The 114,734-nt window shown below is 50.9% G+C and carries 114 protein-coding genes, 1 other RNA gene, 1 pseudogene and 1 other annotated feature (1 of these 117 running past the window's edge); of the genes and pseudogenes, 59 read left to right on the top strand and 57 right to left on the bottom strand.

The features are described 5' to 3' along the window. Window positions 1-407: 407 nt before the first annotated feature. The 4 genes from OGX95_RS15670 to OGX95_RS15685 all read right to left on the bottom strand — a co-directional run bounded on the left by OGX95_RS15670 (window position 408) and on the right by OGX95_RS15685 (window position 4,918). Complete coding sequence (locus OGX95_RS15670) at window positions 408-2,486, bottom strand: TonB-dependent copper receptor (protein ID WP_286630090.1); 2,079 nt, start codon at window positions 2,484-2,486, stop codon at window positions 408-410. A gap of 82 nt (window positions 2,487-2,568) precedes the next feature. Further along, window positions 2,569-3,009: a DUF2946 domain-containing protein gene (locus OGX95_RS15675; protein ID WP_040233551.1), complete on the bottom strand. Its 441-nt coding sequence runs from the start codon at window positions 3,007-3,009 to the stop codon at window positions 2,569-2,571. 319 nt (window positions 3,010-3,328) lie between these two features. Further along, entirely contained in the window at window positions 3,329-3,688 is a 360-nt protein-coding gene (locus OGX95_RS15680; protein WP_286630091.1) for a DUF550 domain-containing protein, read from the bottom strand. A 354-nt stretch (window positions 3,689-4,042) separates the two neighbouring features. Then, window positions 4,043-4,918 carry a LysR family transcriptional regulator gene (locus OGX95_RS15685; RefSeq protein ID WP_286630092.1) on the bottom strand — a complete coding sequence of 292 codons (876 nt, stop codon included), beginning with the start codon at window positions 4,916-4,918 and terminating at the stop codon, window positions 4,043-4,045. Between the two features lie 122 nt (window positions 4,919-5,040). Here OGX95_RS15685 and OGX95_RS15690 point away from each other — a divergent pair, with 122 nt between their 5' ends. Next, the gene (locus OGX95_RS15690; protein WP_286630093.1) at window positions 5,041-5,892 is read left to right on the top strand and encodes a Vmh family MBL fold metallo-hydrolase; all 852 of its coding nucleotides are present in this window, start codon (window positions 5,041-5,043) and stop codon (window positions 5,890-5,892) included. Window positions 5,893-5,960: 68 nt separating this feature from the next. Here the strand turns inward: OGX95_RS15690 and OGX95_RS15695 are convergent, their stop codons facing one another. The 3 genes from OGX95_RS15695 to ydiJ all read right to left on the bottom strand — a co-directional run bounded on the left by OGX95_RS15695 (window position 5,961) and on the right by ydiJ (window position 9,690). Next, window positions 5,961-6,149 (bottom strand): YdiH family protein, encoded by a 189-nt coding sequence (locus OGX95_RS15695; protein ID WP_005120249.1) that lies wholly within the window; start codon window positions 6,147-6,149, stop codon window positions 5,961-5,963. A gap of 77 nt (window positions 6,150-6,226) precedes the next feature. Next, window positions 6,227-6,637, bottom strand: coding sequence for a 1,4-dihydroxy-2-naphthoyl-CoA hydrolase (gene menI, locus OGX95_RS15700; RefSeq protein WP_286630094.1), 411 nt, complete (start codon window positions 6,635-6,637; stop codon window positions 6,227-6,229). Next, entirely contained in the window at window positions 6,634-9,690 is a 3,057-nt protein-coding gene (gene ydiJ / locus OGX95_RS15705) for a D-2-hydroxyglutarate dehydrogenase YdiJ (protein ID WP_286630095.1), read from the bottom strand. The genes menI and ydiJ overlap by 4 nt, the downstream gene beginning before the upstream one ends. A 213-nt stretch (window positions 9,691-9,903) precedes the next feature. On the opposite strand from ydiJ, the gene ydiK reads away from it, so the two are divergent. From ydiK to OGX95_RS15750, 9 genes are all read left to right on the top strand, one after another. Then, on the top strand, window positions 9,904-11,013 hold the full coding sequence (gene ydiK / locus OGX95_RS15710; protein WP_286630096.1) for an AI-2E family transporter YdiK: 1,110 nt from the start codon (window positions 9,904-9,906) through the stop codon (window positions 11,011-11,013). Between the two features lie 188 nt (window positions 11,014-11,201). After that, an RNA gene (rprA, locus tag OGX95_RS15715) (antisense sRNA RprA) lies at window positions 11,202-11,309 on the top strand. Window positions 11,310-11,499: 190 nt separating this feature from the next. After that, window positions 11,500-11,856, top strand: a complete 357-nt coding sequence (locus OGX95_RS15720) for a YdiL family protein (RefSeq protein WP_286630097.1) — start codon at window positions 11,500-11,502, stop codon at window positions 11,854-11,856. A gap of 148 nt (window positions 11,857-12,004) precedes the next feature. Continuing rightward, a complete protein-coding gene (locus tag OGX95_RS15725) occupies window positions 12,005-13,225 on the top strand; it encodes an MFS transporter (RefSeq protein WP_286630098.1) in 1,221 nt (406 codons plus the stop codon). A 241-nt stretch (window positions 13,226-13,466) separates the two neighbouring features. Further along, window positions 13,467-14,702 carry an MFS transporter gene (locus OGX95_RS15730; protein ID WP_286630099.1) on the top strand — a complete coding sequence of 412 codons (1,236 nt, stop codon included), beginning with the start codon at window positions 13,467-13,469 and terminating at the stop codon, window positions 14,700-14,702. A 21-nt stretch (window positions 14,703-14,723) separates the two neighbouring features. Next, window positions 14,724-15,590 carry a quinate/shikimate dehydrogenase gene (gene ydiB, locus OGX95_RS15735; RefSeq protein WP_286630100.1) on the top strand — a complete coding sequence of 289 codons (867 nt, stop codon included), beginning with the start codon at window positions 14,724-14,726 and terminating at the stop codon, window positions 15,588-15,590. Between the two features lie 34 nt (window positions 15,591-15,624). Further along, on the top strand, window positions 15,625-16,383 hold the full coding sequence (gene aroD, locus OGX95_RS15740) for a type I 3-dehydroquinate dehydratase (RefSeq protein ID WP_286630101.1): 759 nt from the start codon (window positions 15,625-15,627) through the stop codon (window positions 16,381-16,383). A 156-nt stretch (window positions 16,384-16,539) separates the two neighbouring features. Further along, a complete protein-coding gene (locus OGX95_RS15745) occupies window positions 16,540-18,135 on the top strand; it encodes an acyl CoA:acetate/3-ketoacid CoA transferase (protein WP_286630102.1) in 1,596 nt (531 codons plus the stop codon). A 13-nt stretch (window positions 18,136-18,148) separates the two neighbouring features. After that, entirely contained in the window at window positions 18,149-19,300 is a 1,152-nt protein-coding gene (locus OGX95_RS15750) for an acyl-CoA dehydrogenase (protein WP_040233722.1), read from the top strand. 54 nt (window positions 19,301-19,354) lie between these two features. On the opposite strand, the gene OGX95_RS15755 is transcribed toward OGX95_RS15750, so the two are convergent. Further along, window positions 19,355-20,245: an AraC family transcriptional regulator gene (locus tag OGX95_RS15755; protein WP_286630103.1), complete on the bottom strand. Its 891-nt coding sequence runs from the start codon at window positions 20,243-20,245 to the stop codon at window positions 19,355-19,357. 509 nt (window positions 20,246-20,754) lie between these two features. On the opposite strand from OGX95_RS15755, the gene OGX95_RS15760 reads away from it, so the two are divergent. The 5 genes from OGX95_RS15760 (at window position 20,755) to fadK (ending at window position 25,841) form a co-directional block, all read left to right on the top strand. Then, on the top strand, window positions 20,755-21,519 hold the full coding sequence (locus tag OGX95_RS15760; protein WP_286630104.1) for an electron transfer flavoprotein: 765 nt from the start codon (window positions 20,755-20,757) through the stop codon (window positions 21,517-21,519). 21 nt (window positions 21,520-21,540) lie between these two features. Beyond that, window positions 21,541-22,476, top strand: coding sequence for an electron transfer flavoprotein subunit alpha (locus OGX95_RS15765; RefSeq protein WP_286630105.1), 936 nt, complete (start codon window positions 21,541-21,543; stop codon window positions 22,474-22,476). A 57-nt stretch (window positions 22,477-22,533) separates the two neighbouring features. Beyond that, window positions 22,534-23,823 (top strand): FAD-dependent oxidoreductase, encoded by a 1,290-nt coding sequence (locus OGX95_RS15770; protein ID WP_286630106.1) that lies wholly within the window; start codon window positions 22,534-22,536, stop codon window positions 23,821-23,823. After that, window positions 23,820-24,113 carry a ferredoxin family protein gene (locus OGX95_RS15775; RefSeq protein ID WP_286630107.1) on the top strand — a complete coding sequence of 98 codons (294 nt, stop codon included), beginning with the start codon at window positions 23,820-23,822 and terminating at the stop codon, window positions 24,111-24,113. The genes OGX95_RS15770 and OGX95_RS15775 overlap by 4 nt, the downstream gene beginning before the upstream one ends. A gap of 81 nt (window positions 24,114-24,194) precedes the next feature. Then, complete coding sequence (fadK, locus tag OGX95_RS15780) at window positions 24,195-25,841, top strand: medium-chain fatty-acid--CoA ligase (RefSeq protein WP_286630108.1); 1,647 nt, start codon at window positions 24,195-24,197, stop codon at window positions 25,839-25,841. A gap of 94 nt (window positions 25,842-25,935) precedes the next feature. On the opposite strand, the gene ppsA is transcribed toward fadK, so the two are convergent. Then, window positions 25,936-28,314: a phosphoenolpyruvate synthase gene (gene ppsA / locus OGX95_RS15785; protein WP_286630109.1), complete on the bottom strand. Its 2,379-nt coding sequence runs from the start codon at window positions 28,312-28,314 to the stop codon at window positions 25,936-25,938. Between the two features lie 329 nt (window positions 28,315-28,643). Between ppsA and ppsR the strand changes: the two genes are divergently transcribed. The 8 genes from ppsR to OGX95_RS15825 all read left to right on the top strand — a co-directional run bounded on the left by ppsR (window position 28,644) and on the right by OGX95_RS15825 (window position 36,766). Further along, window positions 28,644-29,477: a posphoenolpyruvate synthetase regulatory kinase/phosphorylase PpsR gene (gene ppsR, locus OGX95_RS15790; RefSeq protein WP_137383349.1), complete on the top strand. Its 834-nt coding sequence runs from the start codon at window positions 28,644-28,646 to the stop codon at window positions 29,475-29,477. A 126-nt stretch (window positions 29,478-29,603) separates the two neighbouring features. Next, window positions 29,604-30,650: a 3-deoxy-7-phosphoheptulonate synthase AroH gene (gene aroH / locus OGX95_RS15795; RefSeq protein ID WP_286630110.1), complete on the top strand. Its 1,047-nt coding sequence runs from the start codon at window positions 29,604-29,606 to the stop codon at window positions 30,648-30,650. Between the two features lie 208 nt (window positions 30,651-30,858). Further along, window positions 30,859-31,047 carry a hemin uptake protein HemP gene (hemP, locus tag OGX95_RS15800; protein ID WP_271440813.1) on the top strand — a complete coding sequence of 63 codons (189 nt, stop codon included), beginning with the start codon at window positions 30,859-30,861 and terminating at the stop codon, window positions 31,045-31,047. A 72-nt stretch (window positions 31,048-31,119) separates the two neighbouring features. Next, window positions 31,120-33,105: a TonB-dependent hemoglobin/transferrin/lactoferrin family receptor gene (locus tag OGX95_RS15805; RefSeq protein ID WP_286630111.1), complete on the top strand. Its 1,986-nt coding sequence runs from the start codon at window positions 31,120-31,122 to the stop codon at window positions 33,103-33,105. 47 nt (window positions 33,106-33,152) lie between these two features. After that, window positions 33,153-34,184: a hematinate-forming heme oxygenase ChuS gene (gene chuS, locus OGX95_RS15810; RefSeq protein WP_286630112.1), complete on the top strand. Its 1,032-nt coding sequence runs from the start codon at window positions 33,153-33,155 to the stop codon at window positions 34,182-34,184. Then, window positions 34,181-35,002 (top strand): heme/hemin ABC transporter substrate-binding protein, encoded by an 822-nt coding sequence (locus tag OGX95_RS15815; RefSeq protein WP_286630113.1) that lies wholly within the window; start codon window positions 34,181-34,183, stop codon window positions 35,000-35,002. The genes chuS and OGX95_RS15815 overlap by 4 nt, the downstream gene beginning before the upstream one ends. After that, window positions 35,002-35,994 carry a FecCD family ABC transporter permease gene (locus OGX95_RS15820; protein WP_286630114.1) on the top strand — a complete coding sequence of 331 codons (993 nt, stop codon included), beginning with the start codon at window positions 35,002-35,004 and terminating at the stop codon, window positions 35,992-35,994. The genes OGX95_RS15815 and OGX95_RS15820 overlap by 1 nt, the downstream gene beginning before the upstream one ends. Beyond that, window positions 35,987-36,766 (top strand): heme ABC transporter ATP-binding protein, encoded by a 780-nt coding sequence (locus OGX95_RS15825; protein WP_286630115.1) that lies wholly within the window; start codon window positions 35,987-35,989, stop codon window positions 36,764-36,766. The genes OGX95_RS15820 and OGX95_RS15825 overlap by 8 nt, the downstream gene beginning before the upstream one ends. Here the strand turns inward: OGX95_RS15825 and selO are convergent. From selO to thrS, 14 genes are all read right to left on the bottom strand, one after another. Then, the gene (selO, locus tag OGX95_RS15830; protein WP_286630116.1) at window positions 36,763-38,205 is read right to left on the bottom strand and encodes a protein adenylyltransferase SelO; all 1,443 of its coding nucleotides are present in this window, start codon (window positions 38,203-38,205) and stop codon (window positions 36,763-36,765) included. The genes OGX95_RS15825 and selO overlap by 4 nt on opposite strands. Before the next feature lie 64 nt (window positions 38,206-38,269). Then, on the bottom strand, window positions 38,270-38,980 hold the full coding sequence (locus OGX95_RS15835; RefSeq protein ID WP_286630117.1) for an EAL domain-containing protein: 711 nt from the start codon (window positions 38,978-38,980) through the stop codon (window positions 38,270-38,272). Window positions 38,981-39,296: 316 nt separating this feature from the next. Beyond that, complete coding sequence (locus OGX95_RS15840) at window positions 39,297-39,761, bottom strand: NlpC/P60 family protein (protein WP_005120307.1); 465 nt, start codon at window positions 39,759-39,761, stop codon at window positions 39,297-39,299. Window positions 39,762-39,838: 77 nt separating this feature from the next. Then, window positions 39,839-40,588 carry a vitamin B12 ABC transporter ATP-binding protein BtuD gene (gene btuD / locus OGX95_RS15845; protein ID WP_286630118.1) on the bottom strand — a complete coding sequence of 250 codons (750 nt, stop codon included), beginning with the start codon at window positions 40,586-40,588 and terminating at the stop codon, window positions 39,839-39,841. After that, window positions 40,588-41,139, bottom strand: a complete 552-nt coding sequence (locus OGX95_RS15850; RefSeq protein ID WP_286630119.1) for a glutathione peroxidase — start codon at window positions 41,137-41,139, stop codon at window positions 40,588-40,590. The genes btuD and OGX95_RS15850 overlap by 1 nt, the downstream gene beginning before the upstream one ends. A 74-nt stretch (window positions 41,140-41,213) precedes the next feature. Next, window positions 41,214-42,194: a vitamin B12 ABC transporter permease BtuC gene (gene btuC / locus OGX95_RS15855; RefSeq protein WP_286630120.1), complete on the bottom strand. Its 981-nt coding sequence runs from the start codon at window positions 42,192-42,194 to the stop codon at window positions 41,214-41,216. A 121-nt stretch (window positions 42,195-42,315) separates the two neighbouring features. Continuing rightward, entirely contained in the window at window positions 42,316-42,615 is a 300-nt protein-coding gene (gene ihfA / locus OGX95_RS15860) for an integration host factor subunit alpha (RefSeq protein WP_003030571.1), read from the bottom strand. Window positions 42,616-42,619: 4 nt separating this feature from the next. After that, window positions 42,620-45,007 (bottom strand): phenylalanine--tRNA ligase subunit beta, encoded by a 2,388-nt coding sequence (gene pheT, locus OGX95_RS15865; protein ID WP_286630121.1) that lies wholly within the window; start codon window positions 45,005-45,007, stop codon window positions 42,620-42,622. A 15-nt stretch (window positions 45,008-45,022) separates the two neighbouring features. Further along, window positions 45,023-46,006 (bottom strand): phenylalanine--tRNA ligase subunit alpha, encoded by a 984-nt coding sequence (pheS, locus tag OGX95_RS15870; protein WP_137383362.1) that lies wholly within the window; start codon window positions 46,004-46,006, stop codon window positions 45,023-45,025. A 124-nt stretch (window positions 46,007-46,130) separates the two neighbouring features. After that, window positions 46,131-46,255, bottom strand: a sequence feature (Phe leader region). After that, complete coding sequence (pheM, locus tag OGX95_RS15875) at window positions 46,206-46,250, bottom strand: pheST operon leader peptide PheM (protein ID WP_001386830.1); 45 nt, start codon at window positions 46,248-46,250, stop codon at window positions 46,206-46,208. Its footprint overlaps the feature before it by 45 nt. A gap of 120 nt (window positions 46,256-46,375) precedes the next feature. Next, on the bottom strand, window positions 46,376-46,732 hold the full coding sequence (gene rplT, locus OGX95_RS15880; protein WP_003030578.1) for a 50S ribosomal protein L20: 357 nt from the start codon (window positions 46,730-46,732) through the stop codon (window positions 46,376-46,378). A gap of 55 nt (window positions 46,733-46,787) precedes the next feature. Continuing rightward, entirely contained in the window at window positions 46,788-46,985 is a 198-nt protein-coding gene (rpmI, locus tag OGX95_RS15885; protein WP_003030583.1) for a 50S ribosomal protein L35, read from the bottom strand. Between the two features lie 96 nt (window positions 46,986-47,081). Beyond that, the gene (gene infC, locus OGX95_RS15890) at window positions 47,082-47,624 is read right to left on the bottom strand and encodes a translation initiation factor IF-3 (RefSeq protein ID WP_048997935.1); all 543 of its coding nucleotides are present in this window, start codon (window positions 47,622-47,624) and stop codon (window positions 47,082-47,084) included. Window positions 47,625-47,627: 3 nt separating this feature from the next. Further along, a complete protein-coding gene (gene thrS / locus OGX95_RS15895; protein ID WP_040233697.1) occupies window positions 47,628-49,556 on the bottom strand; it encodes a threonine--tRNA ligase in 1,929 nt (642 codons plus the stop codon). A 303-nt stretch (window positions 49,557-49,859) separates the two neighbouring features. On the opposite strand from thrS, the gene yniD reads away from it, so the two are divergent. Next, window positions 49,860-49,967, top strand: a complete 108-nt coding sequence (gene yniD / locus OGX95_RS15900; protein ID WP_286630122.1) for a small membrane protein YniD — start codon at window positions 49,860-49,862, stop codon at window positions 49,965-49,967. A 236-nt stretch (window positions 49,968-50,203) separates the two neighbouring features. On the opposite strand, the gene OGX95_RS15905 is transcribed toward yniD, so the two are convergent. After that, the gene (locus tag OGX95_RS15905; protein ID WP_286630123.1) at window positions 50,204-50,962 is read right to left on the bottom strand and encodes a DUF481 domain-containing protein; all 759 of its coding nucleotides are present in this window, start codon (window positions 50,960-50,962) and stop codon (window positions 50,204-50,206) included. Between the two features lie 287 nt (window positions 50,963-51,249). Here OGX95_RS15905 and pfkB point away from each other — a divergent pair, with 287 nt between their 5' ends. Both pfkB and OGX95_RS15915 read left to right on the top strand, forming a co-directional pair. Continuing rightward, window positions 51,250-52,179 (top strand): 6-phosphofructokinase II, encoded by a 930-nt coding sequence (gene pfkB, locus OGX95_RS15910; protein ID WP_286630124.1) that lies wholly within the window; start codon window positions 51,250-51,252, stop codon window positions 52,177-52,179. A 271-nt stretch (window positions 52,180-52,450) separates the two neighbouring features. After that, window positions 52,451-53,311: a fructosamine kinase family protein gene (locus OGX95_RS15915; RefSeq protein WP_286630125.1), complete on the top strand. Its 861-nt coding sequence runs from the start codon at window positions 52,451-52,453 to the stop codon at window positions 53,309-53,311. A 75-nt stretch (window positions 53,312-53,386) separates the two neighbouring features. Here OGX95_RS15915 and OGX95_RS15920 read toward each other — a convergent pair whose 3' ends face one another. Further along, window positions 53,387-53,923: a YniB family protein gene (locus OGX95_RS15920; protein WP_048211877.1), complete on the bottom strand. Its 537-nt coding sequence runs from the start codon at window positions 53,921-53,923 to the stop codon at window positions 53,387-53,389. A gap of 167 nt (window positions 53,924-54,090) precedes the next feature. Between OGX95_RS15920 and hxpB the strand changes: the two genes are divergently transcribed. From hxpB to tcyP, 4 genes are all read left to right on the top strand, one after another. Further along, entirely contained in the window at window positions 54,091-54,759 is a 669-nt protein-coding gene (gene hxpB, locus OGX95_RS15925) for a hexitol phosphatase HxpB (protein WP_286630126.1), read from the top strand. 147 nt (window positions 54,760-54,906) lie between these two features. Further along, on the top strand, window positions 54,907-55,668 hold the full coding sequence (kduD, locus tag OGX95_RS15930) for a 2-dehydro-3-deoxy-D-gluconate 5-dehydrogenase KduD (RefSeq protein ID WP_286630127.1): 762 nt from the start codon (window positions 54,907-54,909) through the stop codon (window positions 55,666-55,668). Window positions 55,669-55,763: 95 nt separating this feature from the next. Continuing rightward, window positions 55,764-56,351: a metal-dependent hydrolase gene (locus OGX95_RS15935; RefSeq protein WP_286630128.1), complete on the top strand. Its 588-nt coding sequence runs from the start codon at window positions 55,764-55,766 to the stop codon at window positions 56,349-56,351. A gap of 135 nt (window positions 56,352-56,486) precedes the next feature. Beyond that, window positions 56,487-57,878 carry a cystine/sulfocysteine:cation symporter gene (gene tcyP, locus OGX95_RS15940; protein ID WP_286630129.1) on the top strand — a complete coding sequence of 464 codons (1,392 nt, stop codon included), beginning with the start codon at window positions 56,487-56,489 and terminating at the stop codon, window positions 57,876-57,878. A 65-nt stretch (window positions 57,879-57,943) separates the two neighbouring features. Here tcyP and cedA read toward each other — a convergent pair whose 3' ends face one another. The 8 genes from cedA to osmE form a co-directional block, all read right to left on the bottom strand. Next, window positions 57,944-58,207: a cell division activator CedA gene (gene cedA / locus OGX95_RS15945; protein WP_071887334.1), complete on the bottom strand. Its 264-nt coding sequence runs from the start codon at window positions 58,205-58,207 to the stop codon at window positions 57,944-57,946. 168 nt (window positions 58,208-58,375) lie between these two features. Beyond that, entirely contained in the window at window positions 58,376-59,134 is a 759-nt protein-coding gene (chbG, locus tag OGX95_RS15950) for a chitin disaccharide deacetylase (protein WP_286630130.1), read from the bottom strand. 12 nt (window positions 59,135-59,146) lie between these two features. After that, window positions 59,147-60,502, bottom strand: coding sequence for a 6-phospho-beta-glucosidase (locus OGX95_RS15955; RefSeq protein ID WP_286630131.1), 1,356 nt, complete (start codon window positions 60,500-60,502; stop codon window positions 59,147-59,149). 123 nt (window positions 60,503-60,625) lie between these two features. Continuing rightward, entirely contained in the window at window positions 60,626-61,468 is an 843-nt protein-coding gene (gene chbR, locus OGX95_RS15960; RefSeq protein ID WP_286630185.1) for a transcriptional regulator ChbR, read from the bottom strand. A gap of 10 nt (window positions 61,469-61,478) precedes the next feature. Beyond that, window positions 61,479-61,826, bottom strand: coding sequence for a PTS N,N'-diacetylchitobiose transporter subunit IIA (chbA, locus tag OGX95_RS15965; protein WP_137383373.1), 348 nt, complete (start codon window positions 61,824-61,826; stop codon window positions 61,479-61,481). A gap of 54 nt (window positions 61,827-61,880) precedes the next feature. Then, complete coding sequence (gene chbC, locus OGX95_RS15970; RefSeq protein WP_202038821.1) at window positions 61,881-63,239, bottom strand: PTS N,N'-diacetylchitobiose transporter subunit IIC; 1,359 nt, start codon at window positions 63,237-63,239, stop codon at window positions 61,881-61,883. An 87-nt stretch (window positions 63,240-63,326) separates the two neighbouring features. Then, window positions 63,327-63,647, bottom strand: coding sequence for a PTS N,N'-diacetylchitobiose transporter subunit IIB (gene chbB / locus OGX95_RS15975; RefSeq protein ID WP_003832547.1), 321 nt, complete (start codon window positions 63,645-63,647; stop codon window positions 63,327-63,329). 301 nt (window positions 63,648-63,948) lie between these two features. Beyond that, window positions 63,949-64,287 carry an osmotically-inducible lipoprotein OsmE gene (gene osmE, locus OGX95_RS15980; RefSeq protein ID WP_202038822.1) on the bottom strand — a complete coding sequence of 113 codons (339 nt, stop codon included), beginning with the start codon at window positions 64,285-64,287 and terminating at the stop codon, window positions 63,949-63,951. Window positions 64,288-64,497: 210 nt separating this feature from the next. On the opposite strand from osmE, the gene nadE reads away from it, so the two are divergent. Continuing rightward, window positions 64,498-65,328: an NAD(+) synthase gene (gene nadE, locus OGX95_RS15985; RefSeq protein ID WP_286630132.1), complete on the top strand. Its 831-nt coding sequence runs from the start codon at window positions 64,498-64,500 to the stop codon at window positions 65,326-65,328. Window positions 65,329-65,384: 56 nt separating this feature from the next. Here nadE and ves read toward each other — a convergent pair whose 3' ends face one another. From ves to astC, 7 genes are all read right to left on the bottom strand, one after another. After that, window positions 65,385-65,960 carry an environmental stress-induced protein Ves gene (gene ves / locus OGX95_RS15990; protein WP_286630186.1) on the bottom strand — a complete coding sequence of 192 codons (576 nt, stop codon included), beginning with the start codon at window positions 65,958-65,960 and terminating at the stop codon, window positions 65,385-65,387. A gap of 350 nt (window positions 65,961-66,310) precedes the next feature. After that, a complete protein-coding gene (gene spy / locus OGX95_RS15995; protein ID WP_286630133.1) occupies window positions 66,311-66,796 on the bottom strand; it encodes an ATP-independent periplasmic protein-refolding chaperone Spy in 486 nt (161 codons plus the stop codon). 348 nt (window positions 66,797-67,144) lie between these two features. Continuing rightward, the gene (gene astE / locus OGX95_RS16000; RefSeq protein WP_286630134.1) at window positions 67,145-68,110 is read right to left on the bottom strand and encodes a succinylglutamate desuccinylase; all 966 of its coding nucleotides are present in this window, start codon (window positions 68,108-68,110) and stop codon (window positions 67,145-67,147) included. Beyond that, on the bottom strand, window positions 68,103-69,446 hold the full coding sequence (gene astB, locus OGX95_RS16005; RefSeq protein WP_286630135.1) for an N-succinylarginine dihydrolase: 1,344 nt from the start codon (window positions 69,444-69,446) through the stop codon (window positions 68,103-68,105). The genes astE and astB overlap by 8 nt, the downstream gene beginning before the upstream one ends. After that, a complete protein-coding gene (gene astD / locus OGX95_RS16010; protein ID WP_286630136.1) occupies window positions 69,443-70,921 on the bottom strand; it encodes a succinylglutamate-semialdehyde dehydrogenase in 1,479 nt (492 codons plus the stop codon). Before astD ends, astB begins: the two co-directional genes overlap by 4 nt. Continuing rightward, window positions 70,918-71,952 (bottom strand): arginine N-succinyltransferase, encoded by a 1,035-nt coding sequence (gene astA / locus OGX95_RS16015; RefSeq protein ID WP_286630137.1) that lies wholly within the window; start codon window positions 71,950-71,952, stop codon window positions 70,918-70,920. The genes astD and astA overlap by 4 nt, the downstream gene beginning before the upstream one ends. Continuing rightward, the gene (gene astC / locus OGX95_RS16020; protein ID WP_286630138.1) at window positions 71,949-73,169 is read right to left on the bottom strand and encodes a succinylornithine/acetylornithine transaminase; all 1,221 of its coding nucleotides are present in this window, start codon (window positions 73,167-73,169) and stop codon (window positions 71,949-71,951) included. The genes astA and astC overlap by 4 nt, the downstream gene beginning before the upstream one ends. Window positions 73,170-73,613: 444 nt before the next feature. Here astC and xthA point away from each other — a divergent pair, with 444 nt between their 5' ends. The 7 genes from xthA (at window position 73,614) to OGX95_RS16055 (ending at window position 80,737) form a co-directional block, all read left to right on the top strand. Further along, the gene (gene xthA, locus OGX95_RS16025; RefSeq protein WP_286630139.1) at window positions 73,614-74,420 is read left to right on the top strand and encodes an exodeoxyribonuclease III; all 807 of its coding nucleotides are present in this window, start codon (window positions 73,614-73,616) and stop codon (window positions 74,418-74,420) included. 219 nt (window positions 74,421-74,639) lie between these two features. After that, the gene (locus OGX95_RS16030) at window positions 74,640-75,299 is read left to right on the top strand and encodes a TVP38/TMEM64 family protein (protein WP_286630140.1); all 660 of its coding nucleotides are present in this window, start codon (window positions 74,640-74,642) and stop codon (window positions 75,297-75,299) included. A 14-nt stretch (window positions 75,300-75,313) separates the two neighbouring features. Next, the gene (locus OGX95_RS16035) at window positions 75,314-76,006 is read left to right on the top strand and encodes a TVP38/TMEM64 family protein (protein WP_286630141.1); all 693 of its coding nucleotides are present in this window, start codon (window positions 75,314-75,316) and stop codon (window positions 76,004-76,006) included. Between the two features lie 26 nt (window positions 76,007-76,032). Beyond that, the gene (locus tag OGX95_RS16040; RefSeq protein WP_286630142.1) at window positions 76,033-77,202 is read left to right on the top strand and encodes an ABC transporter substrate-binding protein; all 1,170 of its coding nucleotides are present in this window, start codon (window positions 76,033-76,035) and stop codon (window positions 77,200-77,202) included. Beyond that, a complete protein-coding gene (locus tag OGX95_RS16045; RefSeq protein WP_286630143.1) occupies window positions 77,175-78,710 on the top strand; it encodes an ABC transporter permease family protein in 1,536 nt (511 codons plus the stop codon). Before OGX95_RS16040 ends, OGX95_RS16045 begins: the two co-directional genes overlap by 28 nt. Further along, window positions 78,710-79,342 carry an ATP-binding cassette domain-containing protein gene (locus OGX95_RS16050; RefSeq protein WP_286630144.1) on the top strand — a complete coding sequence of 211 codons (633 nt, stop codon included), beginning with the start codon at window positions 78,710-78,712 and terminating at the stop codon, window positions 79,340-79,342. The genes OGX95_RS16045 and OGX95_RS16050 overlap by 1 nt, the downstream gene beginning before the upstream one ends. A gap of 87 nt (window positions 79,343-79,429) precedes the next feature. Beyond that, on the top strand, window positions 79,430-80,737 hold the full coding sequence (locus tag OGX95_RS16055) for a sulfurtransferase (protein ID WP_286630145.1): 1,308 nt from the start codon (window positions 79,430-79,432) through the stop codon (window positions 80,735-80,737). Window positions 80,738-80,836: 99 nt separating this feature from the next. Here the strand turns inward: OGX95_RS16055 and OGX95_RS16060 are convergent, their stop codons facing one another. Both OGX95_RS16060 and OGX95_RS16065 read right to left on the bottom strand, forming a co-directional pair. Next, complete coding sequence (locus tag OGX95_RS16060; protein ID WP_286630146.1) at window positions 80,837-81,460, bottom strand: CDP-alcohol phosphatidyltransferase family protein; 624 nt, start codon at window positions 81,458-81,460, stop codon at window positions 80,837-80,839. Next, complete coding sequence (locus OGX95_RS16065; protein WP_286630147.1) at window positions 81,453-82,022, bottom strand: carboxymuconolactone decarboxylase family protein; 570 nt, start codon at window positions 82,020-82,022, stop codon at window positions 81,453-81,455. Before OGX95_RS16065 ends, OGX95_RS16060 begins: the two co-directional genes overlap by 8 nt. An 81-nt stretch (window positions 82,023-82,103) precedes the next feature. On the opposite strand from OGX95_RS16065, the gene OGX95_RS16070 reads away from it, so the two are divergent. Then, on the top strand, window positions 82,104-82,517 hold the full coding sequence (locus OGX95_RS16070; RefSeq protein WP_286630187.1) for a pyrimidine (deoxy)nucleoside triphosphate diphosphatase: 414 nt from the start codon (window positions 82,104-82,106) through the stop codon (window positions 82,515-82,517). On the opposite strand, the gene OGX95_RS16075 is transcribed toward OGX95_RS16070, so the two are convergent. After that, complete coding sequence (locus OGX95_RS16075; protein WP_137383420.1) at window positions 82,477-82,752, bottom strand: YnjH family protein; 276 nt, start codon at window positions 82,750-82,752, stop codon at window positions 82,477-82,479. The genes OGX95_RS16070 and OGX95_RS16075 overlap by 41 nt on opposite strands. Window positions 82,753-82,988: 236 nt before the next feature. Between OGX95_RS16075 and gdhA the strand changes: the two genes are divergently transcribed. Beyond that, complete coding sequence (gdhA, locus tag OGX95_RS16080; protein ID WP_003832501.1) at window positions 82,989-84,332, top strand: NADP-specific glutamate dehydrogenase; 1,344 nt, start codon at window positions 82,989-82,991, stop codon at window positions 84,330-84,332. A gap of 49 nt (window positions 84,333-84,381) precedes the next feature. Here the strand turns inward: gdhA and OGX95_RS16085 are convergent, their stop codons facing one another. From OGX95_RS16085 to OGX95_RS16095, 3 genes are all read right to left on the bottom strand, one after another. Then, window positions 84,382-86,322, bottom strand: a complete 1,941-nt coding sequence (locus tag OGX95_RS16085) for a DNA topoisomerase III (RefSeq protein WP_286630188.1) — start codon at window positions 86,320-86,322, stop codon at window positions 84,382-84,384. Window positions 86,323-86,326: 4 nt separating this feature from the next. Further along, the gene (gene selD, locus OGX95_RS16090) at window positions 86,327-87,370 is read right to left on the bottom strand and encodes a selenide, water dikinase SelD (RefSeq protein WP_286630148.1); all 1,044 of its coding nucleotides are present in this window, start codon (window positions 87,368-87,370) and stop codon (window positions 86,327-86,329) included. 116 nt (window positions 87,371-87,486) lie between these two features. After that, window positions 87,487-88,038 (bottom strand): NAD(P)H nitroreductase, encoded by a 552-nt coding sequence (locus tag OGX95_RS16095; protein ID WP_286630149.1) that lies wholly within the window; start codon window positions 88,036-88,038, stop codon window positions 87,487-87,489. Between the two features lie 173 nt (window positions 88,039-88,211). Here OGX95_RS16095 and sppA point away from each other — a divergent pair, with 173 nt between their 5' ends. The 6 genes from sppA to yajD all read left to right on the top strand — a co-directional run bounded on the left by sppA (window position 88,212) and on the right by yajD (window position 93,756). Then, window positions 88,212-90,068: a signal peptide peptidase SppA gene (gene sppA / locus OGX95_RS16100; protein WP_286630150.1), complete on the top strand. Its 1,857-nt coding sequence runs from the start codon at window positions 88,212-88,214 to the stop codon at window positions 90,066-90,068. 55 nt (window positions 90,069-90,123) lie between these two features. After that, complete coding sequence (gene ansA / locus OGX95_RS16105) at window positions 90,124-91,140, top strand: asparaginase (protein ID WP_286630151.1); 1,017 nt, start codon at window positions 90,124-90,126, stop codon at window positions 91,138-91,140. A gap of 14 nt (window positions 91,141-91,154) precedes the next feature. Next, window positions 91,155-91,793 (top strand): bifunctional nicotinamidase/pyrazinamidase, encoded by a 639-nt coding sequence (pncA, locus tag OGX95_RS16110; protein WP_286630189.1) that lies wholly within the window; start codon window positions 91,155-91,157, stop codon window positions 91,791-91,793. A gap of 47 nt (window positions 91,794-91,840) precedes the next feature. Next, window positions 91,841-91,981 (top strand): hypothetical protein, encoded by a 141-nt coding sequence (locus OGX95_RS16115; RefSeq protein WP_286630152.1) that lies wholly within the window; start codon window positions 91,841-91,843, stop codon window positions 91,979-91,981. Between the two features lie 82 nt (window positions 91,982-92,063). Further along, complete coding sequence (gene chiD / locus OGX95_RS16120) at window positions 92,064-93,317, top strand: chitinase ChiD (RefSeq protein WP_286630153.1); 1,254 nt, start codon at window positions 92,064-92,066, stop codon at window positions 93,315-93,317. Window positions 93,318-93,411: 94 nt separating this feature from the next. Further along, on the top strand, window positions 93,412-93,756 hold the full coding sequence (gene yajD, locus OGX95_RS16125; protein WP_003832478.1) for an HNH nuclease YajD: 345 nt from the start codon (window positions 93,412-93,414) through the stop codon (window positions 93,754-93,756). Between the two features lie 44 nt (window positions 93,757-93,800). Here yajD and OGX95_RS16130 read toward each other — a convergent pair whose 3' ends face one another. Together OGX95_RS16130 and msrB are read right to left on the bottom strand one after the other, a co-directional pair. Further along, window positions 93,801-94,076: a YeaC family protein gene (locus OGX95_RS16130; RefSeq protein ID WP_005121124.1), complete on the bottom strand. Its 276-nt coding sequence runs from the start codon at window positions 94,074-94,076 to the stop codon at window positions 93,801-93,803. A gap of 42 nt (window positions 94,077-94,118) precedes the next feature. Next, window positions 94,119-94,532: a peptide-methionine (R)-S-oxide reductase MsrB gene (msrB, locus tag OGX95_RS16135; RefSeq protein ID WP_286630154.1), complete on the bottom strand. Its 414-nt coding sequence runs from the start codon at window positions 94,530-94,532 to the stop codon at window positions 94,119-94,121. Between the two features lie 341 nt (window positions 94,533-94,873). Between msrB and gapA the strand changes: the two genes are divergently transcribed. Further along, a complete protein-coding gene (gene gapA / locus OGX95_RS16140; protein WP_286630155.1) occupies window positions 94,874-95,869 on the top strand; it encodes a glyceraldehyde-3-phosphate dehydrogenase in 996 nt (331 codons plus the stop codon). A gap of 73 nt (window positions 95,870-95,942) precedes the next feature. Continuing rightward, on the top strand, window positions 95,943-96,827 hold the full coding sequence (locus OGX95_RS16145) for a D-hexose-6-phosphate mutarotase (protein ID WP_286630156.1): 885 nt from the start codon (window positions 95,943-95,945) through the stop codon (window positions 96,825-96,827). An 81-nt stretch (window positions 96,828-96,908) separates the two neighbouring features. On the opposite strand, the gene OGX95_RS16150 is transcribed toward OGX95_RS16145, so the two are convergent. The 3 genes from OGX95_RS16150 to OGX95_RS16160 all read right to left on the bottom strand — a co-directional run bounded on the left by OGX95_RS16150 (window position 96,909) and on the right by OGX95_RS16160 (window position 99,341). After that, complete coding sequence (locus tag OGX95_RS16150; protein ID WP_286630157.1) at window positions 96,909-97,763, bottom strand: aldo/keto reductase; 855 nt, start codon at window positions 97,761-97,763, stop codon at window positions 96,909-96,911. A gap of 215 nt (window positions 97,764-97,978) precedes the next feature. Next, the gene (locus OGX95_RS16155) at window positions 97,979-98,329 is read right to left on the bottom strand and encodes a hypothetical protein (RefSeq protein ID WP_286630158.1); all 351 of its coding nucleotides are present in this window, start codon (window positions 98,327-98,329) and stop codon (window positions 97,979-97,981) included. 265 nt (window positions 98,330-98,594) lie between these two features. Beyond that, the gene (locus OGX95_RS16160; RefSeq protein WP_286630159.1) at window positions 98,595-99,341 is read right to left on the bottom strand and encodes a MipA/OmpV family protein; all 747 of its coding nucleotides are present in this window, start codon (window positions 99,339-99,341) and stop codon (window positions 98,595-98,597) included. Window positions 99,342-99,774: 433 nt separating this feature from the next. Here OGX95_RS16160 and yeaG point away from each other — a divergent pair, with 433 nt between their 5' ends. Then, complete coding sequence (gene yeaG, locus OGX95_RS16165) at window positions 99,775-101,709, top strand: protein kinase YeaG (RefSeq protein WP_005120355.1); 1,935 nt, start codon at window positions 99,775-99,777, stop codon at window positions 101,707-101,709. A gap of 109 nt (window positions 101,710-101,818) precedes the next feature. Further along, complete coding sequence (locus tag OGX95_RS16170; protein WP_286630160.1) at window positions 101,819-103,099, top strand: YeaH/YhbH family protein; 1,281 nt, start codon at window positions 101,819-101,821, stop codon at window positions 103,097-103,099. A 92-nt stretch (window positions 103,100-103,191) separates the two neighbouring features. Here OGX95_RS16170 and OGX95_RS16175 read toward each other — a convergent pair whose 3' ends face one another. Both OGX95_RS16175 and OGX95_RS16180 read right to left on the bottom strand, forming a co-directional pair. Further along, the gene (locus OGX95_RS16175; protein WP_286630161.1) at window positions 103,192-103,602 is read right to left on the bottom strand and encodes a hemerythrin domain-containing protein; all 411 of its coding nucleotides are present in this window, start codon (window positions 103,600-103,602) and stop codon (window positions 103,192-103,194) included. Window positions 103,603-103,615: 13 nt separating this feature from the next. Beyond that, window positions 103,616-104,386, bottom strand: coding sequence for a class I SAM-dependent methyltransferase (locus OGX95_RS16180; protein WP_286630162.1), 771 nt, complete (start codon window positions 104,384-104,386; stop codon window positions 103,616-103,618). A gap of 179 nt (window positions 104,387-104,565) precedes the next feature. Between OGX95_RS16180 and dgcJ the strand changes: the two genes are divergently transcribed. The 3 genes from dgcJ to OGX95_RS16195 all read left to right on the top strand — a co-directional run bounded on the left by dgcJ (window position 104,566) and on the right by OGX95_RS16195 (window position 107,190). After that, window positions 104,566-106,056 carry a diguanylate cyclase DgcJ gene (gene dgcJ / locus OGX95_RS16185; RefSeq protein ID WP_286630163.1) on the top strand — a complete coding sequence of 497 codons (1,491 nt, stop codon included), beginning with the start codon at window positions 104,566-104,568 and terminating at the stop codon, window positions 106,054-106,056. A 44-nt stretch (window positions 106,057-106,100) separates the two neighbouring features. Then, a complete protein-coding gene (locus OGX95_RS16190; protein WP_286630164.1) occupies window positions 106,101-106,604 on the top strand; it encodes a YbaK/prolyl-tRNA synthetase associated domain-containing protein in 504 nt (167 codons plus the stop codon). A 139-nt stretch (window positions 106,605-106,743) separates the two neighbouring features. Next, window positions 106,744-107,190 carry a DUF441 domain-containing protein gene (locus tag OGX95_RS16195; protein WP_199146690.1) on the top strand — a complete coding sequence of 149 codons (447 nt, stop codon included), beginning with the start codon at window positions 106,744-106,746 and terminating at the stop codon, window positions 107,188-107,190. On the opposite strand, the pseudogene OGX95_RS16200 reads toward OGX95_RS16195, so the two are convergent. Beyond that, window positions 107,173-107,965, bottom strand: a pseudogene (locus OGX95_RS16200) (AraC family transcriptional regulator); the annotation flags it as partial. The gene OGX95_RS16195 and the pseudogene OGX95_RS16200 sit on opposite strands and share 18 nt — an antisense overlap. Before the next feature lie 99 nt (window positions 107,966-108,064). Here OGX95_RS16200 and OGX95_RS16205 point away from each other — a divergent pair. Then, the gene (locus OGX95_RS16205; protein WP_286630166.1) at window positions 108,065-109,252 is read left to right on the top strand and encodes a CynX/NimT family MFS transporter; all 1,188 of its coding nucleotides are present in this window, start codon (window positions 108,065-108,067) and stop codon (window positions 109,250-109,252) included. Between the two features lie 36 nt (window positions 109,253-109,288). Here the strand turns inward: OGX95_RS16205 and OGX95_RS16210 are convergent, their stop codons facing one another. Beyond that, complete coding sequence (locus OGX95_RS16210) at window positions 109,289-109,996, bottom strand: CTP synthase C-terminal region-related (seleno)protein (protein ID WP_286630167.1); 708 nt, start codon at window positions 109,994-109,996, stop codon at window positions 109,289-109,291. A 185-nt stretch (window positions 109,997-110,181) separates the two neighbouring features. Between OGX95_RS16210 and OGX95_RS16215 the strand changes: the two genes are divergently transcribed. Further along, the gene (locus tag OGX95_RS16215) at window positions 110,182-110,529 is read left to right on the top strand and encodes a DUF488 domain-containing protein (RefSeq protein WP_286630168.1); all 348 of its coding nucleotides are present in this window, start codon (window positions 110,182-110,184) and stop codon (window positions 110,527-110,529) included. A gap of 7 nt (window positions 110,530-110,536) precedes the next feature. Here OGX95_RS16215 and OGX95_RS16220 read toward each other — a convergent pair whose 3' ends face one another. After that, entirely contained in the window at window positions 110,537-110,785 is a 249-nt protein-coding gene (locus tag OGX95_RS16220; protein ID WP_286630169.1) for a putative hemolysin, read from the bottom strand. 186 nt (window positions 110,786-110,971) lie between these two features. On the opposite strand from OGX95_RS16220, the gene OGX95_RS16225 reads away from it, so the two are divergent. The 3 genes from OGX95_RS16225 to yoaJ are packed head-to-tail and all read left to right on the top strand — an operon-like array spanning window position 110,972 to window position 112,220. Continuing rightward, the gene (locus OGX95_RS16225) at window positions 110,972-111,997 is read left to right on the top strand and encodes a sensor domain-containing diguanylate cyclase (protein WP_286630170.1); all 1,026 of its coding nucleotides are present in this window, start codon (window positions 110,972-110,974) and stop codon (window positions 111,995-111,997) included. 47 nt (window positions 111,998-112,044) lie between these two features. Next, window positions 112,045-112,143 carry a YoaK family small membrane protein gene (locus OGX95_RS16230; RefSeq protein WP_086523648.1) on the top strand — a complete coding sequence of 33 codons (99 nt, stop codon included), beginning with the start codon at window positions 112,045-112,047 and terminating at the stop codon, window positions 112,141-112,143. 2 nt (window positions 112,144-112,145) lie between these two features. Continuing rightward, on the top strand, window positions 112,146-112,220 hold the full coding sequence (yoaJ, locus tag OGX95_RS16235) for a protein YoaJ (RefSeq protein WP_286630190.1): 75 nt from the start codon (window positions 112,146-112,148) through the stop codon (window positions 112,218-112,220). A 49-nt stretch (window positions 112,221-112,269) separates the two neighbouring features. On the opposite strand, the gene OGX95_RS16240 is transcribed toward yoaJ, so the two are convergent. Continuing rightward, the gene (locus OGX95_RS16240) at window positions 112,270-112,518 is read right to left on the bottom strand and encodes a GlsB/YeaQ/YmgE family stress response membrane protein (RefSeq protein WP_137382921.1); all 249 of its coding nucleotides are present in this window, start codon (window positions 112,516-112,518) and stop codon (window positions 112,270-112,272) included. 361 nt (window positions 112,519-112,879) lie between these two features. On the opposite strand from OGX95_RS16240, the gene fdhF reads away from it, so the two are divergent. Next, window positions 112,880-114,734: the 5' portion of a formate dehydrogenase subunit alpha gene (fdhF, locus tag OGX95_RS16245; protein ID WP_286630171.1), read on the top strand. The gene runs 293 nt beyond the window's last position; only the first 1,855 of its 2,148 coding nucleotides appear in the window; it begins with the start codon at window positions 112,880-112,882; the stop codon falls past the right edge of the window.

Here is a 114,734-nt window from a genome sequence, read left to right on the forward strand (position 1 = left end):
TGAGCATGGCTTGTTTGCTGCCGTTGCTGTCAGTGAGAAAAGTGACACCAATAAAACAACAAGAACTTTCTTCATATCCCTATCCCATCAGTAAAAGACAGGGAATCGTAGCAGGAATTGATGAAGCGAAAAAGAAAACCTGCCGTAGCGGGTTGAATTAGAAATTTTTTATTAAGCCGCTATTTGTTTCTGCTGACAAAGCTCCGGCAAATTAGCACGCACCAGAGCTTCAGCGAAGAGCGGCGAAACCACTTTACCGCAACAGGCTACCGACTAGCCTTTCGCATACTTCACACTACGGAAGTCCTGGTCAATAATATAATACTGCTCCGATAAACGCTGGAGCAGTACATATAGTTATCAAGGCAAAACATAAGTAGCACTTTTACTGCCATGCAAAAATGTCATTAAAAAGTGAGATTAATTTTACCCCAAAAGGTTCTGCCCGATTCATTAACTGATGTGTTTGATGAATAACCGAAGCTGCTGTTTCCAGCAAGATTCAGGTGTTCGCTGTACGTTTTGTCAAACAAGTTATCAACGCCGGCGCTAATTTTAACGTACTTATTAACTTTGTATGCAGCATTCGCCGAAAACACAGCAAAACCAGGACTACTATTAAAATCTTTACCAACGACGTTGCCTTCGTTAATAGCAACACGGTTCTGACTGCTAACAAGACGCAAAAGGCCAGTACTGCTCCAGTCGCCCCGTTCCCAGGTCAGCCCCAGACGGACTTCAAGCGGTGGCGTCTGTGGTAAAGGCTGATGGTTGGATGTATTTTCCCCCCAGGAATAAGCAAGGCTGGCATCCGTTTTCCATGAGTCTGACCATTTATATGCAATACCTGCCTCCCCCCCCATAATGGTTGCATTGACGTTATCAACCTGGCTGATAGATGCATTATCAGGATCATAGCGGAACAGAATAAAATCATTTACACGACCAATATAAGCGGAGACCCAAGTGTTTATACGTTCACCGTTGTACTGAGCGCCTATATCAATCTGAGTTGTTTTTTCCGTTTTGAGTTTATCGAAGGCATCACCAGAACCTCCAGGCCCATAAGTCGGCGAAAAAAGCTCCCAGTAATCGGGGAAACGCTCCGTGTAGCCTATCCCTGCATAAAACATAACCGGTATGTCAGCCATATTATGTTCGAAGCGAACAAAACCGGCCGGTAATGTATCAGTCCGTTTTGCTGAACCCACATCAGTGTAATTATCAACCAGAACGCGATCGAGACGTGCGCCCCCCTTCACCTTGTTCTGCTCTGTTACACTCCAGGTCAGTTCGCTGAAAAGACCGTAATCGTGGAAACGGGCGTCTTTATTCCAGCGATCATCAATTTTATTACGGTGTGTACTAAGTTGTGTATCTGCGCCACTGCGAAGCTCAAAATCTGAGAAAAGGAAGGTTCCCATCATTCTTCCACCAACAGTGCGACGGTCAACCTCCATCGCCATTGGCATACTCATATTCATCGAAGAGTCTGAGTCCATTGCTGAGTCCATTGAGGAACCCATAGCATCTCCCATCTCATCACCTGACATCCCCCCTGACATACTACTGCCCGGAGAGCGCAGGGAATAGTTATCCATAGTATGATCTGCATAGTTGTAATATACATTTGCCTCAAACTTATCGAATACCTCGCCAATACCGGATTTTTCAAAGCGCATTCCTAAGCTTTCCCTCTTAAACTGCGAACCATCCATACCGCGACCAGCATAGCTTGCTTCACCATCGCCTTTACCTGCAGTAAGCTCGAGAAGTGTGTCTTTGTCTGGTGTCCAGCCTATAGCCATATCGCCATTCCACTTATCCCATCTGGAGGGCACGCGGTCTCCATTTCCATCCTTGTAGTCATCCGAACGTGACTTATTGCCAATGAGGCGAAGATATCCCTCCTCTCCGCCCAGACTGACATCTGCATTTTCATCCCAGCGATTGTTTGACGCAGCAAGAAGACTGGCAGTACCCTGCCCCCCCGCCTTTTCAAAGCGTGGCTGTTCACGATCAAAACGGATAGTTCCCGCCGAGTTTCCAGACCCCCAGAGCACAGTTTGTGGGCCTTTAATCAGAGTTAATACATCAAAGCTTTCAGGAGAAATATAGGAGCTTGGTGCATCCATGCGTGCCGGACAAGCACCAAGCATTTCACCATTATCAGTCAGAATTCTAAGACGAGAGCCAAACATGCCACGAAACACAGGATCACCGTTGGTTCCACCGTTACGTATCTGTGAGAACCCAGGAATAGTTTTCAGATAATCCGAGCCGTCGCTTGCCGGAACTGGCTGACGGGGTATTTTGGGCGAGGTCACAATTTCGAGCGGAGTGGAAACTGGCGCAGTTACAATCATCACAGAATCATTCTCTATCTGAGAATGGTCGTGCTTTTCTTCTGCAAAAGTAGCGTCTGACATCAACGCCAGCAGGACAAGAGAAGCAAGTGGCGTACGTACAAAATAGTGGGGGTTCATAAAGTACCTTACTGTTTTTCAGGTGTAACAAAATCTGCCCTTAAAAAATGAGCATGACGTTACTGACTTACTATTTTGTTGTTTAAAACGAAGACTGAAATACAGCAGGTGGGGCACGAGCACGCTGTGGTGCCCAGGGTTGAAAGAGCGTGACGCAGTTAAGCGGAATTAATGAGAAGCGAAGGACAAAAAGCAGGAGTAACCACAACAAAACTACAAGCGCAAACTGAATAAACGGTAGTTGTACAAGTAGCTGACAATAACCGCAGGCAATCTCTTCCATCGGAGACATAGCCTTACCAGACATCATCTGCTGATCCATCAGCGAAGACGGTTCACAGACCGCAGACATCGCCATGTCATGGTGTATCCCTGACATGGTCCCTGGCATAGCATGCGTGATGTGCTGGCAACCTGTCCGGTGGGCTATCGTTCTGGAGATGGCCGGTGCAACGAACAGCATGGCGACAGCAATCAGCGCCAGCCATGCGGCTATGTGATTAGTTCGTATGCGCCCTTGCAAAATGTTTCCAGCTATTAATTTATCTGCCGAAAGTGTATCTGATTTAATCTTTGAGTGTCACAAAAAGTTGAATGGTAACAATAAGTATTCTTATTATCTGGAGAGTGTAGGATTATGTGCTATTAAAGTAGAAGAACAAGAATCACTTTCGAAATATTTGCAATTACATAGCGAATATTGCTGCCATCACGTTGTATTGAAGCTTAATAGCTAAAACATATGCTGACTTCCGCTGGACCGACGGTTTCAGGAACATCAGCCAGTGGGAGGTTTTCCAGCTCGATAACTCTGTTGGTGGCCTATTGCAGTAGCTGACCCATCACTTGTGCTCCTGCTGTTGATCCGCTTTGATGTGCAGCCGTGGTTCTCCGTCTTTCGGCTCCGGCCAATGGCGCGCCATATTCACCGCCAACTTTTCTTCCATCGCCAGGGTAATCTGCTCGTCACTGATACCGGCACGACGTTGCGCATCCCATAACAAGAAGTGCATGTCAGCCCATTCGCTAAGGTCGCCTGGTTCAGCAGCAGCCTCGAGCGCTTCTTTGGAAAGGTGCTTCAGCAGACCAACTGGACCGACATCGCCGAAAGTAGCCTGTGACCATGCTGCATGTTCACGGCGTACTTGTTCACGGACTATCGACTCCAGAACTCCATCAATCACCTTTACGGCATCAGCCATTGCGTATCCGAAGTTACCAACAGCAATGCCCCCATCGCGCCCCAAAGCTAATGGTCGATTAAAAAAGTTGTTTAGATTCAGCATAATACATTCAACTTACATAATTAATGTCTATTTAAGAGATAGGTGGGGATGACTACGGGGACTATGCGGTTCAAAAGCATGTGGGCCATAAAAAACCCTTAAGTCTGCTTGCTGGCAGACTTAAGGGTTCCGGCCCCATCCGGCGCTTATCTCCGGCACTCACAATGGCTTAGCTCTTGAAGGGGCGATAAGAACAATCTCATACACTAATAAATTTTTTTTAACACAAATTGCGCTTTGACTATTTTACAAACAAATTCAATCACATAGTTAGCGCTGAGTCTCATTCAGTGCGTCCAGCAACAGTCGCAGCCCCGCAGGCTGGTGATCACGGGAAAGATATAAACCATAAATTGGCAGGCGTTTAGGCTGTAGTTGCGGTAGAAGTCGTATTAATCTCCCTTGCACCAGCCCTTCTCTCGCCTCCTGCTCAGGTACCAACGCAATCCCCATCCCCGCCAGGGCGGATTCACATAGCAGTGACGAGATACCGGCGCTTAAATTACCTTTAATAGCCACAGTGACGGCTTGCCCTTGCGCATCCAGAAAATGCCATGACTTTCCGGCGAATCCGCTGTAATAAAGGCAATTATGCTGCGCAAGATCGTCGACGGTTTTTGGGATGCCATGTTGGTTAAGGTAATCCACAGAAGCACATAACACCGACTCACAATCCCCTAAGCGCCGGGCAATCGTTCCGGGTTCGGGATTTTCCGTGATGCGGATCGCCACATCGATACGCTCCCCAACCAGGCTTACCGGTTGATTGTTGATCTCAACTTCAATGCGGAGTTCAGGATAGCGCGCGAGAAACGCGGGTAGCACCGGCGCCAGAATATGTATGGCAGTAAAATGTGCACACGCCACCCGTAGCGTGCCCGAGGGGGTTTGCGCGAGTCCGGCGGCACCGATATCTCGCGAAAGCTGTGCCAGGGTGCGGGTTTTCACCAACGCTTCTTCGCCGGCAGGTGTGATTGTCAACCGTCGTGACGAACGATGGATAAGCCGCGCCCCGGCCCACTTTTCCATTTCGTCCAGATAGCGACTGACCATCGGTCGGGAAAGCCCCAGCGCACGCGCGGCGGCACTCAAACTGCCTAAATCACAGATATGGTTAAAAACTGTTGCCGCCATAACTCTGTCCATTGCATCCCATCCGATCGTTTTATGAAACTCAGCATGTCCTGATAAGGGAATTCTAACAGATCCGAATTTCCTTAAAATACGGGAACGATCAAAATACAATTTCCTGCACAAGGTTACCCATTATGAAAATCAATACGCTGGCTATGCTGCTCCCCCTGTTTGCCTCTTCGGCATTTGCCGCTCCACTACAGCTGGATGTCTATAATCCGCAGGAAAAGGCTATTTTCCCGGTCTCTTCTACGCTGGTGTCCGGCCCGAAAGAAGCTATTTTGTTTGATGCCCAATTCAGCACCAAAGACGGTGAAAAGCTGGTGCAAATGATTCGCTCCAGCGGTAAGACGCTGAAAGCCATTGTGATCACGTCTGGCGATCCGGATTTCTATTTTGGCCTTGAGCCACTCGTCAAAGCCTTCCCCGGTGTCAACGTGCTGGCTACGCCGCACGTGGTGGATCATATTCGTGCCACCAAAGAAGCCAAATTACAGTTCTGGGGCCCACAGATGAAAGACGGTGCACCCACTTCGCTCACTGTACCGCAGGCCACCACACAAACTCGCTTTACGGTTGATGGCGAAACGCTGGAATTACGTCAGCCTAATGACTATGCGGCATATGTCTGGATCCCTGCGAACCGCGCCATCATTGGCGGAACCGGTATCGCTTCAGGTATTCATGTCTGGACTGCGGACACGCAGTCATCGGCAGAGCGTATGGCATGGCGTAACGTGCTGAGCGAAATGCAGCAATTACATCCTGCCCAGGTGGTTCCAGGTCATTATATTGGTGAACGCCCGGCGGGTGATAAGGCAATTCGCTTCACCCAGGATTACCTTCAGTCGTTTGAACAGGCGTTGGGCGCGAAAAAAGGTTCAGCCTACGTGATAAAAACAATGACCGCAGCATGGCCTGGCCTTGCAGACGAAAGCTCTCTGGAACTGAGTGCAAAAGTGAATACCGGTGAGATGAAGTGGTAAACAAGATGTAAGGCAAAAAATAACCCCGAACATGTGTCGGGGTTTTTATTACGACAGGCATACCGGAATCAATGAACGCCCAGGCGCCAGGCAAAATAGATCTCTTCTTTCAGTTCAGTCGAAGAGAGCGTTAATAAATCGGCAAACTCCAGCTCTAATTGTTTCAGTCTTTTCAGGTACTGAGCCGGTGAAAGATCGGTTTTATCACGACGTAAAAATTCTATTGCCAGTTGGGCCGGGTCTAATTGGGTAGACATATCATCCTCGCTTGTGTTCAGAACCTGCACAGTATAACACCATTACCTGCGCAGATAATGACCAAACTCAACATGCATCACAAAATAGCAGTCGTCAGTCGCGAGGTGCAGCATAACCGGCCCTGCTCATCGAAGATTTCGATTTGCCACACCTGATGACGTGAACCGGTATGCACAGGGCTGCACACCCCTCTGACAAGCCCTTCACGTGCAGAACGAACGTGGTTGGCGTTAATCTCAAGGCCCACCACTTTCTGATCGCCCTGCGTACACAGATACCCAGCCACCGAGCCAATGCTTTCAGCCAGTACGACAGACGCCCCGCCGTGAAGTAAACCAAAGGGCTGTTTGGTGCGATGGTCCACGGGCATTGTGGCTTCCAGAGTCGTGTCGCCGATATGCACAAAACGAATATCGAGCAGCCCTACCATATTTCCTTCACCCATGGCGTTGAGCGCCTCAAGTGTGACTTCACGTTTCCAGATCATCCTATAATCTCCAGTAATGCCTGTAATGGGTGGCGAACGCCCGTGCCTTCTACGCGTTTAACCTGGCTGCGACATGAATACCCGGCAGCCAGACAACGATTACGCGGCAATCGTTGCATTGCCTGGTGCCATGATAACTCATAGATCCCTAAAGAGTTCTGGTGATTCTTCACTTCATGGCCATACGTACCCGCCATCCCGCAGCACCCCACGCTGACATTTTCCAGTTTGGCCCCAAACCGGGCAAAAATCGTGGCCCACTGCGCAGGCGCTCCCGGCAGAGCGGTCACTTCGGTACAGTGTCCGAAGAAGTACCACGGTTCACCACCAATAGCGACCGGCGGTTGTGATGCCAGTACAGCCGATAGCCATTCATTGACCAGTAAGACATGGAAATCACCGCGCTGCTCGCCGAGCGCCAGCTTGTATTCATCGCGATAACATAGCACCAGCGCCGGATCGACACCGACCATCGGGATATTCAGCTTTGCCACCCGGTTGAGGAATTCAGCGGTCTTTTTCGCCGTTTTCGCAAACCGGTTTAAAAAGCCCTTTATATGCTGCGCTTTGCCGTTAGGCGAGAATGGCAACAGCACCGGCTGTAAACCCAATTTTTCTACCAGGCGGATGAAATCAGCCACTACCTGTGCATCGTAATAGCTGGTGAAAGGGTCCTGCACCACCAGCACCGTACGTGCTTTTTGCTCCTGGCTGAGAACTTCAAGCTGTTCCAGCGTCATATTGGCCGAACGATGCCCGACCAGTTGTCGTTGTAATGATGGCGCAGACAACAGCGGCAAATCCACCATGCCGATGTGTTTTTTAGCCAGATTACGTACCAACGGTTGATTGATGAAAAAGTTGAACGTTTTAGGTGCGCGCGCCATTAGCGGTGCATAACTCTCAACGGTTGCTACCATGTGATCGCGGAGCGGGCGCAGATAGCGCGTGTGATACAACTGCAGGAAGCGCGAGCGGAACTCCGGGACGTCAATTTTTATCGGGCACTGCGTAGAACACGCTTTACATGCCAAACACCCAGACATCGCCTCTTTCACTTCATGCGAGAAATCATATTCGCCCTTACGTGCATGCCAGCTGTTCCGGGTTCGGGCGATGAGTGTACGTAAACTGGCACGTTTTTCTGGCAACTCTTTTTCCAGTTTTACGGGGTCGATCCCACGATCGGCCAACAGACGCAACCATTCCCGTACCAGCGTTGCCCGCCCTTTTGGTGAGTGAATGCGATTGAGGCTAATTTTCATCGACGGACACATCGGGCTTTTCGCATCGAAGTTAAAGCATAACCCGTTGCCGTTACACTCCATTGCCCCACGCCACTCCTGTCGAACGGCCAGCGGGATCTGACGATCGTAAGTCCCACGTTTAACCGCATCCACTTTCATCATTGGCGCATCGATGGCTTCCGGAGGGCAAATTTTCCCCGGATTGAGCCGGTTTTGCGGATCAAACGCCGACTTCACTTTGCGCAGTTCGCGATACAGTTCCTCGCCAAAGAACGCCGGGCTGTATTCAGCACGGAAACCTTTCCCGTGTTCGCCCCACAGCAGACCACCGTATTTTGCCGTCAGCGCCACCACATCATCAGAGATGCGTTTCATCAGCACTTCTTGTTGCGGATCGCACATATCCAGCGCGGGTCTAACGTGCAGTACCCCGGCATCCACGTGACCAAACATGCCATAGCTCAAGCCATGACTATCGAGTAGCGCACGGAACTCGGCAATATAGTCGGCCAGGTGTTCCGGCGGTACGCAGGTATCTTCGGCAAACGGAATCGGCTTCGCAGAGCCTTTGGCATTACCCAGCAGGCCAACGGCCTTTTTCCGCATGGCGTAGATGCGCTCGACACCGGCCAGTTCGGTACACAGTTGCCAGCCAATCACACCGGCTTCCTGTCGGGCAATTAGCCCGTCCAGGCGTTCACACAGCGCACTGACCTGCGAATCAATTAATGCTTCATCGTCACCAGCAAACTCGACGATATTCAGCCCGAGCATCGTTTTATCCGGGACATCGGTGATCAATTCGCTGACGGAGTGCCAGACAATATCTTCACGTGCCAGATTAAGCACTTTGGAATCGACGGTTTCGACCGACAGCGCACGCGCTTCCACCATCACCGGCGCATTACGCAATGCAGAGTCAAACGAATCGTATTTGACGTTGACCAGTCGCCGAACTTTAGGCAGCGGCGTGATATCAAGGCGGGCTTCAGTGATAAATGCCAGCGTACCTTCAGACCCCGTAAGGATGCGGGTTAAATCAAACTCGGTCATCTCATCATTGAAGACATGCCGCAGGTCGTAGCCGGTTAAAAAACGATTGAGCTTTGGAAACTTGTCAATGATCAACTGCCGATTCTCACGGCACCGTTCATAAACCGTTTTATAGATACGCCCAATCGCCGTATTATTTTTACCGAGCATTTCTGCAAACTCCACCGGCATCGGCTGAGTATCGAGAATATCCCCGCCCATCAATACCGCGCGAATACCCAGCACGTGATCGGACGTTTTACCATAGACCAGCGAACCTTGCCCGGAAGCGTCGGTGTTAATCATTCCCCCCAACGTCGCCCGATTACTGGTGGACAATTCAGGCGCAAAGAAATAGCCGTAGGGTTTCAGATATTGGTTAAGCTGATCTTTTATCACCCCCGCCTCTACCCGCACCCAACCTTCCTGAGGATTGATTTCGATGATGCGGCTCATGTAACGGGACATATCAACAATAATGCCCTGATTAAGCGCCTGACCGTTGGTGCCAGTGCCGCCGCCGCGAGGGGTAAAAATCAACGACGAAAAGAGCGGTTCTGACGCCAGACGGGCGATAAGCGCCACATCAGCCGTCGAACGAGGGAAAACCACGGCATCAGGCAGAAGTTGATAGATGCTGTTATCCGTCGACATTGTCAGACGATCGGCATAGCTCGTTGCCGTATCGCCTGTGAACCCTTGCTGCTCCAGCGCCTGCAAAAAATTGAGCACCAGTTGAACGACACCTGGCGCCTGAGAAATTTGTGGAATCATTATAGTGACCCTTTCCTGCGGTCTGTGTTGTGAATTTAATCGTTTGCGTGTTGCTTTGTTTGTTGTATCACATTTTTTTCTAATACGCTCAGCAGATTTACAGGCAGAATCCGCCTGTTCAAAACCGCTGAAATTGCTCATCATTATAGAGTGTGATTAACGTGTTCACGTCGCGTCAACGTTCTGACGCAAAGACAAAGGTGAAAAGTATTTATGGTAAATTTCCGTCAGCCCAGGGATATTGCACAAGTGCTACTATCGGTGCTGTTTTTAGCCATCATGATTGTGGCCTGTCTCTGGATTGTGCAACCCTTTATCCTCGGTTTTGCCTGGGCAGGTACGGTGGTCATTGCGACCTGGCCCATCCTGATACGTATACAAAAATTGCTGTGGGGACGCCGTTCGCTGGCCGTGCTGGTGATGACCCTGTTGTTAGTTATGTTATTCATTATTCCTATCGCTCTGTTGGTCAACAGCATCGTTGATGGCAGTGGTCCTCTGATTCATGCCGTTACCGCCGGCGATATGACGCTGCCGGACCTGGCGTGGCTAAACAGTATTCCTCTGGTGGGTGCCAAACTCTATGGCGCATGGCACAGCCTGTTGGATATGGGCGGTTCGGCTATCATGGCTAAGGTTCGTCCCTATATCGGTACCACAACCACCTGGTTTGTTGGTCAGGCCGCGCATATTGGCCGCTTTATGATGCACTGTGGCTTGATGTTGCTATTCAGCGCCCTGCTGTACTGGCGCGGTGAGCAGGTGGCGCTGGGTATTCGCCACTTCGCCTGCCGCCTTGCATCGAAACGCGGTGACGCTGCAATCCTGCTGGCAGCACAGGCCATTCGTGCGGTTGCATTAGGCGTGGTCGTCACTGCGCTGGTGCAGGCCGTCCTCGGTGGCATTGGTCTGGCGGTAACGGGGGTACCTTACGCTACGCTACTGGCGGTGTTGATGATCCTCTCCTGTCTGGTGCAACTGGGGCCTTTACCGGTACTGGTTCCTGCCATTATCTGGCTTTACTGGACAGGTGACTCTACCTGGGGCACGGTGCTACTTGTGTGGAGCGGCGTGGTCGGAACACTGGATAACGTTATTCGTCCCATGTTGATTCGTATGGGTGCTGATTTGCCATTGATCCTCATTCTTTCCGGGGTTATCGGTGGGTTGATTGCATTCGGTATGATTGGTCTGTTTATCGGCCCAGTGGTGCTGGCTGTTTCATGGCGCCTGTTCTCCGCATGGGTCAACGAAGCCCCTGCGCCGGGCACCGACCCGGATCAAATCCTCGAAGAAATCGCTGAAATCGAAAGCAACAAGTAATACAGCATCAGGCGGCAACATTGCCGCCTGATTGTTTAATGTTGCTTATCATCACCTCACAGTTCCCCGAACCAAACCCCACGCCAGCCCTGTGTGAATACTCATTTATGTCGCAAATTCTTTACAGTTTTTAAACTATTGAGATGAATCTGATCGACGTGAAAAACCGGCATGCCTACTATTACCCCAAGGCTTTAGATCAACACATTGATTTATAAGCATGGAAATCCCCTGAGTGAAATAACGAATTGCTGTGTGTAGTCTTTGCCCATCTCCCACGATGGGCTTTTTTTTATCCTGCACGCCCCCCTAACGACCTCCATCACATTGGCTAGCCAATTGCTTTATTTCACTCTCACACCAAATGCACCGACTTCACAGATTAATAACAAATAATATTGCACAAGATACTGTGACTCTCTTCAAGCCGAAATATCCACAGTAATGTTATTACTACTCCACCGTCTTTTATGAAGTGATCAAATAATGAACGCATTAGAATTGCAGGCTATCCGCCATATTTTTGCTATGACGGTGGAAGAAAGCGCCGCGTATATCGCGTGTGATGGCGACATTGTCGCCTGGCAACAATGGGAAAGCGGGGAAAAAGAAATCCCGGAAAACATCGCGCGCATTTGTACGGAAATGAAAGCAAAGAGAAAGTTAAGAATTAACGCGATCATCGAAAAAATTAATAATCGTATCGGTAATAACACGATGCGTTTTTTCCCCGATCTGGTTTCTTTTCAGGCAGTTTATAGTCACGACAATTTTCTCGACTGGAAAATCTATCAATCGGCTGCTGTGGAACTCTATGCACACAACCTTGAGCGTTTGTGTTAAGCGGTTATAAAACATCACCACTACGTTGCAACACTGGCACCCGGCATGATGCCCTCGCTCACGCGCAGTCTGCATACTATTTGGGCTAATACGCCCTACGCGACACAGAACACAACATCCATTTAGCCTCTTCGCTGAGTAACACATTATGAAAAACACCTATTTCTCCACTGCGATAGGGCTGTACCTTAATTACCTGGTTCACGGTATGGGGGTCATTCTAATGTCCCTCAATATGTCCTCACTTGAACAGCAGTGGCAAACCAATGCAGCGGGGGTCTCGATTGTCATCTCCTCCCTTGGTATCGGTCGGTTAAGCGTCTTATTCGTTGCAGGCATGCTCTCCGATCGCTATGGCCGCAGACCGTTTATCATTTTGGGCATGATCTGCTACCTCATCTTCTTTTTTGGCATCATCAATACTCACAGCATTGTGGTTGCCTATGCCTTTGGTTTTTTAGCGGGAATGGCAAACAGTTTTCTTGATGCCGGAACCTACCCAAGCCTGATGGAAGCCTTCCCCCGCTCGCCCGGCACCGCCAATATCCTGATTAAAGCCTTTGTGTCCAGCGGCCAGTTTCTGTTGCCGATGGTTATCAGCCTGCTGGTGTGGGCTGAACTCTGGTTTGGCTGGTCCTTCTTGCTGGCGGCAGGAATTATGGCGGTCAACGGCATATTTTTGTTTCGCTGCCGTTTCCCTTCGCCCCCAGGTCCGAAGCATTCCATCACGCCATCATCCGTTTTACAGGAACCTGTTCAACCAGAGCGCCGTTGTTCCCTTCTCGATCTGGGAAGTTACACTTTGTATGGCTATATCTCGATGGCCACATTTTATCTGGTTAGCCAGTGGTTGGCACAGTATGGTCAGTTTGTCGCCGGCATGCCGTATACGTTATCTATCAAGCTGTTAAGTATTTACACCTGTGGTTCGCTGCTGTGCGTATTCATTACTGCTCCCCTGGCGAGAAAAGCGGGTCGTGCAACATCTCTGTTGATGCTGTACACCTTTACCTCCTTTGTCGCGCTGCTGGCGGTTTGCCTGCATCCAACGACCTGGGTCGTGATTACATTCGCCTTTGTCATCGGGTTCTCTTCAGCCGGGGGCGTCGTGCAAATCGGTCTAACGCTAATGGCCGCTCGCTTTCCGCATGCGAAAGGTAAAGCTACCGGTATTTACTACAGCGCGGGCAGTATCGCGACCTTCACGATCCCACTGATTACCGCCAGGCTCTCCGAAACCAGCATTGCTCACATCATGTGGTTTGATGCGGGCATTGCTGCGCTCGGCTTCCTGCTGGCACTGTTTATTGGCTATCGTAGTCGGCTTGCAGCAAAGCATCAGTTAAACACGGCACCACTCGCGCAATAGCGCAGATGCAATATTGTTCCCCTCTTCTGCAAAATAATTGGACGTATTTTTAAAATAACGGCAAAACGTCGGTCTGGCGAATTAGGTTTCACAGTTTGATATGCAATATACCTGGTAACTTAAACGCCATGCTATGTAGGTACAATAACTACTGCCCGGTATATTAATCACAAGGTCGCCGAATTTAAACTACACCGACGAGCACAGAATAATTTTAAAATCCGCAAGGAGTTGTGAAAAAATGTCTCAAAAAAAGACCTATAACACGCCATTTCTTCTGGCGATAACCTGTATTTATTTAAGTTATTTCTTACACGGCATTAGCGTCATCACACTGGCACAAAATATGACATCCCTTGCTGAAAAGTTTTCAACCGATAATGCAGGGATTGCCTATCTAATTTCCGGCATTGGTCTTGGTCGACTGGTCAGCATTTTATTCTTTGGCGTTCTCTCAGATAAGTTCGGTCGTCGGGCTATCATTCTGTTAGGCGTTATTCTCTATATGCTATTCTTCTTCGGTATTCCCGCCAGCCCCAATCTGATGATTGCCTTTATTCTGGCTGTATGCGTTGGCGTAGCAAATTCAGCGCTGGATACCGGCGGTTATCCGGCGTTAATGGAATGTTTCCCCAAAGCATCCGGCTCGGCGGTTATTCTGGTTAAAGCCATGGTGTCGTTTGGCCAGATGATTTACCCCATCATCGTCAGTACCATGCTGCTCAACCATGTGTGGTACGGCTATGCGGTCATCATCCCGGGTATACTGTTCGTGGTCATCACTCTGATGCTGTTAAAAAGTCGCTTTCCCAGCCAGATGGTGGACGCGGGTCTCGCCAAAGATCTGCCACAGATGAACAGTAAACCCCTGGTCTGGTTGGAAGGTGTCGCCTCCGTGCTGTTTGGGGTTGCCGCATTCTCAACCTTTTATGTCATCGTGGTCTGGATGCCGAAATATGCCATGGCATTTGCTGGCATGGCAGAAACTGACGCCTTAAAAACCATCTCTTACTACAGTATGGGATCGCTGGTCTGCGTATTCATCTTTGCAGCCCTCCTGAAGAAAATGGTTCGCCCCATTTGGGCTAACGTTTTTAACGCGGGTCTGGCAAGCATTACCGCTGCGGTCATTTATTTGTATCCCTCTCCGCTGGTTTGTAACGCAGGATCGTTTCTGATTGGTTTCTCTGCTGCTGGCGGTATTTTACAGCTCGGTGTCTCGGTGATGTCAGAGTTTTTCCCGAAGAGCAAAGCCAAAGTCACCAGTGTTTATATGATGATGGGGGGTGTAGCCAACTTTATTATCCCACTGATCACCGGATACCTTTCTAACATCGGCCTGCAATACATAATTTTGCTGGACCTTGCATTTGCTCTGCTGGCATTCATCACCGCCATCATCGTCTTTATTCGCTATTACCGCGTATTTGATATCCCCAAAAATGATGTGCGGTTGGGCGAACGTTATTTTCAATAAATTGTTTAGAAGGAGTATCAAATGGACGTAACTGCAAAATATGAACTGATTGGTCTGATGGCCTACCCTATCAGACACAGTCTGTCCCCTGAAATGCAAAATAAAGCATTAGAAAAAGCGGGTCTGCCTTTTACATACATGGCATTTGAAGTCGATAACTCAACATTTGCTAATGCAATTGCCGGTTTAAAAGCGTTAAAAATGCGCGGCACCGGGGTTTCCATGCCCAATAAACAGTTGGCCTGTGAATATGTTGATGAATTAACGCCTGCTGCCAAACTGGTTGGAGCCATCAACACTATCGTTAATGATGATGGCTACCTGCGTGGTTATAACACCGACGGCACCGGCCATATTCGCGCGATTAAAGAAAGTGGCTTCGATATTAAAGGTAAAACCATGGTACTGTTGGGCGCGGGCGGTGCGTCTACAGCCATTGGCGCGCAAGCAGCCATTGAAGGCATCAAAGAAATTAAGATCTTTAACCGTAAAGATGAGTTCTTTGAAAAGGCGCAGGCATTCGCCAAACGTGTTAATGAAAACACCAACTGCGTTGTCACCGTTATCGACCTTGCCGATAGCCAGGCTTTTGCCGAGGCACTGGCCAGCGCGGATATTTTGACCAACGGCACGAAAGTCGGCATGAAACCGCTGGATAACGAATCTATTGTGACCGACGTTTCCCTGCTTCGCCCGGAACTGCTGGTGACAGAATGTGTGTATAACCCGCATATGACCAAGTTATTGCAACAGGCACAACATGCCGGTTGCAAAACGATTGATGGTTACGGCATGTTGTTGTGGCAAGGGGCTGAGCAGTTCAAGCTCTGGACCGGGAAAGATTTCCCGCTGGAGTATGTCAAACAGGTTATGGGGTTTGCGGCCTGATGGGCAGTATTTGTGAATAGTTAAAGGGTAATCAATGAAAACCGTAACCGTAAGAAACCTCGTGATTGGCGAGGGTGCGCCGAAGATCATTGTCTCACTGATGGGTAAAGACATCTCAACGGTAAAAAGCGAAGCAATGGCCTATCGCGAAGCGGATTTCGACATCCTGGAATGGCGTGTTGACCATTTCGCAGATGTCGCTTCCATTGACGCAGTACTGGAAGCCGCACGCGCGATCCGTGATGTGATGGCTGATAAACCGTTGCTGTTCACCTTCCGTAGTGCACAGGAAGGGGGTGAACAAGCACTGTCCATCGAAAACTATATTGCATTAAACCGCGCAGCAGTGGACAGCGGCCTGGTGGATATGATCGACCTGGAGCTTTTCACCGGTGATGACCTGGTTAAAACAACCGTCGAGCATGCACACGCGAAAAATGTCTTCGTTATTATGTCGAACCATGATTTCCACAAGACACCTGCGGCCGATGATATCGTCCAGCGGCTGCGTAAAATGCAGGAACTTGGTGCTGATATTCCTAAAATCGCGTTGATGCCGCAAAGCAAAACGGATGTGCTGACATTGCTTAGCGCAACGCTGGAGATGCAGGAACGTTATGCCGACCGCCCAATTATTACCATGTCAATGGCGAAAACCGGTGTGATCTCTCGACTGTCCGGCGAAGTCTTCGGCTCAGCGGCGACGTTTGGTGCGGTGAAAAAAGCCTCGGCCCCAGGACAAATCTCCGTAACCGATCTACGCACCGTTCTGACAATATTACACCAGGCTTAATAGCCAAATATTATTAATTTGCAATAAATAACGCCCTGCCCCAGATATTCGTTTTACCACGAATATCTGGCAGACGATTAAATATTTTCAAACAACGCAAAACACTATTATCGAATATAGCGATAGGTATTCGCACGAATATAACCTGGAGTTTATATGAAACTTTCAAGACCGACACGTTTAGATGGTCGGGTACCGGTACTCTCTGCAGCTGACGCAATTGATTATATTCCTGATGAAGCCACACTCTGCGTATTAGGCGCTGGCGGTGGGATACTTGAAGCTACAACATTAATTAATGCACTGGCCGAGAAATATAAAAATAGCCAATCCCCACGTAATTTGTCGCTAATTAGCCCAACAGGACTGGGCGACCGCGCAGACCGGGGTATTAGTCCACTGGCACAGGAAGGTTTAGTTAAATGGGCGTTGTGCGGCCACTGGGGACAATCTCCACGGATATCCGACCTCGCGGAACAAAATAAAATTGCGGCCTACAACTATCCACAAGGCGTATTAACTCAAACTCTGCGTGCCTCTGCGGCCCATCAGCCAGGTATTTTGAGTGACATCGGCATTGGCACGTTTGTCGATCCTCGTCAACAGGGTGGCAAACTCAATGAAGTGACCACCGAAGATCTGATCAAACTGGTAGAAATTGATAACAAAGAGTATCTCTACTACAAAGCCATTGCGCCGAATATCGCCTTTATACGCGCCACCACCTGTGACAGCGAAGGCTACGCCACCTTTGAAGACGAAGTGATGTATCTCGATGCGCTGGTCATTGCGCAGGCCGTGCATAACAACGGCGGCATCGTCATGATGCAGGTACAAAAAATGGTCAAGAAAGCCACATTGCACCCTAAAGCAGTGCGGATCCCTGGCTATCTGGTGGATATCGTCGTTATCGATCCTGAACAGACTCAGCTGTATGGCGGAGCGCCGGTTAACCGCTTTATTTCAGGCGATTTCGTCCTTGATGACAGCCTGCAAACTGCCCTGCCGCTTAACCAACGTAAACTGGTAGCCAGACGTGCGCTGTTCGAAATGCGGAAAGGTGCAGTGGGTAACGTTGGCGTAGGAATTGCCGATGGTATTGGTCTCGTCGCGCGTGAAGAAGGCTGCGCCGATGACTTCATACTGACGGTTGAAACCGGGCCAATCGGTGGTATTACCTCGCAGGGCATTGCTTTTGGGGCCAACGTCAACACCCGCGCCATTCTGGATATGACCTCCCAGTTTGACTTCTATCACGGTGGCGGGCTTGACGTGTGCTATTTAAGTTTCGCCGAAGTCGATCAGCACGGCAACGTCGGTGTGCATAAATTCAATGGCAAAATAATGGGCACTGGCGGTTTTATTGATATAAGCGCCACCTCGAAGAAAATTATTTTCTGCGGCACCCTGACAGCCGGAAGTCTGAAAACAGATGTTACCGACGGCAAATTGAATATCGTGCAGGAAGGTCGGGTGAAGAAATTCGTTAGCGAATTACCTGAAATCACCTTCAGTGGGAAAATTGCCCTCGAACGTGGACTGGATGTGCGTTACATCACCGAGCGCGCCGTATTTACGTTAAAAGAAGATGGTCTCCATTTAGTGGAAATTGCCCCGGGAGTTTCTTTACAAGAAGACATTTTGGACAAAATGGATTTCACTCCCGTTATTTCTCCAGACCTGAAACTGATGGACGAAAGATTATTTATCGATGCCACGATGGGTTTTGTTTTGCCCGACGCAGCCAATTAAAAGGAGTATCCTGATGGACTTTTCATTAACTGAAGAACAAGAGCTGCTGCTTGCCAGCATTCGGGAACTGATCACCAGTAATTTCCCGGAAGAATATTTCCGCACCTGTGATCAAACCTCCACCTACCCTAAAGAATTTATGCGCGCGCTTGCGGATAACGGCATTTCGATGCTGGGCGTTCCGGAAGAATTCGGTGGCATTCCGGCAGATTACGTCACGCAAATGCTGGCGCTGATGGAAGTCTCAAAATGTGGTGCACCTGCCTTTCTGATCACTAACGGTCAGTGTATCCACAGTATGCGCCGTTTTGGCTCCGCAGAGCAGCTACGTAAAACAGCTGAAAGCACCATGGAAACGGGCGATCCGGCCTATGCGCTGGCGTTAACCGAACCGGGAGCTGGCTCAGATAACAACAGCGCCACCACCAGCTACACCCGCAAAAACGGCAAGGTGTACCTTAACGGGCAAAAAACCTTTATTACCGGTGCCAAAGAATACCCGTATATGCTGGTCCTGGCTCGCGATCCCGAGCCGAAAGATCCGAAGAAAGCCTTTACCTTGTGGTGGGTGGATTCGAAGAAACCCGGCATCAAAGTTAATCCGCTGCATAAAATCGGCTGGCACATGTTAAGTACCTGCGAAGTCTATCTTGATGACGTTGAAGTTGACGAAAGTGATATGGTCGGCGAAGAGGGTATGGGCTTCCTCAACGTGATGTACAACTTCGAGATGGAGCGCCTGATAAACGCAGCACGCAGCACCGGCTTTGCCGAATGTGCTTTCGAGGATGCCGCTCGTTACGCCAATCAGCGTATCGCCTTTGGTAAACCGATTGGCCATAACCAGATGATCCAGGAAAAACTGGCGCTGATGGCGGTTAAAATCGAAAACATGCGTAATATGGTATTGAAAGTCGCCTGGCAGGCCGATCAGGAACAATCACTGCGTACCAGTGCGGCGCTGGCAAAACTGTACTGCGCGCGCACAGCGATGGAAGTTATCGACGACGCGATTCAGATAATGGGTGGTCTGGGTTATACCGATGAGGCCCGTGTATCCCGGTTCTGGCGTGATGTACGCTGTGAACGCATTGGCGGTGGCACCGATGAAATCATGATCTACGTCGCCGGACGTCAGATCCTGAAAGATTATCAAAACAAGTAAGCCGTTCTGTCATCCGGATAGTGGATAAACGCTATCCGGACTTTCGACAGAAAATCAGACTTCCGGCTGCAGGCATTCCTGCTCAGTGAGATTATTTTTAAACTGCTTACGATAATCGCTGGGAGTACACCCTACGTGTCGCTGAAAGAGTTTGGCAAAGTGATCAACATTTTCATACCCTACCCGCCACGAGATTTCCGCTAACGACGCTTCCGTATTCGTCAGCGAAAATTTTGCTTCCGTCATCCGCCGTTGAATAACATAATTAATCGGCGAAATACGATATTCTTTAGTGAATTCATGACAGATATAACTCACACTGGCGCGAAATTTTTTAGACAACTGATCAAGTGTGATTTTTTCGCGAAAGTTGTTATTCAAATACACCAGAACATCTTTAATTAACACGTCTTTTTTAATATACCCCTGTTCCGAGCGATAAGCATTTTTAAAGTTTTCGTAATACAAGACGGTTAATGCGTAGGCAAAGGCATCATAAGCAGAGGATGACAGATTATTTTTACACTGCGGTATCATAATACTCAGTTCATTAAAAATACTCTTAATAACCTCCTTTCCCTGGCCGACGCTAATGACCGGACACGAATGTAACTGCAACAACTGGTTATCCTGCCAGCCATTGAAACGAAAACCGTACAGTGCACAGGTATAGGTAGTGGCAGGCGCGCTGCTATCCGAGGCGACGGCATGTAACCGCCCTTGTTCTATCACTACAATATCCCCGGCGTGAGCGACGTACAGTGAAGAATCAATGATTAATCGCGCGACACCTTTTTTGACAAAGATAAGCTCTGTTTCATTGTCATGCACATGGTGACCAGACTCCCAGTTAGGATCATCACTGATGACGAATCGCGAAAATCTGGGGGTCTTCCCCTGCTCAAAAAGGGTTTCCATGGCATTATCAAAACATCGTTGATACATGACAGCCTCCACCTTTAGATGGTAAATACGCGGAAAGTTAATAGTGTTAAATGAAAACGATTAACTACGTTATACAACGATATTCTATCCAGGCGAAACAAAATTATTTGCACCGCCTGCAAGATGACACTTCTTGCTCAAGAACGCTGTTAGCCTGCGTTATTTACGTTTTATCCTCATTGAAAATAATAAATGTTATTAACGCAACATTAACGATTTACATATCAGAAACAAATACCCTCAGATATCGATTAAAAATATGATGCTTTTCTCAATTCCCCTCTCGACTCTTGTTTTCGTGGTGTAATCTTCTGCACACAATATTTACCCCTCGTTTAAAAACTGAGCATTCCCATTGCACATTTTTCTGCAAGATTGTTGGGAATGAAAACAGATTGCCCCGTCGAAAACAGGCCCCTCTCTGCCGCACACTATTTTCAGTCAAATTTTCCCTACTGCCGATAATGACGCGCACCGTCATCATCCGAACGTGACTCACTGGAGATGCCATGAAAATAATAACCTGCTTTAAGTTGGTGCCTGAAGAACAGGACATTGTTGTTACCCCAGAGCGCTCGCTTAACTTTGATCGGGCCGATGCCAAAATCAGTCAATTTGATCTGAATGCGATCGAAGCCGCCACACAACTTACCGCTGAAGGCGATGAGATTGTCGCCTTAACGGTGGGCGGCTCCTTGTTGCAAAATTCTAAAGTACGTAAAGACGTGCTATCCCGCGGTCCGGATAGCCTGTTTATGGTGCAGGACCCACAACTGGAACATGCGCTGCCGCGCGATACTGCCCAGGCACTGGCTTGTGCGGCTAAAAACATTGAATTCGATCTGATGCTGTTCGGTGAAGGGTCCGGCGATATCTACGCACAACAGGTCGGTTTACTGGTAGGCGAGCTCCTACAGCTTCCTGTGATTAACGCGGTAAGCAACATCCAACGTAGCGGCGACCGCATTCTGGTTGAGCGCACCCTTGAAGATGAAGTCGAAGTCATTGACCTGTCGCTCCCGGCAGTAATTTGCGTGACCTCAGATATCAATACACCGCGGATTCCATCAATGAAAGCCATTCTTGGTGCCGGCAAAAAACCCGTCACACCATGGCAGGCCAGCGATATTGGCTGGACGCCAGCGTCACCACTAGCGGAATTAGTCAGCCTTAGCGTTCCACCGCAGACAGAACGCAAGCACATCATTTTGGAAAATGACTCAGCAGAAGCCATTGCCGAACTGGCCGAACATCTGAAAAAAGCCCTGAACTAAGCCCAACGGAGAACAATCATCATGAGTAAATTAGCCAACGTATGGGTGTTTAGCGATAACGTAGAACGCTATGCGGAATTAATGACCGGTGCCCGCCAGTGGGGCGAGCAGGTACACCTTATTGTGCAGGGCAACGAACAGGTCGAGCAGGTTAAAACGCTGGGTGCCGATGACATCATCGTGCTCGAACACGCCAGTGGACTGCAGCGTGTTGAAAACTACGCCGAAACTGTCTCAGCCTTACTGCAAACGCACACCGGCCTATTGCTGATGCCTGCGTCTAAACGCGCAAAATCACTGGGCGCGCGGTTAAGCATTCAACTCAATGCGGCGATGGTAAACGACGCCACAACGGTCACTCTCGATGCCGGTGCGCTGTTTGCAGAACACCGTATGTATGGCGGTCTGGCATTCGGTAAAGAAAAACTGAATAGCGCGCTGGCGATTATCACGCTTGCCCCTGGCATGTTTGAACCAGTAGAAGCAAATCCTGCGCACACTTGTCCTGTCGTCTCAGCACCTTATATCACGCCACTTCATGAAATTGTTTGTCAGGAACGTCGGGCCAAATCCCTCAGCAGCGTGGATCTCAGCAAAGCCAAACGCGTGGTTGGCGTCGGTCGTGGCCTGGTGGCCGAGAGCGATCTGCAGATGGTACGCAATCTTGCCGCCGTTCTGGGTGCCGAAGTGGGTTGTTCACGCCCTATTGCTGAAGGTGAAAACTGGATGGAGCGCGAGCGCTATATTGGCGTTTCCGGTGTGCTGTTGAAATCAGATTTGTACCTGACACTGGGCATCTCAGGACAAATTCAACATATGGTCGGCGGGAACGGCGCGAAGATTATAGTCGCCATCAATAAAGATAAAAAAGCCCCTATCTTCAACTACGCCGATTACGGTCTGGTTGGTGACATTTACAAAGTCGTCCCGGCCCTTATCGAACAGCTCAGTCGCTAACTGCCACATTTAACGCACATATCCCGCTGCACTCGCGGCGGGAAAGGAGCAAATAACATGTCAGATGAGAAATTTGATGCCATTGTGGTCGGTGCTGGCGTGGCGGGTGCAGTAGCGGGTTACGTGATGGCCCAGGCAGGGCTGGACGTGCTGGTTATTGAGCGCGGAAACAGTGCTGGCAGCAAAAATATGACCGGTGGACGGCTCTACACACATAGCCTTGAGCACATTATGCCCGGCTTCGCAGTGGAAGCCCCTGTCGAACGGATAGTTACCCGCGAAAAAATCTCTTTCCTTACCGAAGAAAGTGCCGTCACCCTCGATTTCCATCGTGAAAAAGACAATAGCCCGGCGCAGGACTCATATACCGTATTGCGCAACAGGCTTGATCCCTGGTTGATGGAAAAGGCCGAACAGGCCGGGGCTCAATTTATTCCGGGCGTTCGCGTCGATTCCCTGATTCGGGAAGGGAACAAAGTCACTGGCGTGCAGGCAGGTGACGATATCCTGGAAGCCAATATCGTTATCCTGGCTGATGGCGTCAATTCTATGCTGGGACGTTCACTGGGAATGGTACCGACCTCTGCGGCGCAGCATTATGCCGTTGGCGTAAAAGAGCTGATCGGCCTGCCACCAGCAGTCATTGCAGATCGTTTTAATCTATCAGGAAATGAAGGTGCCGCCTGGTTGTTTGCCGGTTCGCCATCTCATGGTCTGATGGGCGGGGGTTTCCTGTACACCAACAAAGACTCCCTCTCTCTGGGACTGGTATGTGGTCTGGGCGATATCGAGCATGCGACAAAAAGCATTCCACAAATGCTGGAAGATTTTAAACAACACCCTACTATTCGCCCACTGATCGCCGGCGGTGAGCTGCTGGAGTATTCTGCGCACATGGTGCCGGAAGGCGGTCTGGCGATGGTACCGAAGCTGGTTGATGACGGTGTGATGATCGTCGGCGACGCCGCCGGTTTTTGTCTGAACCTGGGCTACACCGTGCGCGGCATGGATTTAGCGATTGCTTCAGCAGAGGCTGCGGCCAAAACCGCTATTGCAGCGAAAGAACGTCAGGATTTCTCCGCCAGCAGCCTGATGGACTACAAACGCGCCCTTGAACAGGGTTGTGTGATGCGTGATTTACAGCATTTCCGTAAGATCCCCGCGCTCATGGAAAACCCCCGTTTGTTTACCCAATATCCGCGCATGGTGGCCGATATCATGAGCGACATGTTCACCGTTGATGGCAGCCCAAACCAGCCAATTCGCAAGACCATTTTGTCCCATGCGAAGCAGATTGGGCTGATGAATCTACTGAAAGATGGCATCAAGGGAGCAACCGCGCTATGAGTCAGGACAACACCGTAAATGTTGACGTCAAACTGGGCGTTAACAAATTCAATGTCGATGAGGGGCATCCGCACATCATCCTTGCCGAACATCCTGACATGAAAGAATTTCACAAATTGCTGAAAGCCTGTCCTGCTGGACTGTATAAGCAGGACGAAAGTGGAAATATCCATTTTGATTCCGCAGGCTGCCTGGAATGTGGTACCTGCCGGGTTCTGTGCGGTTCCACTATCCTCGAACAATGGGAATACCCGGTTGGGACATTTGGTGTGGATTTCCGTTACGGCTAACACGTATCGCCAGTTGTACGCCGGATACAGCACATCTGTTATCCGGCAGGACGTGTACCGAAATTATCCAGGGAATAACTCATGAGTGTCACATTAACGTTTAATGCCGAACGTCGGGAAGCTTATCGACAACAAGGATTTTGGGGGGATGCATCGCTGGGTGATTACTGGAGCCAGACCACCCAGGCAATGCCGGACAAAATCGCTGTGGTCGATAACCACGGCGATTCATACACCTACGCCGCGCTCGACAGTGCGGCCAGCCGTCTGGCGACCTGGTTGTTAGCCTGCGGAATCCAGCCAGGTGACCGCGTCGCCTTTCAATTACCCGGCTGGTGTGAATTTACTCTTATCTATCTGGCCTGTCTGAAAACCGGGGCGGTTTCCGTACCACTACTTCCTGCCTGGCGCGAAGCCGAGCTGGTATGGGTACTGAACAAATGCAAGGCAAAGATTTTTTTCGCACCTACGCTGTTTAAGCAAACCCGACCAGTGGATCTGATCCTGCCCTTGCAAAACCAGCTGGCGCATCTGCAACAGATTGTTGCCGTCGATAAGCTGGCCCCCGCGACAGACTCACTGGCACTCAGCCAGCTTCTTTTATCACCACCATTAACTCAGCCCATTAGTGTACATGCCGATGAACTGGCTGCGGTACTGTTTACCTCCGGAACAGAGGGGATGCCCAAAGGGGTAATGCTGACCCACAACAACATCCTGGCCAGTGAACGCACCTATTGTGCCCGTCTTAATCTCACCTGGCTGGATGTATTTTTAATGCCCGCGCCACTTGGCCATGCTACCGGTTTTTTACATGGCGTGACCGCACCGTTTTTAATTGGTGCACGCAGCGTACTGCTGGATATTTTCACTCCCGAAGCCTGTCTCGAATTGCTGGTACAACAGCGCTGTACCTGCGTACTCGGCGCCACACCGTTCGTCTATGACATGCTGTGTAGCGTGGAAAAACATCCCTACGATCTCTCGTCGTTACGCTTTTTCTTATGCGGCGGCACCACTATTCCGAAAAAAATAGCCCGCGATTGTCAGCAGCTCGGCATTAAACTTTTAAGCGTCTATGGTTCAACAGAAAGCTCGCCGCACGCGGTAGTCAATCTTGATGATTCGCTTTCCCGCATGATGAACACCGACGGATATGCCGCAGCCGGCGTGGAAATTAAAGTCGTCGATGAGGCACGTAACACGTTGCCTGCGGGTATGGAAGGAGAAGAGGCATCCCGCGGACCCAATGTTTTTATGGGCTACCTTGATGAACCTGAACTGACCGCCCGAGCACTGGATAATGACGGCTGGTATTACAGCGGCGATTTATGCCGAATGGACGAGGCCGGATACATCAAAATCACCGGGCGTAAGAAAGATATTATTGTGCGCGGTGGGGAAAATATCAGTAGCCGCGAGGTCGAGGATATTCTGTTGCAGCATCCGCGTATCCATGATGCCTGCGTTGTGGCAATGCCGGACGATCGTTTAGGCGAAAGATCGTGTGCGTATGTGGTGCTAAAACCTCCGCACCATTCGCTGTCGCTGGAGTCTGTCGTGGCCTTTTTTAGCCGTAAACGGGTAGCAAAATACAAGTACCCGGAGCACATCGTGGTTGTCGAGAATTTACCGCGCACGGCGTCTGGCAAGATCCAAAAATTTCAGCTACGGAAGGATATTATTCAGCGCTTAAGCGTGGAGAACATGGAGAGCGTTGAAGGGTAAAGTGCCGGATGGCGATGCTAACGCGTCTTACCCGGCCTACGTTGAATGCCAATCGTAGGCTGGTAAGGCGTTTACGCCGCCATCCGGCATCATGTTACTTATTCAGTTCAGCCAGACTCAGCCAGGTCTGCACAACGGTGTCCGGGTTGAGCGACAGGCTATCGATCCCTTCTTCCATCAACCAGGCCGCGAAGTCTTCGTGGTCAGATGGACCCTGGCCACAAATACCAACGTATTTGCCCTGTTTCTTAGCGGCACGAATCGCCATCGACAACAGTGCTTTCACCGCATCGTTACGCTCATCAAACAGTTCAGAAACCACGCCAGAGTCACGGTCCAGACCCAGCGCCAGCTGTGTCATGTCGTTAGACCCGATAGAGAAGCCGTCGAAGTATTCGAGGAACTGTTCAGCCAGCAAGGCGTTGGATGGGATCTCACACATCATGATGATCTTCAGTCCATTTTCGCCGCGCTTCAGCCCCTGACGTGCCAGCTCTTCCACGACCGCTTTCGCCTGGGCAACGGTACGAACAAACGGTACCATGACTTCCACGTTAGTCAGCCCCATGTCGTTACGGACGCGTTTTACGGCATCACATTCCAGCGCAAAACAGTCACGGAAGCTATCCGCAACATAACGCCCCGCACCACGGAAGCCCAACATCGGGTTCTCTTCATGCGGTTCATAACGCTCACCGCCGACCAGGTTGGCATATTCGTTGGACTTAAAGTCCGACATGCGCACGATGACGCGTTTTGGATAAAACGCCGCACCCAGCGTCGCGATCCCTTCAGTCAGGCGACCCACGTAGAACTCACGTGGTGAATCAAACCCTTTCATCATCGCGCGGATTTCGTTTTGCAGTTCCGGCGTTTGATCATCGAATTCCAGCAGTGCACGTGGGTGCACGCCAATCATACGGTTGATAATAAATTCGAGACGCGCCAGACCGACACCTTCGTTTGGCAGACAAGCGAAGTCAAAAGCGCGGTCTGGGTTACCGACGTTCATCATCACCTTCAACGGCAGCTCCGGCATGGTTTCCACGCTGGAGCTCTTCACGCTGAAGTCCAGCATGTCGGCATACACGTAGCCGGTGTCGCCTTCCGCACAGGAGACAGTGACTTTCTCACCGTCTTTCATGCGTTCGGTCGCGTCGCCACAGCCAACAACCGCCGGAATGCCCAGTTCACGGGCAATAATCGCCGCATGACAGGTACGACCGCCGCGGTTGGTGACAATCGCCGCCGCTTTTTTCATGATCGGTTCCCAGTCCGGGTCGGTCATGTCGGTAACCAGCACATCGCCTGGCTCGATACGGTTCATTTCGCTGATGTCATGAATGACTTTTACCGGGCCAGCACCGATGCGGTGACCGATGGCGCGACCTTCAGCGATAATTTTACCCTGAGCATGCAGCGTATAGCGCTCCATCACCTGGCCACGAGAACGCACAGTTTCCGGACGAGCCTGTACAATGAACAGCTTGCCGGTATGACCGTCCTTAGCCCATTCGATGTCCATCGGACGACCGTAGTGCTTCTCGATTTGTACCGCCTGCTTCGCCAGCGCCTGCACTTCCTCGTTGGTCAGTGAGAAAATATCACGTTGCGCCTGCGGAACGTCTTCAATGGTAACCTGCTTGCCATGCTCCTGAGTCGGCGCATAAATCATGCGGATTTTCTTAGAACCCATAGTACGACGCACGATGGACGGGCGGTTGGCCGCCAGGGTCGGTTTGTGCACGTAGAATTCATCCGGGTTTACAGCGCCCTGCACCACCATCTCACCCAGTCCCCACGCGGAGGTGATAAACACCACCTGATCGAAACCAGATTCGGTATCAATGGAGAACATGACGCCGGAAGACGCCAGGTCAGAACGCACCATACGCTGAACGCCCGCAGAGAGCGCTACGCCGCGGTGATCATAGCCCTGATGAACACGATAGGAGATTGCGCGGTCGTTAAACAGCGAGGCAAACACGTGTTTGACAGCGACCAGTACCGCATCAAACCCCTGGACGTTAAGGAAAGTTTCCTGCTGGCCCGCGAATGACGCATCTGGCATATCTTCTGCGGTAGCGGAGGAACGCACGGCAAAAGAAGCATTGGCATCGTCCGCTGACAGCTGCGCGTAGGCATCGCGGACGGCATTTTCCAGTTCAGGCTGGAAAGGAGTGTCGATAATCCACTGGCGGATCTGTGCACCCGCTTTTGCAAGCGCGGTAACATCGTCGATATCCGTTTTATCCAGCAGCTCATAAATGCGCTGGTTTACGCCGCTTTGGTCCAGAAACTGGTTAAACGCATCGGCGGTCGTTGCAAAACCATTCGGTACGGAAACGCCCATACCTGAAAGGTTAGTAATCATTTCACCCAGGGAGGCATTTTTGCCCCCAACTCTGTCTACATCATTCATGCCGAGTTGGTTATACCAAAGCACCAGCGGTGACGAGCCATTGTTGGACATCGAACAATCCTTATATATGAACGAGGTTAGGAAACTCAATTTTGCGTAATTATCTTGGCATATTTACTTCAGCGAAAAAAACGGTGAATCGTTCAAGCAACTTTATTTTTTATTTTTTCAGATTCTTTACGCATTTGCGCAAACCCGCGAACGGCACGGGATCACCACAAAATCAGTCGGTATAAACATTTGTTCCGAAAAATGAAATGTACTTTTCATTAAATATAAAAATACTGTTTCAATTTATAAAATAGATGCGGCAATATTCGCTTCTGCCGAATTTTAATTTATGCTTTCAGAGAATTATGTCTACCTCCAGGATGAGCAAAATGGATAATGCTGTTGATCGTCATGTATTTTATATTTCTGATGGCACAGCCATCACCGCAGAGGTATTGGGTCACGCGGTAATGTCGCAATTTCCGGTCACGATCAGCAGCATTACGCTGCCGTTTGTTGAAAATGAGAGCCGTGCTCGTGCGGTTAAAGACCAGATTGACGCCATTTATCAACAAACGGGTGTGCGTCCTCTGGTGTTCTACTCCATCGTGTTGCCGGAAATTCGCTCGATCATTTTACAAAGTGAGGGTTTTTGCCAGGACATCGTCCAGGCACTGGTTGCCCCACTGCAACACGAGATGAAACTCGACCCCACACCGATCGCGCATCGCACGCACGGACTGAATCCAGGCAACCTCAACAAGTACGATGCGCGTATTGCAGCCATTGATTATACCCTCGCGCACGACGACGGTATCTCGTTGCGCAACCTTGATCAGGCGCAGGTGATTCTACTTGGCGTTTCCCGCTGCGGAAAAACGCCTACCAGCTTATACCTGGCAATGCAGTTTGGTATCCGGGCCGCTAACTACCCCTTTATTGCCGATGATATGGATAATCTGGTGCTGCCCGCCTCTCTGAAGCCGTTACAACACAAACTGTTTGGTCTGACGATTGACCCTGAACGCCTGACGGCGATCCGCGAAGAACGCCGTGAAAACAGTCGCTACGCCTCACTGCGCCAGTGCCGTATGGAAGTTGCTGAAGTAGAGGCGCTGTACCGGAAAAATCAAATTCCGTGGTTGAACAGTACCAATTATTCAGTAGAAGAGATTGCCACCAAGATCCTCGACATCATGGGGCTGAATCGCCGCATGTACTAGAATGCTAGTGCATTGGTTCGATTTTTTGCTATTATGCTCGCCACCAGGCAGGATGAGTGTGTTATTGTGATGCACATCACTTCCCGGTAGTCCTGCCGTTGAAGCAACAAATTTCTGAGATAAGTAATGAACAGAACCGATGAACTCCGTACTGCGCGTATTGACAACCTGGTCACTCCAGCAGAGCTTGCGCAACGGCATCCTGTTTCGTCCTCCGTCGCCCGCCATGTAACGGATTCCCGACGTCGGATAGAAAAAATTTTGAATGGTGAAGATCCTCGCTTGCTGGTCATCGTTGGTCCTTGCTCGATTCACGATCTCGATGCCGCCATGGAATACGCCACGCGTTTGCAGGCACTGCGCACTAAGCACCAGGCGCGTCTGGAAATCGTGATGCGTACCTATTTTGAAAAACCGCGTACCGTCGTGGGCTGGAAAGGCCTCATTTCCGACCCAGATTTGAATGGCAGCTATCGTGTAAATCATGGTATTGAGCTGGCACGTAAACTGCTGTTACAGGTCAACGAACTGGGTGTACCGACGGCCACTGAGTTCCTTGATATGGTGACAGGTCAGTTTATTGCCGATCTGATCAGTTGGGGCGCTATTGGCGCACGCACCACAGAGAGCCAAATTCACCGTGAGATGGCTTCCGCGCTCTCCTGTCCTGTCGGGTTCAAAAACGGGACAGATGGCAATACACGTATCGCCGTCGATGCTATTCGCGCGTCACGCGCCAGCCACATGTTCCTCTCACCGGATAAAACCGGTCAGATGACTATCTATCAGACCAGCGGCAACCCCTACGGTCATATCATCATGCGCGGTGGTAAAAAGCCGAACTACTCTGCCGAAGATATTGCCGCGGCCTGCGATACGCTGCATGAATTCTCTCTGCCGGAACATCTGGTGGTGGATTTCAGCCATGGCAATTGCCAGAAGCAACATCGCCGTCAGTTAGACGTGTGCGATGACGTCTGTCAGCAGATCCGCAATGGTTCGACGGCGATAGCCGGGATCATGGCGGAAAGTTTCTTACGCGAAGGTACGCAAAAAATCGTCAGCGGCCAGCCACTGGTTTATGGTCAGTCAATCACCGATCCCTGCCTGAACTGGGAAGATACGGAACTGCTGGTCGAAAAACTCGCCGCGGCGGTAGACAGTCGATTCTAAAATCATGCCCGATGGCGGTTTCGCCTGTCCCGATCTACGGTTCGTGCCCATCCAGGCCCGGTCAGCGTAATGCTACCGGGCTTTTTTAATGCCGCACAATCCCGCAAATTTGATCCCGTCACAATTATTTCACAAAAAGGCTTGATGCAAATTCTCAGTTTATTGATAATGATTATCATTGTTACATTGATTGCTATTTTTAAACACTATGTCACGTATGGATAACACTACAGCAACGCCTGCAAAAGAAAAAACACCGCCTTCTGTCACGCCTGACGAACGTCGGATTGACAGTAAAAGCCTGCTGGGAAATGAAGGACGAGTGATCATAGAACATGATGGTCAGCACTACCTGCTGCGCCAGACTCATGCCGGTAAACTCATTCTGACTAAATAAATACCTATTACGCCAGCCACCCAGGTGATACCCAGGCAGCCAGCGCTTTCGATTTTCTAATGGAGAGTTGCTATGCCACACCTGCACACGACATCGCTGCGCCCATCGCTTTTGGCGCTGGCGATCGTAAGTAGCCTTCCCGCCGCCGCATTTGCGGCGGCTGAAGATATAACGGTCACCGCCACCGGCAATGCCCGCAGTGCCTTTGAAGCGCCAATGATGGTCAGCGTTATTGATGCGACCGCGCCGGAAAACCAGACTGCCAGTTCAGCGGCAGATCTGTTACGTAAAGTGCCTGGACTTACCCTTGACGGTACGGGGCGAACCAACGGTCAGGACGTCAATCTGCGCGGCTATGACCGACGCGGAGTTCTGGTGCTGGTAGACGGCGTACGTCAGGGAACCGACACCGGACACCTGAACAGCACATTTCTTGATCCGGCGCTCATTAAACGTATCGAAGTGGTGCGTGGCCCTTCGGCTCTGCTGTATGGCAGCGGTGCGCTCGGCGGGGTAATCGCCTATGACACAGCAGATGCTAAAGACTTACTTGAAGCGGATAAAAACAGCGGTTACCGCGTGTTCGGTACTGCTGCCTCGGGCGATCATAGCCTCGGCATGGGTGCCAGCGCGTTTGGTCGAACCGACACGCTGGACGGTCTGCTCGCCTGGTCAACTCGCGATCGCGGGGACTTACGCCAGAGCGACGGTACCACCGCGCCGAACGATGAAGCAATAAACAATATGCTGGCAAAAGGGAGCTGGAAAATTGACAGCGCCCAGACTCTGGCAGGTTCACTACGTTATTACAACAATGATGCACGTGAGCCCAAAAACCCGCAAACCAGCGCAGCAGATACCAGTAACAACCCGATGACCGATCGCTCAACGATCCAGCGTGACGCACAGTTGACCTACACGCTCGCCCCTGCGGACAATGACTGGCTGAACGCTGATGCACGCATTTACTGGTCCGAGGCTCGCATTAATGCCCAGAATCCGGATGCGACTAATGAGTTTCGCAAACAAACGACCAAAGGCGGGAAAATTGATAACCGCAGCCGGTTGTTTTCCGACTCCTTTGCTTCTCACCTGTTAACTTACGGTGGGGAATACTATCGCCAGGAACAACGCCCCGGTGGTGCGACGACCGGTTTCCCTGAGGCAAAAATTGATTTCAGCTCCGGCTGGCTACAGGATGAAATCACCCTACGGGATATGCCAGTAACATTACTGGGTGGTACACGCTATGACTCATATCGCGGTAGCAGCGAGGGTTATGCGGATGTCGATGCCGACAAATGGTCGTCCCGCGCAGGAATGACCGTCACGCCGGCCGACTGGCTGATGCTGTTCGGATCATGGGCTCAGGCTTTCCGCGCGCCGACAATGGGCGAGATGTACAACGATGCAAAACACTTCTCCATCGGCCGTTTTTACACCAACTATTGGGTACCCAATCCTAACCTGCGTCCGGAAACCAACGAAACGCAGGAGTATGGCTTCGGTTTGCGCTTTGACGATTTGCTGATGGCAAGCGATGCGCTCGAATTTAAAGCCAGCTATTTCGATACCAAAGCGAAAGATTACATCTCCACCAGCGTCAATTTTGCTGCCGCGACAACCATGTCCTATAACGTACCCAATGCCAAAATCTGGGGCTGGGACGTGATGGCGAAGTACACCGCCGATCTGTTCAGTTTAGACATGGCCTACAACCGTACACGAGGCAAAGATACCGACACCGGTGAATACATTTCCAGCATTAACCCGGACACCGTCACCAGCAAACTGAATATACCCGTGGCACACAGCGGTTTCTCAGTCGGCTGGATAGGCACGTTTGCGGACCGTTCAACCCATATCAGCAGCAGCTACACCAAACAGCCCGGCTATGCAGTAAACGACTTTTACGTGAGCTATCAGGGTCAACAGGCACTGAAAGGTATGACCACCACACTGGTACTGGGTAACGCTTTTGATAAAGAGTACTGGTCTCCACAAGGCATTCCGCAAGATGGCCGTAACGGCAAAGTTTTCGTGAGTTATCAGTGGTAATCACCCTGCCCCGACGAGCCGGGGCAGCAATCTGGAAGGAAGAGGCAATGAATCACTACACACGCTGGCTGGAACTGAAAAAAGAACATCCTGGAAAATATGCGCGTGACATCGCAGGGTTGATGAACATTAGCGAAGCTGAGCTGACTTTCGCACGCGTCGGTCATGACGCGTGGCGTTTACGTGGCGAAGTACGCGAAATCCTCGGCGCTCTGGAAGCCGTAGGCGAAACAAAATGTATTTGCCGTAATGAGTATGCGGTGCATGAACAGGTTGGCGCTTTTACCAATCAGCACCTGAACGGTCATGCCGGACTGGTTCTTAATCCGCGCGCCCTCGACCTGCGCCTGTTCCTTAATCAGTGGGCAAGCGCCTTTCATATCAGTGAGACCACCGCCCACGGCGAGCGTCAGAGCATTCAGTTCTTTGACCATCAGGGGGATGCGTTACTGAAAGTCTATGTCACACAGAATACCCTCGTTGAGGAATGGGCTGCGTTGCTGACCCGTTTCATCTTCGCTGAAAACCCGCCACTGGTACTGCAACCCGCCGACACTTCTGCACCAGCCACCATCACGGTCGATGCGAAGACGGTTGATCAAGAGTGGCGAGCCATGACCGATGTACATCAGTTCTTTGGTCTGCTGAAACGCCACGATCTCACCCGTCAACAGGCATTTAATCTCGTTGGCGACGATCTGGCCTGTAAAGTCTCTAATAGCGCACTGGCGCAATTACTTGATACCGCGCGCCAGGATGGCAATGAAATTATGGTCTTCGTGGGTAATCGCGGCTGCGTACAGATTTTTACCGGCGTGATAGAAAAACTGGTGCCGATGAAAGGCTGGCTAAATATATTCAACCCGGCATTTACCTTACATCTGCTGGAAGAGAGCGTGGCAGAAACGTGGGTAACGCGCAAACCGACCGCCGATGGCCACGTCACCAGTCTGGAACTGTTTGCTGCCGACGGTACGCAAATCGCCCAGCTGTATGGTCAACGTACGGAAGGCGAACCAGAGCAGACGCAATGGCGCGCACAGATTGACGCGCTCACGCCAAAAGGACTGGCCGCATGAAAAAACTGCTGGTCCTGATTGCGTTGTTCCCCGTCGCGGCGCTGGCAGCGCCTGAAGAAAGGATTGTGGCTCTCGGTGGCGATGTCACCGAAATTGTGTATGCGCTGGATGCGCAATCATCCCTCGTGGCACGTGACAGCACCAGCCAGTGGCCACAGGAAGCGACCCAATTACCCGATGTAGGCTATTTACGTCAGCTCAACGCCGAAGGAATCCTGGCTACCCGCCCTACGCTGGTGCTGGCCAGCGCACAAGCGCAGCCTTCTCTGGCCCTGAAGCAGGTCGAGCACAGCAACGTCAGGGTTGTCATGGTCCCTGCCAGCAATACGCTTAGCGTGATTGATGAGAAAGTGCAGGTTATTGCGCAGGCTACACACCAGGAGGCTAAAGGCGAAGCCCTGCGCAACAGGTTACGCCAGGAACTCGCAGCATTACCCGCCACGCAGCTTGATAAACGTGTTCTGTTTATTCTCAATCATGGTGGAATGACCGCAATGGCTGCAGGGCAGGAAACGGGGGCTGATGCCGCTATTCGCGCTGCCGGCTTACGTAACGCAATGCAGGGTTTTAGCCGTTACCAGCCGTTATCACAAGAAGGCGTAATAGCCAGCCAGCCCGACCTGGTGGTGATCTCGCGGGATGGTATTCAGGCCGTTGGTGGTGAAGCTAACCTGTGGGCACTGCCTGGGCTTGCGCAAACGCCTGCCGGGCGCAATAAGCAGGTGCTGCAGATTGATGATATGGCATTACTGGGCTTTAGCGTTCGTACGGCACAGGCCATTTTGCAGCTACGCGCCAAAGCGGAGCAATTGCCCTGATGGCCCGAAGAATCACTTGCTCGTTATGGATGCTGGCCTTTCTGCTGGGTGTAATGACGATACTGGCGACCGGTTTTGGCGCGCTGCGTCTGCCGGTAAGCCTGCTCTGGCTGGACCGAGATGATGCTTTGCGTCAAATCTGGCTCACCATTCGGCTACCGCGCGTTCTGCTGGCGCTGGTGATTGGCGGCTCACTGGCACTGGCTGGTTGCGTCATGCAGGGATTGTTTCGCAACCCGCTTGCCGACCCAGGGCTACTGGGCATTAGCAGCGGTGCGGCCTGCGCCGTCGCCCTGTGGGTGGTGTTACCAGTCTCATTACCCGCGTTACTCATGCTGTATGCGCCAATGATGGCGGCATTTCTCGGTGCGCTGGCTGCCACCGTGGTGATTTTTATCCTCAGCCAGCAGCGTGACGGTTCGCTATCGCGTCTGTTGTTGGTCGGAATTGCCATCAACGCACTCTGCGGGGCCGCGGTCGGCGTTCTGTCGTGGATCAGCAATGATGCGCAACTGCGGCAGCTGTCACTTTGGGGGATGGGCAGTTTGGGTTCTGCGCAGTGGTCAACACTACTGGCTGTCACCTCGCTAATGCTCCCAACAGTACTGGTTATCTGGCGCCTGGCCACGGCACTGAACCTGCTACAACTGGGTGAGGAGGAGGCGCATTATCTCGGCATTGATGTTCGGACGATCCAACGTATTTTGTTGTTGTGCAGCGCATTACTCGTGGCCGCTGCTGTAGCGGTCAGCGGAGTCATTGGGTTCATCGGTTTGGTTGTCCCGCATTTAATGCGTATGTGGCTCGGTTCAGACCATCGGGCCGTGATCCCCGGCTCTGTTCTGGCTGGCGCATTGTTACTACTGATTGCCGATACTCTCGCCCGCACCGCAGTTGCGCCTGCGGAAATGCCCGTTGGTCTGCTGACCAGTATTCTCGGTGCGCCATGGTTTTTATGGCTTATTTTTCGTCAGCGAGGAGCGCATGGCTGAACATTTTATTGCCGAAGGACTTCACTATCGCCTCGCTGAGCGCTCAGTTATTGACGACGTATCGCTCAAACTCGCTAAAGGTGAACTGGTCGTGTTAATCGGGCCGAATGGTGCGGGAAAATCCACCCTGCTACGTCTGTTGACCGGCTTTCTTAAACCGACTGCCGGACACTGTTTGTTAGATGGCAAATTACTGGCTGACTGGAGTACGCAGTCGCTGTCGCGCCATCGTGCGGTTATGCGCCAGCAAACACAGGTAGGTTTTGACTGGCAGACAGAAGCCGTCATCGCGATGGGCCGTGCCCCCTGGTCCCAACATCCCGAGCCCGAGCTTATCGCTCAGGTAATGGCAATCACCGGCTGCACACCGTTGGTGGGCAGGCAATACGCTGCGCTTTCCGGTGGCGAACAACAACGCGTTCAGTTAGCCCGTGCGCTGGCGCAATTGTGGTGCAACACCGGACCCCGCGGTTGGCTATTTCTCGACGAACCGACGTCAGCGTTAGATCTTTACCATCAGCAGCATCTGCTGAGATTACTAAAGACACTCACCGCTGCAGGAGAATTGCATGTTTGCATCATCCTTCACGATCTCAATCTGGCTGCACTGTGGGCTGACCGGATCATACTGCTCCATCAAGGAAGCATTGTGTCTCAAGGGACGCCCGACGCCGTGTTACAGGCTGATGATCTGATACGCTGGTACGGTGCCCAGGTTCACGTTGGCCAACACCCGGCCAACGCATCCCCACACGTTTTTCTCGCACCTTAGCTGGAACAACTTACCTCCAGCCGTTTACCCCAGTCAGGTGGACGGCTGATATAATCATCATCCCGATCGATGAACGGCGTACGTAACGCAGCGTGTAACCGATGTAGTTCGCTATAATCACCCTGCTCTGCCTGGCTTATTGCCCGCTGCGCCAGCCAGTTACGTAGCACCATCGCCGGATTCGCCGTCTTCATCTGCGCTTGTCTGACAACGTCAGCCACATTGTCTTGTTGCAGGCGCGTGCGGTAACGTGTGAACCAGTCGTCAAATGATGCACGGTCAATAAACTCATCGCGCAGTGGGGACAAGGTGCTGTGTTGCTCAGTTTGGCTGAGCATGCGGAACGTTCGCGTGTAGTCGCTACCTTCCCGCGCCATCAGGCTAAACAGTTCGCTAAGGATTTCGTTATCGTTTTTCTGCTCGCTAAAGAAACCCAGTTTTTGCCGCATGCGTTGCCCATAGCGGGTTAGCAAGGCCAGTTGATAACCGTCCAGCGCATCATTGAGCACATCAACCGGGATGAATGGCGAAAGCGTCTGCGCCAGACGTTGTAGGTTCCACAAAGCCGCAGCAGGTTGATTATCAAAACTATAGCGCCCCTGATGATCGGAGTGGTTGCAGATAAAATCTGGCACGTAATCATCAAGGAAACCGAAGGGACCATAATCCATCGTCAGGCCAAGAATCGACATGTTGTCCGTGTTCATCACCCCATGCGCAAAGCCTACGGCTTGCCAGTCGGCCATTAACGTCGCCGTGCGCATAACAACATCCGTAAACCACAACTGATACTTATCCGCCTCTTCCTGCCATTGTGGCCAGTAATGACGGATCGCAAAGTCAGCAAGCTGGCGTACTTTTTCCGGTTCACGACGATAATAAAAGTGCTCAAAATGACCAAAACGCATATGGCTTTGTGCCACGCGAATGAGCATCGCGCCTGCTTCAGTGGTCTCTCGCTGCACCGGAGTCTCGCTGGTGACAATCGACAAGGCCCGGGTTGTAGGTATCCCCAGATAATGCATGGCTTCACTGGCCAGGCTCTCTCTAATCGTCGAGCGCAGCACGGCGCGCCCATCCCCCATGCGGGAATAAGGCGTTAAACCAGCGCCTTTCAGATGCCAGTCAAGGGTTGTGCCATCGGCAAGCAATTGCTCACCCAGCAGAATCCCTCGTCCATCGCCGAGCTGCCCAGCCCAGACACCGAACTGATGCCCGCTGTAGACTTGTGCCAAAGGCACCATCCCAGGTAATAGCGATTCGCCCCCCCATACACCTGCCCCACTAGAAGCATCAAACAACGCAGCGGGAATTCCCAATTGCGCAGCCAGAGCATCGTTATGCCAGATGATGCGCGCGTTTTTCAGGGGGGTGGGCGAAAGAGCGGTATAGGTTGCTGGTAATTCATCATGCCAGCGAGTAGTAAAAGACAGGGTCATAGGGCCTCCTGTCTCTAGTGTAGACTGTTAATAGTCTGTTAAACACCAGCAAATAAAAGGGTTATCATTTTACCAGTGAAATGATCTTTACAGGTGATACCGCTGGCCACAGCCCCCCTTGCATCGCGCTGAATCCCAAAGGTAATACCCGCGCCAGCATCTCTTGTGTATCAATACCGCTAATGATGATTGATTCACAACTGGGGGATAATTGCGCCAGAATAGCCCGCATAAACGGCTCAAACGAAATATGTGTAATCCTCTGTTGAACAAAGTTTTTATCCAGCACGACACGTTTGAACAGACCATCAAAAATTGCCCGCGTGGATATGCCCCCGGCACCGTAGTTTGTCAGTATTAATGGGAATCGCGCAGCCAGGGCAGCCAGTGTGGGATTTTCTTTGCCACTGTTTAACTCCGGATAACTTTCATTAATCGTCAGTTCAATAAATGAAAATCGTTCAACACGTGAAGCATATTCAGCATCTGATAATAAAGTATTAGCAACCGCTGGCGTTAAATTAAGCCAGGCAGGAATTTTGCGTTGAATAAAAAAGTGTTGGCACGTTTCGATTAATTCCAGCTTCTCGGCAAATAAACGACATTGATCGTCGTCTGACATCCGGGGCATAACCAACTCTGTTGGCATGCGTACGTTGCCATCCGCACTGACAAAATTTGTAACAATATCGACGTACTCAAGGTCACCTTTTTCACTTCGTGCAGGAAGAAAAGAGAACTCTGAATGATAAAGATAATCCAGTGAAACAATCATTGTGCCAGCCCCTCTGCATGGGTGTAATCCGGGATCCTGTAGCAAAGGATGGAAAAATACGTTGCTGCTGATACAAATAGAGGCCCTTTCATTTTTCCCTTTTTAGCCAGTAAATCGAATCCTTTTTTTTTAGCTTATCCTGATTATAAACGAATATCCAGCTTTGCACTTTTTAATATCTCGGGATAAATCATATTTTTAGCAAGATACGCTCTTAACGTTTGGGGTTATTGACCGACAAACAGCAGAAGTGAAAGTTGGCATTTAAAATGAGGATGACGAGACAACCGCGCGCCGATCTCGTCATCCGTAATGATTAAATTCGGCGTGCCTGCCAAAAGTTTTTACGCCAGTAGACATTATCCAGCGAAGAACGCATCACTCCGCGACTGGTTGAAGCATGGATAAATTGATTATTGGTATCGTAGATTCCGACATGCAGACCACTTTCACCGGAGCCCGTTTTAAAGAAAACCAGATCGCCGGGTAGCAAGTCATCTTTATCGATCTCGGTACCAATCTTTGATTGAGTACGCGTGTCTCGCGGTAATTGAAGATCGAATTGGTCACGCATCGTCATCAACACAAATCCCGAACAATCCACCCCGCTACGGCTCATGCCGCCATAGCGATAGGGAGTGCCATGCCAGGTTTGCAACTGATCGTTAAGACCCGCGATAACAGCGATAGAGTCCGACAGTCGGGCATTCGGCGCAGGAGCACGATGGCTGCTGCACCCCGCCAAAAACAATGCTGTGATGAAAAGGAGCCAAAAGCGCATTCAGGACGAATCCTCTGATTTTTATTTTTGTGTCAATTTAGCGTGGAAATTATGTGATTTTCAAGAACCCATTTAACTTAAGTGGTTGATATGAGCATTCTGTGGCCTTCAATATCCAGGCGACGGAAATTTACACCATAGGCCAACGACAGATTTGCTGGCGTCAACACCACATCACGCGAACCGCTCGCCAGCAGCTTTCCGCGTTTGAGCAACCACGCCTTGTGCGCATGGCGTAGCGTATGGTTAAGATCATGACTACTCATCACAATGGCGATTCCCTGCAGACACAGCTGGCTCAACACTCTATCCAGCGCGTTTTGTTGCGCCACATCCAGGCTATTCATCGGCTCATCCAGCAACAAAAGTTGCCCATGTGGATTAGACTGCGGACTCATTTGCAGGATGACGGCCGCCAGACGCACACGTTGCCATTCCCCCCCTGAAAGCTGATTAACACCACGTCCCAGTTTATCTCCCAGCCCAAGCGCATCAGCCACCTCCTGCAGCAGGTCTGTTCGCGCTTTATCAGACTGATGCAGCGTCAGAAAATGCCAGACCGGCATCGCAAATGGCGGATTTTGCTGTTGCGCAAGATAAGCACGATATTGCGCCAACTTCGCTGCCGGCCAGTCACCGAGCGGTATATCACCGAAGGTGATGCTCCCCTCTCCGGTCGTCAGTCCCGCCATTCGCGCCAACAACGTACTTTTCCCCGCGCCGTTGGGGCCCACTAAATGCAGGATCTCGCCTGCTTTAATTTCACCAGATAGCGGGCCGAGTCTGGTCGATTCAGCAACATCCTGTAGCAACATTAATCGGGACATTAGTTGGCCAATGCAGTCTTTATAGCGTGTACAAGAATCGGGTCCTCAGGCGTCATATCAGGTGAATAACGGTGCAGCACCTGTCCATCCCGGCCGACTAAGAACTTTTCGAAGTTCCACAGAATATCGTCCGGGTAGAGCGGTGCCCGGCCTTTACTCGCCATACGCGCATAAAATCCGCTATCTGCCGGTGCAACCGCAGTGGGTGCCGCATCAATCAGCTTCTGATACAACGGATGGCGGGCTTCGCCATTGACATCAATCTTACTGAACATCGGGAAAGTAACACCCCAGGTTGTGCTGCAATACATCTTAATCTCGTCTTCACTGCCGGGCTCCTGCCCCAGAAACTGGTTGCAGGGGAATCCCAGAACGGTGAAACCCTGCCCATGCCAGGCTTTCTGCAGGTTTTCCAGTTGCTCATACTGTGGCGTTAACCCACATTTTGAGGCTACGTTGACAATTAACAGTACATTTCCGGCATACGCCTGTAATGAGGTCGCCTCGCCGTCGATGGTTGTCACTTCCGTATTAAAAAGCGTGTTTTGCATAGCATCTCCAGAACAACTGGTGAATAGTGGAATGACCTTGTTCAGCTTGTAAGCATAGACCGAACCTGCACTTTCTAGCGCGCAGCTTTTAACAATAACCAGATAAATACCGGTGCGCCCATCGTGGCCGTCACCACGCCAATGGGTAACTCAGCCGATGCCAGTACCAGACGTGCGACGACATCAGCAAACAGTAGTGCAATTGCCCCCGCCAACGCACACCCAGGGAGTAAAACACGGTGATCGGTTAATCCACACAGTCGCAGAATATGGGGGATTACCAGCCCGATAAAACCAATTGCCCCTGCCAGCGCCACGCTCACACCCACCATCCATCCCGTGGCAACCACCAGCAGGTTGCGCCAGAACCATAAAGGCAGCCCCAGCTGGCGCGCGGAGGTTTCCCCCAGCGCCAGCATATTCATCGGCTGCGACTGGCAGCAAATCCACAGCAATACGGGGAGCAACGCGACCATGAGCCAGGCCTGATGCCAGTCTACGCCACCGAAGCCCCCCATCATCCAGTACATCAACTGTCGAAGATCAAAAGAGGTGGAAAAATAGATAGCCCAGGTCATCAGAGCGCTGCAGATAATCCCCAGCGCCACGCCGGCCAACAGCAAGCGACTGGTCGATAAATGTCGACGGGCAAAACGAAGAAGAATGAGGGTGATAATCAGCGCACCAGCAATGGCGCATAGGCCCAATGCCCAGCCGGGCAATTGCCCTTGCCCCAACAGAACAGCCGCAATAAGCCCTACCCCCGCGCCATTAGACACGCCGAGTAAGCCAGGCTCCGCGAGTGGGTTTTCAAACAGCGCCTGCATCACCGCGCCAGAGAGGGCCAGTGCGGCACCTACCAGCAATACGGCAAGTGTACGGGGAAGTCGAATTTGCCAGACGAACAGATCGCCACGAGCGCTAAACCAATCACCGGGAGCAATCCACTGTTCTCCTGCGCATAAACTTATAATTGTTGCCAGCAGCATCAGCACTGACAGAGACAGTATCCAGCGCACGTTTCGTCGCTGCTGTTGATGGGCAAAAGTCAGCATGTTTTCCATTCTGCTGAAAAGAGATGGGGGAGATTCTACGGTGCTGATTCAGTAGTGAAAAGGAAAAAGGCCGCATAGCGGCCTTTTTAGTTATACGCGTCATACTTTGCGTATCGTTAAATCACTCTTCTTTGGGCGTTGCGTTTTCAACCCGGCTTTTTAACTTCTGCCCGGGTCTGAAGGTCACCACGCGCCGTGCTGTAATGGGAATATCTTCGCCCGTTTTCGGATTGCGGCCCGGACGTTGATTCTTATCACGCAGATCGAAGTTACCAAAACCAGAGAGTTTTACCTGCTCACCATTTTCCAGAGCACGACGGATCTCTTCGAAAAATAGCTCGACCAGTTCTTTGGCATCCCGCTTGCTAAGCCCAAGCTTATCAAACAGATATTCTGACATTTCAGCTTTTGTAAGCGCCATAGGTTCAATCCCTCAATGATGCCTGGAATCGCTCTTTTAATGCCTCTACACATTTGGCGACGGTAGCGGCAATCTCCTCTTCTTCAAGTGTACGGCTGGTATCCTGAAGGATCAGGCTGATAGCGAGGCTCTTATAACCCTCCGCAACACCCTTACCGCGGTACACGTCAAACAAGTTTACGCCAACTACCTGATTTACGCCAACTTTCTTACATTCGGATAAAATATCCGCTGCGGGAACGTTTTCAGCCACAACAACGGCGATGTCACGGCGGTTCGCCGGGAAGCGAGAAACTTCACGCGCCTGAGGCACCACGCGGTCTGCGAGCTTATTCCACTCCAGTTCGAACACCAGAGTGCGACCGTTCAGATCCAGTTTACGTTCCAGTTCAGGATGAACAACCCCAATGAAACCAATACGTTCACCTTTCAGATAAATCGCCGCAGACTGGCCCGGATGCAGGGCTGGATTCGCTTCAGCTTTGAACTGGATGTCCGCCAGTTTGCCGGTCAGGTCGAGAACCGCTTCCAGATCGCCCTTCAGATCATAGAAATCAACCGTCTCTTTCGCCAGATTCCAGTGTTCATCGTGGCGGTTGCCGCAGATCACGCCAGCCAGCATCAGATCCTGACGGATACCGAGGTTAGCCTGCGTATCCGGTACAAAACGCAAACCCGTTTCAAAAATGCGCACACGGTTTTGCTGACGGTTTTGGTTATAAACCACCGTTGACAGCAAACCGGTCCACAGAGAAAGACGCATTGCTGACATATCGATAGAGATTGGGCTTGGCAGCAGCAGCGCCTCTTCTCCCGGATGCAACAGCGACTGGACTTTAGGATCAACAAAGCTGTAGGTAATAACTTCCTGGTAGCCTTTGTCATTCAGCATGGTTTTAACACGTTTCAGCGAGAGGTCCGCTTCACGATGCTCACCCATGATAAGTCCTGCCTGAATTGGGGTATTTGGGATATTGTCGTAACCGTATACGCGGGCAATTTCTTCGACCAGGTCTTCTTCAATCTCCATATCGAAACGCCAGCTTGGCGCGACCGCCTGCCACTCGTCCTGGCCTTCAGTCACTTCACAACCCAGACGGGTCAGGATATCAGTCACCTGATCATCGGCAATGTGATGGCCAATCAGACGGTTCAGCTTGCTACGACGCAGGGTGATGGTCGCACGCTTCGGCAACGTCGCTTCGTTGGTCACATCAATCACCGGGCCGGCTTCGCCGCCACAGATATCAATCAGCAGACGCGTTGCTCGCTCCATTGCTTTGTACTGCAGCGCAGGATCGACACCACGCTCATAGCGGTGAGAAGCATCGGTGTGCAGGCCGTGACGGCGCGCGCGACCGGTAATAGACAGCGGGCTGAAGAACGCGCATTCCAGCAGAACGTTTTGCGTTTCATCATTCACACCAGAGTGCTCACCACCAAAGATCCCCCCCATGGCCAGCGCTTTGTTGTGGTCAGCAATCACCAGCGTATCCGCACTCAGTTTTGCTTCACTGCCGTCGAGCAGGACCAGGGTTTCCCCTTCTTTTGCCATACGCACGACAATTCCGCCTTCAATGCGGTCTTTGTCGAATGCGTGCATCGGCTGGCCCAGTTCGAGCAGCACATAGTTAGTCACGTCAACCACTGCATCGATGGAGCGAATACCGCAACGGCGCAGTTTCTCTTTCATCCACAGTGGCGTTGGCGCTTTCACGTTGATACCTTTCACCACACGTCCCAAATAGCGTGGGCACGCGTCAGCAGCATCAACCTGAATAGGCAGCACATCGTTAATGGTCGCCGCTACCGGGGTGATTTCCGGTTCAACCAGCGGAGCTTTGTTCAGCACAGCCACATCGCGCGCAACACCGATAATGCCTAAGCAGTCGGCACGGTTCGGCGTAACGCTGATTTCAATGGTGTTATCGTTGAGTTTCAGATATTCACGAATGTCGGTGCCAATCGGCGCATCAGCAGGCAGTTCAATAATACCGTTATGATCGTCGGAAATACCCAGTTCAGAGAACGAGCACAGCATCCCCTCAGACGGCTCACCGCGAAGCTTAGCCGCTTTGATTTTAAAATCACCAGGCAGAACGGCACCAATGGTCGCTACCGCAACTTTCAGTCCCTGGCGGCAGTTCGGCGCACCACAGACGATATCCAGCAGGCGATCGCCACCGACGTTCACTTTAGTGACACGCAGCTTGTCAGCGTTCGGGTGCTGACCGCACTCAACCACTTCACCGACAACAACACCGTTAAATTCACCGGCAACGGCTTCCACACCGTCAACTTCCAGACCCGCCATCGTAATTTGGTTTGACAGCGCATCGCTATCAATTGCTGGGTTAACCCATTCGCGTAACCACAGTTCACTGAATTTCATTGTATTACCCTGCCTTTATTTAAACTGTTTGAGGAAACGCAGATCGTTTTCGAAGAATGAACGCAGATCGGTAACGCCATAACGCAACATGGTCAGACGCTCCATCCCCATGCCGAAGGCAAAACCGGAGTAGATTTCTGGATCGATACCGACGTTACGCAGCACGTTCGGGTGGACCATACCGCAACCCAGTACTTCCAGCCATTTTCCGTTTTTACCCATGACGTCAACTTCCGCAGAAGGTTCAGTGAACGGGAAGTAAGAAGGACGGAAACGAACCTGCAGATCTTCTTCAAAGAAGTTACGCAGGAAATCGTGCAGCGTACCTTTCAGGTTGGTGAAGTTGATATTGGTATCAACGATCAGACCTTCCATCTGATGGAACATCGGGGTGTGCGTCTGATCGTAGTCGTTACGATATACACGACCCGGCGCAATGATGCGGATCGGCGGCTGTTTTTCTTTCATGGTGCGGATCTGTACGCCGGAGGTCTGCGTGCGCAGCAGACGCGTTGCGTCAAACCAGAAGGTATCGTGGTCAGCACGCGCTGGGTGATGGCCAGGAATATTCAGCGCGTCAAAGTTATGATAATCGTCCTCAATCTCTGGACCCGTCGCCACGGTAAAGCCCAGCTCACCGAAGAAACTTTCAATCCTGTCGATAGTACGCGTTACCGGGTGCAGTCCACCATTTTCGATACGGCGTCCCGGCAGGGAGATATCGATAGTTTCTTCAGCCAGGCGCGCGTTCAGTGCCGCATTTTCTAATTCGGCTTTACGCGCGTTCAGCGCCTGCTGTACCTGCTCTTTGGCTTCATTGATTACCGCACCTGCTGCCGGGCGCTCTTCTGGTGGCAGTTCGCGCAGGGTTGTCATCTGAAGGGTCAAGTGCCCTTTCTTGCCCAAATATTCGACGCGGACATTGTCTAACGCGGCAACATCTGAAGCCTGGTTAATGGCGGCCGTTGCACTGGCAACCAGCTCTGCGAGATGTGACATGGTTTTCCTCGTTATGTTGCGATATTCACTAGTCGCTCGTATATACGCAAAATCATTCAAGTTGTATCAACGCGGCAAAAGAGCGAATGCAGCCAATACAGAGACAACCTGAAGGATGGCGCGTATAAAAAAAGCCTCCACCAGGGAGGCTTTTAGGCGCTGTTTTCCGTTTCTTCTTTCACGCGCAAGCCTCCTGAGTTCAGGTGCTAAAGTAAAAGAAGAAGCGGAAAATAGCAGCATTCATGCTTGCGTTACCTTGTGTGGTAAAAACCGGACAACCTTTATTGAAAAGGCTTACGGATAAATTGTCAACCAATTGATTGAACTACAAATAAAAGAGAGGGAGCCAGGCTCCCTCTTTTCACCGGCTTATGCCAGAGCTGCTTTCGCTTTTTCGACCAGAGCGGTGAACGCTACTTTGTCGAATACTGCGATGTCAGCCAGGATCTTACGGTCGATTTCAACAGAGGCTTTTTTCAGGCCGTTGATGAATTTGCTGTAAGAAATACCGTTCTGACGTGCTGCTGCGTTGATACGCGCAATCCACAGTTGACGGAACTGACGCTTTTTCTGACGACGGTCACGATAAGCGTACTGACCAGCTTTGATAACAGCCTGGAAGGCAACGCGGTATACGCGAGAACGCGCACCGTAGTAGCCTTTAGCTTGTTTCAAAATTTTCTTGTGACGTGCACGGGCAACTACACCACGTTTTACGCGAGCCATATGTGCTCTCCTGTATCTATATTCTTAGTAAAAAAATTAATTAAACGTTAACGGCTTATGCGTACGGCAAGCACGCGATAACCAGACCCAGATCGCCTTTAGAAACGAGGCCTTTTGGACGCAGGTGACGTTTACGCTTAGTAGATTTTTTGGTCAGAATATGACGCAGGTTTGCGTGCTTACGCTTAAATCCACCACCACCGGTTTTTTTGAAACGCTTAGCAGCACCGCGTACGGTCTTAATTTTTGGCATTTTAATAACTTCCACTTCGCATTGTTAATAAACGAAACGTAGGCGAACAACGGCTGTGGAACCCGCAGGCTCCACAGACATTGCTACTTGAAGGCCTTACTGTTTCTTCTTAGGAGCGAGCACCATGATCATCTGACGGCCTTCGATCTTCGTTGGGAAGGATTCGACTACTGCCAGTTCACTCAGATCGTCACGGACGCGGTTGAGCACTTCCATACCGATCTGTTGGTGGGCCATCTCACGACCGCGAAAACGCAGCGTGATCTTAGCCTTATCGCCATCTTCCAGAAAGCGTACCAGGCTGCGGAGTTTTACCTGGTAATCGCCATCGTCGGTGCCAGGACGGAATTTAATTTCCTTAACCTGGATAACTTTTTGCTTTTTCTTCTGTTCCTTAGAAGACTTACTCTTTTCATAAAGGAACTTGCCGTAGTCCATAATACGACAAACTGGCGGTTCGGCGTTAGGGCTGATTTCAACTAAATCTACTCCAGCTTCTTCAGCCTTTTCGATTGCTTCTCTCAGACTCACAATACCCAAAGCTTCGCCTTCCAGACCTGTTAAGCGAACTTCCAGGGCGCGAATCTCGCCATTGATACGATTCGGACGTGCCGTTTGAACTCGTTTTCCGCCTTTAATACCTTATTCCTCCAGTTGTTGAAGACTGCGGCTGCGAATCTCTTGTTGCAGCTTCTCAATCACTTCATTTACGTCCAGGCTGCCCAAGTCTTTGCCACGACGGGTGCGCACGGCAACTTTGCCTGCTTCTACCTCTTTGTCGCCACAGACCAACATGTAAGGGACACGACGTAAAGTGTGCTCGCGGATTTTAAAGCCTATCTTCTCATTTCTCAAGTCTGCTTTTACACGAATACCCGCATTTTGTAGTTTCTGCGTTAATTCGTTGACGTATTCAGACTGAGAATCGGTAATGTTCATGACCACAACCTGAACTGGCGCAAGCCAGGTCGGGAAGAAGCCGGCGAACTCTTCAGTCAGGATACCGATGAAACGTTCCATAGACCCAAGAATTGCGCGGTGAATCATAACCGGCACCTGACGTTCGTTGTTTTCGCCAACATAAGAGGCACTTAAACGGGACGGCAGGGAGAAGTCCAGCTGTACAGTACCGCACTGCCATGCACGATCGAGGCAGTCATACAGGGTAAATTCAATTTTCGGACCGTAGAACGCGCCCTCACCCAGTTGGAACTCAAACGGGATGTTATTTTCTTCCAACGCAACGGCCAGGTCAGCTTCAGCACGGTCCCACATTTCATCGCTACCGATACGTTTTTCGGGGCGAGTGGACAGTTTGACGACGATTTTCTCGAAGCCAAAAGTGCTGTACATATCGTAGACCATACGAATGCATGCGTTAACTTCATCACGAATCTGCTCTTCAGTACAGAAGATATGTGCATCATCCTGAGTAAAGCCACGTACACGCATCAGACCGTGCAGCGCACCTGACGGCTCGTTACGGTGACAGCTACCAAATTCAGCCATACGCAACGGCAGATCACGATAGGATTTCAGACCCTGATTAAAGATCTGAACGTGGCCCGGGCAGTTCATTGGTTTAATGCAGTATTCACGGTTCTCAGACGAGGTAGTGAACATTGCATCTTTGTAGTTGTCCCAGTGACCTGTTTTTTCCCACAGCACACGGTCCATCATGAACGGACCTTTAACTTCCTGATACTGATATTCTTTCAGTTTCGAGCGAACAAAAACTTCCAGCTCGCGGAAGATAGTCCAGCCATCGTTATGCCAGAACACCATACCCGGTGCTTCTTCCTGCATATGATACAGGTCAAGCTGCTTACCGATTTTGCGGTGGTCACGCTTGGCTGCTTCTTCCAGGCGTTGCAGGTATGCATTCAGGGCTTTTTTATCGGCCCATGCAGTACCATAAATACGCTGCAGCATCTTGTTGTTGCTGTCGCCGCGCCAGTATGCCCCTGCGGTCTTCATCAGTTTGAAGTGATGGCAGAAACGCATGTTCGGCACATGCGGGCCACGGCACATATCGACGTATTCTTCATGATGATACAAGCCTGGCTTGTCATCATGGGCAATGTTTTCATCAAGAATAGAGACTTTATAGGTCTCACCACGCTTCACGAAGGTTTCGCGCGCTTCGTACCAGCTGACTTTCTTCTTAATGACATCGTAGTTTTTCTCAGCGAGCTCGTGCATCCGCTTCTCGAGCGCGTCGACATCTTCCTGGGTTAACGTACGGTCAAGATCGATATCGTAGTAAAAACCGTTGTCAACAACCGGTCCGATCGCCATTTTGGTGTTCGGCCAAAGTTGTTTGATAGCATGCCCTAACAGGTGCGCACAAGAGTGACGAATGATCTCCAGACCTTCTTCATCTTTCGCGGTGATAATGGAGAGTTTCGCATCATGTTCAATCAGATCGGAAGCATCTACCAGCTCACCGTTAACACGGCCAGCAATAGTCGCTTTTGCCAGACCTGGACCGATGTCCAGCGCAACATCCATGGGGCTTACAGCGTGGTCGTAATGGCGTTGGCTGCCATCAGGAAGAGTAATAACAGGCATGTTATATCCTTATTTGCAGTGGTGCCCCACACGTAAGAGCACATACAAAGATTCAATATTTAAAATTATCAAAAAGATCTGGGCTGATTCCCGCTTCACTCTGCGAAATATGTCACAGGTCACCTGACAGGCAACGCTGGACCTACGCCCGTTTTTTGATAACACCGTTTGACAGTGTACACGGCATTACGAGCCGATCAAAGCTGCAATCACAGCGCTTTCCATGATGTAAATCAATTCACTGCCCCCCTTCCATCTTTGTTACACTAAGCAGAATGGTCTGACCTGGGCAGGAAAAGAACAATGCCAACAAATCGTTTTGCCAAAAAACACTGGAAGATGGTTGTAATACTGCTGGTTATTTGTGTGGCAATGTTGATGCTACGCTGGGCAGCCATGATCTGGGGTTAAACGTCAGAAGCACTACGCCAGCCTGAGCAAATATATTCTACACACTGTTAATTGTGTTTAATTATGATGGTAATGCTGGAATGCCATTTTCAGAACAGCCTATTTATTCATTAAATTGAAAGCATCTAAAAATGCGGGATGTCAGAAAAGCATCAAAAGTAAAGCGCGGTCAGGATAATAAAAAGACTTAACGTTAATTTATAAAAGCCGGGCCATTTAAGTGGCCCGGTTAACTATTACATCCGATAGCCGAGCGAAAGCGTCGTGCGGCGATCGGTATGCTCCGGCGCGGTTGCCGGCGGTTCAGAGTTCCAGGTCACGTTGTACGCAACCTTCAATCCAAAGTGTTCGTTAATAGCAACATTCAAAGCCGTTTCAGAATTCAGCGTTGTATCATCGGCACCAAATACCGACACACCCTGCGTAAACTTGGTGTTATCCGTCATCTGCCACGCATAAGCCCCGGACGCATAACCTAACGGCTGCGTTTCAGTGGTGCCATCAGTGTGCTCGTCATAACGTACACCTGGACCGAATTCAAAGCGGAAACTGTGCACCGGTCCATTAAGAAACTGGCGACCATAACCGGCCGTTAACACGTCACGCTCACGGTATCCGTTATAACGGTCTGTTAACCAACTGCCCTGACCAAAGAGATAGTCATAGTCAGTCATGTTGTAACGACTACGACCACCTACAGCATATTTCTCAGATGAACGCTCATCATTTGAGGAGGTGTTGCTGGCATTTCCCCACAGAGACCACGCCGTAGATTGACCATACCAGGTCATGGTGGTGTCTGCGGTTAAAGAAGAACTTTTTGTGTTGCCTGACTGGGCAAGATATCCCGCGTTCAGGTTACCTTCAAAAGGTTTTTTCGCGCTGGAAGGGTCATCCATGACAGTAAAAACGGAATCATCGGCGGCGGCATGCATTGACGCAAACACGCACCCCGTCAGCAATACTGCTGCGGGCACTGTCTTCAAAAGCTTCATTTATAAAGAGTCCGTACAACAAAAAAAGAGACCATAACGGTCTCGGAAACTTTCATGTGGATCAATGACAAAAGACCCTTGAAAGGTAACAAATTATAAAAAGACTCGAATAACATAGCAATAAATTCTTATTTCATTTTTTGAATAAGAGCGTTCCTAATCCTTTATTTTATTTATATATCTTTGGCACGAGAATTTTAAATAAATCTGCGAGAAATCATGTTGTTAATTACTTCACTTTCGTGTCGTTAAGTGCCAGACTGGAGTCAGCCTAACAGGAGGTAAAGATGGTACGTATCTATACGTTAACACTTGCGCCCTCTCTCGATAGCGCAACAATCACTCCACAAATCTACCCCGAAGGTAAACTTCGCTGTACCTCACCGGTTTTTGAACCTGGCGGCGGAGGCATCAACGTCGCCCGCGCTATTGCACATCTTGGCGGAACTGCAACGGCCATCTTTCCGGTCGGTGGTGCGACCGGCGAGCACTTAGTTTCTTTACTTGCCGACGAAAATGTTCCCGTCTCTACTGTCGAAGCCAAAGACTGGACCCGACAAAATCTCCATGTCCACGTCGAATCCAGCGGCGAGCAGTATCGTTTTGTCATGCCCGGTGCCGCGCTGACTGATGACGAATTCTACCAACTACAGGATCAGGTACTGGAAATTGAATCGGGTGCGATACTGGTCATTAGCGGCAGTTTGCCGCCCGGTGTACAAATAGAAAAACTGACAAGGCTCATCACCACCGCACAAAAACAGGGTATTCGCTGCATTGTCGATAGCTCCGGTGAGGCGCTAACGGCGGCATTAGCCATCGGCGGCATCGAACTGGTAAAACCCAACCTCAAAGAATTGAGTGCGCTGGTGAAGCGCGAACTCACACAACCCGATGACGTCCGCAAAGCGGCACAGGAGATTGTACAAAGCGGCAAAGCACTTCGCGTTGTCGTCTCTCTTGGGCCACAAGGGGCATTGGGCGTCAATAAAGAAACATGCGTCCAGGTCGTCCCTCCGCCGGTGAAAAGCCAAAGTACCGTTGGCGCAGGCGACAGTATGGTCGGCGCGATGACGTTGAAACTGGCAGAAAATGCCCCTTTTGAAGAGATTGTGCGTTTTGGCGTCGCTGCGGGTAGCGCAGCAACGCTGAATCAGGGCACACGTCTGTGCGCTTTGGACGATACGCAAAAAATATATTCGTATCTTGCCCGGTGATTACACCCTCCCCCTTATCAAGCATTAAGGGGGATTAACCCACAAAACTGTCGGCATGCGTATTATGCGTCTATGATAAAAAATCACGTGATTACAAAGAAGTGAATCATGTTAAAGCGGAGGTCGTAATTTCTCAGGGAGGTGTGGAAGAACGACATACAATAAGTGCCTTTCCAGCGATGACGCGTCTACGGTGTGCGTCAGTTCGTGTTTTTTTACCGCATTCTTGCGCTAACCTTATGATCTGGCAGACAACATGGGGAGAGACATCATGTGGCAGGCTATCAGTCGTCTTTTAAGCGAGCAATTAGGTGAAGGCGAAATCGAACTGCGTAATGAACTGCCCGGCGGAGAGATCCACGCCGCATGGCATTTACGCTATGCGGGGCGCGATTTTTTCGTCAAATGTGATGAAAGAGAGCTGTTGTCTGGCTTTACGGCGGAGGCCGACCAGTTGGAACTGCTTTCCCGGAGTCAAACCGTTTCTGTTCCCAAAGTCTGGGCAGTGGGTGCAGACAGAGATTACAGTTTTCTGGTAATGGATTTCCTCCCTCCCCGCCCGCTTGATGCCCACAACGCGTTTATTCTCGGACAACAACTTGCACATTTGCACGAATGGAGCGACCAGCCACAGTTCGGTCTCGACTTCGATAATGCCCTCTCCACTACACCGCAACCCAATGCCTGGCAGCGTCGCTGGTCAACCTTCTTCGCCGAGCAACGCATCGGCTGGCAACTGGAACTTGCGGCGGAAAAAGGAATCGCGTTTGGCAATATTGACGCCATTGTCGATCATGTTCAGCAACGACTCGCCGCCCATCAGCCACAGCCTTCTCTCCTGCACGGTGATTTGTGGTCGGCAAACTGTGCACTTGGACCGAATGGCCCCTACATCTTTGACCCTGCCTGTTACTGGGGCGACAGAGAGTGCGACCTGGCAATGTTGCCGTTACATACCGATCAGCCACCGCAGATTTATGACGGTTATCAGTCTGTCTCGCCGCTACCGTTAGATTTTCTCGACAGGCAGCCTATCTATCAGCTGTATACGCTGCTTAATCGGGCCATTCTGTTTGGCGGGCAGCACCTGGTGGTGGCGCAAAAAGCGATGGAAAGATTACTGGCGGCTTAACGTATAGACAGACCGAAGGTAGCTTTGCTTATCAGGCCTGACGCTTCACGTAGCCCAGGCCTGATAATATCGGACTTACAAAAAGCCCAGTAATGAAAAGAAGAAATAGCCGATCACAATAACGATCACCGGCAAAATATAGAGCGGGAAGATTTGTAAAAAGATCGTATGGTGCGGCACGACAATACGCGACTCAATTTGCTCACGCGATAACCCTTCACTGCCTTTTGCCTGTTCCAGAATCAACTGGTCTTCAACTCCCTCGCGTAAAAAACGCGCCTGACGACTCATTCTGGCGCCAGAGTCCTGCAATGCCAGACCGATGAATATCAGAATGAAAATCAACCAAAAAACAAGATTCAGTCCGGTCTGAAAATCCGGTGTCGGTGAGTTATACCAAAACAGGTTAAGAAATGGCGTATTTACTCGCATCATGTCGATCATCACATGGGCAAAATCGAGCATTACCGCATTAATCCCTTCCTGCTTTTCGCTGTGCGCATACATAAACTTCAGTACTGAAACCAGTGTTGAAATCAGCGCCGGGATGAAAATTACCCATCCCAGCAACCTTTTCAAGACAGCAATGCGTCCAGCTTGTTGATACGTCATGAGTTCCCCTTGATAAAGACGTGTCATTTTGGCCTAAGTTTACCCGTTGATAACCGTTTTCGCCTGCTCTTTAAAGGCGGTATACTACCAAATTAGCCATAATGAACGCTTAGAGCTCGTTCTGGTGGGCTCTTAATCCCTGTTATCACCCTAAAGGAGAGGTTGCGATGTCAACCCCGCGTCAAATTCTTGCTGCAATTTTCGATATGGATGGATTACTGGTCGATTCAGAACCACTCTGGGATCAGGCTGAACTGGATGTGATTGCAAGTTTAGGCGTAGATATCACCCGCCGCCATGAACTTCCCGATACGCTTGGTTTACGTATCGATATGGTTGTTGATCTTTGGTTCGCACAACAACCGTGGAAAGGTCCCTCCCGTCAGGAGGTGACGGAACGCATCATTACACGGGCTATTGCACTGGTAGAAGAAACAAGACCCCTGTTGCCGGGCGTACGTGAAGCGGTGGCACTGTGCAAATCCCAGGGGATGCAGGTAGGACTGGCCTCCGCGTCACCGCTGCATATGCTGGAAAAAGTGCTGACCATGTTTGATCTGCGCGATAGCTTTGACGCGCTGGCCTCGGCAGAAAAACTACCTTACAGCAAACCGCACCCGCAGGTTTACCTCGATTGTGCCCAGAAACTGGGCGTATCCCCATTATCTTGTGTCGCGCTGGAAGATTCCGTGAACGGGATGATTGCGTCGAAAGCAGCCCGAATGCGCTCAATTGTTGTCCCCGCCCATGAAAATGAGGATGATCCCCGTTTTGTGCTTGCCGATGTCAAACTGGCCTCGTTGACTGAGCTCACTGCCGCGCATCTTCACGGTTAATCTCCCGCCGGGCAATAACTCTATTGCCCTTTTCTTTGCTTGCTTAATATTTTTGAAACGCAGTTTCAAAAATATTGTATTCTTGTGCAACCTCTTCTATTCTTCTCCTGTAGCAATGCATTAACAGTAAAAATAGCTGAGGTGAACATGGTTCTGGACGCTTTTCGTCTTAAGGATAAAGTTGCAATCGTCACCGGTTGTGATACCGGACTTGGACAAGGTATGGCCCTGGCGCTGGCTGAAGCCGGATGTGACGTGGTTGGCGTAAACCGCAAAATCCCGCATGACACTGAGGAAAAAGTCACCGCAGTGGGTCGGCGCTTTATGGCCATTCAGGCCGACCTCAGCCAACAGAAAGCGCTGTCCAGCGTGGTTACGCAAACTGTGGCGGCATTTGGTCGGGTCGATATTCTGGTCAACAATGCTGGTACGATTCGTCGCCAGGACGCGCTGGATTTTAGTGAAAAAGACTGGGATGACGTAATGAACCTGAATCTCAAATCCGTTTTCTTTCTGTCGCAAGCGGTGGCGCGTCAGTTCCTGGCGCAGGGTAACGGCGGTAAAATTATCAATATTGCCTCAATGCTCTCTTTTCAGGGGGGGATCCGCGTTCCGTCCTACACCGCATCAAAAAGTGGCGTGCTTGGGATCACCCGCTTACTGGCTAATGAGTGGGCAGCTCAGGGAATTAATGTCAATGCCATCGCACCTGGTTATATGGCGACAAACAATACGCAACAGTTGCGTGAAGACAGTGCGCGTAATCAGCAAATTGTCGATCGCATTCCCGCAGGGCGCTGGGGAACACCGGATGACTTGCAAGGCCCGGTCGTTTTTCTCGCCAGCCAGGCTTCTGACTATATTAATGGTTACACGCTTGCCGTGGACGGCGGTTGGTTGGCGCGTTAATCGTGCATTTGTGATAAAGGGTTACAACGTCACCTCTTCCGCCTACTGTATAAAACCCCTATACTGTATGAATTGACAGTTCATTGGGTTTTATCATGACGGCGGAAGGCCACCTTCTTTTTTCTATTGCCTGTGCGGTATTTGCCAAAAATGCCGAGCTGACGCCCGTTCTCGCTCAGGGTGACTGGTGGCATATTGTTCCTTCGGCCATTCTAACGTGTCTGCTGCCCGATATCGATCACCCGAAATCCCTGCTTGGGCAGCGGCTGAAGTGGATATCAAAGCCTGTTGCCCGGGCATTTGGCCATCGCGGGTTTACACACAGTCTGCTGGCCGTTTTTGCCCTGCTGGCCACATTTTACCTAAAAGTGCCGGATAGCTGGATAATCCCGGCCGATGCGCTACAAGGTATGGTGTTGGGCTATCTCAGTCACATACTGGCCGATATGCTGACCCCGGCAGGTGTACCGCTGCTTTGGCCCTGTCGCTGGCGCTTCCGTCTGCCAATCCTCGTCCCGCAGAAGGGAAATCAGCTGGAGCGCTTTTTGTGCATGGCGCTGTTTGCATGGGCCATCTGGATGCCTCAGACGATGCCGGAGAACAGCGCGGTGCGCTGGTCATCGCAGATGATTAACACGCTACAGATGCAGTTTAATCGTTTTATAAAACATCAGGCTGATTAAGAAATCGGCCAAAATGTCGTTTTGGGTATAAACAATTCCATTTGAATATAAGAGGCAAGTCACAGTTCTGCTAATCTTGCGCCAACAGAATCACTGTAGTTCGGTGATAGATAAAAAAAGATCAGGAGAACGGGGATGAACTTTCCATTAATCGCGAACATTATCGTGTTCGTAGTACTGCTGTTCGTGCTGGCGCAAGCCCGCCACAAACAGTGGAGTCTGGCCAAAAAAGTACTGGTCGGTCTGGTCATGGGCGTGGTGTTTGGTCTCGCCCTGCACACCATTTACGGGTCCGACAGCCAGGTACTGAAAGATTCCGTACAGTGGTTTAACATTGTTGGCAACGGTTACGTGCAACTGCTGCAAATGATTGTCATGCCGTTGGTTTTTGCCTCTATTCTCAGTGCCGTTGCGCGTCTACACAACGCCTCTCAGTTAGGCAAAATCAGTTTCCTCACTATCGGAACACTACTGTTTACCACGCTGATCGCCGCGCTGGTGGGGGTTCTGGTGACAAACCTGTTTGGTCTGACTGCTGAAGGGCTGGTGCAAGGAGGCGCTGAAACCGCACGTCTGACCGCCATTGAAACCAATTATGTGGGTAAAGTTGCCGACCTCAGCGTGCCGCAGTTGGTGCTGTCGTTTATCCCGAAAAACCCATTTGCCGATCTTACTGGTGCAAACCCGACGTCGATTATCAGCGTCGTTATTTTCGCGGCCTTCCTGGGCGTTGCGGCACTTAAACTGTTGAAAGATGATGCGCCGAAAGGCGAGCGCGTATTAACGGCTATCGATACCCTGCAGAGCTGGGTGATGAAGCTGGTTCGTCTGGTGATGCAACTGACGCCGTATGGTGTTCTGGCGCTGATGACCAAAGTGGTTGCCGGTTCCAATCTGCAGGACATCATCAAGCTGGGTAGCTTCGTCGTTGCCTCGTATCTCGGCCTGGGCATTATGTTCGTCGTACACGGCATCCTGCTGGGTATTAACGGCATTAGCCCACTGAAATACTTCCGCAAAGTCTGGCCAGTACTGACTTTCGCCTTCACCAGCCGCTCCAGCGCCGCGTCTATTCCACTGAACGTCGAAGCGCAAACCCGCCGTCTGGGCGTCCCTGAGTCCATCGCCAGCTTTGCAGCCTCTTTTGGTGCAACGATTGGTCAAAACGGTTGTGCGGGTCTGTACCCGGCGATGCTGGCCGTGATGGTGGCACCGACTGTCGGTATTAACCCGCTTGACCCAATGTGGATTGCCACGCTGGTGGGTATCGTGACCGTCAGTTCCGCAGGGGTTGCGGGTGTGGGCGGTGGTGCGACCTTCGCGGCACTGATCGTACTGCCTGCCATGGGGCTGCCGGTCACACTGGTTGCTCTGCTGATCTCTGTTGAACCACTGATCGATATGGGCCGTACTGCCTTGAACGTTAGCGGTTCCATGACCGCTGGTACGCTTACCAGCCAATGGCTGAAACAGACAGATAAAACGATTCTGGACAGCGACGATCACGCCGAACTGGCGCATCGCTAAAAGCCTGTCTGCGTAAAACAAAAAACCGCCGGTGAGTTATGCTCCGGCGGTTTTTTTATATCCGATTAATCGCTCAGTTCGTTTTCCTGGCGAATTTGGTTAGCCCAGCGCTGTGCCGACTCCGGAACCGTAAATGCAGGCGAACGCTGAAACGCCTCCCCCATTAAGACAAAAGCGACATATTTTCCGCGCAGTATCCATACGTCACGAAACGCATCCATTTTTACCGCATGCTCTGGTGGAGCGGGCTCCACGCGAGGAACATAGCTGATAACCGGACGATTTTGTTGGCGAAGAGGTTTCATAATCAGTTGCTTCACTAAAGACAAATTCTAAAAATCTGAAAAACGCTATCTTAGCTGATTTTACCCTCGGACGGTGCAAAAACAGTGAATTCGTGAAGTGGGTGGCGGTAACGGGGGGACAGACAGGTTGCAGCAAATATCAATGACGCAGACAAAAAAATGCGGCGCACCGACGCGCCGCCAACTCAGGAATTAAACGTTCAGAAAACTGCCAAGACGATAACCGCGCTCCGCAATAGCGTATTTCAATGACGAAGACGTCAGTACGTCAAGCTCAGTTAAGCGGGGGTAACAGTAGGCACTTTGTCGAATGATGTCATCGATAAACGCCGGATGACACATCACTTCCAGCGAGGACTCTCCCCGGTCTGCGGACGCGTCCAGTGCCTGCAAAAACAGGGCCTCAGAAATCGCGTCGCCATAAAACTCACTGCTAAATCCCTGGGAGGTACGCAACGTTTCCGGTAAATCAGATGCCAGGAACACTGTCTGTCGATCGATCCGCAACGCAACGCCCCTCTCCGCGGCAAAACTGGCGACAATCGGGAAAATCTGCGGGAACATATGCACGTGGTGATGACTATCCAGATGCGTCGGCTCCCGCCCGAACAGGTCAATAAAACGCTGATACTGTGCAGCCAGCTCCTGAGAAATCTCTTCCAGCGGCAATGTATCTTCCTCTGCCATCTGCCAGATCCATTTCCCTAACACACCGTCACGCGTCAGACCCGGCATAGCCGTTAACGGTTTGCCAAGCGTCAGGACAAAGTGCATCCCAACGGCAAGTTCCGGTATATCTCGACTAAGCTGTACCGCATGCTCTATCGCCTCGCCATTCACCAGAGCAGTGGTTGAGGTGACAACGCCATTGCGACAGGCTTCAACAATGCCGTAGTTTTGTCCTTTGCTCAGGCCAAAATCATCCGCATTCACAATCAGTACGCGTTCCATAGCCAACCTCAGTTAGTGTTGTTCGCTTTTAAGCTTCTCGATGCATTCGGCGAAGTTTGGCAGCCATTTTTCATGCGCCAGGATCAGCTCGCGGGCAAGAATTTCAGCATCAGTATCTGAATGCACCAATGGGCTCAGGTTTAACGCCAACAGTACATCATTCAACTCGCCGCTCAGTGCCGCGTTGCTCGCCGCCACTTCAAAACCTTTAATGGTATAGATAAGGCCCAGGACCTTTTCATCGAAATGGGTGATACGTGGGTGCGGAGTTGCACCATTGCGTCCCAGCGTGCAGGTCATCTCAACGGCCCAGTCCGCAGGAATATTATCAACATGGCCATGATGAGGAATGTTGACGTAATGCTCGGTCTGTTTGTCGTTGTAGATAGCATTGATGACTTCACACGCAGCATCAGAGTAATAAGCCCCGCCACGCTGTTCCAGCTCTTTCGGCTTAACATTCAACTCAGGATTTTTATACAGTTCAAACAGTTGCTTCTCAACTTTCTGTACTACCTGTGCACGTGCGCCACCTTTGTAATATTCGCCCATTTCAATCGCCAGCATCTCTTTTGGCTTGAAGTAGTACAGCAAATACGAGCACGGCAGCAGTCTCAGTGAACGAATCAGCCCTTCACTGAACGGCAGATCGAAGATGTTCTTCACGCCAGAGGCTTTCAACTGACCCGATGCTACGCCGTCCAGCAGTTCATCAAAACGTGACACACCGTTGACCAGAACATCCCTAATGAAGACCATATGGTTCAGACCAAACAGATCGATGGATAAATCATCGCTCTCTTTCAGCGCCAGTACATCGCTGATAAACATCTTCATACCGATCGGAATATTGCACACGCCGATAAACTTCTTGAAGTTAGTATGGCGATAGACCGCTTCAGTTACCATGCCAGCCGGGTTGGTAAAGTTAATCACCCACGCATTCGGACACAGTTCTTCCACATCTTTCACAATGTCAAAGATCACCGGAATGGTACGTAGTCCTTTAAACAGGCCTCCAGCACCGTTAGTTTCCTGCCCCAGATAGCCATGGCTCAGAGGGATACGTTCATCCTGTTCACGAGCCTTAAGTTGTCCTACGCGCAACTGCGTGGTGACAAAATCAGCATCTTTCAGCGCTTCCCGGCGATCCAGCGTTTTATACACTTTCATCGGGACGCCAGCTTTATCAATCATGCGCTGGCAGAGGTCAAAAATAATGTCCAGCTTCTCTTTACCACCGTCGACATCCACCAGCCACAATTCAGAGACCGGTAATTCATGATAACGTTTAATAAAGCCTTCAAGTAATTCAGGGGTGTAGCTGCTCCCGCCACCGATAGTGACGACTTTTAATTTCTGGCTCATAATTTCTCCCTTCAGTGTAAAAACACTGACACGTATTATGCTCAACCCATTCGTCAGGTATAGCGTGGCAGTCCCAGCGCTATTTTGGGCAAGCTATAAAAATTGGTTATTGGTAAATAAAATTTACTGATTAAATTCCGTTAATTTCTTACGGTAGCTATTTGGTGTAAACGACGTCAGCTTCTTAAACGTTTTAATAAACAGGCTCGGACTGCTGTAACCAGCCTCATAGGCAATATCAGTTACAGAATAGTTAGTCATTTCCAGCTGTTTTTTAGCAAAATTAATGCGAATTTCATTAATAATCTGCATTGGCGTTTTACTGTAATAACGCTGGGTTGCACGGGTCAGATACTCCTGGGATTTTGCGGACAGGTGTATCATATTTTCCAGCGCACTTTCGCTGAACAGCCTTTTGTCATGCATGCTTTCCACGGTAGTTTTAAGCCATTGTGGAATATCATCCAGCACCTGCTCTTCTCGATGATGGCGTAACCGATTAATAATATAGAAGGTGACCACTTCTACAAATTCATCCAGTCCGCTTTCACGAAAATTCAGTGATGCTATAACCGTTTCGATGTAGGTAAGGAACGAGCTGTTCGCCCGATACACCTGCGATGCAACGAAACAAAATGGCAGCAACGGGTGGTAGTGCTGTTCAAAAAAACGTTTACTGATACCAACGTTAAGAATTCGCGTCGCGCCGAAATCATAGAAACTTTGATGATGCGACCCCAACGGGATAAAGACAAAGTCTCCGCGCTCAAGCAGTACACGCTTACCGTTGATCTCCTGATAGTAACGTCCAGTTAAGACAAGGGTAAATTCGTAGTAATCATGCTGATGCAGCCCACTGATGCTCTCAGTTTTGTTGTAGATGAACACATGAAAATTTTTGCCATTAAAAAGCTGCTGCTCATAGACGGTTTTGATTTCCGGTGCGTTAATCTGTAGCTGCATAATGCACTCCTCGCTATTTCAGCTTCTCGTGAAGCTCAATCAGTTCTGTCACCAGTTCACGTGCCAGCATCGACGTCATCAGGTGGTCCTGTGCATGGACCAGCACCAGGCTGACTTTCATTTTACCTTCACCCTGATCGCCTTCAATCAGTTTGGTCTGGACAAGGTGTGCTTCGTTCAGCGCCATGCGGGACTGTTCCATCATGGTCTTCGCTGACTCAAAATCACCCTGTTTGGCCAATTTGAGCGCGCCGTACGCCAGACTACGTGCCTGACCCGAGTTGATGATGAGCCCCATCACCACTTCTTCAAGCTCTTCAGCCTCTGACTGCGTATCGACGATATTTTCGATATCTAACATACTCTTTTCCTCTGGTTCAGTCCGGCATGGCCGCATAGCCATGCCGGATTAAATTTAGAATTTCAATGCGTTAGCGATATCTTCTTCGCTTTCTTCTTTATCAATGACGTTCTGAGCTTTGTTGGCGACGACCACGAATGGCAGGTACACCAGCGTTGCGATACCAAGGTTAAACAACGCGACCAGCAGAGCGGCGACGCTACCGTTGGTGTTAAAGAATGCGCCCAACCCGGTTGGCATAGTCCACGGTGCAATGTTGGTAATCGGTGGAATAATGCCTGTGTAATAAGCGGCCAGTGTAATCGCTGCCAGAATCGGCTGAACCAGGATGAACGGAATAAACATAACCGGGTTCATGATAATCGGCAGACCGAACAGAATGGGTTCGTTAATCTGGAACAGACCTGATGGCAGTGCCAGTTTTGCTACCTGACGATAATCAGCACGACGAGAAGCCAGGAAGATAGCAATAATCAGACCCAGCGTTGCCCCACTCCCGCCCAGGAAAATATAGGAGTCCAGCATCGGCTTCGCCCAGACGTGGAACGTCTTACCCGCTTCCAGTGCCGCGTCTACGGAACCAAACTGTTGGTAGATAGCGATGTTTTCCAGCGCCCAGGGGGTCATGATACCGCTGTCCAGTGCAGTCAGTGCCAAAGAACCGTGTATACCAAAGAACCACAACAGCGGAACAAAAATCACGTACGCCCAACCCACCACGCTACCCAGTGACGCCAGCGGGGTCGAAATAGAATCCATGATGATCTGGTGGAAGTTCGTTCCCCAGGTGTTCAACGCCCAGGCGATAATCCCCATAATAGAGAGGATAATGAAGCCAGGAATCAATGCAGAAAACGAGCGAGAAACAGAAGCCGGAACGCTATCAGGTAATTTAATTACCCAATTACGATGCACGACGAAGGTGAACATTTCCGCGACCACCAGGCCGATAATAATACCGGAAATAATGTTCGCACCGCCCAGCCAGTTAGCCCCCACGGCATAGGCTTCGCCCACGCTGTATGGCGTAACTGTCATAAAGGCGGCGACAGATAATAAACCAGCAGCCAGTGCATCGACTTTGCGTTCTTCCGCCAGCGCCATACCGATAAAGAATGGCGCCATCAATGACATAATACCCAGCGTACCGTTATAGACGTTCCCACCGATGCCTTTTAAACTATTTAATGTTTCAATAGTTGAAGCATCAAGTCGAATGCCCATGGAATAAAAAAACGACCCCTCCCCAAAGCTCAGGAAAACGTTATTGATTAATACAAACATTGCCCCTGCGAGGGTTAACGGCATTAAACGAATAAAACCATTTTTGATTGCATTAACGTGTGGCTGCTTTCCAATTTTTACAGCAAAAGGAAGGAGTACCTTTTCAAGTGAAGCAATAGCGTTACTCATAGAAAAATACCCTTAAATACCGCAACTAACAATTGCGGTGAATGTTAATGAAATAACTCTTTGACGGGAAAATTTAAAATAAAATAATTAATTTGCTGCGGCCTTTTTAATTGCTGCAACTGCAGCCTTAAGCACGCCTAAACCATCGACTTTGCCATACAACAGCGAGTCAATCACTTCTACAGGTTTGTTAGGTAACAAACGCTGAATTTCGGGCAACATATAAGCAATCTGTGGACCTAATAACACCACATCGGCTACTGGGCCTTTTTCTCCGGCCAGCGTTTCGGGAAACGCTTCAATGATAACCGGCACTTCGTATTTTTCAGCCTGAGCACGCATCTTCGAGACCAACAAAGAAGTCGACATGCCCGCAGAACAAAACAGATAAATGTGTTTCTTTTCCATTAAAACGATCCTCATGTGCGATTATCTGTGTACCAGACACTCCGCAAGCCATAACCTGCATCCATGCTCTGGGTAACTTGCGTCAGCTAAATTACTTTTTTAGGTGGCTGAAATGAGTATACGGGATTGCATCAGCGGATGGTATTTCATTGACCTACTAAATTGTCTCTCCTTGACCTGTGGTTATGACGCCCCTCACACTTCAGGCAAATAATTCGCGACAATAAATAAGATCGCGTGACACAAAAAAACCGGCACAGCGGCCGGTTTTTCAGAGTGCTCAGGCAATAAACAGAGGCAACTACTTAGCAGACTGCGGGTCGGTGTCGTACTCCGCACAGGTCTGGTAGCCGGAATTAATCACATGCCCAGTATCATCTAATGCAACAAAATAGGTCTCTGCTTTACCATCTCGTTGACCCAGGATGTAGGTCTGACATGTACCACGCGCATGGATCATGCTGACTTCAGATGACGGTTTGCCGGCAATCTGCGCCACTTGCGCCCGGCTCATCCCTTTCTTCACATCTTTCACCACGGGCTGCACAAATTGGTCTTTGGTACGATCGTAAGCCGTACACCCTGCCAGCATAGTCAATACCGCCGCTGCGCTCAGAATTCCTGTTAGATTCTTGTTCATATTCCGTCCTCTTGTTTTTCAGCGTGTTATATAAGCCTGGAGCACAACAACGCATTTTTCAAGCGGTCAGTTGATACTCGGGCCATTTCAGAAAATTCCATCAAAACAAAATGATGTTATATCCGGCTGCATCCCTTGTCGTTTGGGCGTCAACGCGTTAGCTTTAACACATCATTATTTTTGATCATTTCATTTTTCACAGGGGGTCAAATGACTCTGCAGCAAGAGATAATTCGGGCACTTGGTGCCAAACCACACATTAATGCAGAAGAGGAAATTCGCCGCAGCGTGGATTTTCTGAAATCGTACCTCAAAACCTACCCTTTCCTTAAATCACTGGTGTTAGGGATTAGCGGCGGGCAGGACTCAACCCTGGCCGGAAAGTTATGCCAAATGGCGATTTCCGAGTTACGCAAAGAAACCGGTAACGATGCTTTGCAGTTTATTGCGGTGCGACTGCCTTATGGTATGCAGGCCGATGAACAGGACTGTCAGGACGCGATAGCGTTCATACAACCTGACCGGGTGCTCACCGTCAACATCAAAGGCGCGGTATTGGCCAGTGAGCAGGCATTGCGTGAAGCAGGTATCGAACTGAGCGATTTTGTGCGCGGCAATGAAAAAGCCCGCGAGCGTATGAAAGCGCAATACAGTATCGCCGGAATGACCAGCGGTGTTGTCGTGGGTACCGATCACGCCGCAGAAGCCATTACCGGTTTCTTTACCAAGTATGGCGATGGCGGCACTGACATTAACCCACTATTCCGCCTCAACAAGCGCCAGGGTAAGCAGCTTCTTGCTGCATTGGGTTGCCCTGAGCACTTATATAAGAAAGCGCCAACCGCCGATCTCGAAGACGATCGTCCCTCTCTGCCAGATGAGGCTGCATTAGGCGTTACCTACGACAACATTGACGATTACCTGGAAGGAAAAACGTTGGATGCCGATGTTGCGAAGAAAATTGAAGGCTGGTACGTGAAGACAGAACACAAACGTCGCCCACCGATTACGGTGTTTGACGACTTCTGGAAAAAATCGTAATTCGCTGATTTACCCGAGCCGGATAACCACAAAATGGGTATCCGGCCCAAACGACGTCATTGCACCGAATCAGGCGAAAAACCTGGCTTCCAGTTAATCTCACTAAACAACAACTTCCCCTCGCGCTCCAACAGTCGCAACGTATGCTTACCGTCATGCCAGCACGCTCCCTGGTCAGCCGTCAGCAACTTATCCCCCAGTTGCCAGGCTCCGCTAATAACAAATACCACGCCGCCACGCGAACCAAAGGTCGTAAACGTCCGGTCAGCCACACGAACTTTAGCCTGGCAAACATCCCGACGGGTCATGATATTAAAATCCATCGACATCTGCCCTTCCGTCAGCTTCGCTTTTACCACACGGTCACCGGCGAAAGTAAAAGGCTGATGCTGTTTTAGCGTATGCGGTTGCGTGTTAGCGCCTTCCAGCGTGACTTCGCCCCCTTCCAGCAGCGTAATAACACGCTCAACGCCTGGGAAAAGTGAAAATTCGCCGTTCGCAGCAATGGAGGCAATACTCGCCCGCCAGTGAAAGTCGCGTGTTGCTGGCGGAAAACAACATATTTCACGCGTTTCTCCCGCACCATTACGCCAGAGATTAACCGGCATTTTGCGGATATCAAAGTACTCCATCATCCCTCCAGAAAGGCACTGTGCGCCGACATGCCGTCATCAGGCAGCCAAATAATCATTGTTATCATTCACCCTGCTCGTTGTTATCGGCAGCAGAGTTGATTTGCCTTAGCGATGACCATAGCGTTTTGCAAAAAAGTTTAACGCTCTGATCCAGGTAGCATTTTCGCGGACCTCAGGAGCATAACGTGTCCGAAGCGCTGTGCAATAGGTGGGAAAGAAAAAACCGCCGATCCTGCCCACATCGTTAAACATGTTGTGGACAAGGCCGGCGGTCTTGAGTTTTTTTCACGCTGTCCGGAGCAACGGCTCCGACACAGCGTGAATGATTGAGTATAGACGCCTACCGATTATTCGGCAGCCTGTGGCATTTTACCTTTCTGCGCTGCACGTTCTGTCAGACGCTTCTCAAAATTGGCATTAAACTGTTTTTTCTGTTCCGGGGTCAGAATGTTGTAAATTTTGTTCTGCGTTTCCATATGCGCCAGCATGTTAGCTTTGCGCTGCTCTTCCATCTTCGCAATCTGCGCTTCAGCTTTCGCTTTATCGAAGCTATCGCTGGCGATGATATCGTGCATTGCACGGCGTTCTTCCAGCGGAGGACGTTTCATCTGATCGCGCTGACCTTTCATGATGTCGCGGATCTGCTGTTTCTGTGCATCGGTCAGGTTCAGGTCTTTAAACATCATGTCATGATGCGGGGCAAACTTACCGTTGTGGTGCATCATCGGTTTGGCATCTGCCGGAGCTGCTGTGGTCGTGTCAGCGGCATGCGCCAGATTTGCAGCGCCCAGCGCCAGGGTAGAGGCAACAATCAGAGCAGTCAGTTTACGCATAATTTCTATCCTTCCTTTCAGTTATTCTTACGACATTCATGCAACTCTTATGCAATGTGATGTCGTGTTGACGAGATTAACTTTACCGGCTTAAGCGTCAATTAATCAGAGCAACGGTAAAACAATGAAAGTGTAAAAAACAAACTTTCATCAATTATGAAGAAAAAAAGAATAAATTGCGGAGAGTTGAAATAAAAAATTACAACAGGATGATTTTGAAAGGATTATGAAGAACTATACCTGAACTCTGGTTATTAAGAAAGCAACTTACCAGGAATAATCCGTAATAAATATAAACAGCACGCAAAAATAAGCCCTCAGTGATTAATCCGAGGGCGGATATATCTGTCACAACCTTTCCAGCATCAGTCCCGCGCGTAAACCACAGGCCACATTTGGATTAGGAAAGAGAACATATTCAACGTCATGGGTGACGATAAAACGCTCATCACCATCCTGGGCCAGTACGGTTCCCTCTTTAAACGCGGTAAAGTTCAGCGTCTGGTTGTCCATGTAGAGAATAAAATCGTCGCTGCGCCGTGTAATTTGCGCCACTACGCGATAGCGTAACGGCGGCGTCTCAGCTGCCGTTACGGGTCTGCCTGCCAACAACATTGTCAGCGCCTGCGCAGTGCGAGCAAACTGTGACAGGTTGTTTTGCCCAAACGGCAGCGCTTTGCCCAGCTCCAGCGTGCAGGCCAGCGCGCCAAAATGTTCCCCACTAAAATGGGTAAACGTTCCGCCCGGTGCCTGGTGGAACACCAAAGCCTCCAGCCCCGCATCCCCCAGCCAGTGAAGAAACGCCTCATCCCATGCCACATCACGCTGCGGTAGTACGCCAAAACGCAAGTGACGTGACCCGCGAATAGCCGTGTGGAGATCGAGATGCCAGCGAACTGATGACGCTGCACGCGCGTAAAAATCCTCCAGACACAGCTCAAGCTCGCGGGCACGCCGTGTTTCACCGCTCTCATCAAAGCACTGCCAGCGGCCGCCAAACATACGGTTCAGATCGCTATGACAATAGCGCTTTCCCGCAGCTAAGGCCTGCGGATTGCCAAGGATCACCAATAGCCGCCATGTCAGCGGCAGCTTGCCGCTAAACAACCCGGACAGCAAGGTGTCCAGTATTTCTACAGGTGCGGTTTCATTACCATGAATGCCCGCAGACAAAACCAGCGAACGCTCAATCGGCACAACCGGCGTCAGCTCCAGCATGCCATGCCCAATCCATTGCCAGTCAAAACCGTGAGCTCTCCCCCAGGAGGTATCTGGCGAGTCCCCCGCAAGCGTCAGCATCAGGAAATTATCCATGACGGGTACGCTCCTGCTGGAAGGGATACACCGAACCGAGGTTGAGTAATTGTGTCAACGTATCCAGTGCTTCACGCCCTTCGCGCAGCAACTGCGGGTCAGCAAGATCGGCTGCGGTAAGGCGATCGCGATAGTAACGATCAACCCAGTTATTCAGCGTGTTAAACAGCGCATCATTCATGAGAACCGCCGGGTTCACCGCCTGTTGCTCCTGTGGGGTTAACACGACCCGAAGGCGCAGACACGCCGGGCCACCACCGTTGGACATGCTTTCGCGCAGATCGAATACCCGTAGATCGTCAATCGGGTTGTCATCTTCAAGCAGACGGTTTAAATAATGCCATACCCCCGCATGCTCCCGGCATTCCTGCGGCAAGACCAACATCATTGAACCGTCATCACGACTGAGTAGCTGGCTGTTAAACAGATACGTTGCCACGGCATCCTGCACTGACACCTCCTCCAGGGGAACTTCCAGCGCCGTAAATCCCGCCACCTGGCTACGCAACTGCTGTAACAAAGCCTGCTGGTTGGCAAACGCCAATTCATGACAAAACAGCACCTGACGATTTGATACCGCAATAACATCGTTATGAAACACACCAAGATCGATAACATCCGGGTTTTGCTGAGCAAAGATAATCTGATTAGGATTCACCTGATTCAGGCGCGCAACAGCTTCGCTGGCCTCACGTGATTGCCTCGCCGGATAACGCTTCGGCTGCACGCCGTTGCCCTCTTCACGGCCATAGACAAACACCTGTACACCGGGATCACCATAATCACCGCCGAGGCGGTTATGGTTTGCCGCACCTTCATCCCCCAGTAACGCAACCTGTGGCAATGCACTATGGACCGTAAAGCGGCTCTCATCGCGGAAGATCGCGCTGAGTAACGCTTCAGTGGTCGGAGCCTCCAGCGAACGGTGAAACTTGTTATTCAGGTTGGCGACTGTCAGATGCACTTTCCCGTCCAGTGAATCTGCCGAAGGACAGACCGTTGCCGCATTCGCCACCCACATCGGCGAAGCGGAACTGGCACTGGAGAGCCAGTGAGGTGCCTGCCGTGCCACCTTTTCCAGCACCTGTTCGTCACTGCCGCTAAATCCCAACTGGCGCAGCACGGGAATACAGGGACGCTCGTGAGGTGGGATCACCGCCTGCGGGAATCCGGCATCGGCCAACGCCTTCATCTTCAATAAGCCCTGTTTCGCCGCCAGACGGGGATTCGACACCTGAAAGCGGTGTCGGGTTGAGGCTTCATTGCCAAATGACAACCCCGCATAATGGTGAGTCAGTCCCACCAGACCGTCGAAATTTACTTCGCGCGCTTTCATGGCTTATCCTCGCATGAAAAATCGAGTCCTGGGCTAAGCGCTGTCGGCAGCGTCAGGGTCGGAGATTCCAGGCTCGCCATCGGCCAGGCGCAATAATCTGCGGCATACCACGCACTGGCGCGATGGTTGCCTGAGGCACCAATCCCACCGAACGGCGCGGTGCTTGCCGCTCCGGTTAGCGGCTTATTCCAGTTGACGATGCCCGCACGAGCTTCCAGTAACAATTGGTCAAACTGATTACGATCCGGTGACACCAGCCCGCACGACAAACCAAAGCGCGTATTGTTGGCCATGCGAATGGCATCATCAAAGCTGTCATAACGCCAGACACCGAGCAGCGGGCCGAAGACCTCTTCATCCGCGACATTCGCCACGCCGGTCAGTTCAATAATGCCGGGGGTCAACAGTGAAGTCCCCGCTTGCACTTGACGTGGTGCCAGTAGGGTTCGCCCTCCCTGCGCTTCAAGGCGTTGCCAGGCGTCACAAACATGTTGCGCGGCCTGTTCAGAAATAAGCCCGCCAATAAACGGCTGCGGTTCAGCATCCCAGTTACCAGGCATTAAACGCTGACTGACATCCACCAGCCGCGCCAGAAACGCATCGCCCTGCGCCCCTTTTTTAACCAGCAGACGACGGGCACAGGTACACCGTTGCCCGGCTGTAACAAACGCTGACTGAATAGTCAGATGTACCGCCGCATCAATATCTTCGGGGTTCTCGATAATCAGCGGGTTGTTCCCTCCCATCTCCAGCGCGAGGATCTTCTCCGGCTGGCCAGATAGCTGACGATGCAGCTGATAACCCGTATTTGCGCTACCGGTAAACAGCAGACCATCAAGGTCCTCCAGTGCACTCAGTGCCTGCCCTGTTTCACGCCCGCCCTGCACCAGGTTCAATACGCCCGGCGGTAATCCCGCCTGTTCCCACAGTTTGATCACCGCCTCACCGGTCCACGGCGTCAGCTCGCTGGGCTTGAAAACCAGCGTATTGCCAGCCAACAGCGCCGGAACGATATGACCATTAGGTAAATGACCAGGAAAGTTATACGGGCCAAACACAGCCAGCACACCGTGTGGGCGATGACGTAACGTCGCTGCGCCATCTGGCAGCGCGTTATGCTGTTCCCCGGTACGGGTGTGATACGCCTTCACTGAGATCGCAATTTTATTGATCATCGCCGCCAGCTCGGTTGCAGCTTCCCAGCGCGGCTTGCCGGTTTCCCGTGCAATGATTGCCGTCAGTTCTACTTTATGACTCTCCAGCAGCGTCGCGAATTTCTCGATAATGTCCTGGCGGGCAGCAAATGCCTGTTTAGCCCAGCCCGGAAAGGCTGCCCGCGCCGCCTGGCATGCCAGTGCTACCTGAGTCGCATCGGCATCATTGCCTTGCCAAAGCACGTCCCCGCTCACCGGGTTCGTTTTCACCCGACGTGCGCCCAGCCCGGTCACCCAGTCACCGTTTATCCATAATGTCATGCTGCTTTCTCCTCTGCACAAAGACGCACAAAACGTACATGGTCCCCCGCGTGGCATTTCAGGGCGTCCAGTTGCGCTGCCGTCAGTACCAGTCGCTGGGTATTCGGGTCGGCACGCACTAACATGACGCGGAAGTTTTGGTAATTTTCATTAGCAACCAGGCAGGCAGGATATTCGCCCGGTGCAGGCTGACCTTCAGCCACTTCCACCAGTCGACTTTTGCGGATGGCACGTACCCGGTCAATATCGCATTCCAGCGTCGGCCCGCCGTCGAAAATATCGATATAGTTGCGGTAGCGAAACCCTTCTTTCTCGAGCACCGCACGGGCTGGCGCCGTTTGCGGATGCACTTCGCCAATCACGCTTTGTGCTTCCTCCGACAGGAAGTGGGTGTATATAGGATGTTTAGGCATCAGCTCAGCAATAAACGCTTTTTGTCCGGTGCCACAGAGAAAATCTGCGCGGCTGAATTCCATCGAGAAAAAGCGCTTGCCAAGGCTTTGCCAGAATGGCGAATAACCGTGCTCATCAATGACACCACGCATCTCTGCAACGACTTTTTCGTTAAAACGATCACGAAACGCCGCCATAAACATAAAGCGCGACTTCGACAACAAATAACCGTTACCTTCTTTACGCCAGTCCGGATCGAGAAACAGAGTGCAAAGCTCACTGCTTCCGGTGTGATCGTTACTGAGAAACAGCGTCGGCAATGCGTTATAGACATTCAACTCTTTCGAAGCATGAACCAGCGTGCCAACACGGTAGTTGTACCAGGGATCGTTAAGCCCTACCGCCACTTCAATAGCACAAATCCCCGCCACGGTTCCGGTGGCACTGTCTTCCAATACAAAAACGTAGCCCTGCTCGCTTTTAGGCAACTCGCCTCGCCAGGTTTTCAACGAACGATCAATACGCGCCGCCAGCGTGGCTTCATTTGCGGGCAATGACGTCAACCCACCGCCGGTCTTACTGGCAAGCTGCATTAACGCGGTGATATCCGCGTGTTCAATGGGACGGATCACCATCATGATGAACCTCCTGCTTTAATGCGTTCGCATGCCAGCGCAAAACGGTCGAGCCCGGTGGCCACCTCTTCCTGGCTGACGTTCAGCGCTGGCGCAAAACGCACCACGTTACCGCCGGCAATCAACACCATCACGCCAGCATTGGCCGCTTCCTGGGAGATCTGTTTCGCTTTTCCGGCAAATTCCGCATTCAGCACACAACCGATCAGCAGCCCAAGACCACGGATTTCACTAAACAGTCCAAAACGTTCGTTAATGGCGTTAATACGCGCCACAAACCAGTCATGACGCTGTTTCACACCATTGAGGACTTCCGGCGTGTTAACAATGTCCAACAGCTTACCCGCCACGGCAGTGGCTAATGGATTTCCGCCGTAAGTTGTGCCGTGAGTGCCCACGGTCATCACGCTGCTGCAACGTTCTGTGGTCAATAACGCGCCAATAGGGAACCCACCGCCAAGCGCTTTCGCCGTCGTCAGCAGGTCTGGCGTCACACCGTAGTGCATATAGGCATACAGTTCACCGGTACGCCCGACGCCGGTCTGTACCTCATCAAAAATCAGCAGCGCATTATGACGATCGCATAATTCACGCAGCCCCTGTAAAAACGCGGTGGTTGCAGGCACGACGCCGCCTTCCCCCTGCACGGGCTCCACAATAACCGCACAGGTGGTGTCATCAATCAATTGGCTGGCGGAGTCGAGGTCGTTATACACCGCGTGACGGATATCCGGCGGCAGTGGCGCGAAATCCTGTGAATAGGCTGGCTGCCCCCCAGCACTGACGGTAAACAGCGTGCGACCGTGGAAGGCGTTTTTAAATGCCACAATGCCGCTTTTTTGGCTGCCAAACCGATCGTGCGCAAATTTACGCGCCAGTTTTAGTGCAGCTTCGTTGGCCTCTGCGCCGGAGTTGCAGAAGAAAACACGCTCGGCAAACGTCGCGTCAATAAGCTTCTTCGCCAGACGCAATACCGGTTCGTTGGTGTAACCGTTGCCGGTGTGCCAGAATTTGCTGGCCTGGTCGTTTAATGCCTCACGCAATGCCGGATGAGCATGACCCAGTGCGTTAACCGCAATACCCCCCGCGAAATCGATATATTCTTTACCCTGTTGATCCCACAGACGTGAACCTTCACCACGCACCGGAATAAAAGGCGCTGGAGCATAGACAGGCATCATCCATTCATCAAAATTTTCACGCGTAACTGACAGAGACATAGCGACCTCAACGGTAAATAAAAGGTTATTTATATGTTAATAAATATAGTGTTTGCGGTGTAAATGTAGATTGCAGGGTTCGTGCCAGCCAGCGAAAAAAGTGCATAAACGGGGTCGAAGAACGGAATATCAACAAGTTACAACACAGAGATATTCACTATCTGTGCATATAAAGTGAATATGTTTGCGTATCAGATGACGAAATAGAGGAAAAACCGCAATTTTATTCAGTCACCAAATATAATTCTGGAATTGTGATCGTATACGAAATTTATCGGAAATTATTGCCCCATAGCGACGCGCTTCGCGCCAAAACGGTGCAGTTTTTGCTCCATCGTTAACACCATTAGCAATCATTGTTGGAATCAGGTGACAAGAAGCAGTCAGTTCGTGGAAATTCTGCTACCATCCTTGCACTATTCATCTTACAAAGTGGCAGCGACTATGAAATTTGTCTCTTTTAATATCAACGGCCTGCGTGCCCGTCCTCATCAACTGGCAGCCATTGTCGAAAAACACCAACCGGATGTTATTGGCTTACAGGAGACAAAAGTTCACGACGATATGTTCCCTCTCGAAGAGGTAGCAAAACTGGGCTATAACGTTTTCTATCACGGTCAGAAAGGCCATTACGGTGTGGCACTGTTGACCAAAGAAACACCGATTGCAGTGCGCCGTGGTTTCCCGAATGATGACGAAGAGGCTCAGCGCCGTATCATTATGGCGGAGATCCCGTCTCCGCTTGGCAACATTACCGTCATCAACGGCTACTTCCCACAGGGCGAAAGCCGCGACCATGAAACTAAATTCCCGGCGAAAGCGGCGTTCTATCAGAACTTACAAAGCTATCTTGAGACGGAGCTGAAACGCGATAATCCGGTGCTGATCATGGGTGATATGAATATCAGCCCAACCGACCTGGATATCGGCATCGGTGAAGAGAATCGCAAACGCTGGCTACGTACCGGGAAATGTTCCTTCCTGCCGGAAGAACGCGAGTGGATGGAGCGTCTGTTAGGTTGGGGGCTGGTGGACACCTATCGTCACGCGCATCCTGATAAAAACGACCAGTTTTCGTGGTTTGATTACCGCTCGAAAGGCTTTGACGATAACCGTGGTCTGCGTATTGATCTGCTGCTGGCAAGCAATCCGCTGGCAGAACGCTGTGAAGAAACGGGTATCGACTATGAGATCCGCAGCATGGAAAAACCGTCCGACCACGCGCCAGTGTGGGCAAAATTCCGCGTCTAATCATCTGCATTTTTTCGCTCTCCGGGCCTCGCCTGGAGAGTCAGTATATTCTGTGCAAAATCAATAAAGCGACGGTAATACATTGTTGCGAGCGGGATTTTAATATATCTTCGCGCGCACTTTTCGCTGGTGAAAACGCGTCATTACCCACGGATTTACAGGAGCCCCCCATGAAAAAGAAGTTCGCATAAGGCAGAATGCCGACTGCTGATTGTGGCAGTGCTATTCTGCGCCCTGGCTGGGGTTTTCCACTATTTTGGTCTGTCTGATCTGATAACCAATCTCCATCATTTACAGGATGTCATCCGCCAAAGCGGCCTGTTCGGCTACGCGCTTTATATTCTGCTATTTATCGTCGCGGCGCTGAGCCTGATACCCGGCAGCATTCTGGTGATTGTCGGCGGTATCCTTTTCGGCCCGCTGGTTGGCACGCTTATCTCTTTATTGGCAGCAACCGTTGCCTCGGCATTGTCATTTTTACTGGCACGCTGGCTTGGGCGGGAACTATTACTGAAACATGCCGGGCATACGGCGACGTTTCAGGCGATCGAAAAAGGGATTGCCCATAGCGGTATCGACTTTCTGATTCTGACCCGCCTCGTTCCACTGTTTCCTTATAATATTCAAAATTATGCTTACGGACTGACGGCCATTCCGTTCTGGTCATTTACGCTGATTTCAGCTGTCACCACGTTACCTGGCATCTTTATCTATACGCTGATGTCACACGAACTCGCCAGTGAAGGCATCACCTGGGCGTTTATCGTTAAACTCAGTGTTGCAGGCTTTGCCTTGTTTGCCCTTGTGCAGGCGGCAAAAGCCTGGGCCCGATATAAACATGTCGACCCCTCTGCAAATCGAGAACTTGCCGGTAAATGAGAACGTTGAATAAAATGCAGATCAGAACGTGTTGCCGGGTTGGGTTAATTGCCCTGTTGGTAGCCGCGTTGATGGCGTGGGCATGGCTGCCCGACGTGAGAGACTTTCTCACGCAGAGCCTGACTGCGTTTACCACGCTTGATCAGCTTGCTCTTGAAAATTTTATTCGTTCCTGGGGACCTCAGGCAGCGATCGTATCGTTCTTCCTGATGATTTTACAGGCAATCATCGCCCCGCTTCCCGCCTTCCTGATCACCTTTGCGAATGCCTCATTATTCGGCGCATTCTGGGGAGGTGTTCTCTCCTGGACCAGTGCGATGGCAGGTGCAGCACTCTGCTTTTTTATCGCCCGGGTGTTCGGTCGCAGCGCAGTAGAAAGATTAACCGGTAAAACGGTGCTGAAAAATATGGACGTTTTTTTTGAACGCTACGGTAAACACGCCATTCTGGTCTGCCGCCTGTTACCTTTCGTTCCGTTCGATCCGGTCAGCTACGCCGCCGGCCTGACGTCCATCCGCTTTCGTCATTTTTTCATCGCCACCGGTATTGGCCAGTTGCCTGCCACTATCGTTTACTCATGGGCCGGTAGCCTGCTGACCGGCGGCACATATTGGTGCGTGACCGGGCTGTTTATTCTGTTTGCCCTGAGTGTTGTGATTTCAGTGACAAGAGGCTTTTACCTTGAGCGGCACAGGAAGCGTTCCTGAAGCCTCCATAAACGATTGGAGATACTATGCGTTACTGTTTATTATGCCTGAGTTTGCTGCTCTCTCCGCTGGCAACCTTTGCGCAGAGCGATAACTGGCAGCAAATCAAAAACGACGCCCGGGGTCAGACGGTGTGGTTTAACGCCTGGGGAGGCGATAATGCCGTTAATCAGTATCTCGACTGGGTTAGCGGTGAAATGAAAACACACTACGCCATTAACCTGAAAATTGTCCGTCTGGCGGATGCAGCCGATGCGGTAAAACGCATCCAGACCGAAGCGGCATCAGGGCGTAAAACAGGCGGTTCGGTTGATCTTCTGTGGGTCAATGGCGAGAATTTTCGCGCGCTGAAAGATGCTGGCCTGCTGCAAACGCAGTGGGCACAAATGCTGCCCAACTGGCACTACGTCGATACCCAACAACCGGTGACTGAAGACTTCGCCATTCCGACAGAGGGCGCCGAATCTCCATGGGGTGGCGCGCAGTTAACCTTTATCGCCAATCGGGATATCACCGAACAACCACCTCGCTCTGCGCAGGCACTGCTGGAATTTGCGCGAGCGCATCCCGGTACGGTGACCTATCCGCGCCCACCCGACTTTACCGGCACCGCTTTTCTCGAACAGTTGCTGATTACGCTCACCGCTAAACCACAAGCACTGAAAAGTGCTCCCGATACAGCCACGTTCGCCGAGGTTACCGCCCCATTGTGGCAATATCTTGATGCTTTACATCCCGTACTGTGGCGCGAAGGGAAAGACTTTCCCCCTACGCCTGCCCGGATGGATGCCCTGCTGAATACCGGCACGCTGCGGATATCGTTAACCTTTAACCCCGCGCATGCACAGCAAAAAATCGCTCGCGGCGAGTTACCGAAAAACAGCTATAGTTTTGGCTTCTCTCAGGGCATGCTGGGCAATGTGCATTTTGTCACCATTCCCGCTAATGCGCGTGCCAGTGCCGGGGCGAAAGTAGTGGCTAACTTCCTGCTCTCGCCCGAAGCGCAGCTCCGCAAAGCTGACCCCACCTTTTGGGGCGATCCTTCCGTGCTTGACCCCCAAAAATTACCAGACCAACAGCGGGAAGCGCTACTGGCTCGAATCCCGAATGGACTCCCGGCTGTCCTGCCTGAGCCACACGCAGCCTGGGTAAATGCACTGGAACAAGAATGGCTACGCCGTTACGGTACACATTAAATCTGCTGCTCTGGACCTTCATGGCGGCAATCTATTTACCGCTGGTCCCTGCGGCTTTTACGCTAATTGCACCCGCGCTTGCCATTGCACACTGGCTGGCGTTGTTTGCCGATCCCCAACTCCTGCAGGCGTTACTGGCGACGTTGGTTTCTGTCACGCTGGCAGCCACTGGCGCGCTCAGTATCGCCCTGCTGACCGTCCTTGCATTCTGGCCCGGCGCCAGATGGGCACGGCTTTGTACTCGCCTCCCCTGGCTGCTGGCGGTTCCGCATGTTGCTTTTGCCACCAGTACGCTGTTACTTTTCGCCGAGGGCGGCATGCTCTACCGTATATTGCCGTTTCTCAGCCCACTGTTGGACCGCTACGGTGTGGGTCTGGGCTTCACATTGGCGGTGAAAGAAAGCGCTTTTTTACTCTGGATCCTTTCCGCTTTATTGAGTGAAAAGCAGTTGTCACAGCAGGTCATCGTGCTGGACTCTCTGGGTTACAGCCGGTTGCAGTGTCTGAACTGGCTGGTACTGCCCTCTATCGCGCCGGCGCTGGGGAAAGTTATGCTGGCGATTGTCGCGTGGTCTCTCTCCGTCGTTGATGTCGCCATCATCCTTGGACCCGGCAACCCCCCAACGCTTGCGGTGTTGAGCTGGCAATGGTTAAGCCAGGGCGACGCCGACCAGCAAACAAAAGGCGCGCTCGCCAGTTTGCTGCTGGTGCTGTTACTGGTCATTTTTGCGCTGGTGGGCTATCTGCTCTGGCGCGGCTGGCGACGCACAATTCCGGCAATCAGCGGTGTACGCCTGCATTTTTCATCCTGTACAGCCGGACGCTCGCTGATACAACTTCTGCCCATCAGCGGCGTTGTGTGTGCAGTCGTTCTGCTCCTGATGGCGGAATACTCATCGCTGAACAGAGATGCGCTGATCAACAGCCTGCAAATGGGGGTTCTGGCCAGTACGCTTGCCCTGGTCACACTGTTGATATGGCTGGAATGGGGGCCACAAACCGGACATCGTTGGGTCTGGTTGCCCATTATCTTACCCGCGTTACCGCTGGTCACCGGGCAATATACACTGGCGCTATATGCTGAACAGGATGGCCAGTTCATCACGGTGGTCTGGGGGCATTTATTGTGGGTAACACCATGGATGTTGTTTGTGCTTAAACCTGCATGGCAGCGTATTGACTCGCGCCTTATTGTGATTGCGCAAACGCTGGGCTGGACACAAAACCGAATCTTCTGGCAGGTAAAATGCCCGTTGATTCTGCGCCCGGCACTGATTGCCTTCGCCGTAGGATTTTCGGTTAGTATTGCCCAGTACATGCCAACCTTATGGCTAGGCGCAGGTCGTTATCCCACACTTACGACCGAAGCCGTAGCATTAAGCAGCGGTGGCAGCACCGCTATTCTGGCGGCACAGGCACTATGGCAATTGCTGTTACCGTTGGTTGTTTTCGCACTCGCAGCCTCGCTTTCCGCCTGGGTTGGCCGCTTTCGACAAGGACTCCGCTAATGCTCATAGTGCAAAATGTTTCCCTGTACCAGGGTTCAACTCCGCTGCTGACGGGCGTCAACCTCCAGGTCAACAAAGGTGACATTGTCACTATTATGGGACCTTCGGGAAGCGGCAAGTCTTCACTATTTTCATGGATGATTGGTGCGCTCTCCGATCAATTTCGTGCATCCGGTCAACTATGGCTCAATGAACGGCGCATTGACACATTACCTACCGCGCAGCGCCAGATTGGTATTCTGTTCCAGGATGCCCTGCTGTTTGATCATTTCAGTGTTGGACAAAATTTATCACTGGCGCTACCCGCTGACCTGAAAGGTACGGCGAGACGCGATGAAGTGGAACATGCCCTTGAGCGCGCTGACCTGGCAGGCTTTTACCATCGCGACCCGGCATCGCTGTCCGGAGGGCAACGCTCACGCATTGCCCTGCTTCGCGCCCTGCTGGCACAACCGCAGGCTTTGCTGCTGGATGAACCCTTCAGTCGCCTGGATACGTCACTGCGGGATACGTTTCGCCAGTGGGTTTTCACCGAAGTGCGCAAGTTGGGGATCCCTGTGGTGCAAGTAACCCATGATACACAAGACGTTCCCCCGGCAGGCCGTGTATTACAAATGAACGCCTGGGTGTGAATGTGGTCTTATGCTGCGTTAACGCAAGGATTTTACTTAACTGGCGGCACAAAATGTCGTCCTCTTTTTTCAACGTCGGGCTATTCGATGAAACGTGTTTCTCAAATGACCGCGCTGGCACTGGCTTTAGGGCTCGCTTGCGCTTCTTCATGGGCTGCTGAAACAGCACAGACGCTTACCCTCAACCAGTTACAGCAAAAACAAGGCGCGGCAATCGATACCCGTCAGAGCGCTTTTTATAATGGCTGGCCTCAGTCGCTCAATGGCCCTTCCGGGCACGAACCCTCCGCACTGAATCTGTCTGCCGCCTGGCTCGACAAGATGAACGATGAACAACTTACCGCCTGGGTTCAGGCACATCAGTTAAAAACCGATGCGCCAGTGGCACTGTATGGCAACGACAGCGATGTGAAAGCCGTCAAAGCCCGCCTGCAAAAAGTGGGTTTTAACTCTATTTCGACCCTTAGCGACGCGCTACAGGACCCTGCACGCTTGCAGCGTCTGCCGCACTTCGAACAATTAGTCTACCCACAATGGCTACACGATCTTCAGCAAGGCAAAGACGTTACCGCAAAACCGGCTGGTGACTGGAAAGTTATTGAAGCGGCCTGGGGTGCGCCAAAATTTTATCTGCTGAGCCATATTCCGGGGGCGGGATACATTGACACTAACGAAGTGGAAAGCGAACCGCTGTGGAATAAAGTCTCCGACGGACAGCTAAAAGCGATGCTGGCTAAACACGGTATCCGCCATGACACCACGGTAATTTTGTATGGCCGCGATGTGTACGCCGCCGCACGCGTGGCGCAAATCATGCTGTATGCGGGCGTAAAAGATGTTCGCCTGCTCGACGGTGGCTGGCAAACCTGGTCCGACGCAGGTTTACCCGTAGAACGCGGCACCCCGCCGACGGTCAAACCAGAACCGGATTTTGGCGTCACGATCCCCGCCCAACCACAATTGATGCTGGATATGGCACAGGCTCGCGGCTTGCTGCATCGCCAGGATGCGTCACTGGTCAGCATCCGTTCGTGGCCAGAGTTTATCGGCACCACCAGTGGATACAGCTACATCAAGCCAAAAGGTGAAATCTCCGGCGCTCGTTGGGGCCATGCAGGAAGTGACTCCACCCACATGGAGGATTTCCATAATCCGGATGGCACGATGCGCAGTGCAGACGACATCGCCGCCATGTGGAAGCAATGGAACATTCTGCCGGATCAGCAGGTCTCTTTTTATTGCGGTACCGGTTGGCGCGCCTCAGAAACCTTTATGTACGCCCGCGCAATGGGCTGGCAAAACGTGTCGGTCTATGATGGCGGTTGGTATGAATGGAGCAGCGATCCAAAGAACCCGGTAGCCAGCGGTGAACGTGGTCCGGACAGCAGCAAGTAAGACTGTCATGATTGCCGGATACGGCGAAAATGCTTTCCCGGCCTACATTAGCCATCGTTGTAGGCCGGATAAGCGTCGGACATCCGGCAACGCAATACGTTACGCCTGACGCGAAACCGCTTTCAGCGTCAAATATCCACTCCAGATCCGGGTGAGTGTTGTCATCCAGCACAGTGCGCCAAATATCCATGCCATCAGGGCAAAATATCCTGGGAACAGACAGCCAAGCACAAACAGCAAAATGGTCTCGGTTCCTTCGGTCAGCCCGCCCAGATAATAAAACGACTTATGCGCATAACCCGGATTATCAATCTGGTGTTTCGCCGCCAACGCGGCAAAGGCGAGAAAGCTGCTACCCGTTCCGATAAAGGCAAACAACAGCCAGCTTCCGGCCAGCGCATTCAGCTCCGGTGCGGCCAGAATAAAACCAAACGGTACTAAGGCGTAAAAAAGAAAGTCGAGCGAGATATCGAGAAACCCGCCGGCATCAGTAAGCCCCCTGCGCCGCGCCAGCGCACCGTCCAGTCCATCAAACAGTCGATTTAGCACGATAACCACCAACGCCGCCTGATACCAGCCTAAAGCCAGAAACGGCAACGCCAGCACGCCAATGGCAAAACCAACCAGTGTCAGGCCATCCGGCGTAATTGCGGGCTTATCGATAACCAGCACACACCTATGCAAAAGCGGTTTTAAGCGCGGATGAAGATGGCGATCAAGCATGTGGGCGTCCTTTGACGGTGTCGCACAGTCCCTGCGAAGGAATATCAAGGGCGGCATTAAAGCGCGCCGAGAGATTTTGGAACGCAATCAGCGCGGTCATTTCAGTAATTGCATCCTCGGTAAAATGCAGCTTCATTTGCGCCTTTAATGCCTCATCAACCCGAGGCGGCGTGGCAGTAACGGCATCGGCATAAGCTAATGCGACACGTTCTTCTTCACTGAACAGCGCCGATTCTTGCCAGGCAGCAACCTGCCATACTTTATCCAGTGCGCCACAGCGTTCAGCCAGACGTAAACTGTTGGCATCCACACAAAAGGCGCAATGGCACACCTGAGAAACACGTGTCATCAACAATGCTCGCATTACCGGCGTTAAGCGCGCCCGCTTACGCTCCAGGAAACCAACAAACAGCGCCACAAGCCAGAACAGAAATGGCATTCGCCCCCACCAGCGTGTGGGATGTAGTACATCGCCATAGTGTTTTTTCTGTGTTGCAACAAGCGGTTTCAAACTGGAAGGGATACGCGTCAACGGTTTTACCCATGACTGAGGCTCATTCAACGGTTGCTCCTGAATACTTTTGGTCAAACCCATGGTTAACTATATTATGTCATTTTCTGCTGTTAGATCCTGATGAATATGATGAAAACCCTCGACGTGGTCGCCGCGATTATTGAACGTGATGGCAAAATTTTACTGGCTCAACGCCCGCAGCATGCAGATCAGTCCGGTATGTGGGAATTTGCTGGTGGTAAGGTTGAACCAGGCGAGAGCCAACCACAGGCGCTGGTCCGTGAATTACGAGAGGAATTGGGTATCGAGGCTATCGTAGGGGATTACATCGCCAGTCATCAGCGTGAAGTGTCAGGCCGATTGATACTTCTGCATGCCTGGCACGTGGCGGCTTATCAGGGCGAGCTTTACGCCCATGAGCATCAGGATTTGGTCTGGTGCTCACCCGAAGAGGCGCTGCGTTATCCACTCGCGCCTGCCGATATCCCGCTATTAGAAGCGTTTATTCTTTTACACGCCGCCAGACCAGCGGATTCGTGCTGATGGTTTTCTCATCGCGCTGGCACTGTAGCAGCACGCCATCGGCTTTCACCACCGCCCCTTCTGAATAGTTTTGATCCTGATAAATGCAGCACTGATTACAGGGCTGCGCGCGCTGGCCGCTGGAACTGAACACTTCCGGCGGCACATTCACTTGCACATCCGGACGATAAAGCTGATTTGCCAGTACCCCGTTGGATAACATCACCAACGCACCTGCCATGATTAAACGGCGCATATTCGTTCCTTTTTAACTGACATCTATGCTCAGTATAACGGTATAAACCGGCAGAAACTTTAGTTCCTCCATCATCGTTTTTGGTTATGAGCAACGCTGCGATATTAATTTACTTAGCGGGATTAATTTTTTCTTGCGTCTCGTCACACCGCTGATGGTATAGTCAAAAACTGCAAAACACTTAACACAAATATCAAAAATATAACCATATCAATACATAAGAGGTTCTTATATCTATGGATCAGACATGTTCTCTGGAGTCGTTTCTCAACCATGTACAAAAGCGCGACCCGAATCAGACCGAGTTCGCGCAAGCCGTTCGTGAGGTAATGACGACACTGTGGCCGTTCCTTGAGCAAAATCCGCGTTATCGTCAAATGTCATTGCTGGAACGTCTGGTTGAACCGGAGCGCGTGATCCAGTTCCGCGTGGTCTGGCTCGACGATCGTAATCAGGTACAGGTTAACCGTGCGTGGCGCGTACAGTTCAGCTCCGCGATTGGCCCGTATAAAGGCGGCATGCGTTTCCATCCTTCGGTGAACCTGTCGATCCTGAAGTTCCTCGGCTTCGAGCAGACCTTTAAAAACGCACTCACCACGCTGCCGATGGGCGGTGGTAAAGGCGGCAGCGACTTTGACCCGAAAGGTAAAAGCGAAGGCGAAATCATGCGTTTTTGTCAGGCGCTGATGACGGAACTGTTCCGCCATTTAGGGCCCGATACCGACGTCCCTGCGGGTGATATCGGCGTGGGCGGTCGTGAGGTCGGCTTTATGGCCGGGATGATGAAAAAGCTGTCCAATAACAGCGCCTGCGTCTTCACCGGAAAAGGCCTTTCTTTCGGTGGCAGCCTGATTCGCCCGGAAGCAACTGGCTACGGTCTGGTGTACTTCACCGAAGCGATGCTCAAACGTCATGGTCTGGGTTTTGAAGGGATGCGTGTGGCGGTCTCCGGCTCCGGTAACGTTGCACAATTCGCTATTGAGAAGGCGATGGAGTTTGGTGCGCGCGTGGTTACTGCCTCCGATTCCAGCGGTACCGTAGTTGATGAAAGTGGATTTACAAAAGAAAAACTGGCGCGTCTGTGCGCGATTAAAGACAGCCGTGACGGTCGCGTGGCGGATTACGCCCGTGAGTTTGGTCTGACCTACCTGGAAGGGAAACAACCATGGTCTGTTCCGGTTGATATCGCCCTGCCATGCGCAACCCAGAACGAGCTGGATGTCGATGCAGCACGCGTACTGATCGCCAATGGCGTGAAAGCCGTCGCCGAAGGCGCCAATATGCCAACGACCATCGAGGCCACCGATCTGTTCCTGGAAGCTGGCGTTTTGTTCGCGCCAGGCAAAGCCGCTAACGCGGGTGGTGTAGCCACATCCGGTCTGGAAATGGCGCAGAATGCCGCGCGTCTGGGCTGGAAGGCAGAGAAAGTCGATGCCCGTCTGCACCATATCATGCTGGATATTCACCATGCCTGTGTCGAGTACGGCGGTGAAAGCAAACAAACCAACTATGTGCGCGGTGCCAACATCGCGGGCTTCGTAAAAGTTGCCGACGCGATGCTGGGCCAGGGTGTGATTTAATTCACCCCGTAGGCCAGATGCGGCACACGTGCCTTATCCGGCCTACACATTACACGCCTGCCTCTTCGGATGGCGGGCTTTTTTTCGCCGGGCGTTTACGCGGCACACTCTTTTTCTTCTCACTACCGCCAGGTGCAGCAATCCCCCGGAACCGGCGAACTGGTGTACTACGAGCCTGGTCGATTAACTGATACAGCGTTCCGACCAACGGTTGCATAAAGTCCTGATAACGACACTGTTTTTCACTAATTTGTGTCAAAATCGACTCCCAGTGCGCGGTCATATCCGGGCGCGTCGCCATTTCAGGCAGCGAGTGGAACAGCGCTTTTCCGGCATCGGTCGAATGGATATAGCGCCCTTTTTTCACCAGGAATCCGCGTTTAAACAGTAATTCGATAATCCCGGCTCGTGTTGCTTCTGTTCCCAGTCCGTCTGTCGCGCGGAGGATCTTTTTCAGATCTTTATCCTGCACAAAACGCGCGATCCCGGTCATTGCCGACAACAACGTCGCATCGGTAAAGTGGCGCGGCGGCTGGGTCTGGCGTTCAACCACTTCGCCTTTTTCACACAGCAACTCATCGTCTTTTGCCACCACTGGCAGCGGCGTACCGTCGTTATCTTCATCGCGCTCTTTGTTACCGAGCAGCGTACGCCATCCGGCCTCGGCCAGGAAACGCGCCTTGGCAACAAACTTACCTTTGGCGATATCCAGTTCAATGACGCACTTACGAAAAACAGCATCCGCGCAAAACTGCATCAGATACTGACGCGCAATCAGGTTGTAAATCTTCGACTCATTGTCATTGAGATTGATAGTTGAGCTACGCGCTGTCGGAATAATAGCGTGGTGCGCATCCACCTTTTTATCGTCCCAACAACGATTTCGCGTATCAGGATTCACAGCAGGCTGCGGTAACAGATCCGGCGCATGGATGCTAATCGCATTCATCACCGCATGGCGTCCGGCAAAGTGCTCTTCCGGCAGATAGCGACTATCCGAGCGCGGGTAGGTGATCAGCTTGTGGGTTTCGTACAGTTTCTGGCAGATATCCAGAACATTTTGCGCACTTAAACCGAAGCGTTTCGCGGCTTCAATCTGCAACGCTGACAGCGAAAACGGCAGCGGCGCGGATTCTGATTCCCGTTTATCATTATAACTGGTGACTATCGCCGGCTGACCATTGATGCGCTTCACCACATGCTCAGCCAGCGTACGATTCAGTAAACGCCCTTCTTCGTCCTGATAAGGTTCACAGGCCTCACTGGGTTGCCAGATGGCGGTAAAACGCTCATCGGCGGGCGTCACAATATGCGCTTTCACCTCAAAAAAATCTTTCGCGACAAAGTTTTCGATCTCTTCATCACGACGCACAACCAGGCCAAGCACCGGTGTCTGTACACGGCCTACAGAGAGGACGCCCTGGTAACCTGCGTTGCGCCCGAGAATAGTGTAGGCGCGCGTCATATTGATGCCGTACAGCCAGTCCGCGCGTGCACGAGCCAGTGCCGACACGCACAGTGGGATGAAATCGCTGTTTGCACGTAGGCGCTCTATCGCCCGTTCCACTGCCTGTGGGTTCAGATCGTTAATCAGGCAACGTTGCACCTGCTGGCGTTTTTCGGGGGCAAGCTGCAGGTAATCCAGTACCTCGTCCACCAGCAGTTGTCCTTCACGATCGGGGTCTCCGGCGTGAATAACTTCACTGGCTTCATGTAAAAAGCGTTTAATAACGTTGAGTTGTTTGGTCACAGAGGGACGCGGCTGTAGTTGCCACTTTTCCGGAACAATCGGCAGATCGGCCAGGCTCCAGCGAGCATAACGACTGTCGTAGGCGTCTGGCTGTGCCTGTTCAAGCAGGTGACCGATACACCAGGTCACCACTTGCCCATTTCCGCATTCAATAAAACCGTCACCTTTACGATGTGGCTTGGGTAGCACATCGGCGATGGCGCGCGCCAGACTCGGTTTTTCGGCAATAAACAACCGCATCGGGTTAACGAATCTCAACCATGGCGCGACCGCCGCGGGCTTCCACCAGCTCACCGATAGCCGTGAGATCGATACCAAACTGCGCAGCTGCGGCTTTGACCTCAGCTTCAGATTCCGGTGTTACAGCCAGCAGCAAGCCGCCGGACGTTTGCGGATCGCACAACAGATCGCGTACCGATTGCGGCATTTCCCCCATCAGGTGTCCATAGCTCGCGTAGTTACGCTGCGTACCTCCCGGCACTGCGCCCTGTGCGATGTATTCTTCAACGCCAGGAAGCTTAGGAATGTCCTGGTAGACGATCTGCGCCTGAACGCCTGCCCCCTGGCACATCTCGCTCAGATGGCCCAGCAGACCAAAACCGGTTACATCCGTCATGGCTTTCACACCGTCGATGTCGGCAAATGCCGCACCTGCGATGTTCATCCGGCACATCACTTCCGTCGCCAGTCCGACGTGTTCCGGTTTCAGCAGCGATTTCTTCTCTGCGGTGGTCAGTACACCAATACCCAGCGGTTTGGTGAGGAACAGCTTACATCCAGCCTCGGCGGTGCTGTTTTTCTTCACACGTTCGGTTGGCACAATACCCGTCACAGCAAGGCCAAAGATAGGTTCAGGGGCATCAATAGAGTGTCCACCTGCCAGTGCAATCCCCGCCTGACGACAGGCAAAACGCCCGCCTTCGGTGACTTCGCGGGCTATTTCCGGCGCCAGTTTATCAAGAGGCCAGCCCAGAATAGCGATTGCCATAATCGGTTTGCCGCCCATCGCAAAAATGTCGCTGATGGCGTTGGTCGCAGCGATGCGGCCAAAATCAAACGGATTATCGACAATCGGCATAAAGAAATCGGTGGTGCTGATAACGCTGGTACCGTTACCCAGATCGTATACCGCCGCGTCATCGCGGGTTTCATTACCCACGAGTAAATTCGGATCAACAAACTTCGCCTGCTCGCTGTGCAGGATGGTTTCCAACACTTTCGGGGAAATTTTACAACCGCAACCGGCTCCGTGGCTGTATTGCGTTAAACGAATAGCTTGCTCGCTCATGGACATCTCCTGTCATTGCAATGCGGATATGGTAGCGCTCATTCCATGATGTGGTAAGAGTGACTGTCTGAATTAGAGTGTCTTTGCTCATAATCCAGACAGTTTTGCCGTTGATGTCAGAAATAACGGACGAATGAGGTCGGATCGGCAAGATTAATCGAGGTGGAGGCTTTTAGCTGCGGCGTTCCCAGATAGAGAAAACCGACGATTTTATCCTGTGGACGACAGTCAAACGCTTCACGGACTACCGTACTTTCCGTTAAGGCTCCGCTGCGCCAGATCCCGCCAAACCCTTGTGCAATCGCCGCCATTTGCATCGCCATTACCGCGCAGCCTGCAGACATTTCTTGTTCCCACATCGGGACCTTGTCGCTTTCTTCACATTTCGCCACCACAGCGATAATCAGCGGCGCGCGAAACGGTGCTGTACGGGCTTTTTCCTGTGCTTTTTCATCACTTCCGGCAGCAATCGCGCCTTTTTCAAGCACGGCACTAAAACGTTCGCGCCCTTCACCTTCAATCACAAAAAATTGCCACGGTTGCAGTGATTTATGGTCTGGCGCACGCATACCGGCGCGCAGAATATTTTGCAGTTGCTCTCCCTCCGGGGCCGGTTCGACAAGACGAGAAGCGCTACGACGGGTCATAAGTAATTCGAGTGCATCCATTTGCTTAACTCCAACAATGATATTTATTCACAAAATTAACACGCGGGCGGATTTTGTTACAGCACAGGTGGTGATTCCTGCTGACAAGTGCCTGTCGGGTCATTACGATAGCCACATCTTAACGCCTTTCTCGTGGCTCACGTGGGCGTGTTGTTAATCGATAGGGAGAATACATGCGAACCCTGTGGCGATTTATTGCCGGATTTTTTAAATGGACATGGCGATTACTCAATTTCGTCCGTGAATTTGTGCTTAACCTGTTCTTTATCTTTTTAGTACTGGTGGGTGTTGGGATCTGGATGCAGGTCAGTAGCAGCAACACCAGCGAACATGCTGAACGTGGCGCACTGCTGCTGGATATCTCGGGGGTTATTGTTGATAAACCTTCAAGCACCAGTCGGTTAAGTGCCATCGGTCGTCAACTGTTTGGCGCAAGTTCCGATCGTCTACAGGAAAACTCCCTGTTCGATATCGTGAATACCATTCGACAGGCCAAAGATGACCGCAACATTACCGGTATCGTGATGGACTTGAAAAACTTCGCCGGGGCCGACCAACCGTCGATGCAATATATCGGCAAAGCACTCCGCGAGTTCCGCGACAGCGGTAAGCCTGTCTTTGCTGTAGGCGATAACTTCAGCCAGGGGCAGTATTACCTGGCAAGTTTTGCCAACAAAATTTGGCTATCTCCGCAGGGTTCCGTTGATCTGCACGGCTTTGCCACTAACGGTCTGTACTACAAATCTCTGCTGGATAAGCTGAAGGTCTCAACACACGTATTCCGCGTGGGTACCTATAAATCCGCCGTCGAGCCGTTTATCCGTGATGATATGTCACCTGCCGCGCGTGAGGCTGACAGTCGCTGGATTGGCGAGCTGTGGCAGAACTATCTCGATACGGTCGCCGCTAACCGTCAGATCCCGGCGCAACAGGTATTCCCTGGGGCGCAAGCGATGCTGGACGGTTTGACGAAAGTCGACGGTGATACCGCAAAATACGCTCTCGATAACAAATTGGTAGATGCTCTCGCTTCCAGTGCTGAAGTCGAAAAGTTGCTGACCAAACAGTTTGGCTGGAGCAAAGCGGATAAAAACTACCGCTCTGTCAGCTACTACGATTACACACTGAAAGCACCCGCTGATACCGGGGACAGTATCGGTGTCGTCTTCGCCAACGGTGCCATTATGGACGGAGAAGAAACGCCAGGGAATGTGGGTGGCGATACTACCGCTGCACAGATCCGTGAAGCACGCCTCGATCCGAAAGTGAAGGCCATTGTTCTGCGCGTGAATAGCCCAGGCGGTAGCGTCAGCGCCTCGGAAGTGATCCGTTCTGAGCTGGCAGCAGCAAAAGCAGCGGGCAAACCGGTTGTCGTTTCCATGGGCGGCATGGCGGCGTCCGGGGGGTACTGGATCTCCACGCCTGCAAGCTACATCGTGGCAAACCCCAGCACCCTGACCGGTTCCATCGGTATCTTTGGTGTTATCAATACGGTGGAAAACAGCCTGGATTCAATAGGCGTGCATACTGACGGTGTTGCAACTTCCCCACTGGCGGATATCTCCATCACCAAAGCGTTACCGTCAGAAGTACAGCAAATGATGCAGTTAAGCATTGAGAACGGCTATAAGCGCTTTATCACGTTGGTTGCGGATGCTCGTAAGACGACACCGGAGCAGATTGATAAAATTGCTCAGGGTCACGTCTGGACGGGTCAGGATGCGAAAGCAAACGGACTGGTAGACAGCCTGGGCGATTTTGATGATGCCGTCGCAAAAGCTGCAGAGCTGGCAAAACTGAAACAATGGCACATTGAGTATTATCAGGACGAGCCTACCTTCGTGGATATGGTGATGGACAGTATGTCAGGTTCGGTGCGCGCCATGTTGCCAGAAGCCCTTCAGGCAATGCTCCCGGCGCCACTGGCTTCAGCTGCCAGCGTGGTAAAAGCTGAAGGAGATAAACTGGCTGCGTTTAACGATCCGCAAAACCGTTATGCGTTCTGCCTGACCTGCGCCAACGTTCGCTAACTATTGACCCCTCTTCGGGATGAAGAGGGGTTTTCTTTGAGACAGAAGAAAAGTCATGCAGAAAAAATCAATTTACGTTGCCTATACCGGCGGCACCATAGGTATGCAGCGCTCTGAACAGGGTTACATTCCGGTTTCGGGTCACCTGCAGCGCCAACTGGCATTGATGCCTGAATTCCACCGTCCGGAGATGCCAGACTTCACCATCCACGAATACGCCCCGCTGATGGATTCCTCCGATATGACGCCGGAAGACTGGCAGCATATTGCGGAAGACATTAAAGCGCACTACGACGATTACGATGGTTTTGTCATTCTGCACGGCACCGACACCATGGCATTTACCGCCTCGGCACTCTCTTTTATGCTGGAGAATCTGGGCAAACCCGTTATTGTGACAGGGTCACAAATCCCACTGGCAGAGCTACGCTCGGACGGACAAATCAATTTGCTGAATGCATTGTACGTTGCGGCAAATTACCCGATTAATGAAGTCACCCTGTTTTTCAACAATCGCCTGTTTCGCGGCAATCGTACAACTAAAGCCCATGCTGACGGTTTTGACGCCTTCGCCTCCCCGAACCTTGCTCCACTACTGGAAGCGGGGATCCACATCCGCCGGCTGGGGACGCCACCCGCACCGCATGGTGCGGGTGATCTGATTGTTCACCCCATCACCCCGCAGCCGATCGGCGTGGTCACGATTTATCCAGGGATCTCTGCTGACGTGGTGCGAAATTTCCTGCGCCAGCCCGTGAAAGCGTTAATTCTTCGCTCTTACGGTGTCGGTAATGCACCACAAAACAAAGAGTTTTTGAAAGAACTTGAAGATGCGAGTTCGCGTGGCATTGTGGTGGTGAATCTCACCCAATGCATGTCCGGCAAGGTCAATATGGGCGGTTACGCGACGGGGAATGCGCTGGCGCACGCTGGTGTCATTGGCGGCGCGGATATGACCGTCGAGGCTACGCTGACCAAGCTGCATTATTTGCTGAGTCAGAACCTGGATACCCAGGCTATTCGCGAAGCGATGACGCAAAATCTGCGTGGCGAGCTCACGCCAGACGAGTAAAGGAGTCTATGACGATGGCCCGAGCCTTATTGCTGGTCGATTTACAGAATGATTTTTGTGCCGGTGGTGCACTTGCCGTCCCGCAAGGTGACAGCACTATAGAGATAGCCAACCGACTGATTGACTGGTGTGCCATACGCGGCGATGCAATTGTTGCCAGCCAGGACTGGCACCCGGCAAATCATGGTAGTTTTGCCAGCCAACATCAGGTTGCGCCATACAGCCAGGGACAACTGGACGGACTGCCACAGACGTTCTGGCCCGATCACTGTGTGCAAAACAGTGAAGGTGCCGCGCTACACCCGCTGCTTAACCAGACAGCAATTAATCAGACTTTCTGTAAGGGCGAGGATCCACTGGTCGACAGTTACAGCGCATTTTTTGATAACGGCCGTCGCCAGGCAACTGCGCTTAATGCTTGGCTGCTGGAAAATCGAATGGCTGAACTGATCATCATGGGTCTGGCAACCGACTATTGCGTAAAATTTACCGTGCTTGATGCGCTCGATCTTGGCTATACCGTCAGCGTCATTACTGACGGTTGCCGTGGGGTAAATATTCAGCCAGAGGACAGTGCACACGCCTTTATGGAAATGGCTGCGGCCGGAGCAACGCTCTACACGCTGGCTGACTGGGAAGAAACGCAGCGCTAATGTTTTGCCTGATGGCGACGTAAAATGCGCTTATCAGGCTTATTCAAATGGCATTTTTACTCAATGCTGTAGGCCGGATAAGGCGCTTGCGCCGCCATCCGGCAATCAACAACCCTACTGCACCTACAAAAATTGGTACACCGCTTCGCCAGCACGGCGTGAATCCCTTCGCATTTTTCCTCTTTTGAAACTGCTAGTCTGCGAGAGCTGTTTTTCGCCACGCCATTTCCGTGGCGTGTTTGCATTTTTAATTGTCAAAGAGGAACTCCGATGAAACTTTTGCCTTTGTTGGCAGCATTACCCCTGCTCTGTGCCAGCGTTGTTTCCGCTAACTCACTGATGTCTGTCGGCTACTTCAACGGCGGCGGCGACGTCACTGCCGGTCCTGGCGGTGATATCGACAAACTGGATGTTCGCCAGATAACCCACCTGAACTACTCATTTGGCCTGATCTATAACAACGAGAAGGACGAGACCAATGACGCGCTAAAAGATGCCAGTAAGCTGCATCAAATTTGGCTTTCAGAAAAAGTGCAGTCTGATCTGCAAAAGATCCCGGAATTGCGCAAACAGAACCCGAATCTTAACGTTCTGCTTTCCGTTGGCGGTTGGGGGGCGCGTGGATTCTCAGGCGCTGCAGCCACAAAAGAATCCCGGGCGGTATTTATTCAGTCGGTGCAGGACATCATTGCGAAATATGGCCTGGATGGTATCGACCTCGACTGGGAGTATCCGGTAAACGGTGCATGGGGATTAGTTGAAAGTAAACCGGCCGATCGTGCAAACTTTACTTCGCTGCTGAAGGAGTTACGTGCCGCAGTGGGGCATAAAAAACTGGTGACCATCGCGGTTGGTGCCAACGCAGAAAGCCCGAAAAGCTGGGTAGACGTCAAAGCCATTGCGCCATTGCTCGATTACATCAATCTGATGACCTACGATATGGCTTACGGTACTCAGTACTTCAACTCAAACCTGTACGATTCGACAACGTGGCCAACGGTCGCCGAAGCGGATAAGTACAGCGCCGATTTTGTCGTCAATAACTACCTCGCTGCAGGGCTAAAGCCAGCTCAGATGAACCTGGGTATTGGGTTCTACGGTCGCGTGCCTAAACGTGCCGTTGAGCCGGGGATTGACTGGAGCAAACCCGACGCACAGAAAAATCCCGCCACTCAGCCCTATTTTGAACCACAACAAATTGCGTTGTTCAAATCACTGGGCGTTGACCTGACCAAAGATACCTATGTGAAGTACAACGACATTGTGGCGAAGCTCATCAACGATCCGCAAAAGCGCTTTACCCAGCACTGGGACGATGAAGCAAAAGTACCGTGGCTGTCGGTGCAGTCTGCCGACGGAAAGGCACTTTTCGCCCTCTCCTACGAGAATCCGCGCTCTGTTGCCATCAAAGCGGACTACATCAAAAACAAGGGACTGGGAGGCGCTATGTTCTGGGAGTATGGTGCGGATGATAAAAACCAGTTAGCGAAGCAGTTGGCCGATTCATTGGGTATCAAACACTGATCCCAACGCTTGCCACAATAGGTTATGATTATCGCAATCCGCTGCGCCATTCGCTGGCGCAGCTTTTCATCTTCTACTGGAGGCATGAGCTGGTATGGCTTTCATCCCTAAAAATTACGCCCGTCTGGAAGTCGGTTATCGGGAAAAGGCACTTAAGCTCTTTCCCTGGGTCTGTGGACGTTGTTCCCGCGAATTCGTGTACTCAAATCTGCGCGAATTGACCGTACACCATATCGATCACGACCACTCTAACAACCCGGAAGATGGTAGCAACTGGGAGATGTTGTGCCTGTACTGCCACGATCATGAGCATTCCAAATATACGGAAGCGGACCAGTATGGTTCAACAGTGGTTGCCGGAGAAGACGCGCAGAAGGCCGTCGGCGAAGCGAAATATAATCCGTTTGCTGACCTTAAAGCGATGATGAACAAAAAGTAGTCTACTGCATATGCCCGGCATACACACTCACCGGGCATCTACCATCAGGATTTGAACGTCGCAATCGGCTCAGGCGTAATGCCAAACTCCACTTTAAGTTGCTGCTTACTCTTCATCACCATCTCACCGTTGGTATCGATAGTCATGTGTTGTGCATTCGTGTTGTTACGTGCCTGCCATAACATTACCAGTTGCAAACTGTTCTCTTTTTGTTCTGCGGTCAGCGCGACGCCATCCGGCCATTTTCCCAGTTCAACGGCAGTCGATAAGCGCTGATAAACTTCCGGCGTCATGCTGTTGATCATCTCATCAAGATTCATGTTAAATCCACTCTCCGTAGAATAATTAGCTGAATCGTTTCTTCAGCCTTTCGTTTGCTCACCGTTTTCGCCGTCTGTGAAGTTCAATGATGCTGAATTAACGCAGTAACGCTCGCCTGTGGGCTGAGGCCCATCCGGAAAGACATGCCCCAGATGCGCATCACAGTTTCCACAGCGGATTTCAATGCGCTGCATGCCGTGAGACGTGTCATTTATGTAACGGATAGCCTCTTCGCTCACCGGCTCGTAAAAGCTAGGCCAGCCGCAGCCAGAGTCGTATTTTGTCTCTGAACGAAACAAGGCATTATCGCAGATCAGACAATGGTAGATGCCATCACGCTTATTGTGCAGCAAACGCCCGGTAAATGGCGGTTCTGTCCCATGATTTTGTGTCACGTAAAACTGCATTTCGGACAAATTTTTTTTCAGTTCTTCTGGGGAAGGTTGCTTAGCCATTTGCTCACATCTCGCTTTATCTAAACTCACATCGCGAGACAGATTCTAACAAAACATTAACACCATAGTGCGAACTTTTGTTCTAAACTTGATCCGTGCGAAATGGCAGCCCAGAAATCGTGATCTACATCACGTTTTTATCTTGATTGCCCTTTAAAATTCGGGCCGCCGCCCCCATGTGGTTTCAAGCCCAAAGGAAGAGTGAGGCGAGTCAGTTGCGCAAAGCTTAAGCAGCAGTTTGATTTGTCGCAATGATTGACACGATTCCGCTTGACGCTGCGTAAGGTTTTTGTAATTTTACAGGCAACCTTTTATTCACTAACAAATAGCTGGTGGAATATATGACTATCAAAGTAGGTATCAACGGTTTTGGCCGTATCGGTCGCATTGTTTTCCGTGCTGCTCAAGAACGTTCTGACATCGAGATCGTTGCAATCAACGACCTGTTAGACGCTGACTACATGGCTTACATGCTGAAATATGACTCCACTCACGGCCGTTTCAACGGTACCGTTGAAGTGAAAGACGGTCATCTGATCGTAAACGGTAAAAAAATCCGTGTTACCGCTGAACGTGATCCGGCTAACCTGAAATGGGACGAAGTTGGTGTTGACGTAGTAGCTGAAGCTACTGGCCTGTTCCTGACAGATGAAACCGCTCGTAAGCACATCACTGCTGGCGCGAAAAAAGTTGTTCTGACTGGCCCTTCCAAAGACAACACTCCGATGTTTGTTAAAGGCGCTAACTTTGACAAATACGAAGGCCAGGACATCGTTTCTAACGCTTCCTGCACCACTAACTGCCTGGCTCCGCTGGCTAAAGTTATCAACGACAACTTCGGTATCATCGAAGGTCTGATGACAACTGTTCACGCGACCACCGCAACTCAGAAAACCGTTGATGGCCCGTCTCACAAAGACTGGCGCGGCGGCCGCGGCGCATCCCAGAACATCATCCCGTCCTCTACCGGTGCTGCTAAAGCTGTAGGTAAAGTACTGCCTGAACTGAATGGCAAACTGACTGGTATGGCGTTCCGCGTTCCTACTCCGAACGTATCCGTTGTTGACCTGACCGTTCGTCTGGAAAAAGCTGCTTCTTACGAAGAAATTAAGAAAGCAATCAAAGCTGCTTCCGAAGGCGCAATGAAAGGCGTTCTGGGTTACACCGAAGACGACGTTGTATCTACCGATTTCAACGGTGAAGTTTGCACTTCCGTGTTCGATGCTAAAGCAGGTATCGCACTGAACGACAACTTCGTGAAACTGGTTTCCTGGTACGACAACGAAACTGGCTACTCCAACAAAGTTCTGGATCTGATTGCTCACATCTCCAAATAAGTTGAGATGAGACAGTAATCTGTAAGAGCGACTCTGGTCGCTCTTTTTTTTGCTCAAAATAAAGGATTGCGTAATGATTAATAAAATTTTTGCACTTCCGATAATCGAACAAATTACCCCAGTCCTCTCCCGCCGTCAGCTTGATGAGCTTGAGATTGTGGTTGTCGATCACCCGCAGGTTAAAGCCTCTTTCGCACTGCAGGGCGCACATCTTCTGTCCTGGAAACCTAACGGCGAAGACGAAGTCCTGTGGTTAAGCAACAACACACCGTTTAAAACGGGCGTGGCGCTGCGGGGTGGCGTACCCATTTGTTGGCCGTGGTTTGGCCCGGCGGCTCAGCAAGGTCTGCCTTCTCACGGCTTCGCGCGTAACCTGCCCTGGACGCTGAAGGCGCACAACGAAGATGACAACGGCGTGGTTCTGACGTTTGAGCTGCAAAGCAACGCTGAAACGCATCAGCTATGGCCACACGACTTTACCCTGCTTGCCCGCTTCAAAGTCGGTGCAACCTGTGAAATGGAACTGGAAGCCCACGGCGAGTTTGAAACCACCTCCGCACTGCATACCTACTTCAACGTGGGTGATATTGCCGCAGTGAAAGTAAGTGGTCTTGGCGACCGCCTGATCGATAAAGTGAACAATGCGAAAGAAGATATGCTGGCCGATGGTATCCAGACCTTCCCGGATCGTACTGACCGCGTTTATCTGAACCCGGAAGCATGCAGTGTCATCCATGATGATTCGCTCAAGCGTAATATCGATGTCGTGCACCACCACCATCTGAACGTTGTGGGCTGGAACCCGGGTCCGGCGCTGTCTGTCAGCATGGGTGACATGCCGGACGATGGCTACAAAACGTTTGTTTGCGTAGAAACAGCGTACGCAACAGCACCGCAGAAGACCACTGCAGAGAAACCTTCTCGTCTGGCGCAAACTATTCGTGTTGCGAAACGCTAAGATTTTGCCTGTTGCCTGATGGCGACTTATCCGGCCTACTGACGCATTGCATAGGCCGGACAAGAGAAGTAAACATCGCTATCAGGCCATATCCAATACTGTTTTGCCTGCTGGAGCAGGCCAGGCCTGATCTAATAACCTTAACTCATCAGTAGAGAGCGTTATCTCTAACGCGGCCGCATTCTGTTCGACGTGCGCCACACTCGCCGCTTTTGGAATCGCGATCACGCCTGGTTGACGAATAACCCATGCCAGCAAGATCTGGGCGGCAGTAGCATCGTGTGCACGTGCAATGTCGTTAATCACCGAATGAGTGAGCAGACCACTGCGCAACCGTCCTGCCTGTGCCAACGGGCTATAGGCCATAACCGGCATCTGCTGTTGCTGACACCATGGTAGCAAGTCATATTCAATGCCGCGCGACGCTAAATGATATAACACCTGGTTGGTGGCGCATTGCCGTCCACCCGCAACCTGCCATAGGGCCTGCATCTCGTCATAATCGAGATTTGAAACACCCCACCGACGAATTTTCCCCTGTCCGATCAGCGTTTCCATTACCTCGATGGTTTCTTCAAATGAATAGTCGCCCATCCAGTGCAATAAATAGAGATCCAGATAGTCGGTTTTCAGTCGGCGCAGACTCCCTTCGCAGGCTGCAATCGCTTTCTGGCCTCCGGCATTCCATGGATACACTTTTGACACCAAAAACGCCTCATCGCGCCGACCGTTCAGCGCCTCTCCCACGATCTTTTCTGCTGCACCATCAGCATACATTTCTGCGGTATCAATAAGCCGCAAGCCAAGATCTAACCCTGCCTGCAATGCGGCCACTTCATCCCGACGGCGGCTGGTATTCTCGCCCATGTACCACGTCCCCTGCCCTATGGCCGGAAGTCTTACCTGCTGCGTAAAAATCACCTGCTTGTCAGTCATCGTCCCCTCCTGTCTTTACGCACCACAATAGCGCAAAGTCACGGGTGTCGCCTTATGACGGTGCACAAAATGCACCATCACTCATTGGGCGGTGTATTGAACTGGGGCAGTAACGGAGAGATTAAAGAACGAAACATATTGAAGATACAAAATAAAAACCCGGAGAGCGTATATCCCCGGGCTTAAATAACCTATGATTTATTATCAATGCAAGCTTATTTTAAACGCCCTAAATATTTGCCCTGTTGCATTGCTTCAATTTTACCATTTTTATACATAATAACAGTAATTAAACCTGCGCTATACGTTTGTGCAGTCGCTGTATTCTCATCGTTTGATGCGGGTTTGCCATTAATATAGGCAATACCATCAGCACCACGTTTGAAATCGACACCCAGTTTTTTCACATGTACAGGTTTTGCATTGCTGGCATGAACGGGTGCGCTGGCTTCGCTGACCATCGTTTTATGTTCATGTTCTAACTGCTGGCGGTAGGCCTCGCTAATGGCATAGGCTGGCGCGACAGATGACGCCACCAGTGCAGCGATAATGATATACTTTTTCATTGAATATCCGATGCGAATAATTTTCTTCGCTGTATTTTAAGAGTTGAGTAATATCTGCAATTCAATATTTAATGTCAATTCCATTTTTCAGATCATCACCTAAAAAAGCAAAATAAATATATTAAACAGGTTTCGAATAAAAGATAACTTTCACCGTTAAATAAAATGAAGAAATACGTTATCAAAACCAGGTAGCTGCGGTAAAAAAATAAAAAGCCCGCATTCTGCGGGCCTGAAATTATTATCTGTTTCTCGCTTAGCGAAATCAGAATTTATAGGTGATACCGGTTGAGATCAGACCCGTCCAGGATTTGTCTACCATCGGGCTGTCTGTCACCTCATCAGACAGACGGGTGTAACGTGCAGTACCGTACACGCTCCAGTCGCCTAAGAAATTATAGTTAGCGCTGAGTTCAAGGTACGGATTCCAGCTGCTTTCGGGATCGTAGCTACGTAAACCACTGCGGGACGATTCGTGACGCGATACACCATAGTAGTACTGGTTCTGGTTTTCACTGTTCCACTCAACACCAATCCCCGGTGTCAGTGTCAGGCCCCCGTTGGTATAACGGTACAGCCATGCCAGATCCCATACGATACCATTACTGTTATCCAGTGCGTCTCCCGCGAGGCTAGTACGCAGGAAACCATATTGCGTGTTATGCACGTAAGAAAGCCCGGCCATCATGGTGCTCTTACGCTTATCGAGATTGCGCAGACGGCTATCGTCGCTGTCGCCCGGCTTGAAGTACAGTGGCGACCAGTACGCCATAACAGATAATTTATCTGTATTATCATTCCACAGGTAGTATCCGCCGCCCAGACCACGGAACCAGAAGTTGTCGCTTTCATAGGTCACAACAGGGATCGGGTAAACGTCACTATCGTAGTTTTTGTAAGGGTGTTCAACCACACCAACGCCTGCGCCCAGCGTCAGGTTGCTTTCTGCTTGCGCGACGCTCGCGGACGTGGCAATGAGCACGCCAAGTGCCAGAAGTTTGAGTTTGGTCACAATCCATAATTCCTTATTCAAATGTTTAGCGACGAAAGTGTAACCGCCAATACGCTTCAGCCCAACTATTTTACGTATTACCTGCCCAATGTAACCCCCTAATTTCTCAGCGAGTGATGACATTTTGCTTGCAGTACGGTGAACACCACATGAATTCAGCCCCATTTCTTTACATAACATGTGCTTTTTTTGCTGATGAGTTATTGATATGCCATTGAAATTCACTTGCGCGTACAGGCAAGTTTTGCAAATGCCATCTACGCTTAGATTTAGAAGGTGTATCACCGAATACGTTGATCTCCTGACCATCGAAATGGCATGAGAGTTGCTTATTTCTTCAGCAGCGACGTCGTTCAGTTTACCTCTTCAGGGGCCTCTACTATTCATATGAACGGCTCTTAACATGTGCTAAAAAACGAAAGGACGGCATACCATGAATATATTCGATCACTATCGCCAGCGTTATGAAGCTGCCAAGGACGAAGAGTTCACGCTGCAGGAGTTTCTTACCACTTGTCGGCAAGATCGCAGTGCTTATGCCAACGCGGCAGAGCGGCTATTAATGGCTATTGGTGAGCCTGTCATGGTTGACACTGCCCACGAACCTCGACTTTCTCGACTCTTTTCGAATCGGGTGATTGCACGTTATCCCGCTTTTGAAGAGTTTTACGGCATGGAAGACGCAATTGAACAGATTGTTTCTTATCTGAAACATGCGGCTCAGGGGCTGGAAGAGAAGAAGCAGATCCTGTATCTGCTGGGGCCGGTGGGAGGGGGAAAATCATCGCTTGCAGAACGACTGAAATCGCTGATGCAAAGAGTGCCCATTTATGTTCTCAGCGCTAATGGTGAACGTAGCCCGGTTAACGATCATCCGTTATGCCTGTTTAATCCGCAGGAAGATGCACAGATCCTGGAAAAAGAGTATGGGGTCCCGCGTCGCTATCTCGGTACGATCATGTCGCCGTGGGCCGCGAAGCGTTTGCATGATTTCGGCGGGGACATCACTAAATTCCGCGTCGTCAAAGTCTGGCCGTCTATTCTGGAGCAAATCGCCATCGCTAAAACGGAGCCTGGTGATGAAAACAACCAGGATATTTCCGCTCTGGTCGGGAAAGTGGATATTCGTAAACTCGAACACCATGCACAGAACGATCCTGATGCCTACGGCTACTCAGGTGCGTTATGCCGCTCCAACCAGGGGATTATGGAATTCGTAGAGATGTTTAAAGCACCGATTAAAGTGCTGCATCCTCTGCTGACTGCAACCCAGGAAGGAAACTACAACGGGACAGAAGGTATCTCTGCCCTGCCGTTTAACGGGATTATTCTCGCCCACTCGAACGAATCTGAATGGGTGACGTTCCGCAACAACAAAAATAACGAAGCCTTCCTCGACCGTGTATACATCGTGAAGGTCCCGTATTGCTTACGTATATCTGAAGAGATCAAGATCTACGAAAAACTGCTTAACCACAGTGAGTTGACACATGCGCCTTGCGCACCGGGCACGCTGGAAACGCTCTCTCGCTTCACTATTCTTTCTCGTCTGAAAGAACCTGAAAACTCTAGCATTTATTCGAAGATGCGCGTTTATGACGGTGAAAGCCTGAAAGATACCGATCCTAAAGCAAAATCTTATCAGGAGTACCGGGATTACGCCGGAGTTGATGAGGGGATGAACGGTCTGTCCACGCGTTTCGCGTTTAAGATCCTCTCCCGCGTGTTCAACTTTGACCATGCCGAAGTCGCGGCAAACCCGGTGCATCTGTTCTATGTGCTTGAGCAGCAAATCGAGCGTGAGCAATTCCCTCAGGAGCAGGCCGAACGTTATCTTGAGTTCCTGAAGGGCTATCTGATCCCGAAATACGCCGAGTTTATTGGCAAAGAGATCCAGACGGCTTACCTCGAGTCCTATTCAGAATATGGACAGAACATTTTCGACCGTTATGTTACCTATGCGGATTTTTGGATTCAGGATCAGGAGTATCGCGACCCGGATACCGGTCAGTTGTTCGATCGCGAGTCACTGAACTCCGAACTGGAGAAAATTGAAAAACCGGCGGGTATCAGTAACCCGAAAGACTTCCGTAACGAGATCGTCAACTTTGTTCTGCGTGCGAGAGCGAATAACAGCGGTCGTAATCCAAACTGGACCAGTTACGAAAAACTGCGCACGGTTATTGAGAAGAAAATGTTCTCGAATACCGAAGAGTTGTTGCCGGTCATTTCGTTTAACGCCAAAACCTCGACTGACGAGCAGAAAAAACACGACGACTTTGTCGATCGGATGATGGAAAAAGGCTACACGCGTAAACAGGTGCGTTTACTGTGCGAATGGTATTTGCGCGTACGTAAATCGTCTTAACTTTCATGCCCGATGTTGCCGGGCTTATAACGACACTCTGTAGGCCGGATAAGCTTAACGCTATCCGGCATCTACAGAATCTGCGAATAGTTGGCAGTACGGGGGGCATATGACCTGGTTCATAGACCGACGTCTTAACGGCAAAAACAAGAGCACGGTAAACCGTCAGCGCTTCTTACGCCGTTATAAATCGCAAATTAAACAGTCGATCTCCGAGGCCATTAACAAGCGTTCGGTGACTGATGTCGATAGCGGCGAGTCTGTCTCTATCCCGACCGATGATATTAGCGAACCGATGTTTCATCAGGGGCGTGGTGGCCTGCGTCATCGCGTGCATCCGGGTAACGATCATTTTGTACAGAATGACCGTATCGAACGTCCGCAGGGGGGCGGAGGTTCAGGAAGCGGACAAGGCCAGGCCAGTCAGGATGGAGAGGGTCAGGATGAGTTCGTCTTTCAGATATCTAAAGATGAATATCTTGATCTGCTGTTCGAAGATTTAGCACTCCCTAACCTGAAGCAGAATCAGCAGCGTCAGTTAACGGAGTTTAAAACGCACCGGGCAGGATTTACCTCCAACGGTGTGCCCGCCAACATCAGCGTGGTGCGCTCCCTGCAAAACTCACTGGCGCGCCGCACAGCAATGACGGCGGGTAAACGTCGTGAACTGCATGCGCTTGAGGCCGATCTGGAAACCATCGCCAAAAGTGAACCCGCGCAGTTGCTGGAAGAAGAGCGATTACGCAAAGAAATTGCTGAATTACGGGCCAAAATTGAACGCGTACCGTTTATTGATACCTTTGATTTGCGCTACAAGAATTATGAGAAACGACCCGATCCTTCCAGCCAGGCCGTGATGTTCTGCCTGATGGATGTCTCTGGGTCAATGGACCAGTCGACTAAAGATATGGCAAAACGGTTTTATATCCTGCTGTATCTGTTCTTAAGCCGCACTTACAAGAACGTGGAGGTTGTCTATATTCGCCATCATACTCAGGCAAAAGAGGTTGATGAACACGAGTTCTTCTACTCTCAGGAAACGGGGGGAACCATCGTTTCCAGCGCCCTGAAGTTAATGGATGAAGTGGTAAAAGATCGCTACAACCCTGCCCAGTGGAATATCTATGCCGCTCAGGCATCGGATGGCGATAACTGGGCAGATGATTCACCACTGTGTCATGAAATTTTGGCGAAAAAGCTGCTGCCGGTGGTGCGATATTATAGCTATATTGAAATCACCCGGCGTGCACACCAGACCCTGTGGCGTGAGTATGAGCATCTGCAATCTACCTTTGATAACTTTGCGATGCAGCATATTCGCGACCAGGATGATATTTATCCGGTATTCCGCGAGCTGTTCCATAAGCAAAGCGCCACTAGCAATAGTTAGCGGTTAGTGACGTAAAAAATCAGCCAGTTTTTCATCTCTGGCTGATTTTTTCTTGCCGGGTGCGGTGCGTTGCGTTCATACGTAAAATGACGCTACATTCTTTCCACCAGTGGATAGAAGTCTTTATTTTCCCGTTGCATACGCTCATACACTTTACGCAAAACAATGTTGGCATCGCGTCTGAACGCGTCATCGTTGCCCATCAACTTACTGGCAATATTCCAGCGGCGGGAGAAAACCTCATATTCACTAACGATGTCCGCCATTTCACGCTTAAATTTTGTGCTGACTTGCCGAAGTGCATTATTACCATCCTGCTCAATATGCGGATAAAGGAACTGATCTTCAGCGGATAAATGCGTTTTAATGATCGCGCTCATGCTCACAATCGCAGTAGCGATTTCCTGAGCATTGGCTGAAACGCCAGCGAGGCTTAACTGACGCAAAAATGATATTTTTCCCAGTATATCAACATGCTGACTTTTCATTTTTTCAATATTCATCCGTTTATCCTTTTTATTTTCCTTTGATAGAACAGCAGGCAATGTAGTTTAGTTGGTGACGTTGCGAGTGGAAGAAACGAAACATTTTCAAGAATCGGCGACGATTTTCGTACGTCCGCATACCGTTAAACGCAATTTTAATCGCACCCTTTACTCCTTCATCGCGAATTAATCCGCGCGGTGACATCAACGACATTTTGCCATTCTGTTGTATGACCTGTTCAAATCCCGCACTCATCAACAGGTCACTCCATCCTTGTTTCGTCATCGGACTGACGTTTGATTTCACCACCTGAACCAACTGATATTGGTCACCTTCTTCCAGTTTTTGCGCAGTGAACATAATGTCGTGGGTCAACAAACGTCCACCGGGTTTCAGCACCCGATGATATTCCGCAATCAATTTCGCTTTAGCTTTGTCTGCATACATCGTCAGCATGGCTTCGTTAATCACTACGTCGAAGCTGTTATCCGCAAAAGGCAGAGTACTGGCGTTTGCCGCCATGACATGAATGTAATTTTCCAGTCCGTTGAGCGCTACATTACTTCTGGCCTTGCTCAGCACATTTTTATCCATATCAATGGCATAGACTGTACATCCAAAGCGCTGTACCAGTTCGATGGCCGTCGTAGCCATATTGCAGGCCACTTCAAGGACCTGGCTGTCAGGGGTCAGTTGGGACTGCCGGAATAACCATTCCGTCGCTTCAACCCCGCCTGGGCGCAGGCGGGTTTTTCCCAGGCTGGCTAAAAATGTATGGCCCGCTTTTTCAGTCGCGCTCATTCGCCTGTCTCCTTTTCTATAAGTTGCATTATAAATACAACATTAGAGATTAAAGGTGAAGAGCACGAATGATTTTTATTACAAATAATGCACAATCCTGCAGGATTTTCCGTACTGTTAGAGTGGATGTATGCCGTGTGATAGACTGATGCATCTGACTTACAGGGTTGTAAATCATTATGAAATTGCATCATAAAGCGCTTCGGCACTTTATCTCCGTAAGCGTTATTGTTTTGACATCTTCTTTTTTGGTTTATGAACTGGTTGCCAGCGATCGGGCAATGAGCGCGTATATGCGCTACATCATAGAGAAAGCAGATTCATCCTTTCTCTATGATAAATATACTAATCAGAGCATTGCCGCCCATATGATGCGCCAATTTTCATCCCCGAGAAAGCCCATCACAGTCGAACAACGAAAAGCGCTGTGTACCGCTTTCGAAACCGTTAACGGCATACATGGATTCAATCTCACTGCCCATAATTATCTTCCGTTACGCGGTACGTTACAGACCCACTCATCGAGTTGTATTGAACAACTTGACGATATCTTTCTGCTCCCCGCCTTCGATCAGGCCGTAAACGCAAATCGTGAACGGGTAGATTATGGTCAGGGATTAGGCACCATGGAATACAAGTTTCGCTATTACATTGACCTGAAAAACGACTACATCTATTTCTACAACCTGATAAATTCATATCAATTTGCCATGAATCACTGGTCTTTTTTACAGAAAGGTACACTGGGAATTAACCAGAACGATATTGATGATATTTTTACTGGCCGAACCGTCATTTCCAGTATTTATCAGGACGATCTCACCCAGGAGAAAGTGATGAGCTTTTTGACCCCGGTCTACTATACCGGCAAGCTAAAAGGCGTCGTCATGGTGGATGTTAACAAAGACAATTTAAAGAACATATTTTATACCAACGACCGTCCCCTCGTCTGGCGCTATCTCAATGTGACCTTATCTGACATCAACTCAGGTAAAGAGATTATCATTCACCAAAGTGAGAGCGACTTGTTTAAGTATGTTCATTATATTAATGATATCCCAGGCGGAATGCGCATTACATTGTCGCTTGATTTTATGTATTTTATTGTTGCTTCCTGGAAGATATTTGCCTTCTATTTACTGGCAACGGCACTGCTGCTGAACATGGTCAGAATGCATTTTCGTTTGTATCACAACGTCACACGCGAAAATATCAGTGATGCGATGACCGGGCTTTATAACCGTAAAATATTAACGCCCACGCTTGAGCAGCGTTTGCAGCAGTTGGTCAACACCGGAACCTGCGTAACTTTTATTGCTATTGATTGCGATAAACTAAAGACAATTAATGACACACTCGGACACCAGGAAGGCGACCGCATTATCACCATTCTGGCCAAAGCTATTCAGGCCTCTATTCGCAAAAGTGACTATGCCATCCGTCTTGGCGGAGATGAGTTTTGTATTATCCTTGTTGATTCTGCCCCTGAACTCACCCCCCAACTACTGGATCGTATTCGCGATAACTTACACACTATTGCTCCGGATACCTCCGTCAGTTTTTCCGCGGGGATTTATAACATGCAGCCAAACGACACTATTGATGACGCTTATAAGGCATCAGATGTACAGCTCTATCTGAACAAACAGAAAAAATACCACCGTGAGTGATATTGTATTCGTCAGGATTTTTATCGTAGTACCAGGAGTAAGAAATGACAGATGTAAATAAAGGCAACGTGACGCACCAACGTTTAATTTCGCTGTTGTCAGAACAAGGCGCGACGTATCGTGTGCTCAGCCATAAAGCCGTTGGCAAATGTGAAGCTGTCTCGGAAATTCGCGGTACAGCGCTGGGTCAGGGAGCAAAAGCCCTCGTCTGTAAAGTAAAAGGCAACGGCGTCAATCAGCATGTGCTGGCCATTCTCCCGGCTGACCAACAGGCTGACCTGAACCAGCTTGCCGGACATATCGGCGGTTTACGCGCATCACTTGCCAGCCCGGCGGAAGTGGATGAACTGACCGGCTGCGTGTTCGGCGCTATCCCACCGTTTAGTTTCCATCCAAAACTCAAGCTGGTTGCCGATCCGCTGTTGTTTGAGCGCTTTACTGAAATTGCGTTCAACGCCGGACTGCTCGAAAAGTCCGTGATCATGGACACCAAAGATTATTTGCGCATTGCGCAACCTGAATTAGTCCCATTCCATCGCGCACAATAGCAAGCCCGTAACATCAGCATCAAAACGCGATATTATGCGTTCGCCCAAAAATAATAATAATCAATAAAAAAGCCTGTTCCGTCACGCATTTACGCGTACAGTAAGCAGGCTTATTTTTTCTTTTGGCAAGGAAACTACGATGTTTGATGTCACACTGCTGATCCTGCTTGGACTGGCAGCTCTGGGCTTTGTCAGCCACAACACCACTGTCGCCGTTTCAATTCTGGTGCTGATAATCGTCCGTGTTACTCCGCTGAATACATTCTTCCCGTGGATTGAAAAACAGGGGCTTACCGTTGGGATTATTATTCTGACAATCGGCGTCATGGCCCCCATCGCCAGCGGCACGCTGCCCCCCTCCACGCTTATTCACTCCTTTGTAAACTGGAAATCTCTGGTCGCCATCGCCATCGGCGTTGTTGTCTCCTGGCTTGGCGGGCGCGGCGTCACGCTGATGGGCAGCCAACCTCAACTCGTCGCGGGTTTACTGGTGGGCACAGTATTGGGCGTTGCCCTCTTTCGCGGCGTGCCGGTGGGTCCGCTTATTGCGGCAGGTCTGGTGTCGCTGATTGTCGGGAAGCAGTAGTCAAGCCCGCCAGATAGCGACCAGGTGTTTGACCCAGGCCTTTCTTGAACATGGTGATAAACGCGGTCGTTGAATCGTAACCAAGCATTTGAGCGACCTGTTGTACATTGTGCCCGTCGATCAGTGCCTGCAGCGCCAGGATCAGTTGCAACTGATGGCGCCAGCGGCGAAAACTTAGCCCCGTTTCTTTGACGACCAGACGGGCAAGGTTACGCTCACTCATGGCAAACACGTTGGCCCACTGCCCCAGTGTTTGCCATTGTGCAGGCTCCTGCGCCATCGTCGCCACCATCTTGCGAATTTTCGGGTGATCGGATACCGGTAACTGCATTTGCTCCTGTGGCTGCTGTGGTAGTTCGTCAAACAACACCTGCGTTAACCGCTGGGTGGCTGGTTCACAGAGCTGGGCATCCGTTTTGTTCGCCAGCGCAAGAATAAGCTCCCGGCATAATGGCGTTATTTTCAGCGTACAACAGCGTTCCGGCATCACTACTGCATGAGGTTCAATGAATAAAAAGCACAATTGCGCGCCAACGGTAACGTGGTTGCTGTGCGGAATTTCACCTGGTATCCACACAGCATATTGCGGCGGCACCATCCACATGGCGTTCTCAACTTCGCACGTAATTGCGCCATGCAACGCCAGGATTAACTGGCCTTTGCGGTGTTGATGCAGTGGGCTGAAAAGTTCGTCTTCCTGAGCCTGAATACAAAAAGCCACGGCGGCATCATGGTAAAGGTCGGGTTGATACCCGTCCAGCCTCAGTCCAAACATAAGAATGTCCGATTTTAGCGATAAACTGTCATTTTAGCTTGATTCATCCACAGAGTAAAAACGCTAAGGTAACGCCTTGCCTGACGATATGAGAAAAAAATGACTAACTCCCCTTCTTCCCGCGGTAAAAACGGTGCGCTGTTAATTGCGGGAATCCTGATGATCGCGACCACACTACGCGTTACGTTTACCGGCGCAGCCCCTTTACTGGACGCGATTCGCACTGACTACGGTCTGACCACCGCCCAGACGGGACTCCTGACCACGCTACCACTGCTTGCTTTTGCACTGGTGTCGCCTCTGGCGGCAACCGTCGCTCGCCGTTGGGGTATTGAGCGCAGTCTGTTAGCCGCCATGCTGCTGATCTGTGTGGGTATTGCTATACGTTCACTCCCTTCATCCGGAGCCCTGTTTGGCGGGACGGCAGTTATTGGCTGTGGCATCGCACTGGGAAATGTCCTTTTGCCGGGCCTCATTAAGCGTGATTTTTCACAGCATGTGGCAAAGCTCACCGGGGCGTATTCGTTAACAATGGGCGCTGCAGCAGCGCTGGGTTCGGCAATGGTCGTGCCGCTGGCGTTAAATGGCTTTGGCTGGCGCGGTGCGTTGATGATGTTAATGGTCTTTCCGCTGCTGGCGTTATTGATCTGGTTACCTCAGTGGCGCCAGACGGCCAATGCCAGCCTCAGCAATTCGCGAGCGTTACACTCCCGCGCAATCTGGCGCTCCAGTCTCGCCTGGCAGGTCACGCTGTTTTTGGGCATCAACTCGCTTATTTATTACGTTATTATCGGCTGGCTACCCGCCATTATGATCAGTCACGGCTACAGTGAAGCTCAGGCGGGGTCGCTGCATGGCTTGCTACAACTGGCGACCGCAGCGCCCGGGCTACTGATCCCCCTCGTTCTGTATCGGTTTAAAGATCAGCGTACTATCGCCGCACTGGTCTCGTTAATGTGCGCTGTTGGCGCGACAGGGTTTGCTGTCATGCCTGGCCAGGCGGCCCTGTGGACCGTGTTGTTTGGCTTTGGCTCCGGTGCCACGATGATCCTTGGCCTCACCTTCATCGGGCTACGTGCAAGCTCTGCGCACCAGGCCGCCGCACTATCGGGCATGGCGCAATCTGTCGGGTATTTACTGGCCGCATGTGGGCCGCCAATGATGGGGAAAATTCACGATCTTAACGATAGCTGGCAGATCCCGCTGGTTGGCGTCGCGCTGCTAGCCCTCGTCATGGCCGTGTTTGGCGTCTGTTCAGGACGCGAGAAAGAGATCGCCTGCGCGTAATACACCGGGCAGGCGAATAACCAACCTGCCCGGTTGTTATCCTCTGGCCGCGCGCAGCAGTGCCTGGACGAGTGGCACAGGCTTTCCTGCCAGTGCCCCTCGTTCGTGCTGAAAAAGCGTCCCGACATAAAACGGATGTGTCACCAGTTCAATAGCGCGAACGTCACCAGCGTCATCCCAGCCCGTCACTCGCAGATCGCCGCTTTCAAGCTCAGCGGCAAAAGCTTCCGACACGCCATAGTTACAGTGATACCTCTCTGTAATGACATCCCGTCCGTAGGCTCTGGCGATCAGCGTATTCGCACGCAGTTCAATATCATCCGTCTTTTCGACCAATGAGCAGGTCAGCGGTGCAATCACCATACGCCCCGTGGTATCTGTTTCCGCATGTGCGGCATCACGCCAGCCCAGCACATTGCGAGCATACTCGAGAATAGCATGCTGAAAACCGCCACAAGTGCCCAAAAAGGGAATGCTGTTTTCGCGTGCGTAACGTATTGCCGTCAGCGCGCCTTCCGGGTGCTGGTAAGGACTGCCGGGGACCACCCAGATGGCATCATAGCCGACTAAATCTTCGCCACTACTAATATCAGATGTGGTGAGCCAGTCATAATCAGCCACTAATTCCAGAACGGCAGCAGCATCATCGATAGCAAGGGGAATAGCCTGGTGCGCCACAATATCGGGGCTGTAATCGCCCACCAGCGCAATGCGAAGCGTATCTTTAACAGGGGAAATGTCCATTAACTTTCCTTATGTCCAAACAATGAGGGACAACATAAGGAGCCTCAGCCTACCGATTTTTTGTTGTTATCACAATCCCTTAAATTGAGAGTCTGTGTGGCCCAAATGCTATAATGGTCACGTTTTACGATCTTATTTAACCGTAATGAAGACGGGTTCAGTGGCTTAGCGGAGCGGATTAAAAGATGAATATTCAGTGTAAACGCGTGTATGACCCGGCAGAAAAAAGTGATGGCTATCGTGTTCTGGTCGACAGGCTGTGGCCGCGCGGGGTGAAAAAAACCGATCTTGTTTTCAATGAATGGGATAAAGCGCTGACGCCCTCGTCTGATTTACGTAAGGCATTCCACGCAGATGTCATCGATTTTGCCCATTTCGCCGAGCAATACCGCGCAGAACTTGCCCAGCAACAGCAGGAAGGCAAGCGACTCGCGGATATTGCCCAGCAACAGCCGTTAACGCTGCTGTATGCGGCGAAGGATACGCAGCAAAACCATGCGCGGGTTCTGGCTGAGTGGTTACGTCAATTGTGACAGCGGGTTATTTGCCCGTTGCCGGATGATCTCTGCGCCAAAGCGCCCATTCATCAATAACTTCGCCACCGGGGAGTTTGCAATCTGACCTTACGCCTTGCGGTGTCTGCACCGCAATCAGCACGCCGCCCTTTTGCTCACAATACACGGATGCCGGGTTCGCCATGCCAACTTTCGGTGGTACGGGTGCTTCAGGTGATGTGGAACACCCCGCCAGCACCAAAATGCCGGGCACAACAATAGAGGCCAGTTTCATATTAACTCCTGTTATAAACGTTACACTGGGAGAGTACCCCGACTCTCCACCTATCTCCATGTTTTACTGATGTGTTTCAAACCCATGTATACATTTTGCCCCGGATAGCGTGTTTCATCTTTCCCTCCGATGTTCTATTATGCGGGCAATAAAGGACTTATCAGCATTCTGGAGTATTTACCTCTCATGTCAGACATGATCCTCGCCCGAGTCTCACAATCATTAGCCATGGAGCAGTCTGTTGAGAGTCTGGTCCGGCAACTTCTGGAGATGCTGGAGGTAGTGACTGAGATGGAATCGACCTATCTTACTAAGGTCGATTTAGATGCGCGTCTGCAGCATATTCTGTATGCGCGTAATAGTAAGCAGATGCAGATCCCCGAAGGGCTGTCGGTGCCATGGGATGAGACACTCTGCAAGCGCGCAATAGATGCGAACTGTCTGTATAGCGATAACGTTCCCGCGCGTTGGCCAGAATGTACCGCCGCACGTGCACTGGAGATCACAACCTTTCTGAGTACTCCAGTTCATCTGCCCGATGGCACATTCTATGGCACCCTCTGCGCAACCAGTCGTCAGCAACAACCGCTAAGCGAACGAGGTGAGCAGGTACTGCATCTGTTCGCGGGGCTGATTGCGCAGTCTATCCAGAAAGAATCTCTGGTTGCTCAGTTACGTGAAGCGAATGCTGCGCTGATAGCCCACTCCTACACTGACGTTCTGACCGGGCTACCTAACCGTCGGGCAATATTTGAAAATATCGAAACCCTCTTCTCGCTGGCACGCCACCTCAGACGCAAAATTATTGTCGCCTATATTGATTTAGATGATTTCAAACTGATCAACGATCGTTTTGGGCACGAAGTTGGTGACCAGTTTTTGATCCAAATTGGCCAGCGTTTACGCCGTGGATGCAGTGAGAATGATATTCTTGGTCGTCTGGGCGGTGATGAATTTTTAGTCGCCTGCCTGTCAGTGGAAAACGAAATGTCGCCGTGTGTTCGTTTGCGAAGTGTGCAAAACCACTTACAGCAGCTAATTTGTGGTGACTATGACCTGGGTGAAATCTGTCTGTATTATCCGGGAGCCAGTCTGGGCGTTGTGGAAATAGACCCGCTGGAGACAGACGTCAACTGTGCGCTTCATCTTGCAGACAGTGCGATGTATCAGGATAAGAAACGTCAGGATAAAACCGCTTTTGTCGTACATTAAGCCCTGTTATGCTTAATCGTCTTTAAATTATTCTGGCAGATAAGCGTATGCGACTCGGTATTATTTTCCCCGTTATTATTTTCATTTCCGCTGTCGTTTTCCTGTCCTGGTTCTTTATTGGCGGCTACGCCTCACCAGGAGCATAACGATGAAAAAAACAACGCTTATTATGATTGGCGTGGCCATTGTTGTCGTGCTGGGAACGGAACTGGGCTGGTGGTAACCCAAAATAAAGGCCACAAAAATGTGGCCTTTATTGTCTGTTTCGTTACTTAGCTTTTGATTTTTCTGTAGATAAACAACACTACAATTGCGCCAATAATTGCCACGACAAAGCTGCCGAAGTTGAAACCATCAACTTTACCAAATCCAAAGAATGTACTGATCCACCCGCCCACGACGGCACCAACAACCCCTAAGATAATGGTCATAAAGAAACCGCCGCCATCTTTCCCTGGCATGATCCATTTTGCCAGGATCCCCGCGATAAGACCAAAAATCACCCATGAAATAATACCCATTATTTTCCTCGCTTATGTTTTTACGTGAACGATTTACTCGTTGTATAAAAGCATAGCATAGCGCCGAAAAATTAAAATTTGTGATCATGGTCACTTTGATTTTTCATCTTTATCTGATGTTTCATGAGGTTAAACCACGCAAAAACGGTGATATTTACTGACGTTTGTCGTCATTAGTGTCGAATCGTCAGTCATTATTCTGCTATTTTTGCTTTCGCTCCCTGTTATTGCTGAATTTTCAATTCTGGCACAGTTTATGCTTTACACAGCCCGTCGCTACGACAAATCGTAGTCCGCGAAAACGCTCGCGAGGCTCCGTCTACAATTCGCGCTATTTCAGCATTTAACAGGTCTGTTATTGATGAAAAAAATCACCAGTGTTTGCCCGTACTGTGGGGCCGGGTGCAAGCTTAAGCTTGTTGTTGAAAATAACAAAATCATCCGCGCTGAAGCCGCTGAGGGTGTAACGAACCAAAACCAGCTATGTCTGAAAGGCTACTATGGCTGGGACTTTCTGAACGACACTCGCCTTTTGACTCCCCGTCTGACCCGACCAATGATCCGTTATGAAAAAGGTGGGAAATTCACGCCCGTCAGTTGGGATGAAGCCATCCGCTATACCGCAAAACGCTTATCCGATATCAAAAATACCTATGGTCCTCGCGCCATCATGACTACGGGTTCGTCTCGTGGAACCGGGAATGAGACCAACTACGTGATGCAAAAATTTGCACGTGGCGTACTCCACACCAACAATGTCGATTGCTGCGCCCGCGTATGCCACGGTCCATCCGTCGCGGGGCTGCAGGAAACGCTGGGCAATGGTGCGATGAGTAACTCAATTAGCGACATTGAAAACTCAAAATGCCTGCTCATCTTTGGCTATAATTGCGCCGACTCCCACCCGATTGTGGCTCGTAGGGTGATCAAAGCCCGCCAGAACGGGGCTAAAATCATTGTCTGCGATCCCCGCCGCATTGAAACAGCCCGAATAGCAGACCAGCATCTGCAGTTGAAAAACGGTTGTAACATGGCGCTGGTCAACGCGTTTGGCCATGTGCTTATCGAAGAGAAGCTGTATGATCACGAGTATGTGCAAAAACATGCCGAAGGCCTCGAAACCTACTGGGAAACCGTCAAGGATTACGCGCCCGAAGCCGTTGAACATTTAACGGGTGTGCCTGCACAGCAGGTTCGTCAGGCAATGCGTACGTTCGCTTCCGCCCCCTCGGCGACCGTGATGTGGGGAATGGGCGTGACCCAGTTTGGTCAGGCGGTTGACGTGGTTCGTGGTCTGTCGAGTCTGGCATTGCTGACCGGAAACCTGGGGCGTCCAAATGTCGGCGTTGGCCCGGTGCGCGGGCAAAATAACGTGCAGGGCGCGTGTGATATGGGCGTACTGCCGAACCAGTTCCCGGGCTATCAGGACGTTACCGATTTCGCCGTGAGAGAGAAGTTTGCCAACGCATGGGGTATTGACGTAAATCTGATGGATGACAAGGTCGGTACCCGGATCACCGAAGTCCCCCATCTGGCAATCGAAGGTAAAGTCAAAGCCTACTACATCATGGGTGAAGATCCGCTGCAAACCGAGGCCGATCTGGGCCTGGTCCGTGAAGGCTTTAACGCGCTCGATTTTATCGTGGTACAAGACATCTTCATGACCAAGACGGCAGAAATGGCTGACGTTCTCCTGCCCGCAACATCGTGGGGCGAACACGGCGGCGTCTTTACCTGCGCCGACCGCGGATTCCAGCGGTTTGAACAGGCGATTGAACCGACGGGGGATGTCAAACGCGACTGGGAAATCATCAGTCTGCTTGCCACCGCAATGGGCTATCCGATGCAGTATCAAAATAACCAGCAAATCTGGGATGAGATGCGCGAGCTATGCCCGCTCTTCTACGGTGTGACTTACGAAAAGATGGGTGACATGGGCCACGTTCAGTGGCCATGTCCGGAGCTTGATCACCCAGGCACGCCATATCTGTATGCACACAGCCAGTTTGATACCGCCAATGGCAAAGGTAAATTGTTTGCCGCACAGTGGCGTGCTCCTGCAGAAGTGCCTGATGAAAAGTACCCAATGGTATTATGCACTGTGCGCGAAGTCGGCCACTATTCGTGCCGCTCGATGACCGGCAACTGCGCAGCATTGCAGGCCCTGGCCGATGAGCCGGGCTATGTTCAAATCAGCACGCGTGATGCGGAAAACC

Source organism: Citrobacter sp. Cu233, assembly GCF_030332225.1.
GTDB lineage: Bacteria > Pseudomonadota > Gammaproteobacteria > Enterobacterales > Enterobacteriaceae > Citrobacter.

Bases quoted from the DNA above. Each gene is read 5' to 3' on its own strand.
- pncA (WP_286630189.1), top strand. From the start codon at position 91,155: ATGGCCCGAGCCTTATTGCTGGTCGATTTACAGAATGATTTTTGTGCC.
- osmE (WP_202038822.1), bottom strand. From the start codon at position 64,287: ATGAACAAGAATCTAACAGGAATTCTGAGCGCAGCGGCGGTATTGACT.
- OGX95_RS16175 (WP_286630161.1), bottom strand. From the start codon at position 103,602: ATGAATATTGAAAAAATGAAAAGTCAGCATGTTGATATACTGGGAAAA.
- chiD (WP_286630153.1), top strand. From the start codon at position 92,064: ATGAAACTTTTGCCTTTGTTGGCAGCATTACCCCTGCTCTGTGCCAGC.
- spy (WP_286630133.1), bottom strand. From the start codon at position 66,796: ATGCGTAAACTGACTGCTCTGATTGTTGCCTCTACCCTGGCGCTGGGC.
- dgcJ (WP_286630163.1), top strand. From the start codon at position 104,566: ATGAAATTGCATCATAAAGCGCTTCGGCACTTTATCTCCGTAAGCGTT.
- OGX95_RS15760 (WP_286630104.1), top strand. From the start codon at position 20,755: ATGAAAATAATAACCTGCTTTAAGTTGGTGCCTGAAGAACAGGACATT.
- OGX95_RS16115 (WP_286630152.1), top strand. From the start codon at position 91,841: ATGGCATTTTTACTCAATGCTGTAGGCCGGATAAGGCGCTTGCGCCGC.
- OGX95_RS15850 (WP_286630119.1), bottom strand. From the start codon at position 41,139: ATGCAAAACACGCTTTTTAATACGGAAGTGACAACCATCGACGGCGAG.
- OGX95_RS15730 (WP_286630099.1), top strand. From the start codon at position 13,467: ATGTCTCAAAAAAAGACCTATAACACGCCATTTCTTCTGGCGATAACC.
- rplT (WP_003030578.1), bottom strand. From the start codon at position 46,732: ATGGCTCGCGTAAAACGTGGTGTAGTTGCCCGTGCACGTCACAAGAAA.
- OGX95_RS16180 (WP_286630162.1), bottom strand. From the start codon at position 104,386: ATGAGCGCGACTGAAAAAGCGGGCCATACATTTTTAGCCAGCCTGGGA.
- msrB (WP_286630154.1), bottom strand. From the start codon at position 94,532: ATGGCTAAGCAACCTTCCCCAGAAGAACTGAAAAAAAATTTGTCCGAA.
- OGX95_RS15955 (WP_286630131.1), bottom strand. From the start codon at position 60,502: ATGAGCCAGAAATTAAAAGTCGTCACTATCGGTGGCGGGAGCAGCTAC.
- OGX95_RS15805 (WP_286630111.1), top strand. From the start codon at position 31,120: ATGCCACACCTGCACACGACATCGCTGCGCCCATCGCTTTTGGCGCTG.
- btuC (WP_286630120.1), bottom strand. From the start codon at position 42,194: ATGCTGACTTTTGCCCATCAACAGCAGCGACGAAACGTGCGCTGGATA.
- OGX95_RS15935 (WP_286630128.1), top strand. From the start codon at position 55,764: ATGACGGCGGAAGGCCACCTTCTTTTTTCTATTGCCTGTGCGGTATTT.
- OGX95_RS15720 (WP_286630097.1), top strand. From the start codon at position 11,500: ATGAACGCATTAGAATTGCAGGCTATCCGCCATATTTTTGCTATGACG.
- pheT (WP_286630121.1), bottom strand. From the start codon at position 45,007: ATGAAATTCAGTGAACTGTGGTTACGCGAATGGGTTAACCCAGCAATT.
- OGX95_RS16220 (WP_286630169.1), bottom strand. From the start codon at position 110,785: ATGAAACTGGCCTCTATTGTTGTGCCCGGCATTTTGGTGCTGGCGGGG.
- chbB (WP_003832547.1), bottom strand. From the start codon at position 63,647: ATGGAAAAGAAACACATTTATCTGTTTTGTTCTGCGGGCATGTCGACT.
- yniD (WP_286630122.1), top strand. From the start codon at position 49,860: ATGCCAACAAATCGTTTTGCCAAAAAACACTGGAAGATGGTTGTAATA.
- ydiK (WP_286630096.1), top strand. From the start codon at position 9,904: ATGGTAAATTTCCGTCAGCCCAGGGATATTGCACAAGTGCTACTATCG.
- OGX95_RS16045 (WP_286630143.1), top strand. From the start codon at position 77,175: ATGGCTACGCCGTTACGGTACACATTAAATCTGCTGCTCTGGACCTTC.
- aroD (WP_286630101.1), top strand. From the start codon at position 15,625: ATGAAAACCGTAACCGTAAGAAACCTCGTGATTGGCGAGGGTGCGCCG.
- OGX95_RS16055 (WP_286630145.1), top strand. From the start codon at position 79,430: ATGAAACGTGTTTCTCAAATGACCGCGCTGGCACTGGCTTTAGGGCTC.
- OGX95_RS15685 (WP_286630092.1), bottom strand. From the start codon at position 4,918: ATGGACAGAGTTATGGCGGCAACAGTTTTTAACCATATCTGTGATTTA.
- OGX95_RS15835 (WP_286630117.1), bottom strand. From the start codon at position 38,980: ATGATTGTTTCACTGGATTATCTTTATCATTCAGAGTTCTCTTTTCTT.
- OGX95_RS16085 (WP_286630188.1), bottom strand. From the start codon at position 86,322: ATGCGGTTGTTTATTGCCGAAAAACCGAGTCTGGCGCGCGCCATCGCC.
- OGX95_RS15725 (WP_286630098.1), top strand. From the start codon at position 12,005: ATGAAAAACACCTATTTCTCCACTGCGATAGGGCTGTACCTTAATTAC.
- gdhA (WP_003832501.1), top strand. From the start codon at position 82,989: ATGGATCAGACATGTTCTCTGGAGTCGTTTCTCAACCATGTACAAAAG.
- selD (WP_286630148.1), bottom strand. From the start codon at position 87,370: ATGAGCGAGCAAGCTATTCGTTTAACGCAATACAGCCACGGAGCCGGT.
- rpmI (WP_003030583.1), bottom strand. From the start codon at position 46,985: ATGCCAAAAATTAAGACCGTACGCGGTGCTGCTAAGCGTTTCAAAAAA.
- OGX95_RS16070 (WP_286630187.1), top strand. From the start codon at position 82,104: ATGAAAACCCTCGACGTGGTCGCCGCGATTATTGAACGTGATGGCAAA.
- selO (WP_286630116.1), bottom strand. From the start codon at position 38,205: ATGACCCTGTCTTTTACTACTCGCTGGCATGATGAATTACCAGCAACC.
- chbC (WP_202038821.1), bottom strand. From the start codon at position 63,239: ATGAGTAACGCTATTGCTTCACTTGAAAAGGTACTCCTTCCTTTTGCT.
- OGX95_RS16195 (WP_199146690.1), top strand. From the start codon at position 106,744: ATGTTTGATGTCACACTGCTGATCCTGCTTGGACTGGCAGCTCTGGGC.
- hxpB (WP_286630126.1), top strand. From the start codon at position 54,091: ATGTCAACCCCGCGTCAAATTCTTGCTGCAATTTTCGATATGGATGGA.
- ppsA (WP_286630109.1), bottom strand. From the start codon at position 28,314: ATGTCCAACAATGGCTCGTCACCGCTGGTGCTTTGGTATAACCAACTC.
- OGX95_RS15745 (WP_286630102.1), top strand. From the start codon at position 16,540: ATGAAACTTTCAAGACCGACACGTTTAGATGGTCGGGTACCGGTACTC.
- OGX95_RS15670 (WP_286630090.1), bottom strand. From the start codon at position 2,486: ATGAACCCCCACTATTTTGTACGTACGCCACTTGCTTCTCTTGTCCTG.
- OGX95_RS16240 (WP_137382921.1), bottom strand. From the start codon at position 112,518: ATGGGTATTATTTCATGGGTGATTTTTGGTCTTATCGCGGGGATCCTG.
- astE (WP_286630134.1), bottom strand. From the start codon at position 68,110: ATGGATAATTTCCTGATGCTGACGCTTGCGGGGGACTCGCCAGATACC.
- ppsR (WP_137383349.1), top strand. From the start codon at position 28,644: ATGGATAATGCTGTTGATCGTCATGTATTTTATATTTCTGATGGCACA.
- ves (WP_286630186.1), bottom strand. From the start codon at position 65,960: ATGGAGTACTTTGATATCCGCAAAATGCCGGTTAATCTCTGGCGTAAT.
- OGX95_RS16215 (WP_286630168.1), top strand. From the start codon at position 110,182: ATGAATATTCAGTGTAAACGCGTGTATGACCCGGCAGAAAAAAGTGAT.
- xthA (WP_286630139.1), top strand. From the start codon at position 73,614: ATGAAATTTGTCTCTTTTAATATCAACGGCCTGCGTGCCCGTCCTCAT.
- OGX95_RS15775 (WP_286630107.1), top strand. From the start codon at position 23,820: ATGAGTCAGGACAACACCGTAAATGTTGACGTCAAACTGGGCGTTAAC.
- astB (WP_286630135.1), bottom strand. From the start codon at position 69,446: ATGAAAGCGCGCGAAGTAAATTTCGACGGTCTGGTGGGACTGACTCAC.
- fadK (WP_286630108.1), top strand. From the start codon at position 24,195: ATGAGTGTCACATTAACGTTTAATGCCGAACGTCGGGAAGCTTATCGA.
- OGX95_RS16190 (WP_286630164.1), top strand. From the start codon at position 106,101: ATGACAGATGTAAATAAAGGCAACGTGACGCACCAACGTTTAATTTCG.
- OGX95_RS16230 (WP_086523648.1), top strand. From the start codon at position 112,045: ATGCGACTCGGTATTATTTTCCCCGTTATTATTTTCATTTCCGCTGTC.
- OGX95_RS15840 (WP_005120307.1), bottom strand. From the start codon at position 39,761: ATGCGCTTTTGGCTCCTTTTCATCACAGCATTGTTTTTGGCGGGGTGC.
- OGX95_RS16170 (WP_286630160.1), top strand. From the start codon at position 101,819: ATGACCTGGTTCATAGACCGACGTCTTAACGGCAAAAACAAGAGCACG.
- astC (WP_286630138.1), bottom strand. From the start codon at position 73,169: ATGTCTCTGTCAGTTACGCGTGAAAATTTTGATGAATGGATGATGCCT.
- OGX95_RS15695 (WP_005120249.1), bottom strand. From the start codon at position 6,149: ATGTCTACCCAATTAGACCCGGCCCAACTGGCAATAGAATTTTTACGT.
- OGX95_RS15905 (WP_286630123.1), bottom strand. From the start codon at position 50,962: ATGAAGCTTTTGAAGACAGTGCCCGCAGCAGTATTGCTGACGGGGTGC.
- OGX95_RS15755 (WP_286630103.1), bottom strand. From the start codon at position 20,245: ATGTATCAACGATGTTTTGATAATGCCATGGAAACCCTTTTTGAGCAG.
- OGX95_RS15770 (WP_286630106.1), top strand. From the start codon at position 22,534: ATGTCAGATGAGAAATTTGATGCCATTGTGGTCGGTGCTGGCGTGGCG.
- OGX95_RS15915 (WP_286630125.1), top strand. From the start codon at position 52,451: ATGTGGCAGGCTATCAGTCGTCTTTTAAGCGAGCAATTAGGTGAAGGC.
- OGX95_RS15815 (WP_286630113.1), top strand. From the start codon at position 34,181: ATGAAAAAACTGCTGGTCCTGATTGCGTTGTTCCCCGTCGCGGCGCTG.
- OGX95_RS16155 (WP_286630158.1), bottom strand. From the start codon at position 98,329: ATGAAAAAGTATATCATTATCGCTGCACTGGTGGCGTCATCTGTCGCG.
- ydiB (WP_286630100.1), top strand. From the start codon at position 14,724: ATGGACGTAACTGCAAAATATGAACTGATTGGTCTGATGGCCTACCCT.
- OGX95_RS16225 (WP_286630170.1), top strand. From the start codon at position 110,972: ATGTCAGACATGATCCTCGCCCGAGTCTCACAATCATTAGCCATGGAG.
- gapA (WP_286630155.1), top strand. From the start codon at position 94,874: ATGACTATCAAAGTAGGTATCAACGGTTTTGGCCGTATCGGTCGCATT.
- OGX95_RS16040 (WP_286630142.1), top strand. From the start codon at position 76,033: ATGCGTTACTGTTTATTATGCCTGAGTTTGCTGCTCTCTCCGCTGGCA.
- OGX95_RS16150 (WP_286630157.1), bottom strand. From the start codon at position 97,763: ATGACTGACAAGCAGGTGATTTTTACGCAGCAGGTAAGACTTCCGGCC.
- OGX95_RS15765 (WP_286630105.1), top strand. From the start codon at position 21,541: ATGAGTAAATTAGCCAACGTATGGGTGTTTAGCGATAACGTAGAACGC.
- astD (WP_286630136.1), bottom strand. From the start codon at position 70,921: ATGACATTATGGATAAACGGTGACTGGGTGACCGGGCTGGGCGCACGT.
- btuD (WP_286630118.1), bottom strand. From the start codon at position 40,588: ATGTCCCGATTAATGTTGCTACAGGATGTTGCTGAATCGACCAGACTC.
- OGX95_RS15825 (WP_286630115.1), top strand. From the start codon at position 35,987: ATGGCTGAACATTTTATTGCCGAAGGACTTCACTATCGCCTCGCTGAG.
- OGX95_RS16095 (WP_286630149.1), bottom strand. From the start codon at position 88,038: ATGGATGCACTCGAATTACTTATGACCCGTCGTAGCGCTTCTCGTCTT.
- OGX95_RS16210 (WP_286630167.1), bottom strand. From the start codon at position 109,996: ATGGACATTTCCCCTGTTAAAGATACGCTTCGCATTGCGCTGGTGGGC.
- ihfA (WP_003030571.1), bottom strand. From the start codon at position 42,615: ATGGCGCTTACAAAAGCTGAAATGTCAGAATATCTGTTTGATAAGCTT.
- hemP (WP_271440813.1), top strand. From the start codon at position 30,859: ATGTCACGTATGGATAACACTACAGCAACGCCTGCAAAAGAAAAAACA.
- OGX95_RS16060 (WP_286630146.1), bottom strand. From the start codon at position 81,460: ATGCTTGATCGCCATCTTCATCCGCGCTTAAAACCGCTTTTGCATAGG.
- OGX95_RS15820 (WP_286630114.1), top strand. From the start codon at position 35,002: ATGGCCCGAAGAATCACTTGCTCGTTATGGATGCTGGCCTTTCTGCTG.
- OGX95_RS16145 (WP_286630156.1), top strand. From the start codon at position 95,943: ATGATTAATAAAATTTTTGCACTTCCGATAATCGAACAAATTACCCCA.
- chuS (WP_286630112.1), top strand. From the start codon at position 33,153: ATGAATCACTACACACGCTGGCTGGAACTGAAAAAAGAACATCCTGGA.
- kduD (WP_286630127.1), top strand. From the start codon at position 54,907: ATGGTTCTGGACGCTTTTCGTCTTAAGGATAAAGTTGCAATCGTCACC.
- ydiJ (WP_286630095.1), bottom strand. From the start codon at position 9,690: ATGATTCCACAAATTTCTCAGGCGCCAGGTGTCGTTCAACTGGTGCTC.
- OGX95_RS15680 (WP_286630091.1), bottom strand. From the start codon at position 3,688: ATGGCTGATGCCGTAAAGGTGATTGATGGAGTTCTGGAGTCGATAGTC.
- yajD (WP_003832478.1), top strand. From the start codon at position 93,412: ATGGCTTTCATCCCTAAAAATTACGCCCGTCTGGAAGTCGGTTATCGG.
- pfkB (WP_286630124.1), top strand. From the start codon at position 51,250: ATGGTACGTATCTATACGTTAACACTTGCGCCCTCTCTCGATAGCGCA.
- OGX95_RS16130 (WP_005121124.1), bottom strand. From the start codon at position 94,076: ATGAATCTTGATGAGATGATCAACAGCATGACGCCGGAAGTTTATCAG.
- OGX95_RS15920 (WP_048211877.1), bottom strand. From the start codon at position 53,923: ATGACGTATCAACAAGCTGGACGCATTGCTGTCTTGAAAAGGTTGCTG.
- OGX95_RS16205 (WP_286630166.1), top strand. From the start codon at position 108,065: ATGACTAACTCCCCTTCTTCCCGCGGTAAAAACGGTGCGCTGTTAATT.
- nadE (WP_286630132.1), top strand. From the start codon at position 64,498: ATGACTCTGCAGCAAGAGATAATTCGGGCACTTGGTGCCAAACCACAC.
- OGX95_RS15750 (WP_040233722.1), top strand. From the start codon at position 18,149: ATGGACTTTTCATTAACTGAAGAACAAGAGCTGCTGCTTGCCAGCATT.
- thrS (WP_040233697.1), bottom strand. From the start codon at position 49,556: ATGCCTGTTATTACTCTTCCTGATGGCAGCCAACGCCATTACGACCAC.
- yeaG (WP_005120355.1), top strand. From the start codon at position 99,775: ATGAATATATTCGATCACTATCGCCAGCGTTATGAAGCTGCCAAGGAC.
- tcyP (WP_286630129.1), top strand. From the start codon at position 56,487: ATGAACTTTCCATTAATCGCGAACATTATCGTGTTCGTAGTACTGCTG.
- menI (WP_286630094.1), bottom strand. From the start codon at position 6,637: ATGATCTGGAAACGTGAAGTCACACTTGAGGCGCTCAACGCCATGGGT.
- OGX95_RS15690 (WP_286630093.1), top strand. From the start codon at position 5,041: ATGAAAATCAATACGCTGGCTATGCTGCTCCCCCTGTTTGCCTCTTCG.
- astA (WP_286630137.1), bottom strand. From the start codon at position 71,952: ATGATGGTGATCCGTCCCATTGAACACGCGGATATCACCGCGTTAATG.
- sppA (WP_286630150.1), top strand. From the start codon at position 88,212: ATGCGAACCCTGTGGCGATTTATTGCCGGATTTTTTAAATGGACATGG.
- OGX95_RS16075 (WP_137383420.1), bottom strand. From the start codon at position 82,752: ATGCGCCGTTTAATCATGGCAGGTGCGTTGGTGATGTTATCCAACGGG.
- chbG (WP_286630130.1), bottom strand. From the start codon at position 59,134: ATGGAACGCGTACTGATTGTGAATGCGGATGATTTTGGCCTGAGCAAA.
- pheS (WP_137383362.1), bottom strand. From the start codon at position 46,006: ATGTCACATCTCGCAGAGCTGGTTGCCAGTGCAACGGCCGCCATTAAC.
- chbA (WP_137383373.1), bottom strand. From the start codon at position 61,826: ATGTTAGATATCGAAAATATCGTCGATACGCAGTCAGAGGCTGAAGAG.
- OGX95_RS16035 (WP_286630141.1), top strand. From the start codon at position 75,314: ATGCAGATCAGAACGTGTTGCCGGGTTGGGTTAATTGCCCTGTTGGTA.
- ansA (WP_286630151.1), top strand. From the start codon at position 90,124: ATGCAGAAAAAATCAATTTACGTTGCCTATACCGGCGGCACCATAGGT.
- OGX95_RS16050 (WP_286630144.1), top strand. From the start codon at position 78,710: ATGCTCATAGTGCAAAATGTTTCCCTGTACCAGGGTTCAACTCCGCTG.
- aroH (WP_286630110.1), top strand. From the start codon at position 29,604: ATGAACAGAACCGATGAACTCCGTACTGCGCGTATTGACAACCTGGTC.